The sequence below is a fragment of the Arcobacter sp. genome, assembly GCF_050300555.1.
Taxonomy (GTDB): domain Bacteria; phylum Campylobacterota; class Campylobacteria; order Campylobacterales; family Arcobacteraceae; genus Arcobacter.
This window is the reverse complement of sequence record NZ_JBNKXY010000007.1, coordinates 1-115,343: the sequence shown is the minus strand read 5'-3', so window position 1 is coordinate 115,343 and position 115,343 is coordinate 1. Positions and strand designations below refer to the sequence as shown.

114 protein-coding genes and 1 pseudogene (1 of these 115 running past the window's edge) are annotated in these 115,343 nt (G+C 27.8%); 67 read left to right on the top strand and 48 right to left on the bottom strand.

The window, feature by feature from the left end:
• Both ACQY5W_RS07080 and ACQY5W_RS07075 read left to right on the top strand, forming a co-directional pair.
• A protein-coding gene (locus ACQY5W_RS07080) for a class II 3-deoxy-7-phosphoheptulonate synthase (protein ID WP_428024258.1) crosses the window boundary here: on the top strand, positions 1–547 show its 3' portion. The gene continues 806 nt to the left of window position 1, outside the view; only the last 547 of its 1,353 coding nucleotides appear in the window; its start codon lies off the left edge, out of view; the stop codon is at positions 545–547.
• Between the two features lie 75 nt (positions 548–622).
• Positions 623–1,660 (top strand): hypothetical protein, encoded by a 1,038-nt coding sequence (locus tag ACQY5W_RS07075; protein WP_428024257.1) that lies wholly within the window; start codon positions 623–625, stop codon positions 1,658–1,660.
• A gap of 12 nt (positions 1,661–1,672) precedes the next feature.
• Here the strand turns inward: ACQY5W_RS07075 and ACQY5W_RS07070 are convergent, their stop codons facing one another.
• From ACQY5W_RS07070 to ACQY5W_RS07040, 7 genes are all read right to left on the bottom strand, one after another.
• Positions 1,673–2,014, bottom strand: a complete 342-nt coding sequence (locus ACQY5W_RS07070; protein ID WP_428024256.1) for an arsenate reductase family protein — start codon at positions 2,012–2,014, stop codon at positions 1,673–1,675.
• Positions 2,015–2,023: 9 nt separating this feature from the next.
• The gene (gene gatC, locus ACQY5W_RS07065) at positions 2,024–2,314 is read right to left on the bottom strand and encodes an Asp-tRNA(Asn)/Glu-tRNA(Gln) amidotransferase subunit GatC (protein ID WP_428024255.1); all 291 of its coding nucleotides are present in this window, start codon (positions 2,312–2,314) and stop codon (positions 2,024–2,026) included.
• Positions 2,315–2,417: 103 nt separating this feature from the next.
• Positions 2,418–3,548, bottom strand: coding sequence for a tRNA guanosine(34) transglycosylase Tgt (gene tgt, locus ACQY5W_RS07060; RefSeq protein ID WP_428024254.1), 1,131 nt, complete (start codon positions 3,546–3,548; stop codon positions 2,418–2,420).
• Between the two features lie 46 nt (positions 3,549–3,594).
• Positions 3,595–4,179: a LysE/ArgO family amino acid transporter gene (locus ACQY5W_RS07055; RefSeq protein WP_428024253.1), complete on the bottom strand. Its 585-nt coding sequence runs from the start codon at positions 4,177–4,179 to the stop codon at positions 3,595–3,597.
• A gap of 30 nt (positions 4,180–4,209) precedes the next feature.
• Positions 4,210–5,178 (bottom strand): amino acid ABC transporter permease, encoded by a 969-nt coding sequence (locus ACQY5W_RS07050; protein WP_428024252.1) that lies wholly within the window; start codon positions 5,176–5,178, stop codon positions 4,210–4,212.
• Entirely contained in the window at positions 5,178–5,993 is an 816-nt protein-coding gene (locus tag ACQY5W_RS07045) for a transporter substrate-binding domain-containing protein (RefSeq protein ID WP_428024251.1), read from the bottom strand. Before ACQY5W_RS07045 ends, ACQY5W_RS07050 begins: the two co-directional genes overlap by 1 nt.
• Positions 5,994–6,016: 23 nt before the next feature.
• Entirely contained in the window at positions 6,017–6,745 is a 729-nt protein-coding gene (locus tag ACQY5W_RS07040; protein ID WP_428024299.1) for an amino acid ABC transporter ATP-binding protein, read from the bottom strand.
• A gap of 177 nt (positions 6,746–6,922) precedes the next feature.
• Here ACQY5W_RS07040 and ACQY5W_RS07035 point away from each other — a divergent pair, with 177 nt between their 5' ends.
• The 7 genes from ACQY5W_RS07035 to ACQY5W_RS07005 are packed head-to-tail and all read left to right on the top strand — an operon-like array spanning position 6,923 to position 14,567.
• On the top strand, positions 6,923–7,837 hold the full coding sequence (locus ACQY5W_RS07035) for a DMT family transporter (protein ID WP_428024250.1): 915 nt from the start codon (positions 6,923–6,925) through the stop codon (positions 7,835–7,837).
• On the top strand, positions 7,837–9,261 hold the full coding sequence (locus ACQY5W_RS07030; protein ID WP_428024249.1) for a COG3400 family protein: 1,425 nt from the start codon (positions 7,837–7,839) through the stop codon (positions 9,259–9,261). Before ACQY5W_RS07035 ends, ACQY5W_RS07030 begins: the two co-directional genes overlap by 1 nt.
• A 14-nt stretch (positions 9,262–9,275) precedes the next feature.
• Complete coding sequence (locus tag ACQY5W_RS07025; protein WP_428024248.1) at positions 9,276–10,406, top strand: succinyldiaminopimelate transaminase; 1,131 nt, start codon at positions 9,276–9,278, stop codon at positions 10,404–10,406.
• A complete protein-coding gene (locus ACQY5W_RS07020; protein WP_428024247.1) occupies positions 10,399–10,977 on the top strand; it encodes a hypothetical protein in 579 nt (192 codons plus the stop codon). Before ACQY5W_RS07025 ends, ACQY5W_RS07020 begins: the two co-directional genes overlap by 8 nt.
• Before the next feature lies 1 nt (position 10,978).
• Entirely contained in the window at positions 10,979–12,289 is a 1,311-nt protein-coding gene (gene murC, locus ACQY5W_RS07015; protein WP_428024246.1) for a UDP-N-acetylmuramate--L-alanine ligase, read from the top strand.
• Between the two features lie 14 nt (positions 12,290–12,303).
• Entirely contained in the window at positions 12,304–13,485 is a 1,182-nt protein-coding gene (nhaA, locus tag ACQY5W_RS07010; protein ID WP_428024245.1) for a Na+/H+ antiporter NhaA, read from the top strand.
• A 41-nt stretch (positions 13,486–13,526) separates the two neighbouring features.
• Entirely contained in the window at positions 13,527–14,567 is a 1,041-nt protein-coding gene (locus ACQY5W_RS07005; RefSeq protein WP_428024244.1) for an HD domain-containing phosphohydrolase, read from the top strand.
• Positions 14,568–14,605: 38 nt separating this feature from the next.
• Here ACQY5W_RS07005 and ACQY5W_RS07000 read toward each other — a convergent pair whose 3' ends face one another.
• Together ACQY5W_RS07000 and ACQY5W_RS06995 are read right to left on the bottom strand one after the other, a co-directional pair.
• Positions 14,606–18,025, bottom strand: coding sequence for an ATP-binding protein (locus ACQY5W_RS07000; protein WP_428024243.1), 3,420 nt, complete (start codon positions 18,023–18,025; stop codon positions 14,606–14,608).
• Positions 18,026–18,066: 41 nt separating this feature from the next.
• Positions 18,067–18,840: a DNA-processing protein DprA gene (locus ACQY5W_RS06995; protein ID WP_428024242.1), complete on the bottom strand. Its 774-nt coding sequence runs from the start codon at positions 18,838–18,840 to the stop codon at positions 18,067–18,069.
• Between the two features lie 146 nt (positions 18,841–18,986).
• Here ACQY5W_RS06995 and ACQY5W_RS06990 point away from each other — a divergent pair, with 146 nt between their 5' ends.
• On the top strand, positions 18,987–19,469 hold the full coding sequence (locus ACQY5W_RS06990; protein WP_428024241.1) for a hypothetical protein: 483 nt from the start codon (positions 18,987–18,989) through the stop codon (positions 19,467–19,469).
• Between the two features lie 10 nt (positions 19,470–19,479).
• On the opposite strand, the gene ACQY5W_RS06985 is transcribed toward ACQY5W_RS06990, so the two are convergent.
• Both ACQY5W_RS06985 and ilvC read right to left on the bottom strand, forming a co-directional pair.
• Positions 19,480–20,640 carry a divergent polysaccharide deacetylase family protein gene (locus tag ACQY5W_RS06985; RefSeq protein WP_428024240.1) on the bottom strand — a complete coding sequence of 387 codons (1,161 nt, stop codon included), beginning with the start codon at positions 20,638–20,640 and terminating at the stop codon, positions 19,480–19,482.
• A gap of 43 nt (positions 20,641–20,683) precedes the next feature.
• Entirely contained in the window at positions 20,684–21,706 is a 1,023-nt protein-coding gene (gene ilvC / locus ACQY5W_RS06980; RefSeq protein ID WP_428024239.1) for a ketol-acid reductoisomerase, read from the bottom strand.
• A gap of 108 nt (positions 21,707–21,814) precedes the next feature.
• Between ilvC and ACQY5W_RS06975 the strand changes: the two genes are divergently transcribed.
• The 8 genes from ACQY5W_RS06975 to ACQY5W_RS06940 all read left to right on the top strand — a co-directional run bounded on the left by ACQY5W_RS06975 (position 21,815) and on the right by ACQY5W_RS06940 (position 27,938).
• Positions 21,815–23,668: an RNB domain-containing ribonuclease gene (locus ACQY5W_RS06975; RefSeq protein WP_428024238.1), complete on the top strand. Its 1,854-nt coding sequence runs from the start codon at positions 21,815–21,817 to the stop codon at positions 23,666–23,668.
• A gap of 229 nt (positions 23,669–23,897) precedes the next feature.
• Complete coding sequence (locus tag ACQY5W_RS06970; RefSeq protein WP_428024237.1) at positions 23,898–24,248, top strand: nucleotidyltransferase family protein; 351 nt, start codon at positions 23,898–23,900, stop codon at positions 24,246–24,248.
• Complete coding sequence (locus ACQY5W_RS06965) at positions 24,241–24,597, top strand: HepT-like ribonuclease domain-containing protein (protein WP_428024236.1); 357 nt, start codon at positions 24,241–24,243, stop codon at positions 24,595–24,597. The genes ACQY5W_RS06970 and ACQY5W_RS06965 overlap by 8 nt, the downstream gene beginning before the upstream one ends.
• Positions 24,598–24,612: 15 nt before the next feature.
• Entirely contained in the window at positions 24,613–25,596 is a 984-nt protein-coding gene (holA, locus tag ACQY5W_RS06960; RefSeq protein ID WP_428024235.1) for a DNA polymerase III subunit delta, read from the top strand.
• A gap of 68 nt (positions 25,597–25,664) precedes the next feature.
• Positions 25,665–26,018, top strand: coding sequence for a 30S ribosomal protein S6 (gene rpsF / locus ACQY5W_RS06955; protein ID WP_428024234.1), 354 nt, complete (start codon positions 25,665–25,667; stop codon positions 26,016–26,018).
• Between the two features lie 27 nt (positions 26,019–26,045).
• A complete protein-coding gene (locus ACQY5W_RS06950; protein WP_428024233.1) occupies positions 26,046–26,558 on the top strand; it encodes a single-stranded DNA-binding protein in 513 nt (170 codons plus the stop codon).
• A 15-nt stretch (positions 26,559–26,573) separates the two neighbouring features.
• Positions 26,574–26,831 (top strand): 30S ribosomal protein S18, encoded by a 258-nt coding sequence (gene rpsR, locus ACQY5W_RS06945; protein ID WP_428024232.1) that lies wholly within the window; start codon positions 26,574–26,576, stop codon positions 26,829–26,831.
• A gap of 144 nt (positions 26,832–26,975) precedes the next feature.
• Positions 26,976–27,938, top strand: a complete 963-nt coding sequence (locus tag ACQY5W_RS06940; RefSeq protein ID WP_428024231.1) for a hypothetical protein — start codon at positions 26,976–26,978, stop codon at positions 27,936–27,938.
• Between the two features lie 7 nt (positions 27,939–27,945).
• Here the strand turns inward: ACQY5W_RS06940 and cysS are convergent, their stop codons facing one another.
• Together cysS and nusA are read right to left on the bottom strand one after the other, a co-directional pair.
• A complete protein-coding gene (gene cysS, locus ACQY5W_RS06935; RefSeq protein WP_428024298.1) occupies positions 27,946–29,340 on the bottom strand; it encodes a cysteine--tRNA ligase in 1,395 nt (464 codons plus the stop codon).
• A gap of 8 nt (positions 29,341–29,348) precedes the next feature.
• The gene (nusA, locus tag ACQY5W_RS06930) at positions 29,349–30,524 is read right to left on the bottom strand and encodes a transcription termination factor NusA (protein ID WP_428024230.1); all 1,176 of its coding nucleotides are present in this window, start codon (positions 30,522–30,524) and stop codon (positions 29,349–29,351) included.
• A gap of 149 nt (positions 30,525–30,673) precedes the next feature.
• On the opposite strand from nusA, the gene ACQY5W_RS06925 reads away from it, so the two are divergent.
• The 4 genes from ACQY5W_RS06925 to ACQY5W_RS06910 are packed head-to-tail and all read left to right on the top strand — an operon-like array spanning position 30,674 to position 34,460.
• Complete coding sequence (locus ACQY5W_RS06925; RefSeq protein ID WP_428024229.1) at positions 30,674–30,916, top strand: HP0268 family nuclease; 243 nt, start codon at positions 30,674–30,676, stop codon at positions 30,914–30,916.
• 19 nt (positions 30,917–30,935) lie between these two features.
• Positions 30,936–32,255 carry a tRNA (N6-isopentenyl adenosine(37)-C2)-methylthiotransferase MiaB gene (miaB, locus tag ACQY5W_RS06920; protein WP_428024228.1) on the top strand — a complete coding sequence of 440 codons (1,320 nt, stop codon included), beginning with the start codon at positions 30,936–30,938 and terminating at the stop codon, positions 32,253–32,255.
• Positions 32,252–32,866: a lysophospholipid acyltransferase family protein gene (locus ACQY5W_RS06915; RefSeq protein ID WP_428024227.1), complete on the top strand. Its 615-nt coding sequence runs from the start codon at positions 32,252–32,254 to the stop codon at positions 32,864–32,866. Before miaB ends, ACQY5W_RS06915 begins: the two co-directional genes overlap by 4 nt.
• Positions 32,867–32,876: 10 nt before the next feature.
• On the top strand, positions 32,877–34,460 hold the full coding sequence (locus ACQY5W_RS06910; RefSeq protein ID WP_428024226.1) for a hypothetical protein: 1,584 nt from the start codon (positions 32,877–32,879) through the stop codon (positions 34,458–34,460).
• 21 nt (positions 34,461–34,481) lie between these two features.
• On the opposite strand, the gene mqnE is transcribed toward ACQY5W_RS06910, so the two are convergent.
• The 5 genes from mqnE to ACQY5W_RS06885 all read right to left on the bottom strand — a co-directional run bounded on the left by mqnE (position 34,482) and on the right by ACQY5W_RS06885 (position 39,404).
• Positions 34,482–35,543, bottom strand: a complete 1,062-nt coding sequence (gene mqnE / locus ACQY5W_RS06905; protein WP_428024225.1) for an aminofutalosine synthase MqnE — start codon at positions 35,541–35,543, stop codon at positions 34,482–34,484.
• Positions 35,544–35,545: 2 nt separating this feature from the next.
• Positions 35,546–35,863 (bottom strand): hypothetical protein, encoded by a 318-nt coding sequence (locus ACQY5W_RS06900; RefSeq protein ID WP_428024224.1) that lies wholly within the window; start codon positions 35,861–35,863, stop codon positions 35,546–35,548.
• Complete coding sequence (locus ACQY5W_RS06895; RefSeq protein ID WP_428024223.1) at positions 35,860–36,507, bottom strand: carbonic anhydrase; 648 nt, start codon at positions 36,505–36,507, stop codon at positions 35,860–35,862. Before ACQY5W_RS06895 ends, ACQY5W_RS06900 begins: the two co-directional genes overlap by 4 nt.
• 14 nt (positions 36,508–36,521) lie before the next feature.
• Positions 36,522–37,610 carry an aminotransferase class I/II-fold pyridoxal phosphate-dependent enzyme gene (locus tag ACQY5W_RS06890; RefSeq protein WP_428024222.1) on the bottom strand — a complete coding sequence of 363 codons (1,089 nt, stop codon included), beginning with the start codon at positions 37,608–37,610 and terminating at the stop codon, positions 36,522–36,524.
• 177 nt (positions 37,611–37,787) lie between these two features.
• A complete protein-coding gene (locus ACQY5W_RS06885; RefSeq protein ID WP_428024221.1) occupies positions 37,788–39,404 on the bottom strand; it encodes a cation:proton antiporter in 1,617 nt (538 codons plus the stop codon).
• A gap of 73 nt (positions 39,405–39,477) precedes the next feature.
• Between ACQY5W_RS06885 and ACQY5W_RS06880 the strand changes: the two genes are divergently transcribed.
• Positions 39,478–40,146 (top strand): DUF502 domain-containing protein, encoded by a 669-nt coding sequence (locus tag ACQY5W_RS06880; RefSeq protein WP_428024220.1) that lies wholly within the window; start codon positions 39,478–39,480, stop codon positions 40,144–40,146.
• Positions 40,147–40,248: 102 nt separating this feature from the next.
• Positions 40,249–41,658 (top strand): chloride channel protein, encoded by a 1,410-nt coding sequence (locus ACQY5W_RS06875; protein ID WP_428024219.1) that lies wholly within the window; start codon positions 40,249–40,251, stop codon positions 41,656–41,658.
• Here the strand turns inward: ACQY5W_RS06875 and ACQY5W_RS06870 are convergent.
• The 4 genes from ACQY5W_RS06870 to ACQY5W_RS06855 all read right to left on the bottom strand — a co-directional run bounded on the left by ACQY5W_RS06870 (position 41,653) and on the right by ACQY5W_RS06855 (position 45,442).
• Complete coding sequence (locus ACQY5W_RS06870) at positions 41,653–41,988, bottom strand: YraN family protein (protein ID WP_428024218.1); 336 nt, start codon at positions 41,986–41,988, stop codon at positions 41,653–41,655. The genes ACQY5W_RS06875 and ACQY5W_RS06870 overlap by 6 nt on opposite strands.
• Positions 41,972–44,056, bottom strand: coding sequence for a molybdopterin oxidoreductase family protein (locus ACQY5W_RS06865; protein WP_428024217.1), 2,085 nt, complete (start codon positions 44,054–44,056; stop codon positions 41,972–41,974). Before ACQY5W_RS06865 ends, ACQY5W_RS06870 begins: the two co-directional genes overlap by 17 nt.
• Positions 44,056–44,256: a sulfur carrier protein ThiS gene (thiS, locus tag ACQY5W_RS06860; protein ID WP_428024216.1), complete on the bottom strand. Its 201-nt coding sequence runs from the start codon at positions 44,254–44,256 to the stop codon at positions 44,056–44,058. The genes ACQY5W_RS06865 and thiS overlap by 1 nt, the downstream gene beginning before the upstream one ends.
• Before the next feature lie 76 nt (positions 44,257–44,332).
• The gene (locus ACQY5W_RS06855; protein ID WP_428024215.1) at positions 44,333–45,442 is read right to left on the bottom strand and encodes a PLP-dependent aminotransferase family protein; all 1,110 of its coding nucleotides are present in this window, start codon (positions 45,440–45,442) and stop codon (positions 44,333–44,335) included.
• Positions 45,443–45,560: 118 nt separating this feature from the next.
• Between ACQY5W_RS06855 and ACQY5W_RS06850 the strand changes: the two genes are divergently transcribed.
• The 3 genes from ACQY5W_RS06850 (at position 45,561) to ACQY5W_RS06840 (ending at position 48,766) form a co-directional block, all read left to right on the top strand.
• Positions 45,561–46,439, top strand: coding sequence for an AraC family transcriptional regulator (locus tag ACQY5W_RS06850; RefSeq protein ID WP_428024214.1), 879 nt, complete (start codon positions 45,561–45,563; stop codon positions 46,437–46,439).
• 69 nt (positions 46,440–46,508) lie between these two features.
• Positions 46,509–47,357: a YitT family protein gene (locus ACQY5W_RS06845; RefSeq protein WP_428024213.1), complete on the top strand. Its 849-nt coding sequence runs from the start codon at positions 46,509–46,511 to the stop codon at positions 47,355–47,357.
• Positions 47,354–48,766: a leucyl aminopeptidase gene (locus ACQY5W_RS06840; protein ID WP_428024212.1), complete on the top strand. Its 1,413-nt coding sequence runs from the start codon at positions 47,354–47,356 to the stop codon at positions 48,764–48,766. Before ACQY5W_RS06845 ends, ACQY5W_RS06840 begins: the two co-directional genes overlap by 4 nt.
• A 9-nt stretch (positions 48,767–48,775) precedes the next feature.
• Here the strand turns inward: ACQY5W_RS06840 and ACQY5W_RS06835 are convergent, their stop codons facing one another.
• Genes ACQY5W_RS06835 through pedF form a run of 4 tightly spaced genes read right to left on the bottom strand, consistent with a single transcriptional unit; the run spans position 48,776 to position 51,709 of the window.
• A complete protein-coding gene (locus tag ACQY5W_RS06835; protein WP_428024211.1) occupies positions 48,776–49,681 on the bottom strand; it encodes a quinoprotein relay system zinc metallohydrolase 1 in 906 nt (301 codons plus the stop codon).
• Positions 49,678–50,418: a quinoprotein dehydrogenase-associated SoxYZ-like carrier gene (locus ACQY5W_RS06830; RefSeq protein ID WP_428024210.1), complete on the bottom strand. Its 741-nt coding sequence runs from the start codon at positions 50,416–50,418 to the stop codon at positions 49,678–49,680. The genes ACQY5W_RS06835 and ACQY5W_RS06830 overlap by 4 nt, the downstream gene beginning before the upstream one ends.
• Before the next feature lie 9 nt (positions 50,419–50,427).
• Positions 50,428–51,297, bottom strand: coding sequence for a substrate-binding periplasmic protein (locus tag ACQY5W_RS06825; RefSeq protein ID WP_428024209.1), 870 nt, complete (start codon positions 51,295–51,297; stop codon positions 50,428–50,430).
• A 1-nt stretch (position 51,298) separates the two neighbouring features.
• Complete coding sequence (pedF, locus tag ACQY5W_RS06820) at positions 51,299–51,709, bottom strand: cytochrome c-550 PedF (protein WP_428024208.1); 411 nt, start codon at positions 51,707–51,709, stop codon at positions 51,299–51,301.
• Positions 51,710–51,855: 146 nt separating this feature from the next.
• Here pedF and ACQY5W_RS06815 point away from each other — a divergent pair, with 146 nt between their 5' ends.
• The 4 genes from ACQY5W_RS06815 to ACQY5W_RS06800 are packed head-to-tail and all read left to right on the top strand — an operon-like array spanning position 51,856 to position 54,641.
• Complete coding sequence (locus tag ACQY5W_RS06815; protein ID WP_428024207.1) at positions 51,856–52,809, top strand: ABC transporter substrate-binding protein; 954 nt, start codon at positions 51,856–51,858, stop codon at positions 52,807–52,809.
• Positions 52,809–53,546, top strand: a complete 738-nt coding sequence (locus tag ACQY5W_RS06810) for an ABC transporter permease (RefSeq protein ID WP_428024206.1) — start codon at positions 52,809–52,811, stop codon at positions 53,544–53,546. The genes ACQY5W_RS06815 and ACQY5W_RS06810 overlap by 1 nt, the downstream gene beginning before the upstream one ends.
• A gap of 1 nt (position 53,547) precedes the next feature.
• On the top strand, positions 53,548–54,246 hold the full coding sequence (locus tag ACQY5W_RS06805) for an ABC transporter ATP-binding protein (protein ID WP_428024205.1): 699 nt from the start codon (positions 53,548–53,550) through the stop codon (positions 54,244–54,246).
• Positions 54,243–54,641 (top strand): DUF411 domain-containing protein, encoded by a 399-nt coding sequence (locus tag ACQY5W_RS06800; protein WP_428024204.1) that lies wholly within the window; start codon positions 54,243–54,245, stop codon positions 54,639–54,641. Before ACQY5W_RS06805 ends, ACQY5W_RS06800 begins: the two co-directional genes overlap by 4 nt.
• On the opposite strand, the gene ACQY5W_RS06795 is transcribed toward ACQY5W_RS06800, so the two are convergent.
• The 4 genes from ACQY5W_RS06795 to ACQY5W_RS06780 all read right to left on the bottom strand — a co-directional run bounded on the left by ACQY5W_RS06795 (position 54,638) and on the right by ACQY5W_RS06780 (position 57,727).
• Entirely contained in the window at positions 54,638–55,075 is a 438-nt protein-coding gene (locus ACQY5W_RS06795) for a MarR family winged helix-turn-helix transcriptional regulator (protein WP_428024203.1), read from the bottom strand. The genes ACQY5W_RS06800 and ACQY5W_RS06795 overlap by 4 nt on opposite strands.
• 75 nt (positions 55,076–55,150) lie before the next feature.
• Entirely contained in the window at positions 55,151–55,999 is an 849-nt protein-coding gene (locus ACQY5W_RS06790) for a nuclear transport factor 2 family protein (RefSeq protein ID WP_428024202.1), read from the bottom strand.
• 121 nt (positions 56,000–56,120) lie between these two features.
• Positions 56,121–56,579 (bottom strand): hypothetical protein, encoded by a 459-nt coding sequence (locus tag ACQY5W_RS06785; RefSeq protein WP_428024201.1) that lies wholly within the window; start codon positions 56,577–56,579, stop codon positions 56,121–56,123.
• Positions 56,579–57,727 carry an ABC transporter substrate-binding protein gene (locus ACQY5W_RS06780; protein WP_428024200.1) on the bottom strand — a complete coding sequence of 383 codons (1,149 nt, stop codon included), beginning with the start codon at positions 57,725–57,727 and terminating at the stop codon, positions 56,579–56,581. The genes ACQY5W_RS06785 and ACQY5W_RS06780 overlap by 1 nt, the downstream gene beginning before the upstream one ends.
• A 129-nt stretch (positions 57,728–57,856) precedes the next feature.
• Between ACQY5W_RS06780 and ACQY5W_RS06775 the strand changes: the two genes are divergently transcribed.
• The 9 genes from ACQY5W_RS06775 (at position 57,857) to pqqE (ending at position 65,480) form a co-directional block, all read left to right on the top strand.
• On the top strand, positions 57,857–58,813 hold the full coding sequence (locus tag ACQY5W_RS06775; protein ID WP_428024199.1) for a YVTN family beta-propeller repeat protein: 957 nt from the start codon (positions 57,857–57,859) through the stop codon (positions 58,811–58,813).
• A 4-nt stretch (positions 58,814–58,817) separates the two neighbouring features.
• Positions 58,818–59,540: an ATP-binding cassette domain-containing protein gene (locus ACQY5W_RS06770; protein ID WP_428024198.1), complete on the top strand. Its 723-nt coding sequence runs from the start codon at positions 58,818–58,820 to the stop codon at positions 59,538–59,540.
• Between the two features lie 3 nt (positions 59,541–59,543).
• Positions 59,544–60,326 (top strand): ABC transporter permease, encoded by a 783-nt coding sequence (locus tag ACQY5W_RS06765; RefSeq protein WP_428024197.1) that lies wholly within the window; start codon positions 59,544–59,546, stop codon positions 60,324–60,326.
• A gap of 162 nt (positions 60,327–60,488) precedes the next feature.
• Positions 60,489–62,198 (top strand): methanol/ethanol family PQQ-dependent dehydrogenase, encoded by a 1,710-nt coding sequence (locus ACQY5W_RS06760; RefSeq protein WP_428024196.1) that lies wholly within the window; start codon positions 60,489–60,491, stop codon positions 62,196–62,198.
• 31 nt (positions 62,199–62,229) lie between these two features.
• Positions 62,230–62,304 (top strand): pyrroloquinoline quinone precursor peptide PqqA, encoded by a 75-nt coding sequence (gene pqqA / locus ACQY5W_RS06755; protein WP_419766449.1) that lies wholly within the window; start codon positions 62,230–62,232, stop codon positions 62,302–62,304.
• 152 nt (positions 62,305–62,456) lie between these two features.
• The gene (pqqB, locus tag ACQY5W_RS06750; protein ID WP_428024195.1) at positions 62,457–63,371 is read left to right on the top strand and encodes a pyrroloquinoline quinone biosynthesis protein PqqB; all 915 of its coding nucleotides are present in this window, start codon (positions 62,457–62,459) and stop codon (positions 63,369–63,371) included.
• 19 nt (positions 63,372–63,390) lie between these two features.
• Positions 63,391–64,146 carry a pyrroloquinoline-quinone synthase PqqC gene (gene pqqC, locus ACQY5W_RS06745; RefSeq protein ID WP_428024194.1) on the top strand — a complete coding sequence of 252 codons (756 nt, stop codon included), beginning with the start codon at positions 63,391–63,393 and terminating at the stop codon, positions 64,144–64,146.
• Positions 64,115–64,384: a pyrroloquinoline quinone biosynthesis peptide chaperone PqqD gene (gene pqqD, locus ACQY5W_RS06740; RefSeq protein ID WP_428024193.1), complete on the top strand. Its 270-nt coding sequence runs from the start codon at positions 64,115–64,117 to the stop codon at positions 64,382–64,384. The genes pqqC and pqqD overlap by 32 nt, the downstream gene beginning before the upstream one ends.
• Entirely contained in the window at positions 64,374–65,480 is a 1,107-nt protein-coding gene (gene pqqE / locus ACQY5W_RS06735) for a pyrroloquinoline quinone biosynthesis protein PqqE (RefSeq protein ID WP_428024192.1), read from the top strand. The genes pqqD and pqqE overlap by 11 nt, the downstream gene beginning before the upstream one ends.
• A gap of 50 nt (positions 65,481–65,530) precedes the next feature.
• On the opposite strand, the gene ACQY5W_RS06730 is transcribed toward pqqE, so the two are convergent.
• Both ACQY5W_RS06730 and ACQY5W_RS06725 read right to left on the bottom strand, forming a co-directional pair.
• Positions 65,531–66,190, bottom strand: coding sequence for a response regulator transcription factor (locus ACQY5W_RS06730; protein ID WP_428024191.1), 660 nt, complete (start codon positions 66,188–66,190; stop codon positions 65,531–65,533).
• Complete coding sequence (locus ACQY5W_RS06725) at positions 66,187–68,076, bottom strand: FIST N-terminal domain-containing protein (RefSeq protein ID WP_428024190.1); 1,890 nt, start codon at positions 68,074–68,076, stop codon at positions 66,187–66,189. The genes ACQY5W_RS06730 and ACQY5W_RS06725 overlap by 4 nt, the downstream gene beginning before the upstream one ends.
• A gap of 240 nt (positions 68,077–68,316) precedes the next feature.
• Between ACQY5W_RS06725 and ACQY5W_RS06720 the strand changes: the two genes are divergently transcribed.
• Both ACQY5W_RS06720 and ACQY5W_RS06715 read left to right on the top strand, forming a co-directional pair.
• Positions 68,317–69,813 carry an aldehyde dehydrogenase family protein gene (locus tag ACQY5W_RS06720; RefSeq protein ID WP_428024189.1) on the top strand — a complete coding sequence of 499 codons (1,497 nt, stop codon included), beginning with the start codon at positions 68,317–68,319 and terminating at the stop codon, positions 69,811–69,813.
• 45 nt (positions 69,814–69,858) lie between these two features.
• On the top strand, positions 69,859–70,239 hold the full coding sequence (locus ACQY5W_RS06715) for a DUF779 domain-containing protein (protein ID WP_428024188.1): 381 nt from the start codon (positions 69,859–69,861) through the stop codon (positions 70,237–70,239).
• 4 nt (positions 70,240–70,243) lie between these two features.
• On the opposite strand, the gene ACQY5W_RS06710 is transcribed toward ACQY5W_RS06715, so the two are convergent.
• Positions 70,244–71,251 carry an SAM-dependent methyltransferase gene (locus ACQY5W_RS06710; protein WP_428024187.1) on the bottom strand — a complete coding sequence of 336 codons (1,008 nt, stop codon included), beginning with the start codon at positions 71,249–71,251 and terminating at the stop codon, positions 70,244–70,246.
• Positions 71,252–71,346: 95 nt separating this feature from the next.
• Between ACQY5W_RS06710 and pyk the strand changes: the two genes are divergently transcribed.
• Complete coding sequence (gene pyk / locus ACQY5W_RS06705; RefSeq protein WP_428024186.1) at positions 71,347–72,795, top strand: pyruvate kinase; 1,449 nt, start codon at positions 71,347–71,349, stop codon at positions 72,793–72,795.
• Positions 72,796–72,801: 6 nt separating this feature from the next.
• Here the strand turns inward: pyk and ACQY5W_RS06700 are convergent, their stop codons facing one another.
• Genes ACQY5W_RS06700 through ACQY5W_RS06690 form a run of 3 tightly spaced genes read right to left on the bottom strand, consistent with a single transcriptional unit; the run spans position 72,802 to position 76,479 of the window.
• Positions 72,802–74,094 (bottom strand): serine dehydratase subunit alpha family protein, encoded by a 1,293-nt coding sequence (locus ACQY5W_RS06700; protein WP_428024185.1) that lies wholly within the window; start codon positions 74,092–74,094, stop codon positions 72,802–72,804.
• Between the two features lie 35 nt (positions 74,095–74,129).
• The gene (locus ACQY5W_RS06695; RefSeq protein WP_428024184.1) at positions 74,130–75,317 is read right to left on the bottom strand and encodes a TolC family protein; all 1,188 of its coding nucleotides are present in this window, start codon (positions 75,315–75,317) and stop codon (positions 74,130–74,132) included.
• The gene (locus tag ACQY5W_RS06690; RefSeq protein WP_428024183.1) at positions 75,298–76,479 is read right to left on the bottom strand and encodes an aspartate aminotransferase family protein; all 1,182 of its coding nucleotides are present in this window, start codon (positions 76,477–76,479) and stop codon (positions 75,298–75,300) included. The genes ACQY5W_RS06695 and ACQY5W_RS06690 overlap by 20 nt, the downstream gene beginning before the upstream one ends.
• 118 nt (positions 76,480–76,597) lie before the next feature.
• Between ACQY5W_RS06690 and ACQY5W_RS06685 the strand changes: the two genes are divergently transcribed.
• Positions 76,598–77,479 (top strand): aspartate carbamoyltransferase catalytic subunit, encoded by an 882-nt coding sequence (locus ACQY5W_RS06685; RefSeq protein WP_428024182.1) that lies wholly within the window; start codon positions 76,598–76,600, stop codon positions 77,477–77,479.
• 73 nt (positions 77,480–77,552) lie between these two features.
• On the top strand, positions 77,553–78,443 hold the full coding sequence (locus tag ACQY5W_RS06680) for an aminodeoxychorismate synthase component I (RefSeq protein WP_428024181.1): 891 nt from the start codon (positions 77,553–77,555) through the stop codon (positions 78,441–78,443).
• Here ACQY5W_RS06680 and ACQY5W_RS06675 read toward each other — a convergent pair.
• Both ACQY5W_RS06675 and ACQY5W_RS06670 read right to left on the bottom strand, forming a co-directional pair.
• The gene (locus ACQY5W_RS06675) at positions 78,428–79,087 is read right to left on the bottom strand and encodes a response regulator transcription factor (protein WP_428024180.1); all 660 of its coding nucleotides are present in this window, start codon (positions 79,085–79,087) and stop codon (positions 78,428–78,430) included. The genes ACQY5W_RS06680 and ACQY5W_RS06675 overlap by 16 nt on opposite strands.
• 1 nt (position 79,088) lies before the next feature.
• Positions 79,089–81,260, bottom strand: a complete 2,172-nt coding sequence (locus ACQY5W_RS06670) for an ATP-binding protein (protein WP_428024179.1) — start codon at positions 81,258–81,260, stop codon at positions 79,089–79,091.
• 91 nt (positions 81,261–81,351) lie between these two features.
• Between ACQY5W_RS06670 and ACQY5W_RS06665 the strand changes: the two genes are divergently transcribed.
• The 4 genes from ACQY5W_RS06665 (at position 81,352) to ACQY5W_RS06650 (ending at position 84,176) form a co-directional block, all read left to right on the top strand.
• Entirely contained in the window at positions 81,352–81,918 is a 567-nt protein-coding gene (locus ACQY5W_RS06665) for an aminotransferase class IV family protein (RefSeq protein ID WP_428024178.1), read from the top strand.
• Between the two features lie 72 nt (positions 81,919–81,990).
• Positions 81,991–82,479, top strand: a complete 489-nt coding sequence (locus ACQY5W_RS06660; protein WP_428024177.1) for a hypothetical protein — start codon at positions 81,991–81,993, stop codon at positions 82,477–82,479.
• Complete coding sequence (locus tag ACQY5W_RS06655; RefSeq protein ID WP_428024176.1) at positions 82,479–83,045, top strand: DUF6036 family nucleotidyltransferase; 567 nt, start codon at positions 82,479–82,481, stop codon at positions 83,043–83,045. The genes ACQY5W_RS06660 and ACQY5W_RS06655 overlap by 1 nt, the downstream gene beginning before the upstream one ends.
• Positions 83,046–83,144: 99 nt before the next feature.
• Positions 83,145–84,176, top strand: a complete 1,032-nt coding sequence (locus tag ACQY5W_RS06650) for a Cj0069 family protein (RefSeq protein WP_428024175.1) — start codon at positions 83,145–83,147, stop codon at positions 84,174–84,176.
• A gap of 17 nt (positions 84,177–84,193) precedes the next feature.
• Here the strand turns inward: ACQY5W_RS06650 and ACQY5W_RS06645 are convergent, their stop codons facing one another.
• Complete coding sequence (locus tag ACQY5W_RS06645) at positions 84,194–84,832, bottom strand: transglutaminase-like cysteine peptidase (RefSeq protein WP_428024174.1); 639 nt, start codon at positions 84,830–84,832, stop codon at positions 84,194–84,196.
• Positions 84,833–84,875: 43 nt separating this feature from the next.
• On the opposite strand from ACQY5W_RS06645, the gene ACQY5W_RS06640 reads away from it, so the two are divergent.
• Positions 84,876–85,319 (top strand): hypothetical protein, encoded by a 444-nt coding sequence (locus tag ACQY5W_RS06640; RefSeq protein ID WP_428024173.1) that lies wholly within the window; start codon positions 84,876–84,878, stop codon positions 85,317–85,319.
• Between the two features lie 51 nt (positions 85,320–85,370).
• Here ACQY5W_RS06640 and ACQY5W_RS06635 read toward each other — a convergent pair whose 3' ends face one another.
• The 6 genes from ACQY5W_RS06635 to ACQY5W_RS06610 all read right to left on the bottom strand — a co-directional run bounded on the left by ACQY5W_RS06635 (position 85,371) and on the right by ACQY5W_RS06610 (position 88,718).
• Positions 85,371–86,369 (bottom strand): beta-ketoacyl-ACP synthase III, encoded by a 999-nt coding sequence (locus ACQY5W_RS06635; RefSeq protein WP_428024172.1) that lies wholly within the window; start codon positions 86,367–86,369, stop codon positions 85,371–85,373.
• Between the two features lie 9 nt (positions 86,370–86,378).
• Positions 86,379–87,380, bottom strand: coding sequence for a phosphate acyltransferase PlsX (plsX, locus tag ACQY5W_RS06630; protein ID WP_428024171.1), 1,002 nt, complete (start codon positions 87,378–87,380; stop codon positions 86,379–86,381).
• Complete coding sequence (rpmF, locus tag ACQY5W_RS06625; RefSeq protein ID WP_013136543.1) at positions 87,380–87,532, bottom strand: 50S ribosomal protein L32; 153 nt, start codon at positions 87,530–87,532, stop codon at positions 87,380–87,382. The genes plsX and rpmF overlap by 1 nt, the downstream gene beginning before the upstream one ends.
• Before the next feature lie 12 nt (positions 87,533–87,544).
• Complete coding sequence (locus tag ACQY5W_RS06620; protein ID WP_428024170.1) at positions 87,545–87,925, bottom strand: hypothetical protein; 381 nt, start codon at positions 87,923–87,925, stop codon at positions 87,545–87,547.
• Between the two features lie 9 nt (positions 87,926–87,934).
• The gene (gene ndk, locus ACQY5W_RS06615; protein ID WP_428024169.1) at positions 87,935–88,348 is read right to left on the bottom strand and encodes a nucleoside-diphosphate kinase; all 414 of its coding nucleotides are present in this window, start codon (positions 88,346–88,348) and stop codon (positions 87,935–87,937) included.
• 109 nt (positions 88,349–88,457) lie between these two features.
• Positions 88,458–88,718: a 4Fe-4S dicluster domain-containing protein gene (locus ACQY5W_RS06610; RefSeq protein WP_428024168.1), complete on the bottom strand. Its 261-nt coding sequence runs from the start codon at positions 88,716–88,718 to the stop codon at positions 88,458–88,460.
• Between the two features lie 443 nt (positions 88,719–89,161).
• On the opposite strand from ACQY5W_RS06610, the gene ACQY5W_RS06605 reads away from it, so the two are divergent.
• The 6 genes from ACQY5W_RS06605 to ACQY5W_RS06580 all read left to right on the top strand — a co-directional run bounded on the left by ACQY5W_RS06605 (position 89,162) and on the right by ACQY5W_RS06580 (position 94,518).
• Positions 89,162–89,758 carry a peroxiredoxin gene (locus ACQY5W_RS06605; RefSeq protein WP_428024167.1) on the top strand — a complete coding sequence of 199 codons (597 nt, stop codon included), beginning with the start codon at positions 89,162–89,164 and terminating at the stop codon, positions 89,756–89,758.
• 180 nt (positions 89,759–89,938) lie between these two features.
• On the top strand, positions 89,939–91,282 hold the full coding sequence (rho, locus tag ACQY5W_RS06600; protein ID WP_428024166.1) for a transcription termination factor Rho: 1,344 nt from the start codon (positions 89,939–89,941) through the stop codon (positions 91,280–91,282).
• A 374-nt stretch (positions 91,283–91,656) separates the two neighbouring features.
• On the top strand, positions 91,657–92,538 hold the full coding sequence (locus ACQY5W_RS06595) for a DNA adenine methylase (protein WP_428024165.1): 882 nt from the start codon (positions 91,657–91,659) through the stop codon (positions 92,536–92,538).
• The gene (locus tag ACQY5W_RS06590) at positions 92,535–93,416 is read left to right on the top strand and encodes a type II restriction endonuclease (RefSeq protein WP_428024164.1); all 882 of its coding nucleotides are present in this window, start codon (positions 92,535–92,537) and stop codon (positions 93,414–93,416) included. The genes ACQY5W_RS06595 and ACQY5W_RS06590 overlap by 4 nt, the downstream gene beginning before the upstream one ends.
• Before the next feature lie 77 nt (positions 93,417–93,493).
• Positions 93,494–93,781 (top strand): hypothetical protein, encoded by a 288-nt coding sequence (locus ACQY5W_RS06585; RefSeq protein ID WP_428024163.1) that lies wholly within the window; start codon positions 93,494–93,496, stop codon positions 93,779–93,781.
• Positions 93,769–94,518 (top strand): TRM11 family SAM-dependent methyltransferase, encoded by a 750-nt coding sequence (locus ACQY5W_RS06580; RefSeq protein ID WP_428024162.1) that lies wholly within the window; start codon positions 93,769–93,771, stop codon positions 94,516–94,518. The genes ACQY5W_RS06585 and ACQY5W_RS06580 overlap by 13 nt, the downstream gene beginning before the upstream one ends.
• Positions 94,519–94,712: 194 nt before the next feature.
• Here ACQY5W_RS06580 and ACQY5W_RS06575 read toward each other — a convergent pair whose 3' ends face one another.
• Complete coding sequence (locus tag ACQY5W_RS06575) at positions 94,713–95,369, bottom strand: uracil-DNA glycosylase family protein (RefSeq protein ID WP_428024161.1); 657 nt, start codon at positions 95,367–95,369, stop codon at positions 94,713–94,715.
• 217 nt (positions 95,370–95,586) lie between these two features.
• On the opposite strand from ACQY5W_RS06575, the gene ACQY5W_RS06570 reads away from it, so the two are divergent.
• The 7 genes from ACQY5W_RS06570 (at position 95,587) to ACQY5W_RS06540 (ending at position 102,893) form a co-directional block, all read left to right on the top strand.
• A complete protein-coding gene (locus ACQY5W_RS06570) occupies positions 95,587–96,639 on the top strand; it encodes an FIST signal transduction protein (RefSeq protein ID WP_428024160.1) in 1,053 nt (350 codons plus the stop codon).
• Between the two features lie 62 nt (positions 96,640–96,701).
• Complete coding sequence (locus tag ACQY5W_RS06565; RefSeq protein ID WP_428024159.1) at positions 96,702–97,841, top strand: sensor histidine kinase; 1,140 nt, start codon at positions 96,702–96,704, stop codon at positions 97,839–97,841.
• A 78-nt stretch (positions 97,842–97,919) separates the two neighbouring features.
• Positions 97,920–98,714 (top strand): glutamate racemase, encoded by a 795-nt coding sequence (gene murI / locus ACQY5W_RS06560; protein WP_428024158.1) that lies wholly within the window; start codon positions 97,920–97,922, stop codon positions 98,712–98,714.
• Complete coding sequence (locus tag ACQY5W_RS06555) at positions 98,707–100,491, top strand: DNA polymerase III subunit gamma/tau (RefSeq protein WP_428024157.1); 1,785 nt, start codon at positions 98,707–98,709, stop codon at positions 100,489–100,491. The genes murI and ACQY5W_RS06555 overlap by 8 nt, the downstream gene beginning before the upstream one ends.
• 15 nt (positions 100,492–100,506) lie before the next feature.
• Entirely contained in the window at positions 100,507–101,352 is an 846-nt protein-coding gene (locus ACQY5W_RS06550; RefSeq protein ID WP_428024156.1) for a DsbA family protein, read from the top strand.
• Positions 101,352–102,290, top strand: a complete 939-nt coding sequence (gene hemC, locus ACQY5W_RS06545; protein WP_428024155.1) for a hydroxymethylbilane synthase — start codon at positions 101,352–101,354, stop codon at positions 102,288–102,290. The genes ACQY5W_RS06550 and hemC overlap by 1 nt, the downstream gene beginning before the upstream one ends.
• 60 nt (positions 102,291–102,350) lie before the next feature.
• Complete coding sequence (locus ACQY5W_RS06540; RefSeq protein ID WP_428024154.1) at positions 102,351–102,893, top strand: hydrolase; 543 nt, start codon at positions 102,351–102,353, stop codon at positions 102,891–102,893.
• Positions 102,894–102,912: 19 nt separating this feature from the next.
• Here ACQY5W_RS06540 and ung read toward each other — a convergent pair whose 3' ends face one another.
• Entirely contained in the window at positions 102,913–103,563 is a 651-nt protein-coding gene (gene ung, locus ACQY5W_RS06535) for a uracil-DNA glycosylase (protein ID WP_428024153.1), read from the bottom strand.
• Positions 103,564–103,618: 55 nt separating this feature from the next.
• Complete coding sequence (locus ACQY5W_RS06530) at positions 103,619–103,861, bottom strand: helix-turn-helix domain-containing protein (protein WP_428024152.1); 243 nt, start codon at positions 103,859–103,861, stop codon at positions 103,619–103,621.
• 144 nt (positions 103,862–104,005) lie between these two features.
• On the opposite strand from ACQY5W_RS06530, the gene ACQY5W_RS06525 reads away from it, so the two are divergent.
• The 4 genes and pseudogenes from ACQY5W_RS06525 to ACQY5W_RS06510 all read left to right on the top strand — a co-directional run.
• Positions 104,006–104,701: a response regulator transcription factor gene (locus ACQY5W_RS06525; RefSeq protein WP_428024151.1), complete on the top strand. Its 696-nt coding sequence runs from the start codon at positions 104,006–104,008 to the stop codon at positions 104,699–104,701.
• Positions 104,702–110,494: a PAS domain S-box protein gene (locus ACQY5W_RS06520; RefSeq protein ID WP_428024150.1), complete on the top strand. Its 5,793-nt coding sequence runs from the start codon at positions 104,702–104,704 to the stop codon at positions 110,492–110,494.
• A gap of 212 nt (positions 110,495–110,706) precedes the next feature.
• Positions 110,707–114,426, top strand: coding sequence for an EAL domain-containing protein (locus tag ACQY5W_RS06515; RefSeq protein WP_428024149.1), 3,720 nt, complete (start codon positions 110,707–110,709; stop codon positions 114,424–114,426).
• Positions 114,427–114,458: 32 nt separating this feature from the next.
• Positions 114,459–115,343 (top strand): annotated as a pseudogene (locus tag ACQY5W_RS06510) (hypothetical protein); the annotation flags it as partial.

Below are 115,343 nucleotides of genomic sequence, written 5' to 3'. Positions count from 1 at the left end.
AAGAGAACTTGATGGTGCACATTTAGAGTACTTTAAAGGTATCAAAAATCCAATAGGATGTAAAGTTGGACCTTCTATGAAAGAAGATGAATTAATTAAATTAATTGATGCTTTAAATCCTGAAAATGAAGCAGGAAGATTAAATCTTATTGTTAGAATGGGTGCTGAAAAAATAGGTGAAATTTATCCAAATTTATTAAAAAGAGTAAAAGCTGAAGGTAAAAATGTATTATGGTCAAGTGATCCAATGCACGGAAATACAATAAAAACTGATAATGGATATAAAACTAGAGATTTTGAATCTATTTTAAAAGAAGTTAAACAATTTTTCCAAATCCACAATGCTGAAGGTACGGTTGCTGGTGGAATTCATCTTGAAATGACAGGACAAAATGTAACTGAGTGTACAGGAAGTACAAGTTCTGCTATTACTCAAGAGGGACTGGCAAGTAGATACCATACACAGTGTGACCCAAGATTAAATGCTGACCAAGCATTGGAACTATCATTTATGATTGCTGATACTTTAAAAGAGGCAAGAAAATAATATAACTATTAGAGAAAGGCTTTAGCTTTTCTCTTTTCCCCAAAATTAATCTGTAAAGATAACTAAGGAAAATATATGTATAAAGAGATTATAAAAAGAACTTTAGATTTACTCTTTGAGAAAAAATATATTTTGATGAAAGCTTTACTTATCCCTTTTCTTATATTATGTGTTATAGAGTACTTTTCTACCCAAGAAGTTGAACAAAGTATAGGTAAGTATAATTTTTTTATTTTGATGGCTTTATCGTTTTTTGTGACAATTATTATATCTATTAATGTACATAGAATTTTACTTTTAAAAGAAGAAGATACTCCTACTTGGGGAATATATCAATTTGGACAAAGGGAAATTAGTTTTATTATCAAAGGAATTGGCTTAGCCTTACTTATTGGACTTACAGTTTTTATATTATATTTTATTTCTATGTTTTTAGGCAAACTTGTTCAAAGTTTTTTAGGTAGTAGTATTTCATCGTATTATACTATAGCTGTTTTTATAGGTATTACTGTATTTTTAGGGATGATTTTTTCAAGAATATCCTTGATTTTCCCTGCTATTTCTATAGATAAGCCTATGGATTTTGGTGATGCTTTTGAATTGACTAAAAACTACAAATTATTGGTATTTGTTACAGTTTTAGTTATCCCTATATTTTTTGCACTTGTTGTTGGTTTTGTTTATGGTTTAGTTATTAAATTTCTTATGGCTTTAATTTCAGAAGATTTAAGTATTTTATACTCATTATTAAATATCTTTATCACGGTGTTTACTATTGGGTTTTTATCTGTTACTTATGAGTATATTATTAGTAAAAAAGCAATTGTAGAGATTGAAGATAAGTTAAATGAAATAGAATTTATTCAAGATCATAACAACTTTAAAATGATTGTTGATGATAGATATGATATCTCTTTTGAGCAAATCAAAGAGGATTTGATAAACCAATATTCTGTTTTAGGATTTGATGAGGTAGTTGTTGATAAAGAAACTTCTTGGATGTTAAAAAATAAAGAAAATAATGAAGCTTATATTTTAGTTACCCATGTTAATAACGAATTTAAGGTAGAGACTTTTAATGTAAAAGAGAAGCCTATTTTGAGTTTAAATTAATTATAAAAAGATTTATAAAAAAGTCTTTTTATAAATCTCTTCATCAAAGGCTACAACAACTTTATCATCGAATTCTATTACAGGTCTTTTGAAAAGCATTGGCTCTTTACATAGCCACTTGAATTTACCATTTTCATCTAAATTTAACTCTTTAAGTTGAAGGTTTTTATATTTTGTACCCTTAGAATTAAAAAGTATATTTATGTCAGATTTTTTAACCCAAGATTCTACTCTTTGTTTTGATGGTGTATCTTTTTTAAAGTCAAAAAAATCAACTTCTATATTATTTTCTTTAAAAAATTTTAAAGCTTTTTGTACACTTCCGCAAGTTTTGATTCCAAAAACAGTTATCATAAAAATACCTTACTCTATAATTTTTGGTACTATAAAGTAGCCATCTTCACTTTTAGGAGCATTTGAAAGTATATGTTTTGACATCTCTAAATCTTGTGAAGCTACATCTTCTCTAAGTGGAGTTCCACCTTCAACCGTTGTAAATGTAGCATCAATATGACTTACATCAATTTCATTTAAATTTTCAACGAAATTGATAATATCACCCAACTCTTTTTTTAAAGATTCTCTTTTGCTTTCATCAATTTCTAAGCTAGAAAGTTTTGCTAATTTATCAATTGTATTATCATCAATAGTCATTTTTTTTCCTTTAAAAGGTGCCTTTTTCAAGCTACCTAAAATATTTGTCTATTTTTAATTTTTGGATTATATCTAAAAACTATTTTGTCTGGGGTTAAGCCAATTAAATCTCAACACCTCTTTTTTTATAAAACTCTTTTTTAAATTCAACCCAATTATCAGCTAATATTGCCTCTCTAGCTTCTCTCATAAGTGTCAAGTAGTAGTGGATATTATGGAGTGTTGCAAGTCTATAGTATGTTATTTCCCCAGCTCTAAAAAGGTGGTTTAGGTATGCTTTTGTAAAGTTTTTACAAGTATAACATTCACAAGCTGGGTCAATTGGCTCTGCATCTTCTTTAAATTGAGCATTTTTAATTGCTATTTTTCCATATGTTGTAAAAAGTGAACCATTTCTTGCATTTCTAGTAGGCATTACACAATCAAACATATCAACGCCACGTTCAATATTTTCTATTAAATCTTCAGGAGTTCCTACCCCCATAAGATATCTTGGTTTATCTTCAGGCATAAAATCTGTTGTCCACTCAACAGTTTCATACATATCAGCATTTGGCTCACCAACACTTAATCCACCAATAGCAAAACCATCAAAATCAGTTAATGCGCAAAGTTGTGTAGCACTTAGTTTTCTAAACTCTTTGTCTGTTCCACCTTGGATAATTGCAAAGATATTTTGATTTACTCCAATACCTTTTTCTTGTTGTGATTTATGGTAAGTTATAGCTTCTTTTGCCCAGTCAGTTGTTCTTTCGATTGATTTCTTAATTCTCTCTTTTGTATTAGGAAGTGCTACTAAATCATCTAATATCATCATAATATCTGAACCCAATTCATATTGAGTATCAAGTACACTTTGGGGAGTAAAGTAGTGTTTACTTCCATCAATATGTGATTTAAACATGATTCCATTTTCATCAGGTTTTGAATTGTCTCCTAGTGAAAAAGCTTGAAAACCACCAGAGTCAGTTAAAAAAGAGTTTGGAAATTTTGAAAACCCATGAAGTCCACCAAATTTTTTAACTATTTTACTTCCTGGTCTTAAATATAAGTGATAAGTATTTCCTAATATAATTTTTGCACCAAGGCTAAGCATATCATTGGCATCTAGTGCTTTAACTGTAGCTTGTGTTCCTACTGGCATAAATACAGGTGTTTGAATTGTACTATGAGCTGTTTTGATTGTACAAGCTCTTGTTTTGTGAAAAGATTTTCCATCTATGTTAAATTGCATTAATTAAATTCCTTAGTAAAAACGGGATTATATCATTTATTTAATTTTACTTAATTAAGTTGTGTAAAGAATAGGCTATAAATAGCATCAAAATACCAATAAAAATATCAAGTATTTTCCAGGTAATTGGTTTTTTAAATAGTGGAATTAAAACCCTTGCTCCAAATCCTAAAGTGAAAAACCAAGAAGTTGAAGCCAAAACTGTACCAAGTAAAAAATATGGCTTTAAACCATCTTCAATATTTGCTCCAATACCACCTATTAATAATACTGTATCCAAGTAAGTATGTGGATTTAATAAGGTAAAAACTAAAAGCAATGAAATCACTTCTTTAAGTGGATTAGTTTTTACATTATCATCTATTTTTAAAGAGTTGTTTGTTAATGCTGATTTAAAACAGCTAAAAGCATAAAAAGATAAAAAAAGCATACCAAATATGGCAATGCTATTTATAAGTAATTGATTTCCTTGAATAAAAAATCCAAGACCATAAACACCTAAACTAATTAAAAAAATATCAAAAAATATACAAATAAGTACGGCTTTTAAAACATGTTGTTTTAAAAGACCAAGTTTTAAAATATAAGCGTTTTGAGCACCTATGGCAACTATTAAAGAAATAGCTACCATATAGCCCTTAACTAAAATAGAAAAGGGCAATTATATACCACCTTTATTTTTTAGGTTATTCTCAAGTCTATGCCCTAGGTATGTAAGTAAAGAAGTAATTGCTAGATAAACTAAAGCTATTACAATCCATGTTTCAAAGGGAGAGAAGGTATTTGCAACTATCTCTTTACCAACTTTTGTTAAATCAGTAATTGAAATAACTGAAACCAATGATGAGTCTTTTACTAAAGAAATCATTTCACCTATTAAAGTGGGCAAAGCTCTTTTAAATGCTTGAGGTAAAATAATATATCTCATAGCTTGGTATCTTGAAATACCTAAAGATGAAGCCGCTTCCATTTGACCTTTATCAATTGATTGAATGGCACCTCTTAAAATTTCTCCCATATATGCACCAAAAAATATACCCAATGATAAAATACCTGCAATAATTCTTTCCAATTCAAAAATATTTGCAACTATAAAATAAAATAAGAAGATTTGTACAAGTAAGGGTGTTCCTCTTATAATAGTTGTGTAAACAGAGGCAATATCTCTTAAAAATTGAAAAGATGAGATTTTCATAAATGCAATTAAAACACCTACAAAAAGTGTAAGTATTGCTGCAAAAAAAGATATTTTTAGTGTTACCCAAAGACCATTTAAAATTGGCCCAGTTTTTGTGAACTCTTTAGAGGCAATATTATCACCTTCATAAACATCTTCACCAACACTATAATCAAACTTATATGTATTATCTATAGAAAGTGTTTTTCTTTCATCTTTACCAATTACAAGATATTTTCCATTTTCTTCTACTAATTTTCCATCAATAGGAGCTGAAACATTAATAGTTTCTGTATATGCAAAATACTTTGGTACTGAGTTCCATTTCCATACATAATTCATATTTGTTGCGGCAATATAAAAAGCAAAAATTATTACAGTATAAAAAGCTAGGGCAATTAGATGCCCTAGATTTTTATTTTTAAAAAGAGATTGATTCTTCTTATATGACATTATTGTACTCTTTCAAGCCAACTTGTATCTTTAAGCCATTTGTCGTATAAATCATCGTAAAAGTTTTCTACTTTATCTTCTTTTATTTGTCTTAAGAAATTATTTAACCAGTTAAGAAAATCTGGATCACCTTTTCTAATAGCCCAACCTAATGGCTCATAAGTTAATGGAGTATCTAAGTGAATAAGTTTACCTTTTCCTTTGTCTGCCATAAATAGTACATTGTATGGTTGGTCATAAACAAATGCAGAAGCTTTTCCACTAAGAACTTCACTTGCAGCATCAGCTTCTGTATCAAATGTAAGAATTTTTGCTTTTTTATAGAATTTTCTAACAGCAATTTCAGCTGATGTACCTAATTTTGTAACAATTGTATATTCAGCTTTATCTAATTCTTTTGCAGTTTTGATTTTATTTTTTAGTGCTTTATCCATAAGAACAGTTTGCCCCACAACGATATATGGATCTGCAAAATTTACTTTTAAATTTCTTTGTTGAGTAACTGTCATTCCAGAAATAATAATATCAAATTTTTCTGTTACTAAACCTGCAATTATTCCATCCCAAGCTGTTGGAACTAATTTTAATTTTACACCCATTTCTTTAGCCATTTTTTTTGCTAAATCCACATCATAACCTATGATTCTACCTTTTTTATCTTTCATTTCAAAAGGCATATAACCTGGTTCTAAACCTACTATTAACTCACCTCTTTCAAGAATTTTATTTAAAGTTGACTTTTTCCACAGATTAATATCATCTGCAAACACTGTTGTTGAAATAAGCATTAAAAATGCTAAAACTAATTTTTTCATTGTGATTTTTCCTTTTTTTTAAGTTAATGTACTAAAATTTCATTTAGAAATTGTTTCGCTCTTTGAGACTTTGGATTGTTGAAAAACTCTTCTGGAGTGCTTTCTTCAACAATCACACCATGATCCATAAATACAATTCTATCACCCACTTCTTTGGCAAATCCCATTTCATGAGTTACACAAACAAGTGTATAGTTTTCTTTTGCTAGCTCTTTCATTACGCTTAGAACATCACCAATTGTTTCAGGATCAAGTGCAGAAGTTGGTTCATCAAAAAGTATTATTTTAGGTTTCATAGCAAGTGAACGAGCAATTGCCACTCTTTGTTTTTGTCCACCAGATAAATCAGCAGGATATGAATTGATTTTATCAGCTAATTTTACTTTTTCTAAAAGTTGTTTTGCTATTTTTTTTGCTTCATCATTTGGAGTTTTTTTTACAAGTTTTTGTGCGATAGTTATATTTTCTAGTATTGTTAAGTGAGGGAAAAGGTTAAAGTGTTGGAAAACCATTCCAACTTCACTTCGGATTTCTTTTAGATTGTTTTTATTTGAATGGATATCTAAATTATCTACTAAAATTGAACCATCATCTATATCTTCGAGTCCATTAATACACCTAATTAAGGTTGACTTACCAGAACCAGAAGGACCACAAATAACTACTATTTCACCTTTTTCTACTTGAAAATCAATATTTTTTAAAACATGAAAGTCATCATAATATTTATTTATTTTTTTTATGTCAATTATTAAATTTTTTTTCACAGAGTATCTTTGCTATATAATTTTTATGAAATTATAGTATATAATAGTTTATATATTATTTATGTTATTTTTGTATAAATTATATACAAATCCAAATTATTTTCATATTTTTTATGGAATATAATGCTGTGGTATAATAAAACTTTTTATTTAAGGAAGTAATTGAAAAAGGTAAAGATAAAAGAATTTAAAGCAGATTTATTCTTATTGAGTGTGGCTATAGCTTGGGGTGTTACTTTTTTAATGGTACAAGATGCGGTAAAAAATGTACCTGTATATTCATTTTTATTTTATAGGTTTTTGATAGCTACAGTTTTGATGCTTGTAATATCAAAAAATAGATTTAGTAATATAAATATGAAAAATGTTTCTTATGGAATTTTTTTAGGTTCTATACTATTTTTTGCTTTTGCTAGTCAAACCTTTGGATTAACTCACACTCAAAGTTCAATAGTGGCTTTTATTACAGGATTTAATGTTATTTTTGTTCCTTTTTTAGCCTATATTTTATTTAAAGATGTAGTAAGAAAAAATGTATTAATAGCTTCATTTGTAGCACTTTTTGGACTTTATTTATTAACTATGAGTGGTACTTTAAATTTTAAAATTGGTGAATTTTTATCCTTGATTTGTGCATTTTTATTTGCCTTGCATATTGTATTTACTGGAAAATTTTCCACAAAAGAGGATGTTTTTTTGATTGTAAGTTTTCAGTTTTTGACAGTAACTATTCTTTCTTTACTTTTTTCTTTATATTTAGAGGATATAACTTTTAATGTAAACTTTGATTTGATATTTTTAAAAGCTGTTTTAGTTACTTCAATATTTGCAACGGTATATGCTTTTTTAATACAAACTTATTCTCAACAATTTACAACTCCTACTAAAACAGCAATTATTTTTACAATGGAGCCTTTAAGTGCTTCATTTTATGGAGTATTTGTAGGAAATGAGATATTAACTTCTGTTCAAATTATAGGAGCTGTTTTGATTATAATTGCTACACTTATGAGTGAAATTAAATTAAAAAAAAGTACTAAAACACACTATCAGAAAGAAATAGATATAATATCTTAATGAAAAAGATATTAATTATATTAGATGGTATTGTTGCAAAGAAATTGCTTCAAAGAATTATTGAAACAAATACCGGTGATAACTCATATGATGTTATTTATATGAATGAGGCTATTCTTACTGATAAAAGACCTTCAAATTTTACATTTTTTAAGTTTGATCCAACATCAAAATCAAAATTAGCAATGGTTTTGGACAAAGATATTCATGCACAAGCACTTATTGCCCTTAATTCAAAGGATGAAATGCTTAGTGTTATAAAAAATATAAAAGAAGAAAAACCTAAAATGCAAATGAGTATTTTAGATTATTGGGGAATAGACCTTTCTGACCAGTATATAAATATATACAAAGGGATTGATGTTCTTGCAAATGGTATGGTTGAAAGACTTCCAAATATACCTGTTGTTGCTCAAAATATAGGTTTAAAACAGGGTGAAATAATGGAGATAAGAATTCCATTTGGTAGCTCATATGCCTATAGATACATAGGTTCAATAGAGCAAAGAGAATGGAAAATTTTTGGGCTTTATAGAAAACAACAGTTGATAAAAATCAAGCCATCTCTTATTTTAAAACCAAATGATGTAATTTTAGTAATTGGAAAACCTGAAGTTTTAATGCAAGTTTATAATGCAATAGGTAAGACTCAAGGTCAATTTCCTATGCCATTTGGACATAACTTATATCTTTATTTAGATCTTTATCTTCAATCAACAGAAACAGTTAAAAAGTGTGTTGTAGAAGTAAAATATTTAAATCAATTAATAAAAAACCAAAAATTAATCATAAGAATTACACGACCAACTACTGTGGCACTGATGCAATTTATAAAATATGAGTTGGGAGATGAAGATAATTTAGTTATTGAAATAGATTATGGAAACTTGGGCTTTGATACTTTGTTAAAAAAAGATTTAAAAGTATTTGATATTGGTTTGATGATGATTTCCTATGAACTATTTAAAAATAAAGAGGGAATATCAAAACTTGTTGATTTAAGAATTCCTATTTTAAAATCAGGTTTAGGTGATATTAAAACTATTAAAAATAGTTTGATTTTATTAAATGATACAAAATCATATGAACAAATTTCACCAATAGTTTTTGATGTTTCAAGTCAGTTAAAACTAAAAACTAAAATATTTGATATGGAGCCAAGTGGTCAAAGAAATAAGTCGTATATTTTAGATCACTTTGAGAATTTAGCAAAAATTTTTGGACAAAAAGTTGAGATTGTTTCAGGGGAAAGAAACCCAATTCGAGAGTTGAAAAATCAAGAAAATATATTACAAATATTACCACTAAAAAAAGATATGTTTGTAAAAAGAAAGTTAAGTAGCTTTTTTTATACAAATTCTGATTTATTGTCTTTTGATATAAAAGAGAACAATCAACTTTTAATCCCCGTAGTAGAAAATTAAAAAAAAGGTAAGAGATGGTATTTGAAAAATATCCTTTTGAAAAATTAAATGAATTATTAAGTGGAATTGAGCCAAATAGCTCATATGAACCAAGTGCATTAACAATAGGTGAACCTCAATTTGAAACACCAGAGTTTATTCAAAATAGTTTAGCTGATAGTACAAAATATTTAAGAAATTATCCAAAAACAGCAGGTGAAAGTTTTTTGACTGATGCAATGATAGAGTTTGTAAGCAAGAGATTTAATGTTACTTTAAATGAGAGTCAAATTATTCCTTGTTTTGGGACAAGAGAAGTTTTATTTAATTTCCCACAATTTTATTTGTTTGATAAACAAGATCCAACAATTGCATTTACTAACCCTTTTTACCAAATATATGAAGGTGCAGCAATTGCAAGTCGAGCAAAAGTTATTCATATAAATTTAACTAAAGAAAATGATTACAAAGCTATTTTAGATGATGAAACACTAAAAAAATGTGATTTAGTAGTACTGAACTATCCAAATAACCCAACATCAGCAAATATGAGCAAAGAAGATTTGGCTTTATGGGTTAAAAAGGCTTTAGAGTTTGATTTTCTTTTAATCAATGATGAGTGTTATTCTGAAATATACTTTGATGAAAAAAACAAACCATGTTCACTTTTAGAAGCTAGTATATTTGCTGGAAATAGTGAATTTAAAAATGTATTGGTTTTAAATTCAATCTCAAAAAGAAGTAGTGCTCCAGGATTAAGAAGTGGATTTATTGCTGGTGATGCAGAGATTTTGAAAGATTATATGAAGTATAGAACATATGTAGGATGCGCTGCTCCTATTCCTTTACAATATGCAGCGGCAACAGCTTGGAGTAATCAAGAACATGTTCAAGTATTTAGAGATACTTATAAAAAGAATTTTGAGTTAGCACATGATATTTTAGGTATTCCTATGCCACAGGCTACTTTTTATATTTGGTTAAAAGTTGGTGATGAATTAGAATTTACAAAAAATTTATATAAAGAAAAAAATATAAAAGTGCTACCTGGGTCTTTTTTAGGAAGAGAAGGTATTGGAAAAGGGTATGTGAGAATTGCCTTAGTAGAAAATGCACAAAAAACAAAAGAGGTATTAAATAGATTGAAGGACTTTATGAATGACTAACGAAGAGCTAAATGAAGCTAGAACAAATCCAGATTTTTTAAATTATTTGGAAAAAACAAAAGATGATGCAATAAAAAGTAAAAATATCTCAGCTCTTTATGAAGTTTTGGACTCTTTTTTAATTTTAGATTTAGACCAAGAAAAGATAAATATTGTTTATGAAAATATTTTAAAAATCTCTTTTGAAAATGTAGAAAATATTGTAAATAGTGGTAAAAAAATAGTTTTAGAAAATGATGAATTATATTACACAAGATCATTTTATGAGCATGCCATAGAAAAATGGAGTTACAACGACCTAAAAGGTGCAAAAGAGCTGTTTTTTGTTCTTGCAAATATAATTGATGATGAAACCTTAACAGAGGCATTAAATGTTCATTTAATAGCTTGTTCAAAAGAGTTTGATTTAGATAGATTTTATGAAGAAAAAGTTAATACAAATAGTGTTCCAATTCATGAAAAATATGGCTATTTTATTACATCTTTTAATTTTGAAATAAAAGAGTTTTTAGAAAAAAATAGTGAGATTTTAAAAACTGAATATTCAAATTTAAAATATTTATTGGATTAATATGAAAGTTCATTTTATAGGAATTGGAGGCATTGGCCTTTCAGCATTGGCAAGATTTTTAAAATATAGTGGTCATGAAGTTAGTGGTTCAGATATGAAAGAAACACCAATAACAAATGAACTTAAAAAGGAGGGAATAGTTGTATATTCTCCCCAAAGTGCTTCGAATATAAAAGATCCAGATATCGTTATTTATTCAGCAGCTGTAACAGATGAAAATCCAGAATTAATAGAATCAAGAATAAGACAAATAAGAACTATATCTAGAAAAGAAGCTTTACCTACAATTTTGGGAGATAGAAAAAACTATTGTGTTGCAGGTGCCCATGGAAAATCAACTACTGCATCTATTTTGGCATCTATTTTAGATTGTACTGCAATTATTGGAGCTATTTCAAAAGATTTTGGTTCAAACTTTAGATATAAAAATGGAATAGTAGCTTTTGAAGCAGATGAAAGTGATGCAAGTTTTATTTTATCAAATCCATATTGTTCAATTGTAACAAATGCAGAACCAGAGCATATGGAGTATTATAATTACGATTATGAGAAGTTTTTTGATACTTATAAAAAATTTATAAACTTAGGTAAAAAAAGAGTTATAAATGCAGAAGATGAGTATATAAAAAAACTAGAAATAGAAGATGCTACAAAACTTTATCCAAGTATTGATATAAAAAACATCTCTTATATTTTAAAAGATGATGAGCCATATACAAAATTTGAATTAAAAGATTTTGGATATTTTGAGGTTTGGGGATTTGGCTATCATATTGCAATAAATACATCTTTGGCAGTTTTAGCAGCACTTAATGAACTTAGTGTTGAACAAATTAGAACAAATCTTAAAAACTATAAGGGTATCAAAAAAAGATTTGATATCTTGCAAAAGTGCGAAAAATTTGTGCTTGTTGATGATTATGCTCACCATCCAACAGAAATTGAAGCAACTATAAAATCTGTTGAGTTGTATGATAATTTGAAAAATCTTAAAAAAAGAGTATTAATTTGGCAACCGCATAAATATAGTAGAACCTATGATAATCTTGAAGGTTTTAAAAGATGTTTTAAAGGTTGTGATGAATTAGTTATATTACCACTATGGACAATACCTGGTGAGCATAAGCTAGATATAAATTTTGAAGAAGAGTTTAAACAATACAACCCAATTTTTGCTGATAAAGTACTTGCAAAAAATTGTGCAATTGATATTATAAAAGATAATAAAGTAATAAAAACATATAATGAAGGTATAGTTGTTGGTGTTGGTGCTGGAGATATTACCTATCAGTTAAGGGATATAGTCAATTAAATATGAGGTAGAGTATGAAAATTTTAGTAAATAGTTTTATTAAAAAAGAATCATCTTCTGGACTTATTCTTATTTTTGTAACTATATTTGCTCTTGCATTAAGAAATTCACCTCTATCTGAGTATTATTATGATTTTTTACATATTGCAATTCACTTTTCAGTAAATGATTTTGTGATATCAAAACCACTGTATCTATGGATAAATGATGGTTTTATGGCATTCTTTTTTTTAGTTATTGGACTTGAAATAAAAAGAGAATTATTAGCTGGACATTTATCCTCTTGGTCAAAGATTTCGCTGCCAGCTTTTGCAGCTTTAGGGGGTATGCTTTTTCCAGCTTTAATATACTTATTAATAAACCAAAATGACCCTCAAGCTTCAAATGGATGGGCTATTCCAACTGCTACAGATATCGCTTTCTCCCTTGGAATTTTATCTTTATTAGGTAAAAGAGTTCCACTTTCTTTGAAGATTTTTTTAATGGCACTTGCAATAATTGATGATATAGGAGCAATAGTCATTATTGCATTATTTTATACTTCAAACTTATCTATTGAAGTTTTATATGCTTCAGTTTTTATAATTTTTATTTTATTTATAATGAATAGATTGAGAATATCAATAATATCTTTATATATGATAGTTGGAATTATTTTATGGATAACAGTTTTAAAATCAGGCGTTCATGCAACTTTGGCTGGGATTGTTTTAGCCTTTGCTATTCCACTTAATACAAAAACAGAAAATAAAGTTATATCTCCTGCTCGTCATTTAAAACATAATTTACACTATTGGGTGGCTTTTTTTATTTTACCTTTATTTGCTTTTGCAAATGCAGGTGTGGATTTACGAGATATTGATTTTAGTAAAATGACACAAGGTGTACCTTTAGGCATTATGTTAGGACTTTTTTTTGGAAAGCAATTAGGTGTTTTTATTTTTAGTTTTTTAGCAGTTAAATTAAATCTTGCAAAATTACCAAAATGTACTACTTGGCTTCAAATTTATGGAATATCAGTATTAACAGGTATTGGGTTTACAATGAGTTTATTTATAGATTCTTTAGCTTTTGAAGATGATACTACATATTTTTATACTGATAGATTGGCTATTTTAATTGGTTCAATTTTTTCAGGGATTCTTGGATATTTGATTTTGAGATTTGCAAAATCAAAAAAAGCATGCACTATTTAAAATTAAATTAATTAGCTATAATTTTTAATATAGGAGTAAATATGAAAGATATTTTAGCTGTTTCAATAGATGATAATGAACAAAATATAATGTTAATAGAAACTTTTGCAAAACATATAAATTTGAATATAAAAAGCTTTTTAGATCCTAAAGAGGGGTTAGATTATATACAAAATAATGAAGTAGATATCCTATATATTGATTATATGATGCCTAAATTAAATGGATTGGAAATCATCAAAGAGTATAGGAAAAATAATGAAGATACTCCTATTATTATGGTGACTGCTGTTAGTGATAATATTGAATTAAAAATAAATGCCTTTGAAGCAGGAGCAAATGATTTTTTATGTAAGCCTTTAGATTTAATTGAATTTAGATTAAGAACAAAAAATCTACTTGATTTAAGATTTGCAAAATTAAAATTAAAAAACAGAGCACTTGAACTAGAAAAAGAAGTAAAAAAAGCAACTAATGATTTAATTGAGAGGGAACATGAGTCTTTAGAGGTTTTAGGTAAAATTGCAGAGTGGAAAGATCCTGAAACAGCCCAACATATATCAAGAGTTGCCTGCTATTCAAAACTGTTAGCTGAACAATATGGTATGGATGAAGAGTTTCAAGAACTTATTTTTTATGCTTCACCATTTCATGATATTGGTAAGGTTGGAATTCCAGATAATGTTTTATTAAAAGCTGGTGTATTAAATGATGAAGAATTTACTGTGATGAAAAAACATCCTTTGATAGGTTATGAAATTTTAAAAGATTGTAAAAGTAAATTTTTGAAAATGGGAGCTGAAATTTCCCTATCTCATCACGAAAGATATAATGGAAGAGGATATCCAAATAAATTATCAGGTGAAAATATTCCAATTTCAGGAAGAATTGTAGCTATAGCTGATGTTTTTGATGCTTTAACTTCTATTCGACCTTATAAAGGTGCTTGGAGTTTTGAAAATGCAGTTGATTTATTGATTGATGAAAAAGGAAATCATTTTGACCCAAAATTAATTGATATATTTTTAGAAAATATTGATTCTATAAAAGAGATTTATTTAAAATTTCAAGAAAAAAAATAACTAAAGTTTTGCCCTATGAACATAGGGCAAAAATTAGTCTAATTTATTGAATTTGTAATTGAATCATATAGTAGGTTGTATTTTGAAATTAAGTAATCTTTTTCATTTTCACAGTTTGATTCTATCTCTTGTAAAATAGATATTGCAAATGATAAATTAACATTTAAGCAAGAATTCTTAATATAGTGAGCTTTATATTTAATTTGTTCACTATTTTCTTCTTCTATAAATGACTTTAATTCTTCTAAATCCTCAAAAATTTTTTCTTTAAATTTATCTACTATTTTTAAAGTAATCTCTTCTGGTAATCCTAATCTAGTAGAAATAGAATTTAAGGAAATTTTTTCTGTATTTAAAACTTCATCATTTTTTGGAAAACATTCATCTACTTTAACTAAATATTTAATAAAGAGTTTTTTTAACTCATTTATTTCAATTGGTTTACTCAAATAATAATCCATACCAAGGTCTAAAAATTTTTCTTTATCTCCTACAATTGTGTTTGCTGTTAGTGCAGAAATAGGGATGTTTTTTAGATTATTTTGTTTTTCATACTCTCTTATTTGTTTAAAAGCAGTTATTCCATCAACAACAGGCATATTTATATCCATCAAAATTAAGTCAAATATTTCACTTTTATATTTTTTTATTGCCTCTTCTCCATTTGAAACAATTGTTGATTTAAGACCAAAATTATTTAAAAGATAGCTAATAAGTTGTTGATTGTCTAAATTATCTTCAGCAACTAAAACATTCCCTTTAAATCTAATGTCTGTAGGAAAATCATCATTGTTAGTATGACAATTATCATTTAAGCAAGTGTTTAATTCTAAATCAAACCAAAATGTTGTTCCCTTATCAATTGAACTATCTACTTCAATTTTAGAATTTAATAAGTCAACTATATGTGTACATATGCTTAATCCTAAGCCCGTACCCTCATATGATCTGTTAGATTCATTATTTACTTGAATAAAAGGTTTAAATATTTCTTCAAGTTTATCTTCTGGAATTCCAATTCCAGAATCTTTTACTGTAAATCTTATGTTTACTTTATCTTTATTTGTTGATATGACATTAATATCAAAATTAATAGTACCAAATTGAGGAGTAAATTTAATTGCATTGCTTAAAAAGTTAGATAAAACTTGTCTTATTCTTACTCCATCTGTTAAAATGCAAGGTGGGATATTTTTATCAATATTTAATGATAATTTAATTTTTTTCTCAAGGGCTTTATTATTAAATAATTCAAAAACATCTTTACCTATTTCAAAAAGATTTGTTTTATTTAATGATATATCAAAATTACCACTTTCAATTTTAGAGATATCTAAAATATCATTGATAATATTTAATAAAGATTTTGCACTTGATTCTATAATTGATGCGTATTTACGATTAATAGTTGAGAGTTTAACTTCTTGGGTTAATATTTGAGAAAATCCTATTATAGAATTTAATGGTGTTCTTATTTCATGACTCATATTTGCTAAAAATGTAGTTTTTACTCTGTCTGCATTTTGTGCTTGGATTAGTGCATCTTGTAGGGACTGGGTACGTATTTTTACTTGATTTTCAAGTTGCTGATTCATATTTTGAAGTTCTTGGGTTTTTATTGATACTTTCTCTTCAAGATGTTCATTTAATTCTGTTTGTTTATCAATCAAGTTTTTGATTTTTGTTGTCATATCATTAAAGGATTGTTCCAAATTTCCAATTTCATCTTTTGATGTTATTTTTATCTTATAGTCAAATTCGTTATTAGCAAACTTTTTTGTACCTTTTAGCAAATTGTTAATTTTTGAAGTAATATAGTTTGACATCCAAATAGCAATTCCAATTATTAAAATAACCATAATAACTGTAATAATACTAAGCTCATTAATTAATGAACTAATAAAAAAATCAACTTCATCTCTATTTTCATCAAGGATATTTTTCATCTTTTTTGTTTGATTATCTAGTATGTAAGTTATGTTTTTTTTAGTCTCATTTGCTGCAGAGTGAAATTCATCAACATTTGCTCCAATAGTAACGAATCCAAAACCTCTTTTACTATTTTTATATTTTCCAGAATAATAAGGAATAGTTGCAGCTGTTGTTAATTTCCAAACATTACTCCAGTAGATAATAAAAGAACCATAGCCTCCATTTTTTGTAACTTGCATCCAACCACTACATTGGGGTGCGAAGTTTAAATATCTACAATCTAATGCAACATTTCCGTCTTTTAAAAGTTGGGAAATATTTGGTTTTTTTAAAAGAGATTGATCTTCAAATGTTGGATAATTTTTTAAAAAATCATTTATAGGTAGATTTGATTCTTTATATTTTTTTGCAACATCAGCACTTAGCCAAGGCATAACTTCTTCACCACTATTTTTATCATATCCAACAATAAAAAAATCCCTTGGATGAGATATATTTTTCCCTTCATAATTCCACATAAAGGCATAGTTTCCTTTACTTGCATCGGAAATATTTTGAATCGCATTCTCTTCAGTAGGATTTGATGTGTCTGTAAATTGCATAATATGTTCATGATCTAAAGCAAGGGAAATGTATCCAATTTTTTTGTTATTTTTAAATACAGGTGTTATAAATCTAATAATTCCTTCAAATTTTTTGCCATTTGGATTTTCTTTTCCTGCATAAGCATATTTCTCAGGCTCAAATGCTATATTTGCTTTAGCAGCTTTTTCTTTAGTAAAATCACCAATTATTTTTGTTCCAACGTATTCACCAATTACATCTGAAACATAAATTTCACCATTTTTTAAATTTGAAATTTCATTAAAATAGGTTTCAGAATTTATATAAGTATTTTTTTTATTTGAGATATCTAAAAGTTTGTTATTTATTTGAGAAACTTTTATTTTCTCTTTTCCTTTTAAATCAAAAAATGAAATCTCTTTATAGATTGGAATAGATTTTTTTTCTAATTTTATTGGATTTGTGTAGTTGAACTCTTTTTCATTATCTTTTAATTCAGCTTTGTCTTTTGTATTTTCTATAATTGTCTGTTTTTTTGTATTTATCCATTTATTTGTGACATCATCATAAATATATTTATCATGGATAATAATTTCTTTTTGTTTACTTTGATAAAAGTTTTCAAGAATATTTTTATTTAAATCAAGTTTTGACAAAAATAGTAAGTCATTATCCCTTTCATATAAAAAATCTGCAATTTTATTTGCTAGTTCATATGATAATCTTTCCAATGCCAATTGGGATTTTTTATCTAAGTTTTTAATACTATCTTTAATAGATGAATTCGCAGTATTAAGAATAATCTCTTTATTCTCATTGAAGAGGTATCTAGTGCTATTATTTAAATATTTTTCTAGGTTTAGAACACCTTGATAAGCTATAAAAGATATAATTAGTAAAGGAATAATTTTTATGAGTATAAAAAGAAGTATTAATTTTACTCTAATAGTGATATTTTTCATCTAGTCTCTTTTTTTGATTAAATTGTAGCATATTAAGATTTTTAAATGGGCTTTATAATTCCATTTTTTATCTCAATTTTCCCATTTAATTCATATTCATACACTATTGAGTTATATTTTTGTAAAGCTTCATCAAAAGTTGGATTACTTTTACAAAACTCTAAAAAATCATCATTTTCTTTATCAATAGATATTTTTGTATATATTTTTACAAATTCATCTATATCATAAATAATTTTTGCCTTTCCCTCTTTTATTAATTTATTTGTTCCTAAACTTTCATTTATTCTATGGGGTAAAATAAAAATCTCTTTTTCCATTTTTAAAGCAAATTCAACACTTCTTAGACTTCCACTATCTAAATCTGCTTGGGTTACTATTAAGATATCACCTAGTGCTACTACTATCTCATTTCTTTGCACAAAGCTATAATTAGTAGCTTTGAAATCTTTTTCAAAGGGTGAAAGCAATAAACCATTTTCTTCTATTTGGCTAATAAGTTTTTTATTTATCGCAGGATATTTATAGTTTATTCCACAAGGACTTACTAAAATTGTATTATTTATTCCTGCTGCTTTATGTGCTATTGCATCAACACCCATAGCTCCACCACTTACAATACAATTTCCAACTTGTGATAATCTAAGCGATAATTGATGGGTTAATAATTGAGTGTAATTTAAAGGTTTTCTAGTGCCAACAATTGATATCTTGGGTTTATTTAGTAATTCTAAATTACCTTTGTAGTATATGTTTTCTGGGTTATATTTTAAACTTTTTAATTCTTTAATCTCAAAATCAATAATTGAACTCATATTAATCCAAATAAATAATATAAATTATTATATCATAAGATAAACTTTGATGTCTAAAATAGATTTAAACTTATTAAATCTAAAAGTTATGTATTTTTTTAAAACTATTGATAGTACAATTAAACTACAATTTAAAAGGAGATATATTGAAAAAGGTTATTTTAAACGTCGGGTTGCTATTTATAATTACTCTTTTTACTGGTTGTTATAGAAGTTTGGATAATGCCACTATTTCTTCGATGAATAAAAATATTGAAAATACAAATCAACCATATGAGTTTGAAAAGTATAAAGATACTAATAGTGCAAGTTATTATTCTAATACAAAAATAAGAGGAGAAAAAGGTAAAAGTATAGTTCAATCAGAACTATTATTTAATGATATTATGAGAAATATTTATCTTAAGTGTGATTATACAGAATTTGATTTAGTAGAAAAAAGAGTAGTATCACATGAAGTTCCTTATTTTTTTGAAGTATGGGTTTTTAGGGATGAAAAATCTAAAACAAAAGATAAAACGACAGCTTTAGGAATAAATATGAAACAGTTAGCAAATGGCAATGGAGTTGATTTTTCTATAGTTGGTAATTGTCCAGCTACTCCAAAGAGTTTTGTTTTTACAAAATAGTAAAAAAGATTTAATTAATAGGTAGCTTATTTACATAAACTAAGTCTATATCTTTTAAAAGATGTTTAGATTTTTTGAGTACCTTCATAGTAATAGGATATGGATGACCTATGGCAATTGCTGAACCTGTTTTTTTTGCTATCATTATTGCTTTTTTAAGTTGATTTTGAATGTAGTTAAAATCTTTTTTATTATCTAAAAAAATATTTCTTGCAATATATGGCATATCAAACTCTTTTGTAACCTCTTTTGCAACACTATGGGATGTTGTTCTACTATCTATAAATTGAAAATCATATTTTTTAAGAGCTTTTATTAAATATTCCATAGATGTTTTATCAGCTGTAAAGATACTTCCTGTATGGTTATTTGTATATTTTACATTTGGATACCAAGCTCTAATTTGGGCAACTCTTTTTTCTATTTTTTCGTATGAATCGCCTACTTTTAAAGTATAATCTTCTTCAAATCTTGTAATACCAGCTTGTAGTGGAAAATGAACTAAAACAAAAGGCAATTTTTGAGCAATTTTTGCTGAGTCTTTATGTCCTTTTGTGGGTGGCATTAGTGAGATATTTACAGTATATCCAATATCATTTATATGATTGATTTGTGACTGTAAAGTTACATCATCAATTACGATTGCAAGTTTTGGTTTCGTTGATTTAATAGGTGTTTCAACAGCAACTTTATCTTCTTTTTGTTCATTTATTTGACCTTTATTTTCTAGTGAAGGAAGAGGAAACTGTTTTTGTGTTTTTTCTTCTACAAAGGTTTCATTATTTTCTGGAAAAACTTTTTTCTCAACAGTTTGTGGAGTATCTTTTTTCTCTTTTAAAACATCTTCTAATTTTTTTGAATCTTGGTGAATATACTCTTTTTCTAAATCTTTATTGTACTCTTCATATTTATCAACAACTGTTGTTTTTATATTTTTTTCATATTCTTCAAGTATTTTATCAAGATTATTTTCTTTTTCAAATTGAATATTTTGTTCTTGTGTTTTTGCTAATTCTTCTTTTTTTTCATTATGATTTTTTAAAAGAATAAAATATGCTGCTAAGGTTATTAGTAAAGAAAATAGTAGCAAAGCTAAAAATTTATTTATCGTGGAAATTTTATAGGTCTTTTTACTAGGTTTTTTACGTTTTTGAGTTTTTCTTTTTGCCATTAAGTTAGAAAATCAAAGTAAGGTTTAAAACCTTACTTTAAGATTAGTTTTTATTTAAATCAACGATTTTGCTTGAAGAAATCCAAGGCATCATTTCTCTTAATTTATTTCCTGTTTGCTCAATTAAAGAAGCTTTTGCATTTGCTCTTTCAGCATTCATTCTTGGATATCCAGCTTGACCTTCTAAGATGAAGTCTTTAGCAAATCTACCATCTTGAATCTCTTTTAAGATTTCTTTCATAGCAGCTTTAGACTCTGCATTGATAACTCTTTTTCCAGATACATAATCACCATATTCAGCTGTATTAGAAATAGAATATCTCATATCAGAAATTCCACCTTCATACATTAAGTCAACGATTAATTTTAACTCATGTAAACACTCAAAATATGCCATTTCAGGAGCATATCCAGCTTCAGTTAAAGTTTCAAATCCAGCTTGAACTAATGATACAGCTCCACCACATAATACAGCTTGCTCACCGAAAAGGTCAGTTTCTGTTTCATCTTTGAAAGTTGTTTCAATAATACCAGTTCTACCACCACCAATAGCTGAAGCGTAAGCAAGAGCTACTTCTTTAGTGTCTCCACTTGGGTTAGAACCAACTGCAATAAGGTCAGGAATTCCTCCACCTTTAGTAAATTCAGATCTAACAGTATGACCTGGAGCTTTTGGAGCAACCATCATTACGTTTGTTTTTGCATCTGGAGTAATTCTTCCATAATGGATATTGAATCCATGTCCAAATGCTAAATAAGCACCATCTTTTAAGTTTGGTTTGATTTCAGAATAGTAAATATCTGATTGGTTTTCATCTGGTAATAAAATCATTACTACATCAGCACCAGCAGTTGCTTCTGCAACAGTTTTTACAACAAAACCTTTAGCTTCAGCTTTTGCCCAAGAAGAACCACCTTTTCTTAATCCAACAACAACTTCAACTCCAGAATCTCTTAAGTTTTCAGCGTGTGCGTGACCTTGTGATCCAAAACCAATCATAGCTACTTTTTTTGACTTGATTAATTCGATATTACAATCTTTATCATAGTAAACATTTAATGCCATTAAATAATCCTCTTAAATAATTTTTGTGGATTATACCAAAAGTAACCTAAATGTAAATAAAAGAGTTATATAATGAATCCTTAAATTAATGAGATATTAGGATAAGTTTTGATTCAAACTATTTTTAGAAAAGTTATAAGTGGCAGTGAAGATTTTACGGAAAATGAAAAAGAGTATTTAGTGCCATTTATAAATGATGACGTTGTAAGTTCTGAAAATGGTATTTACAAACTTAATTCAAAATATAGGGTAGGGGTTATTAAAATAAAAAATAAAGTTGCTACTTTAAATGATTTGGATAATGAACACAAGAATTTAAAACTTGATATAAATGATTTAAATGGTGCATACAATAATGACTTGGTTTTAGTAAAAAGAGTTTTTAATCCAAGGTCTTCATTTAAAGCAAAAGTTGAAAAGATATTATATACAAATGCAAGCTCTCTTTTAGTTTATGTAAATAATGGTGAACTTTATAGTGTAAAAGAGGGAATAAAATTAGAGATTAAAAAAGATTTTAGTTCCTATGAAGATGGAAATATTTATGTAATAAATAATAAGACTTTTGAGATAGAAAAAGAAGTTGGAAATATCGAAGACCCAAAGGTTGACCAATTTATTTCACTATTTTTATATGATGAACTTATAAGACTTGAAAAGTATTTAGAAGTTGAAGCAAAAATGGATGATAGCAATTCTAGAGTTGATTTGACAAATTTAGCTTTTACAACAATAGACCCTGCAAGTGCAAAAGACCATGATGATGCAATTTATTTTGATGTAAAAGAAAACATACTTTATGTTGCTATTGCAGATGTTTCATATTTTGTAAAAGAAAATAGTGAGCTTGATAAACAAGCTTTGCTAAAATCAACTTCAATATATCTACCAAACAAAGTTTTACCTATGCTTCCTCCAGCTTTAAGTGAAGATATGTGTTCTCTTAAAGAAAATGTTGAGAGATACTCTTATGTTTTTAAAATATATTTAAATAAAAATAACGAAATAGAGAAATCAGAACTTTTTGAAGCAATAATAAAATCACATAAAAAATTCTCTTATGGAAGAATAGATAGGGTTATTGAAGGTAATCTTGATAAATATAATGAAACAGAAAAAGAGATTTTTGATTATCTATTGCCTTTATATGAAATTACCAAAAAAATAAGAGCTAAAAGATTACAAAAGGGTTATGATTTTATTAGTAAAGAGTATAGACAAAAATTAAATTATAACCTAGAATTAGAGAGTATATCAATAGAAGAATCAACTGCTTCTCATCAGCTTATTGAAGAGTGTATGCTTTTAGCAAACATAGAAGCTAGTAAAAAGTTAGGTAGTATTGGTATTTTTAGAATACATGATGAGCCATCTTTTCAGGCCTTATCAAAATTGGTTGATGAGGTAAATTTGCTTGGAATAAAAGCAGAAGTGAAATCATCTGTACATGAAACAATTACCCATATTCAAGAAAAAGCAAAACATAGTGTTTTAGTTGAAGAGATAAATGATTTGATTATTAAATCTCAATCTCAAGCAAAATATTCATCTAAAAACTTAGGTCACTTTGGGTTAGGTTTTGATTCATATTCTCATTTTACAAGTCCTATTAGAAGATATTCTGATTTAGTTCTTCATAGAATGCTAAAAACTAAAAAAATACCAGAATTTATTGATGATATTTGTGAACATATATCTGCAAATGAGAGAAAAGTGGACCAGCTTGTATGGGATTATGAGGATAGAAAATATGCAAGATGGGCAAAAAATCACATAGGAGAAGAGTTTAAAGCTCAAATAGTAGATACAGAAAGAGGGCTTGCAAAATTTTATAAAGAGATTCCAGGGCTTAGAGTTCATTTGGATAATTATAGGGGAGAAAAACTTTTTTTAAAAATAAAAGTTATAATTAAATCTAGTGATATTATGAGCAAAAATATAATTGGTAGTATTAAAATTTAAAACAACAAGTGAGAATTTAAATTAATGATTTTTTTATCAAAATTCAATTTAATTAATAATAGTTGGGAAGAAACATTAGTATACTTATGTATAATTATATTTGGAGCTATTCTTTATATATTTATGAAAAAATTTAATTTAAAGTTTTGAGATATTGGTATACCCCCTAGAAGTTAGATTTTTACTTTGAAAAAATAACAAATTAAATTAAATTTGTATTTATGTTATAATGAGTCAAATTAAATTACAGATAAAAGAACTAGATATGAGAGTAACAAAAGAGAACATTATAAATTATTTAAAAGAGATAAAAACTGAATTAGAAGCTAAAGGTATAGTAAAAGTTGCTCTTTTTGGTAGTTTTTCAAAAGATGAACAAACTGTTTATAGTGATATTGATATAGCTATACAAAAAGATAAAGAGTATCTATCTCAGCAAAATGCATATAATTATTTTGATACTATTTCTTTATTGAAAGAGAAAATAAAAACTAAATTTCATCGAAATATTGATGTATTTGATTTGGACTCTATAAGTAGTTTTAAAAAAAGTATTGAAAAAGAGTTGATATATGTTTAGTATAAAAGCGATTGAAAGAGTAAAAATCATACTAAAAAAGATAAATTTCATAGAAGCAATTATAGAAGAAAAAGGTTCTATCTCTTTAGCTTTAGAAGATGAACAAAATTCAAGGGCATCAATACTTATGCATCTTACATCAATATCAGAACAATTTGATAAATTACTTCACAATGGTGAATTAGAAGTCTTAGCATACTTTGATAAACAAGATATTAAAGGAAGTTATGAGTTAAGAAACTTTATAGCACATGATTATAAAGGTGTTGATTTGTATATAGTTGAAGATGTGATTAATCAAAGACTTCCTATCATAAAACAATCTATAAAAAATATGAAAATAGATTAAGAAGAAAATTTAATCATGTATAAAAAAGAGTTCGATGGATTATTAAGGGCAAATAAGGAGTTCTCTGCTTATATGTTTTTTGGTCAAAGTGATTATTTGATAGAAAAATATGCAAACATGGTAGCAGATAGTGTAGCTGCTGGTGATGACATAGAAAAAATATACTTTGATGATTTTGATTTTAAATATGCGAAAGATAAACTTCTTCAATCTTCACTTTTTGCAAGCAAAAATGTACTACTTATAAAACTTGATAAAAAGTTAAATAAAAATGAAACAATTGATTTAATAGAAGCTTGTAATATAAACAAAGATTCAAAGGTTATTTTTGCTTGTATGGGAGATGGTGATTTTAAAACTATGGGCTCTTATTTTACAAATCAAAATAATAGTGTAAGTGTAAGAATGTTTACCCCATATCCTAGTGAAGCTATACAAATACTTGAGGAAGAAGCAAGAGCATTAGGACTGAAATATGAAGTTTCAGCACTAAATCATCTTTTTTTTATGCACCGAAATGATTTAAATTTGAGTGTAAATGATTTAAAGAAATTAGCTATTTTAAATGAAGAATCAATCTCTTCTAAGTTAGTAGAAATTCACTGTTTTGGAATAGGAAGTGTTTCTTTAGAAGATTTTTTATTTAATTTATTAAATGGACATTTAGTAAAAAGAGATTTACATTTTCTATTAGAAGAGGGAATGAATGAGATAAATTTATTGACTCAAATTGCTGCATTTGTTCATCAGTTATTTATGATTAGTGCTTATTCAAGGACAATAGGAACACCAAATGCCAAAGAAATTTTAGGATATGTTCCACCTCAAAATATTTGGGAAAAAAAGACTCAACTGGCAATAAAAATAAAACCAGAAACTTTTTTAGAGCTATTTGATTTTTTAAATGAATTGGAATTAGATTTAAAAAGTTCAAAAATTCCAGATCATAATGCGTATATTCAAGCAAGTCTAAGAAAATTTTCAGATAAACTTAGATAGAATCACAGACTTTACAAAAACCTTGCTGATATCTTTAATGATACCGGCGAAAACTAAAAGGAGAATGAATGTCAAGAATGAAACATTATGAAACAATGTTTATTGTAAAGCCTACAATGACTGAAGAAGAAACTGTAGCACAAATTGAGTTAGTGAAAGCTAACATTGAAAAAAATGGTGGAGAAATCGTTGCTTGCGATGACATGGGAACTAGACAACTAGCTTATGAAATCCAAAAACATAAAAGAGGTCACTACTATGTGATTTATTTCAAAGCACCAACTGCTTCAATCTTAGAGTTAGAAAGAAATTATAGAATTAATGAAAATATTATTAGATTTATTTTCATTAAATATGAGAGTAAAAAAGAAGTTACAGCTTGGACAAAAATAAGCGACGAAGCAGCTAAAAAGTCTGCTTAAGGCATAATTTTATAAAAGGAGCCTCTAATGTATAATAAAGTAGTTATGATTGGAAATTTAACACGTGATATTGAATTAAGATATTTACCAAGTGGTGCAGCTGTTGCCAAAGGTGCAATTGCAACATCATATAGTTATAAAACTAGTACTGGTGAAAAGAAAGATGAAGTTTGTTTTTTAGATTTCAATATATTCAATAGAAGTGCTGAGGTTGCTAATCAATATTTACGAAAAGGCTCTAAAGTATTATTAGAAGGAAGACTTGTTTTTGAACAATGGACTGCTCAAGATGGAACTAGCAGAAGTAAACACTCTTTAAGAGTTGATAATATGAAAATGTTAGATACAAAAGCTGATTCACAAAATGTTAATACTGGGTATGAAGGTGAGTATTCTCAACCAATGACTCAACAACCAAGTGCTAATCAGTATAATCAACCGCAGTCAGGTCAAAACAGCTACGCTCAAGGTGGTATTAAAACTGAAAGTAGTTATAAAATACCAGAAATCGATATAGACGAAGACGAAATACCGTTCTAGAAAGAGGATAAAAAAATGGCTGAGAGAAGAAAATACGGAAAAAAATATTGTAAATATACTGAAATGAAAGTTGATTTCATTGATTATAAAAACATTGAAATCTTAAAAATTTCTATGAGTGAAAGAGGTAAAATTATGCCTAGAAGACTTACTGGAAATTCTAAAAGATCTCAAGAGATGGTAGAACTAGCAATTAAAAGAGCTAGACATATGGCATTAGTACCATATATTGTTGATACTAAAAACCTTACTGATGCTGCATACGCAAGATAAGTTTTAGTTTTGATATAAAAAAGGGGAAGAGTTAGCTCTTCCCCTTTTTTTATGTCTAAAATATAAAATAATTAGGAAAAATATTTTAGATTATTTTTATACTCTTTATTGTACAATTCTTAAATATAGATAAAAGGATTGTCCATGAAAATAGATTCTTATGAACTAAATTTACAAGCAAATAGTAGTTTTGTACAAAAATATGAAAAAAACATGAGTGCAACATCATTTACAAAAACAGAAAATCCAGATGTTAATGAAAGTAGTGATTCAGATGTAAAAATTGAGCCTAAAAAATTAGTTTTTAGTTCTGAAGCAGATTTATCAGTAGTAGATAAAGTAAAAAAAAGAATAATTGAAGAGCTTCTTAGTAATCTTTTACATAGTGTTCAAAAGATTAAACTTTATCCAAATAATAGCTCAAACAATGGACAATCAATGACAAACCCTTATTCTACAAATAATAATGAGTGGGGATTTGTCTATGAAAGCAAAGAAGAGTATTATGAAAAAACTACTATGGATTTTTCAGCAGAGGCTACTATAAAGACTGCAAATGGTGAATTTAAAATCAATCTAAATCTATCTTATTCTAGCGAGTTTTATCAACGCAATGAGACAAGAATTAACGCATATGGAAGGGGTGAAAATCCATTTTTAGTAGATATGCAAAAAGAAAAAGGTAACTTTGATAATGTACCAAAAGATATGGGCTTTGAATTTGATGTTAATAAAGATAAATCAAACAGTGATATATCTACATTACAAAATAATGTTAGCTATTTAGCATTGGATAAAAATGGAAATGATAATATTGATGATGGTAATGAGTTATTTGGTGTAAAGACTGGAGATGGATTTGGTGAATTACGTAAATATGATGAAGATGGAAATAATTGGATTGATGAAAATGATTCAATTTTTAATGATTTACGAATTTGGGAGAAAAAAGCGAATGGTGAAAGTTCACTTATAACTTTAGCAGAAGCTGGTATTGGAGCAATATATTTGTCAAATGTTTCATCTGTTAATGGAGGACAGAGTTCAATATTTTTAAAAGAAAATGGTGATGCAGGAGTTATTGGAAGTGTAGATTATAGGGTTTAGGAGAAGTTTATAACTTCTCCCAAACTACACCATTTGGTGTATCCATTACAGATATTCCTAATGCTGTTAATTCATCTCTAACACTATCAGCTGTTTCAAAATCTTTTATCTTTTTTGCTTCTGTTCGTTTTTCAATTAATTCTTCAATTTTATTTTTAGTATTCTCATCAATTCCAAATTGAAAATATTCATAAGCATCATTAAAACAGATTCCTAAAACTTCATTTATAAACTCAAAGTTAGCTATTAGTTCTTTTTTTAGATTTTTATCTTTTGGATTTTTATCTAAAATATCATTGGCAGTATTTACCATTTCATCTACTATAGAGATAGCTTTAGAGCTATTTATATCATCATTTAAAGCTTCAATAATTTTTGTTTTAAAATCACTATTTACAGTTGATGTAGCACTTCCATAAACTCTTTTTTTAACTCTATAATACTTATCAAGTCTTTTTTTAGAAGCAAGTAAATCTTCTTCATTGAAGTTAAAATCAGTTCTATAATGGGCTGTTAATAAATAAAATCTTACAACTTCTCCACTATATGATTTTAGTATGTCTTTTAGGAAAAAAGAGTTTCCAAGTGATTTACTCATTTTCTCTCCATCAATTGTAACAAAACCATTGTGCATCCAATATTTTGCTAACTCTTTGTGTGAAGAACATCTTGTTTGTGCAGCTTCATTTTCATGGTGAGGGAAAAGTAAATCAGCACCACCACCATGAATATCTATTTGATAGGCTTCATTTTTATATGCTAAGTGTTTTTGAATCATAGCACTACACTCGATATGCCATCCTGGACGACCTTTCCCAAAGCTAGCTTCAAAGGCTACATCATTTGCTTTTTCAAACTTCCATAAAGCAAAATCACTAGAATTTCTTTTTTGAGTATTTACTTCAACTCTAGCAATTGAGTTTTCATCACTTGCTCTTTTTGAAATATTTCCATAAGATTTATCTTTAGATACATCAAAATAAACACCATCATCAATTTTATAAGCAATATCTTTTGATAATAAGTCATTTATCATCTCAATCATTGCTTCTAAATTTTGTGTTGCTTTTGGTTCTAAGGTATTATCTAAGATATTTAAAGAGTGCATATCAGCTTTATATGCGTTGATATATTGAGTTGTTATATCTTCTAAAGATCTTGATGATTCATTCATTTTTTTAATGATTTTATCATCAATATCTGTGAAGTTTTTTGTCATAGTTACATCAAAATTATTTGCTTTTAGGACTCTATGCAACATGTCAAAAGCTATAGCACTTCTGGCATGTCCAAGATGTGAATCATCATAAACCGTAGGTCCACAAACATATATTTTAGCTTGATTTTCAACTATTGGTTCAAATAAAACTTTCTCTTTTTTTACAGAATCATAAATAAATATTTTGTTCATTATTTAAATAAAGCCTCTAGTTCTGAAGTATCTTTTGTTTTTTCTTCATTTGGAATTGCAGTTGATTCATCAGAAACTTTTGAATTATCAGCAACTTCATTTAATTCAATTTCACATTTTGTAAGCATAGAAGCAAGTCTAATATTTAGACCTGATTTACCGATAGCTTTAGATTTTTGGTCACTAGAAATTGTAACTATTGCTTTATCTTTACCATCTTGTCCCGCTGATTTTATAATTTGTACACTTTTAATTATAGCTGGACTTAAAGCACGTGCTACAAACATTTCAGGGATTGTTGAATATTCAACACAATCAATATTTTCCCCATGTAATTGTTGGCTAACAGCACTTATTCTTACCCCTTTTACACCAACTACTGAACCAATTGGATCAATTTGTGTTTCAACTGTTGAAAGGGCAATTTTAGCTCGACTTCCTGGGATTCTAGCACTTGCTTCTATTGTAATTCTTTCATCTTTTAGCTCAGGAACTTCAAGTGCTAAAAGTGCTTCAAGGAATTTTGGACTTGTCCTTGATAATTCAATAATTAAACCATTTGATTTATCAATTGTTACAGCTTTTACAACAGCTTTTAGAGTATCACCCACTTTAAAAGTTTCACCTTTAATTCTACTTTTTCTAGTAAGCATACCTTTTACTTCACCAATTTCAACAAAAGTATTTTCAGCTCTATCTACCCTTGTAACTGTACCATTAATGATTTTTCCAATTTTTGATTTATATTTAGATACAAGATTTTCTTCAATATATCTTTGTAATCTATACTCAAAATTGTTGTGAAGAATAGTCGCTGCATTTCTTCCCATGTTTTCAAATTCTAAGTCATAATCTAAAAAGTCACCGATATCTAAATCTGCATCAATCTCTTTGGCTTCACTTAAAGGAATAAAATTTTCTGGGTTAATGATATTATCATATTGGTCAACTTCTTCTCCAAGTAATCTTTTATCATCATCTTTTACAACTTCAATTTTTTGGAAAAGTTTTAATCTTTTATTTTTTCTATCAATTTCTGCATCAAATATCAAAGTGTGGTCAACCATTTTTTCACCAGTTTTGATTAATGCTTCTTTTAAAGCTGTTTCAACATTTTCAGCTTTGATTCCTTTTTCATAAGCGATAGAATCTAATATATCAATAATTTTATCCATTTATAACCTTTTTTTAACATTGAACTATGATTTTTTTGATTTTCAATGTGAATGTAGAACAATATTATATCTAAAACTTCTTTTATAAAAATAAAAGTAACTTTAAGATAAAATATATAGTTAAATTTAAACATAAAAGGCTTGTACAGATGGAATTATTGTTCGCAAGAAACGAATTAAATGAAAAACCAAAAAAAGTAAAAATTGAAAAGATAATTGAAGAGTTAAAAGAACTTGGAGAAAAAATATTTTATTTTGATAAAGATAATTCGCATAAAGATATGATGGCATTGGTTGATGCTTTAGAAGGTGAAGGTTATAATGTATACTTTAGAGAAGTAAGATATGGTTTAGCTGATGAAGAGTATATGTATGAGGTACATGCACTTTAATATTTAAAGTGAAATAATAATGAGTAAAGAAGAATCTAAAAAATTATTTATACAAACTCTTGGTTGTCAGATGAATGATACAGATAGCCAACATATTATTGCTGAGCTAGAAAAGTATAAAGATTATAAAACTACTGATAATATGGAAGATGCAGATTTAATTATTATTAATACCTGCTCCGTAAGAGAAAAACCAGTACAAAAACTTTTTTCAGAAATAGGGCAGTTTAATGCTAAGAAAAAAGATGGTGCTAAAATAGGTGTGTGTGGTTGTACTGCATCACACTTGGGAAAAGATATTATTAAAAGAGCACCTTATGTTGACTTTGTTGTAGGGGCTAGAAATATTTCAAAAATAAAAGATATTATTGATGTAAAAGGTGCTGTTGAAATTTCAATAGAAAATGATGACAGTACTTATGAGTTTGCTAGAAGTGAGACTTCTATGTACAAAACTTCTGTAAATATCTCTATTGGCTGTGATAAAGAGTGTACATATTGTATTGTTCCAGCAACAAGAGGTGATGAGATTTCTATTCCTCCTGAAATGATTATTCAACAAATCCAAAAAGATGTAAATAATGGTGCAGTTGAAGTTATGCTTTTGGGACAAAATGTAAACTCTTATGGAAGAAGATTTTCAGATGGAAGAGAAAAGACAACTTTTACAAAACTATTACAAGATATATCTAAAATAGAAGGTCTTAAAAGAATAAGATTTACATCTCCTCATCCTTTACATATGGATGATGAATTTATAGAAGAGTTTTCAAAAAATCCTAAAATAAGTAAATGTATTCATATGCCACTTCAAAGTGGTTCAACTTCTATTCTAAAGGCTATGAAAAGAGGCTACACAAAAGAGTGGTTTTTAAATAGAGCAGAAAAAATTAGAAAGCTTGTACCAGATGTTAGAATTACAACAGATATTATTGTTGCTTTTCCTGGTGAAACACAAGAAGATTTTGAAGATACAATTGATGTGATAAACAAAGTAAAATTTGACCAAATATTTAACTTCAAATATTCTCCAAGACCAAATACAGCTGCTTTAGAATTAAAAGATAAAGAAATAGCTGATGAAATTGGAAGTGCAAGATTAACTGAAGTTATAGAATTGCATAAAAAACATTTAGTTGAACATATGGATTCATATATTGGAAAAACTGTTGAGATTTTAGTAGAAAATCTAAAATCTGGCGGAGAAGTTTGTGGATTTACAGATAATTGGTGTCAAGTGTTTGTAAAAGGAAGTGATGAACTTCTTGGAAAATTTGTAAAAGTAAAAATAACTGATGCAACTAGAACAGCATTAAAAGGTGAAGTAATAAGCGAATGAAGCTTTTTTTAGTAACACGAGTTGTCCCATTTTTTTTGCAATTATTTGTTAGATTTGTATATTTAACAAATAAGAAAAATTTTCACCATCCAAAAGAGTTAAAAGATGATGTCTATATCGTATCTTTTTGGCATGGTGAACTTTTAATGCAACCATTTAATTACCAAAAACTTAAACCTAAGGGTAAGGTAAGTGCCATGATTAGCGAGCATAAAGATGGGGAAGCTATTACTAAAACTGTTGAGTATTTAGGAATATATTCAATCCGTGGTTCAAGTACTAGAGGTGGAACTAAAGCTTTAATTGGTGCAATAAAAGAGCTAAAAGGTGGAGATGATATTGCAATTACTCCTGATGGACCAAAAGGTCCTAGATTTTCAGTTGCCGATGGAATTGTTGCTATTCATAAGAAAACAGATGCTAAAATTTTAGCATTTAATTGTAAACCAAGTAAGTATTGGCAATTTAATTCATGGGATAAATTTGTTATCCCAAAACCATTTGGGGTAATTGATTTTTATATTAGTGAACCTTTTAGTGTATCCCACTTGGATATGCCTGAGGCTAAAGAGCTTATAAAAGAAAAGCTTTTAATCAACGCAATGAAATAAAGAGGTTGTGATGTTTGGAAAAGATTCTCAGTATGTAAGTATTTTAAAATATAATACACAATTGAAAATTGACTTTAAAAAACTTAAAAATGAAAATCTTGATAAAACCGAAGAATCTACTTTTATTATCCATGATGAAATTCTTTCAAGAGATATTGCTTTAAAAATAAATCAATGGCAAGAAGCAGTTCCTAAAACTTTTTTATCAACACTTTGTTTATGTGCAGATGAAAAAATAATCAATAAAACAAATAAAAAGTTAGTTGATTATGCAAAAGTTCAATTAAACAATAGTTTTGATGTGGTTGTAAAAAAAGAGAAACTTTTTGAGGTGGAGCACTATTTTGAATTTACAGGTTTAGATTATGTATTCTCACCTTTTCAAATATTAAATCTTCATTTAGAACAAAATCCAACTTCAAATACATTGGTTGTATTAACTGTTAGTGATTATATTTATATTGTAATTGTAAATGAGTTAAATAAAATAGTTTATAATAAAATCCAAAAAGTTGCTGATTTTAAAGAGATAAAAGATTCTAGATTTTATCAATCTGACGTTTTAGGCCAAAAACTTTATGATGAAGTTTATTCCCTTGAATTACAAAATTTTATTTCAAAAACTTTAAAAGAATACTATACAAATAAAAGTGATAATTTTGTAGAAAAGATTGATATTTTATATACAATAAAACAATTAAGTGATGAACAAATTCAGCAAATAGAAGATGATTTGATGATTAGTGTTCATTACCATTATATTTCATTAAAAGACTCTATTTATGAGCTTTCACGTGGTCCAAATAGGGTATTACAAAGTTATGTAAAACCAAGAGTTAAAAAAGGTAAATCATCTAGTAAATGGATTATTTTGTTGTTAGTATTTTTGCTTGCAATAACAGGGGCTGGAATTTACTATAAAGATAAAGTTATAGATGTAGTTCAAAAAATAAAAGAAGTTAAAAAAGAAGAACCTAAAAAAATTGTTGTAGAAAAAAAAGAACCCTTACCAAATCATATTAATACAAATAATGAATTAAAAGCTGATTTATTAGTTTTATTAGAATCAGTGCCATATGATATGGTTGTTGATAGTTTAGAACTAAAAAAAGACAACTCTACAATTACAGGAAAAATGTTAGCTCCAGATTCATATATAAAAGATATTCAACCTAAACTTTTACAATTTTATAAATACTCAAATATCCAAGTAAAAGATTCAAAAAATATTGCATTGGATGTGACTATATATAATAGTGAGCCAATAATTACAGAGTCAAATATCTCTAATGAACCTCTTCCTAAATATATAGATGATGGATTTATGCCAGTTAAAAGAGTAACAGATCAATTAAAAATAATCTTACCAAAAAGTGCGGTTTTAGTTTATGAATCAACATTTAATTTAAAAATTTCAACATATAATTTTAAAGTAAATATGATAATAAATTCGCCAGTGGAATTTTTTAAATTATTGGACAATTTAAATAAAGAGTTATACTCTATAAATGTATCTTATCCAATAATCTTTTTGAAAAATCAAGACTCAAGTATTGAAGTGAGTTTTGGGCTTCAATTCAGTCAAAATCTATAGATTTTGACTGAATTTTATGGTTTACCAAACTTTTAGTTCGTTATAAACAGAGTCCCTTTCAACTGGAATAAATCCAGAGTTTTTTATTAAATCAACAAAATAGTTTAGTTTCATTCCATTTGCACTTGCAGCTCCAGCGGCACTTTGAATAGACTCTTTTTCAATAGTTCCATCTAAATCATTTGCTCCAAACTCTTGAGCTACTAAAGCAAGTTTAATTGTTGAAGTTACCCAATAAGCTTTTATGTGAGGAATATTATCAAGTAAGATTCTAGATATAGCCATAGTTTTTAGTATCTCTTGTCCTGTTAGAAAATCTTTTACTTTTAAGAAGTTATTTTCTTTTTGATAAACTAAAGGAATAAAGGCATTAAATCCACCACTTTTATCTTGTAAGTCTCTAAGTCTTAAGATATGGTCAATTCTATGTTCTCTAGTTTCCACGTGACCAAAAAGCATAGTTGCATTACTTTGTTTACCTTTTTTATGCCAAAGCTCATGGATGTCAAGCCACTGTTGTGAAGTAACTTTTCCTCCACAGATTTTTTTTCTCACCTTTTCATCAAAGATTTCAGCCCCACCACCTGGCATAGAGTCAACTCCATACTCAATCATTAAATCAATAATCTCTTCATAAGATTTATTGTATTGTTCACTTAAGAAGTGAATTTCGGCTGCTGTTAGTGCTTTTACATGGATATGTGGGTAAGCAGTTTTTATTTTTTTGAAAATATCTAAATACCACTCTAATCCAGTTTCAGGATTATGAGCAGATACGATATGCACTTCTTTTATACCATTTAAAGAAGAGTTTTTAACGATTTCCATAATCTCTTCATGTTTTAAAGTATAAGGTTTAGGATTTTTTCTACTTGCACTATAGGCACAGAATTGGCATACATCTTTACAAATATTTGTTGGATTAATATGTCTATTTATATTAAAATAGCTTTTTTTACCATGTTTTTCTTCTCTTATTTTATTTGCATATTTACCCAAAACAAGAAGATCTAAATCATATAATTCTAAAGCCTCTTCATAATTTAATCTTTCATTTCTATTTAATTTTTCTAAAATACTCATAATTATTTACACTCTATCTCTTTTTTAAATTTTCCATTATGTTCATTAATTAAGCCAAAACACTCTTGTTTGCTTTCGTCATTAGTAAAGCCAACTTTAAATAATTTACTTCTTATTTTTGTTTCTTCATCTTCCACTTGAGAAACATTATAAACTATTACATTACTTACATGTTTATAACCTAGTGAATCTAAAACTTCTGTCATCTTAGCTTGTTTTGATAATGTAACTAATAAAAAAGCAATTATAGCTACAATAATTAAAACAATTATAATAATTATAGTTTTTTTAGGTAGTTTTCTTATTTCAGTTTGGCTCATTTTAAGAACTCCTTTAATGGTTTAAAATTATCTTCATTTTTATCATAAAAGTCTATATTTCCAGTTTCAATATCATAATACCAACCATGAATTAAAAGTTCATTTTTTTCTACTCTTTTTTTCACTTCAGGGTATGTAAGTAAATTATCAAGTTGATTTCTTATAGAGTTTCTTTCCGTTGCTCTATATTTCTCTTCATCATTTGTAAATTTGTTATTTAAAAGTGTTTTTTCTTTTGCTTTTTCACCTAGTTTAAGCCATACTTTTACATGAATCATTGTTGGATCATTACCAATATCATCATATAAAGCTTTGCAAGCCCCACAGTGTGAATGTCCACAAACTATGATATTTTTTACATTTAATACTGAAACAGCAAATTCAATTGCAGCTGCAGTTCCATGAAAATCCTCATCCATTTTATATGGTGGTACAAAGTTTCCAACATTTCTCAAAATAAACATATCACCAGGTTGGTTATTTAGCATTAAATCAGGGGTAACTCTACTATCTGAACATCCTATGAAAAGTACTTCAGGTCTTTGTCCTAGGTTAACACTATCCTTTAACTCTTTTTCAAAATAAGGAAAGTATTCTCTTTTAAATTTTTCATTTCCATCAATCAATCTTTTAATAGTTTGCATAATATCCTTCCATATCATATTCTTATGATGTTACAAACATTTTGTAAATCATTAGTTGAAACGTCTATTTTAGGTATGAGCCTAATAATAGCACTTTTTACTGTAGGTTGCCTAATAGCACCTACAATATAACCTTTTTCTAAAACTTTTTTCTGAATTTCTAAAACTTTTTTATTATCACCAATTTCATAGGCAACAATTAAAGATTTAACGTCAATATTTAGATACTCTTTTATAATCTCTTGACGTTTATTTATTTTTGTTTTTAGCTCATTTGTATTTGATAAAATATATTTTAAAGATTCATTGGCTAATGATATATCAAATAAAGATGGAGCAGTTGTATAAATAACTGCCTTTGCTCTATTTATCAAAAATTCAATTACCTCTTTTGAAGCTAAAATATATGCCCCATAACTTCCATAGGCTTTCCCTAGTGTACCCATTTTTATATGGTTCTTTTTTGGTTTTATTTTATAGTAATCAAATATTCCTAAAAGATTATCTCCTATAACTCCTGAACTATGGGCTTCATCAACTATTAGTAGCGCATCATATTTTGTAGCAATATCAAAGATTTCTTTAGGTGCAATATTTCCGTTCATTGAGTAAACACCTTCTATTGCAATTACAAATCTACCCTTTGAACTTCTATTTTTAATTTTGTTTTCTAAATCACGGTAATCATTGTGCGAAAAAAGAATAACTTGCTCTTTTTTTAATAGTTTAGTTGCAAGTATTCCGCTTGCATGGTACTCTTCATCTATGAAAAGAGTATCTCCTTTTCGTACTAAGGCTTCTATTAAAGAAAGATTTGCTAAAAAACCACTTCCCACAACTAAAGCATCTTCAAAATGGTTTGCTTTTTTTAAATCATCTTCAAAATTTTTATGAATAGTGCTATATCCATTTACGAGTATTGAGGCTTTTGGGGATTTATATTTTTGTTTTAAAACATTTTCATAGGCATTTTTAAAAAGTAGTTCATTTGATGAAAAACCCAGATAGTCATTTGATGCTAAATCGATTAGATTTTCATCAAATATAGTCCTTTGCCTATATAAATTGGATTTTTTTATAGCTTTAAGTTCTTTTTCGTACAAAAGAATCTCCATAAATTTAGTCATTTATTATATTTAAATATTCATTAAAGTATGATTTAACCCAAATCGCTATGGTTTTGCTACTTTTATAAGTTAGTATTCCATACTAATTTTTTATATGCAAGCACTTGAGAAGTATAACCTTAATATTTAGAATCACCAAGCTAAATACAAAGGTTATATTTTTAAACTCTCTTTAACTAATAAATCAGCAACCTCTTGATAAGCATAAACAAATTTTTTGATATTTAACTCTTTTAGCATCTTTTTCTCTTCTATACTATCAACTTTTACAACTAAGTTTGCATCTTTGTAAAATGATAATACAGCATTACAAATAAGGCTTATTTTATTTATATTATCAAGGGTTATGATGATACTTGAGGTTTCATCTGCTTTAAGTGATTCTAAAACTGGAAGCTTATCAAGGTGTCCAAAGTAGGCTTTAAAGCCTCTTTTTCTAGCAAGTAAAACGTGTCTTAAGTCATCAGAAATAATTACAAAAGGAACTTTTTTTTCTTCTAAGTTATTTGCAATCATTCTTCCAAGCATTGAGTATCCACAAACTATAGTATGGTTCTTTTGGTTAATTGGTGTAATTTTATCTGATTCATAAAACTCTACAACAAAATAAGAAGCTAATTTATAGATATTATTTACTATAAAAGGAGTTATAATCATAGAAATAACAGTAACTAAAATCAAAAATTTACTAAGTTCAACGGACAAAATGTTATTGCTTGCTGCTAGGGCAAATACGGCAAAAGAAAACTCTCCAACTTGACAAAGAGCAAGGGCAGATTTTACTGAATCACTTTTGTTCTCTTTAAATTGAATTATAAAATAGACCACTAAAGCTTTTATAGCCATTACAGATATGAAAATTAGTAAAACATAGTGTATATTTGAAACTAAAAATAGTACATCTATTTTTGTCCCAACAGAGAAGAAAAATGTACCTAATAATAAATCTTTATATGATGAAATATCCGATTCAACTTTTACTCTAAATGAACTATCTGCAATAATCATCCCTGCAATAAAAGCTCCCAATGAATAAGTAAATCCTAAACTATGCGCTAAAATTGAGGTACCAATTACTATAGATAAAACTGAGGCTAAAAACAATTCTTCAAGTTTTGTTTGAGTTGAAAGTTTTAAAAGCCAAGCTATTAATTTTTTACCAATTATAAACATAAAAGCAATAATAACAACTGCTGAAATAGCAGTTTTAAGTAGTACTTCTTGTAAACTTAATGTGTCATTTGATAAAAAGCTAATAAGCAAAAGAATTGGAATAACTGCTAAATCTTGGAAGATTAAAATTGCAGTTGACCTTTGTCCATAAGGCGTATAAATATCTTTTGATTGTTTTAAGTATGTTAAAACAATAGCTGTAGATGACAAAGAAAAGGCAAGTGAAATTATTATCGAAGAGTTTGTATCTATAGAAAAAATAAATTTAGAGATTACAAATATAATAATTGCACTAATAAAAACTTGTGCCAATCCATCAAAAATAAGAGTATCTTTCATTTTTCTTAATTTTTCAATAGGCATTTCTAAACCTATGCTAAACATTAAAAAAACAATCCCAAATTCTGCGATAAGATTTAGGGCTTCAAGGTCATTTTCACCGTTAAAATTAAATAGGGTACTTATTAGGGTACCTGTAATTATATATCCAAGTATATGGGATATAGAAAAACGTTTAAATATAATATTTAAAACCGTAGCAATAGATAGTGATATAAATAAAATAAATAGTATTGATTCCATATCTAATATTATCAAAAAAATAGCCGAATATTTTAATTCTTTGTATAAAAAATAATCAAAAAGTGTTATAATTTTTCAAAGGATAAATATGTTAGAAAGTATTAAAAAGTTTTTAAGTCATGGGAAAAGTCACGTTTTTGAAATTATTATAAAAGGTCTTTTTTGGTTAGCACCTATTGTTGCTATTTCTATTATTATACTTTGGATATATAATAAAATAAGTGTTGTAACTGGATATTTGTTTCAAATTATTGGTCTAAATCCTCAAAATTTTCCTTTTATTTGGACTATTGTTGGAGTTTGTTTATTAATTTTCATTGCTTATGTTATAGGAATTTTTGTTGAAACTAGTTTAGGTGATTTTATTCAAAAATTATATTCAAAAATTCCAGGATATGGGACAATTAAAGAGTTGATAAATATTTTCAATACTTCAAAATCTGGTGAAAAAAAAGTTTTAGTTGTACTTATTCATGGTTTTTCTAAAGAGGATTACAATATTGGTTTAATGTATTCAACAAAAGAGAGTATTGTAAAAGACCATTATACTGTAACTTTATCTATGACACCAATTCCAAATGGTGGTTATATGTTTGAAGTTCATAAAAGTAAGATTTTTGTTATTCAAGAAGCAACATTTGATAGTAATTTACAATATCTATTATCAATGGGTGTTAAATCAATGGCTGAAATATTAAAAATAGAACCAAAAAATATAGATGAGTTCAAAAATATTGAAGAATATTTAAAAAGTTAAAAATCTTTAAATATCTTTGATTTATAGGGGTTATTGAAACTAAATATTATTTTTCTTCTGATATAATTGTTTTCTTTAATCACCTGTTTTAAAGTAGCTATCATGACAAATAAAAATGTACACAAACATCTTGCAGAACAAACAGTTATGTTTGCAAGTATTACTAAATGGATTATACTCTCATCATTAATTGGTGCACTAATTGGTGCAATCGTATCTATGTTTTTAAAATTACTTGAGTACTGTGAAAACTCAAGGAGTTTACTCTCTTTTGATTATTATTATACGCTTCCTTTTGCTATGGTTATTACCGTATTTATTGTAAAAAAATTTGCACCATCTGCTGAGGGTCATGGAACTGAAAAGGTAATCGAAGCAGTTCACAAAAAATCAGGTGAGATGAATTTTGCAGTAATTCCTGTAAAACTTCTTGCAACGGTTATAACAATATTTTCAGGTGGTTCAGTTGGTAAAGAGGGACCTGGAGCTCAAATAGGAGCTGCATCAGCTTCATATATAGCAACACTTTTTAAGTTCTCAAAAAGAGATAAAAAGAAGATGGTAATATGTGGTATTAGTGCAGGTTTTGCATCAGTATTTGGAACACCTTTAGCTGGAGCTATTTTTGGGGTTGAGATACTAATTGTTGGTGCATTGATGTATGATATTTTACTTCCTTCTATTGTTGCTGGATTTTCAGCTTTTTTTGTGGCTAAAATGTTTGGAATAAGTTATACATATTTTGATATAGCTTTTTATACTGTATTTGATTTTAACTATGCACTAATTGCAAAAATTTTAATCGGTGGTATATTTTTTGGTTTGGTTGCAGATTTTATTATTACTACTTTAAAAACAATCCATGATTTTGCTGATAATTTAAAAATGAATTATATTTTAAAAGCATTTTTAGGTGGAATTGTTATTGTGATTCTTACTATGATTTTAGGAACAGATTATTTAGGACTTGGATTTGAAACTATTAAAAGTTCGTTGTCTTCAAGTTTTGGTGATCATGAAAATGTACCTTGGTACGCTTTTATTCTTAAAACAGTTTTTACTTCATTGACATTAGGTTTTGGTGGAAGTGGAGGAGTTATTACTCCTATTTTTTATGTGGGAGCAACGAGTGGTAACTTCTTTGGTTGGTTAGTTGATGGATACATTCCACTTTTTGCAGCTTTAGGATTTGTTAGTGTTCTTGCAGGAGCTACAAGTGCTCCAATTGCAGCTATGATTATGGCAGTTGAACTTTTTGGTATGAATGTTGCTCACTATGCAGCCCTTTCAATTATCATTGCATTTTTAATGACAGGACATAGAAGCGTTTTTCCTTCACAAGTTTTAGCTATGAAAAAATCAGAAGCTTTAGATGTAAATTTAGGAGAAGAGATACATAATACAAATGCTACTTATACTACAAAGTTTTTTGCTAATATGACTAAAATTGGAAAAGCTATTTATACGAAGTATAAAGAGCAAAGGGCAAGAAATAGGGATGAGGATTTATAGAGTTATATTTTCTAAAAACTCTAACTCTTCATCTACAATAATAATTGCATCTATACAAAAAGAGACATCTAGTTTTTTTGTTTGTAAGTAGTAATCTGCACTTCTTTTAATTTTAGATAGTTTGGAAGATGTTATATTATTTATGGCAATTTCATATTCAGGTGCTGATTTAACTTCAATAAAATGATAAACTTCATTTTTTAAAGCAATAATATCAATCTCTCCAATTTTTTTTGCAAAAAAGTTTTGTTCAACTATTTTAAAACCTTGTGAGCTTAGATACTCACAAGCTTTTTGTTCTGCATATTTGCCTTTATGCTGGGTAGACATTGACTTTTACTGACTTAAATCTTGCTGTCATGATTAGCTCATCTGCTTCATCACCAAAGATATAATTAACCCTTGAACTTGCATGGTGAAATGTTGTAAATAAAGTCCCAGGTTTGATTGTCTTTACGAATTTTACTGGCATAATTGCTGTTTCACCATACTCATTTTTCATTATTATTTCATTTGAACCAATTCTTTCCTCATCCTCTTTTGAAGCTAAAACAATATCTTTATCATATCTAGAATTTAAAGCTTCCGATTGGATTGTTTGAGCACCATTATTATATTGAACTATTGTTCTTCCAGTTGTAAGATAAAACTCATTTTTAGGAGTTTGTATCCCTTTAACTAGCTTTTCAACTTGCTCTCTTAATTGGTATTGGTGATATTTAAATTCGCCTTTTCCATCTTGGGTTCTAAACTTATCAAGGTGTAAAATAGGAGTGTCATCCTTTGTTATAGGCCATTGCATTCCTCTATTTCTATTTTTTGATAGTTTATGGTAAGTTGCTCCACTATATCTTGTTCCTACTGCTTCTTTTGCTTCATTCCAAACATCTTCGCTTGTAGAATAATCAAATTCACCATTGATTTTATTTTCAATATCTCTTAATACTTCCCAATCATCTGGCATTGAAGCTTCAACAAGTGGTTGAGATAAGTGAAGTCTTCTCATGGCATTTACATAAACGCCTGTTTTTTCATAGGCAGATTTTACACCAAAAATAATATCAGCAAATTTTGTTATCTCATTTACAAAAAGTTCATTTGAAATTATTAATTCTAAATTTGCTATTGCTTTGTGAACTTTGTTTTGATTTGGATGAATATGGGCAATATCTTCTCCCATTACATACATGGCTTTTACACGTCCAGCTATCATTTCATCCATAAGCTGTGGAGTCATAAGACCTATTTCTTTTGGAGTTTTATAATCTGGGTCAAAGTATGGTAAACATCCTGTATCACAGGCACCTTGAACATTGTTTTGACCTCTTAAAGGCATAAGTCCAACACCTTCTTTACCAATATTTTCAGTTAGCATAGCAAGGTGTACTATTGCCATAACTGCATATGAACCATCAAGATGTTCAGTGATTCCCAATCCCCAGAAAAACATAGATTTTTTAGTGGCATATTGTCTAGCAATAACAGGAATTTGCTCCGCTAAAACTTCATAACCTTTAACTTGTTTCATAAACTCTGGATTTGCAAATTTATCATTTAAAATAGAGTTTTTATACTCTTCAAAACCTTTACATCTAGCATCAATAAACTCATTATTGTAAAGTCTTTCAGAGAGTATTACATATGCCATCATATTTAAAACCAAAAGGTTTGCTTCATATGGGATAATCAACTCTTCACCATATTTTCCAAGTTGGATTTGTCTAACATCAATTACTGTTAATGAAGCAGTTTTAGCTTTTGCAGCTTTTAAAATTCTATTTGCAACTATTGGGTGGGCTTCTGTAGTATTTGAACCCATTACAATAATATTTTCAGTTTTATAAATGTCATCAAAAGGATTAGTTGCTGCTCCTTCTCCAATGAGCATTTTCATACCCTTTAAACTTGGGCTATGGCAAACCCTTGCACAGTTATCTACATGTGGAGAATCCATACCCTCTCTTACAAATTTTTGGAACATATAAGAACTTTCACATGAAGTTCTAGCTCCTCCCATTCCACAAAAGGCATGTCGTCCATATTTCTCTTTTATTTGAAGAAGTTTCCAAGCTGCAAGAGAAGTTGTAAATTCGTAAGGGGTTTCATAATAGTTTTCATCAAACTCTTTTAGGGTTTTAACTCTAGCTTTTAACTCCCTTGGTAATTCTTCTAAATTTTCTTTCAAAAAAGATTTTTTAACTCTACAATTTCTTATTCTTTGTGGAGAATCAACAAATCCATATCCCTTAGAACCTTTTATACAAAGTTTTCCTTGGGATACATATCCATCGTTTTGTGCATATATTTTTAAGATTTTATTATCTTGTACTTGGGCTGTAATATCACAACCTGTACCACAATAGGTACAAACAGAATTTATATCAGCTACCATACTCATCAACCACCACCTACAAATTGAAGTAGCTCTAGTTTATCATCATTTACTGGTCTAAATTTTGTCCAGTCATCTTTTTTTACAATCTCCATATTAACAGCTGCTGCCATTACTTTATCTTCAATTTGAAGTGAAGTTATAATTTCTTGTAAAGAGATTCCCTCTTGAAATTTTTTTTCTTCACCATTAATAATTAGATTCATTACATTTTACCCCATGTAGGTTTATTTTCGCAATGATTTTATCAAAAATATCTTTATGTTAAGTCAAATAAAAATATTAACTTTTAAGAACTTCAGCAATAATTTTTATACCTTTTATGATATCTTCCAAACTAGAATTTGTAAAATTAAATCTTATTTCATGGGGATTTTTATCTTTTATATAAAATTCACAACCAGGAACAAATACAACTTTTTTTTCCATACACTTTGCTAAAAGTTCAAAGCTATCAACTCCTTTAAACTCACCATAAACAAACATTCCACCCTTTGGTTTTACATAGGTAAATTCAGGCAAATATGTATCTAATTGCTTACAAAAGAACTCCACTTTTTCTTTATAGAATTTTCTTAAAATATCTAAGTGGGTTTTATATTTTTTTTCATCTTTTAAATACTCATTTAAAAGGTGTTGAGATAAACCGCAACTATGTAAATCAATACTCTCTTTAATCACTAAAAGATCATGTATAAACTCTTCATTAGCTCTTATCCAACCAATTCTAAGTGATGGACAAAGTGTTTTTGAAAATGAACCCAGATGGAAACTATTATTTGGAACTAAAGAACTAATTGATTTATTTTTTTCTTCAAAGTATAGTTCAGTGTAGGGACTATCTTCTATTATTATTCCATCATATTTTTTTACTATTTTTGCCACTTCTTTTCTTTTGGTTTTAGAGTAAGTTCTAGTTGATGGATTTTGAAAATCAGGAATTAAATATGTTAATTCCTCTTTTTCAAAAGCTTTTTCAAAACTTTTTAACTCTATACCATCATTTTCTAAAGGTGCAGTTTTCATTTTTAAATCATTTAATTTAAATGTATTTATTGCACCCAAATAAGACGGAGCTTCTAAAACTATAGATTTGTTTTTGAAGTATCTTGCCAAAATATAAAGTGCTTGTTGGCTTCCTGTTGTAATAAGTATATTTTCTGGAGCTGTTTCAAAACCATCTTTACAATACTGTTTTGCTATTTTTTTTCTTAAACTTTTTATTCCATTACTTATACTATATTGCCAAACATCTCTTTTTTTCAAAATATTATTTGCTGATAATTTTAAATCATCAACTGGAAATAATAAGCTATTTGGTAAACCACCTGCAAAAGATATTGTTTCTTCATCAATTGCTTCAAGTATTTCTCTTATAAATGAACGTTTCACTTAATCCTCTTTTTTATTAGAATCATATACAAATTTTCAAATTAATACTTTACACTATTTGCTATCAAAATTATCTATTCTTGCTAAATAAGTCAACTTTATTTGCTATAATACTCTTATGAAAAAAGAGACTTTAGAAAAAAGAGTAAAAATAGCAAACGATATTATGTATTATATATATCAATATATGGATACAGATATCAATCTTGATACTTTAAGTATGGATTTAAATATTAGTAAATTTCATATGCATAGAATTTTTAAAGAAGAGTTTGGCAAAAATATTTATGAAGCAATAAAATCAGCAAGATTACAAAAAGCTTCTAATTTACTTATTACAAATAGATATTCAACAATTACAGAAATTGCTTCCATGTGTGGTTATAGTTCGCAAACTTCATTTATAAGAGCATTTAAGCAAAGATTTAATTGCACTCCTAAAAAATGGAAAAAAGATGGTTATAAAGAGTATTCAAAAGAGATTTTAGCCGATTCAGTTGATGCTTTAGGATTAAATATTTATGATTATGATATTGAACCACAAATTTTAAAAATGCCCAAACAAAAAGCATATTATATAAGACATTCAGGTTATGATAAAAATATAAAAAAGAGTTGGCAAAAACTTTATACATGGGCTTTAACTAAAGATATTAAAAATTATAAACAAATAGGTTTATATCATGATAATCCTGTAATTACTCCTTTAAATAAGTGTCAATATATTTCATGTTTAGTTTTATTGGAGGAGATAAAAGATTTAAAATCATCACTTCCTACTTTAATTATTCCAGAAGGTATTTATGCAAAGTTTCATTTAGAAGGTGTTTATGGTGATACGTTAAAATTTATGCGTTGGCTTTATCATACTTGGTTATTAAATAGTGGATATGAAACAAAAACATCGCCATCATATGCCATATATGAAAAAAATCACTTTTTAGAAGATGATGGAAAATTTATTTTAGATTTTTATTTACCAATTAACTATGTTTGAATATATGACTCTTTACTTAGTTGGATATAAAAGAAAATCGATATAATTTAAAAAACAAATTGGATTATTATGAACAAAAATCAAAATCTTTTACAATATTTTTTTATACTTTTGGGAACATTATGTGTATCTTTTGGAACTGTAACTCTTTTATCACCAAATGAGATTATCACAGGTGGTGGGATAGGAATTGCTTTACTTATTAATTATTTTTTCCCTTCAATTACTTTGGGGACATTTATTGTATTGGTAAGTACACCTTTTATTGTTTTGGGATATTTTTATTATGGCAAAAAATATATTTACAAAACATTTATTACTATGTTATTAATTTCTTTTTTTACAGATTTTTTTAGAGAAATATTAAAACTAAACTCTTTAGTAGATGATATTTTACTTGGAGCCATTTTTGGAGGAATTTTTATAGGTTTAGGTGTTGGATTTATAATTAAAGGTAAATCTTCTACTGGAAGTACCTCTGTAGTTAGTGAAATTATTGCATCAAAAACAAAATTTAAAGTGGCAGAGATTTTACTTGCTATTGACGCTATTATTTTATTTAGTTCAATATTTGTTTATGGAGATATGAAAAAATCTCTTTATAGCATGTTAGGAGTTTACGTAACGTCAAAAGTAATTGATATGGTTTTAACTGGACGTCCATCTAAAAAAATCGTGAATATCGTATCAAATAAGATTGAAGATTTAGTACCACATATAAGAGAGAAAATAGAAGAGCATGGTACTATAGTAAATGGAGTAGGCTTACAACAAGGACAAGAAAAAAATATCATATTAGTAACTGTTGAAGCAAGTAAAATTCAACTATTAAGAGAGATTATTTCAAAACATGATCCAGAAGCATTTTTAGTAATAACAGAGGCTTCAGAGTTACTTGGAAGAGGGATTAAAATATGAAAATAAAATTAAAAGAAATAAAAGATTTTGATATAGAGATTATAGTTTTAAAAGATTTTAAAGATTGTAATAAAAAAGAAAAAGATTTATTAAAAAATAGTGGTTTTAGTGCAAAAGAGGGTGAAGTTTTACATATGGGAAGTACCCTATATGTAGGAAGTTCAAAATTGAAAGGTGAAGATTTAAAAATTGCTTTTTCAAATGCTATAAAAGAAGTTTCTAAAACAAAATATACAAATATAAAAATTTCACTTGTAAATAATGAAAAAGAGTTAGATATTAAAAATATCATTGAAGGGTTACTTTTAGGTTCATATACTTTTAATAAATATAAATCAAAAAAAGAAGAAAAATCATTAAATATTTTTATAGATGATAAAAATACAAAATACAAAAAAATTGATTTACAAAAAGTTATTAATGAAACAATTGCGATTTGCGATAGTGTAAATTTAGTAAGAGATATTGTAAATACTACTCCTGAAGATTTTACGCCACTTACTATGGCTCAAAAAGCAAAAGAAATCTCTTTTGAAAATGCTTTAGAGTGTAAAGTTTTTGGAGAAGATTATTTAAAAGAAAATGGTATGAATGCTATGTTAGCAGTAGGTCGTGCTTCAAGACATGAAAGTCAACTTATACATTTAACATATAAACCCAAAAATCCAAAAGGTAAAATTGTACTTGTGGGAAAAGGTTTAACTTATGATTGTGGTGGATTGAGCTTAAAATCGGGCGAGGGTATGGTCTCTATGAAGTGTGATAAAAGTGGAGCAAGTGCAGTTTTAGGGATAATGAACTCTTTAAATGCAATCTCTTGCGAATATGAAGTTCATGGAATCTTAGGTGCTGTTGAAAATATGATTGGTGGAGATGCTTATAAGCCTGATGATGTATTAGTTGCTAAAAATGGCAAAACTATAGAAGTGAGAAATACTGATGCTGAAGGAAGACTTGTTCTTGCTGATTGTTTATGTTATGCTCAAGATGAAATTAAAGATATTGATTATATTTTTGATTTGGCAACACTAACTGGTGCTTGTATAATAGCCTTAGGTGAATATACAACGGGTGTAATGGGACATAATAAAAAACTAAAAAATAAAATTGATAAAGCAGCAGAAAAATCAGGCGAATTAGTTGGATTTTTACCATATAATAGATACTTACCTCCTATGATAAAAAGTAGTATTGCTGATATTGTAAATTCTGTTAGTTCAAAAGCAGGTGGAGCAATTACTGCTTCACTATTTTTAGATAATTTTATAAAAGATGAAAATAAAGATAAATGGCTTCATTTTGATATAGCAGGGGCTGCATATAGAGAAAAAGTTTGGGGATATAATCCATATGGTGCAAGTGGAGCAGGAGTTAGACTTATTTTAGAGTTTATAAAAAGTCAAAAGTAGCATTTATCGCTATTTTTGATATAAGCTTTCATATTTTGAATAAAGATTTATTACGCTTCTTTCAAACTCTTCTTTAAACATAGAAAAATCTTTAAACTCTTCGGGTACAGGTTTTTCAAGAATTTCATATATATCCAAACCATTTTTTGTACTTTCTTTTAATGTGTTATCAAGATATCGTAAATAGGCAATATTTTCATTTATAGCTTTTTTTGTTTTATCAATAACTCCATGTCCTGGAACTAAAATCTTATAATCTATTTTTTTTAATTCTTCTAAAGATTTTATCCATTTTTGAATATTTGCATGGGGAGTTGCTAGTGTTCTTTTATTAAAAATTAAATCAGATGTATAAAGAATTTTACTGTTTTTATCATATAAGACTAAATCACTTTTTGTATGTCCATCAAAATATAAAAGTTCTAATTTATAGCCATCAAAATCCAATTCATGGGATTTAAGTTCTATATTTGGAGCTTTTACTTTAGTGTTTTGCATGGCACTTTGTACTAGATTATTTAGGTTTATTATATATAAATCACCATTTTGTTCAATCTCCTCTTTTGTAAAATTTGTTGCAAATATATCACTTTTTGAAAAGGCATTGTTTCCTAAAAAATGGTCAGGATGATGGTGGGTGTTTATAATATATTTTATGGGTTTTTTTGTGATCTTAGCAATTTGTTTTTTTACTTGAAGTCCATATTCATATGAGCTTCCAGTATCAATTAATATAACACTATTTTTAGTGATAATAAAAGCACAGTTTGATATATTGCCACCATTTTCCTTTGAAAAGTACTCCTCTTTTCCATAAAAATAGTAGCTATTATTATTTAGTTTTATAGGTTTTAATTTATAATCAAATGAAAATAAAAATGTTAAAAAAGAAAAAAGAAAAAAAACTATTTTCATCTTATATCCAAAAAGAACTCATTTCCATCTATATCAAAAAACTTTATTTTATACTCATCAACTTCATCATATGTTTCAAAAATAAAACGTGGATTTTCACTAATAGCAGAATATGTAGCTATTTCAGAGAGTTTTTTATCTTTTGCAAAAATAGCTATTTTATTTATATAAAATTCGCTATTGCCAAATACAAGTCCCGTTTCCATAGGATGAAAAATTGAGGCTTTTATTCTAGTAATATCATCTTTTTTAAAAAGTTCACCTTTCACTTTTCCTAAATATTTATCAAAATTTGTATCGCTAGAAGCTACACTTGAAACAGAACAACCTCCTCCAAAACTTTTGATATTGGCACTTCCCACATGCCAAATATTTTTTTCATCTTGAACTAAAGCCCTAAGGGGAGTCTCTTGGGCAACTTTTATATTTAATGAAATTATTGGTAGAAGTCCAGTTAGTTTCATATCAACAATTATTGGAATTGGATTTAAATCGGCAAAAAGAATCATTCTTTTTGCATTTTTTATCTTTTTAGCATTTACAAATATGGGAACTTGTACTGGATTATCTGCAAACTTTGGTACTTTAACAGTTACATTTTTATCATCAAAGATATATTTTTCGCTTTTTATGAGGCTATTTATAATTTCATCAAAAGTGGGGGAACTTATGGGATTTTTCGCAAATATATTTTGCGAAGTCAAAATCAAACATAGGGCGAAAAATATATCTTTCATGATAAATCCTTATTGACTTTTAGCTATTGGTGGAACATATTCTACATGGTATTTTTTGAAGATTTTTTCTATTTTTTTATCTTCATAAGCCTTTTGAATAACTCCATCAATATAGTAGCTTAGTGCTTTATAATTACTTGATGTTGCCGTTGCTAAATCCCATTTTGATTTCATTTGTGGGATAGCATCTGTTAAGTAGTACTTATCTTTATTTTTATGGTACTCAAGAAGATACTCTAACTGTGATTTTAAACCTGCGATGGCATCTATTTTCTTCAGTTTAAAATCATTGATGGCTTTGCTAAAATTAGTATAATGTACTATATTATTTCTAAACAAACCCCTAGCAAAACTACTCAAATGAAGGTCAGGAAGAGTATCTACTTCAACACCAATTTTATGGTAAGCAAATATTGCCAAAGTGTTTATTTTCGGGATAATTTTTTTATGTGTTGCAATTATCCAACTTTCACTTTGGTAAGGTCCTTTGATGGATACATTTTCAGTTTCTAACTGACCAGTTGAGATATCTGTCATTCTCATATAATCATAATCATAAGGAATTCTAAACATAACATCTGCTTTTGTTTTATGTATTAGATTTCCTTTCCAAATTGTATTTCTTAAATCATCAGCTAAGTTTTCATCAGAACCTGTAAAATACCATTTTACTTTTACATTTAGAGATTTTGCAATCTCTAAACCTAAATCTACATCTATTCCTTTTGGTTTGTTATTTTCCAAAAAAGAGTAGGGTGGAAAGTTATCATAAACAGCAATAATAATTTCACCACTTTTTTTAATATCATCAAGGCTTCTTGCACTTAATGAAGTAAAAAGTAGTAAAAGTAAAATAGTTGATTTAAGAAATTTTTGCATATTAATCTTTTGGTATAGTAATTAAATATGCTCTAATAGACCACATAGCTTCTTGATTTAAAATACCTTCAAAAGGAGGCATATAAACATTTCCATTTCTAACAGCTCCACCTCTAATTCTTTCTAAGAACCACTCATCACCATCAATTCCATCTTCTAAGTATCTTAAATCAGGAGCAATTCCACCAGAAACAGCACCAAGACCATGACATCTTGCACAGTTTTCACTATAGGCATGTTTTCCAATTTCAATGGCAGTTTTGTTTCCTTTATATGGATTCTCTTCTAGCCATTCAGTTCCTAAAGGTTCTAATCCTTTTGTGTCAACAGGCTGAGGAGTTACACTTCCATGACCAAATGCAAATACTGTTGTGCAAAGTATTGCGAAACCTAGTTTTTGAATTTTATTCATCTTTTTTCCTTTATCATTTTTTTTGATAATGGAACTATACATATATTTTATAGCCTGATTATAGCGATTAAATTTTTTTTTAATACGCTAAATTCAAGCTATAAATCTTCTATACAATTTCATATATTTGTTAATAAAGGCAAAAGATGAGATTAAAAATATTTTTATTTTTTATAGTTTTTCTAATAACTTTAAATGCGCAGCAAAAAATTAGAGTAGGGGTTTTAGCATACGGAACTGTAAATTGGGGATTGGAAATTTTAAAACAAAATAGACTTGATATAAAAAATGGATTTGACTTAGAAATAGTTAAACTTGCCTCAAAAAATGCCCAACTAATTTCACTTCAAGCAAAAGAAGTTGATTTTATAGTCAATGATTGGATTTGGGTAAATAAGCAAAAAAAAGATGGGAAAGATTTTCTTTTTTATCCTTACTCAAAAGCTTTGGGAACTCTAATGGTAAATAAAAATAGCAAAATAAATAAACTGTTAGATTTAGAAAATAAAGAGCTTGGAATCTCTGGTGGAAAGTTTGATAAAACATGGTTACTTTTTAGGGCATATTATAAAAAAATGTATGGGCAATCTTTGGAAAATATTGTAAAACCAATTTTTGCTTCGCCTCCTATTTTAAATAGAAAGATGATGGATAACTCTTTAAGTGCAGCTATTAATTTTTGGCATTTTAACGCAAAACTTCCTCAAAAAGATTTTAAAGCTTTAGTAGGAATTGAAGAGATTTTAGAAAATTTAGATGTAAAAAAAGATATTAGTTTTGTTGGTTGGGTATTTAATAAAGAGTTCGCTTTAAAAAATAGGGATTTAATTAACTCTTTTTTAAAGGCAAGTTTAGATTCAAAAGAGCTTTTAAATAGTGATGATAAACAGTGGAATAAAATAAAACATCTAATGAAAATAAAAGATGAATCAATCTTTGAGAATGTTAAAAAAGAGTATAAAAAAGGGATAATAAAAGAGTTTACAAATGATAATATAAGCGAATTTGAAAAGATATATAAAATACTTTCTTTAGAAGCTGGGGCTAATTATATTAGTAGAGATATCCCCTTTGACAAAACAATATTTTGGTTAAAATAATGATGAAAAATCAAACTAAACTATTTTCTGTAATGCTATTTTTGATTCTTTGGCAAGCTATTTCATTGCTTGCCAATTCTGATTTGTTTCCAAGTTTAATAGATATAGTTAAAAGTTTGAATGAACACATAAAAAACAAAGAGCTTTTTTTAAATTTAGCTATTACTTTATATCGAGTATTTATAGCATTTTTTATAACAATGTTTATTGGGATATTTTTTGGTTTACTTATGGGGTTTTATAGAAGAATTGACGATTTATTAGATTTTTTTCTTGTTTTAGGCTTAAATATTCCAGCTTTGGTTACGATTATTATTTGTTATATTTGGTTTGGATTATCTGATTTTGCTGCAATTATGGCTGTTGTTATAAATAAAGTTCCAATTGTAATTGTAAATATCAGAGAAGGGACTAAAGCCTTTGATAAAAAATATATGGATTTAGCAAAGGTTTATAAGCTATCAAAAAAAGAGATTTTAACTAAAATTTATCTTCCTCAACTTTATCCATATCTAATGGCAACCACAAGATTATCTTTATCATTGATTTGGAAAATAGTATTAGTTGTGGAACTTTTAGGACGAAGTGATGGTATTGGTTTTCAAATTAGTATGTTCTATCAATACTTTGATATTTCATCAATTTTAGCTTACTCTTTAACTTTTATTTTAGTGATTTTATTAATAGAACATAAGATATTAAAACCTATTGATAATAGATTAAGAGTATGGAAATAAAATGCTAAATATAAATATAAAAGAGAAAATATTTAATAAAAAAGTTATATTAAAAGATGTAAATTTAGCTATAAATGAGGGAGAATTTATATCAATAATTGGACCATCTGGTTGTGGTAAAACTACATTATTAAACATAGTTTCTGGGCTTGATGATAATTATAATGGTGAGTTAAATGGAGATTTTTCAAATATTTCATTTATGTTTCAAGATGATAGATTACTTCCTTGGCTTAGTGTAAAAGAGAATTTATTGCTTGTTTCAAAATCAAAAGATATATCAGAAGTTGAAGATTTAATTGATTTGGTAAATTTAAAACATATATTAAATGAGTATCCAAACAGATTATCTGGTGGGATGAAAAGAAGAGTTGCACTTATAAGAGCTTTTATAAATAGACCAAAATTAATTGTTTTAGATGAGCCTTTTATATCACTTGATTTTCCAACTTCAATGGAGTTAAAGGGTGATTTTTTATCTTTTTGTAATAAATTTAATCCAACGGTTATTTTGGTAACCCATGATTTAAGTGAAGCAGTTTATTTATCAAATCGTATTATTTTTTTAAGTAATAATCCCTCAACAAAGATTTTAGATTATGAAAATGATAATAATCAAAATGCCAATTTAAAAATAATAGATGAAAAAAAGAATTTAATTTTGGAATTATATCCCAAGATTCTAGAAGGAAAAATATGAAAAAATATCTTTTTATTTTATTGATTATAAGTTCTTTATTTGCACAAAATACAAAGATGCAAATCTTTAAACCAGTAACTGGTACTTGCCCACAAGATTGGTTAGAAGAGATGACTAAAGAGGTTGATGATGTGGATATTGTCACCTTGATGAATGTGAAAAATTTAAAAAAAGAAATAGGCATTCCAAAGGAGATACAATCATGTAATACTTCCATCTTAGATGATTATATTTTTGAAGGAAATGTTCCAGCCCGTGCCATAAAAGATTTTTTTAAAAGTAAACCAAAAAATTCTATAGGATTATCACTTCCTGCTTATGAAAATGAAAAAAATCCTAAAACTGTATATGTAATATTTGAAGATAAAACTTATAAAATATTTGGAAAATATTAAATTATATCTTCAAAACTTAGATTATCAATTACTTTTTTTAAAATTTTTTCTGTTTGGATTGCTTCGTTTGTAGTTAAGTTTTTATAAATAATATTATTAATGTTATTTGAAATCTCTTCAAATGTTGGTTTTAGATCTTTACCTTTTTGTGTCAATTCTACAAAGGTAACCCTTGAATCGATTTTTGATTTTTCCTTTTTAACATAACCCATTTTTACTAATTTATCGACTAGTATTGTAACTGTTGGTTTTGTTTTATGAATAAAATCTGATATGTCTTTCATGGTAACTTGTTCATTTTCATATAATAAAATAAAAATACTACCATGTGATGGAACAATACCACTTATTTGGTTCTTTTCTAGTTGGGAGATAATTAATCTATTTGATAAATCTGTTACCTTACTTGCAAGGGAAATTAATTCTTTTTTCATTTTTTGATTATAGTTAGATGACTAATTATTGTCAAGGGACTAAATGCAGCAGAAACTGCTACATTTAATCTTTTATTAGAATTTACCATTATTATTTTGCCAAGTAGATTTTTCTGGAATCTCTTCAATTGTATCCCAATGCTCAACAATTTTTCCATCTTCTATTCTAAATAAATCATAAAAACTAGATGCTTTATTCATAAAAATTCCTTTGCTTACTGTTAAAACAAAATTTCCTTCGCCTAAAATCATATAAGTTTTTTCATATTTTATTGGCATTCCTGCTTTTGCTAATGATTTTAAGGCTTCACTTAAACCATTAAGACCGTCTTTTACATTTGGATTATGTTGTAAATATTTTTCTGTAGAAATGTATTCTGTAATTTTACTTGGATTTTTACCAAATAAAACATCATTTATAAAGTTTGAAACTAATTGTTTGTTTGAATCTGTTAATTCTTTATCTATTATTTGTACATCTCCGTCAAACTGTGTTCTTCCACTTGCAGTTGTTTCTGAGATTTCTTCTAAATTATCCCAGTGTTCTACAATTTTCCCATTCTCAAATCTAAAAATATCAAAACCAACTTTTGGACCAAAGAAGTTGTATTTTGTATGAGTAAATACATAATTCCCATCTTCAAAAGTTCTAAGAACTTCTACTTTTGCACTTCCTTTAGGAAGTTTACTTAATACTTCTCCAAGCCCAGACAAACCATCTTTTACTGCTAAATTGTGTTGAATATATTTATTTTGATTAATATATTCTACTGGTTTTGTATCACCTGTTTCAATTGAGTTTAATAACTCTACAACTTTTTCTTTTTTTGTAATTTGTTTATTTTGTTTTTGTAAATTTGTATTATTTACATAAGCTGTGAAAGCTAAAATAACCAATATTAGTATTCCTAAATTCTTTTTCATCTTGTATCCTTTTTTATTTTTAGTTAGATATCTAACTATTTATAACAGAATTATAGTTAGATATCTAACTAATGTCAAGTAAAGATATAAAATTCTTTGAAAAGAGTCTATTTTATGGAGTTTATCCTAAGCTATTTAAAATTAGTTTTTTTAGTTTTTCGTTTATTTTATTGGCAGTTTTGTCATTTTCTTTAAATGTTTTGTAGAATTTATATGAGATATAGGTTATATTTTTATCTTTTTGATAAATTGATATGGCTAGTGGACAATAGTTTATATTATTGAAATTTTCTTTTAGCATTTGCAAAGTAAAACTACTTTTACAAATGCCTAGATTTATTCCTTTTTTCAAAACTCCTTTTTCTTTAAGGAAAGTTGCCACTTCATTTGTAGCTTTTGCAAGATTTAGTTCATAAACGATAGTAAAACCTTCATAATTTATCTCATCTTTTAAATTTACTAAATCTTTTTCAAAATTGGAATTAGTAATTTCTACTAAAAATAGATTTTTATTTTCGATTATTTTATAATCTGCGTTTAAAAAGCAGAAAACTAATGAAAATAGGAAAAATATTTTCATTAGTTTTTACACTCCATTTCAAAAGGTGCAATTCCCAAAGTATCTAAATCTGTAACTGGATGTAAAAATCCAACTTGGGGTGAAGTAGATATCAAAGCTCGCGGTTGTGCAAGTGAAATAGGAACTCTTATTTGTCCGTTATAATCTCTAAATGAGAGTTTTCTACCCAAATATGCACCCAATTCAAACTCTTTTGAATAAATATAATTAATATTTGTTTGTAAATCTTTTGATTTGGTATGTATTAGTGAGTTTATAACTGTTCTAATTGCTATCCAGTTTGCAAAATCACGTGATTCCATCCATCTTGAAGAATATTTTTCAAATCTACTTTGCATTTGAGCAGCACCCCAAGCTTCAATTACCTTATGCCATAGAACAGGTGTTAGCCCTTGTGTTCCTGCAATTGGACGTGGTAACCAAGTGTTAAAATATAAAAACTCCCCAAAATCTCCATAAAAATCTGAAACTACTACTACATCATAATCATTAGCTTGAGTAAAAGATGGAAACTCTGCACTTGCTTTTCTTCTTATGTCACTATTTGTTTCCCAAGTTTTTTCTTTCACAATTTTTAGACCAAACTTTTTAGCAGATCTTTTTATATCAGTTGATATTTCAATATCTTTTATATTTTTGCCACTTAATAAAAAGATATTTTTAAAATCTCTTTTTACCAAAAATTGAACTAAACCATCATAAAGCATAGCATTACTTGGAGTTGTATGAAGTAGGTTTTTTCGACAAAAGTTTTTACGTAAACTTGTAGTTGGGCTACTTGCATTTAAAAATAGTGCTTTTTTTGAAAATGAAGAATTTACCAATTCCTTTAATAAATCATCTTCTACATTAAGTACAACAAAACTATTTCCAGCATTTATAAATCTTTCAAAACTTTGTATTAACTCTTTTTTATCATATGAGATTGAACTTATAAGATTATATTTTTGATTTAAAAACTTTGCACTTTTATTACTATCTATAATAGCAATTTGAGCACCTTTTATTCCTAAGTCTTCGGGTTCTTCAATGACATTTGACAAAACTGGTGGTTTTTTTATTTTTTGTTCTAGGTACAAAATATTTATATCTAGAATTTCTGCTTTTATAAAACCGATTAAAAAAAATATTAATAATATAGATTTCATTTATTTGCCTTTAAAACTTTTCTTTAGTATATAGAAGTTTTATAGCCTAAGTTTAGCAAAAAACATATCGCTAAACTTAGGCTATAAATATCATATACAATTACAAAAATTAATTACAAGGAAATGAAGATGAAAAAAATAGTTTTAGCTTTAACAATTATTACAAGCTTTTTATTTGCAGATACAATATATGTTTCAAATGAAAAGGATAATACTTTATCTGTGATTGATTCAAATACAAATAAAGTAATCGATACTATTAATGTAGGTCAAAGACCTAGGGGAATACTTTTAAGTAAGGATTACAGTAAATTATATATTTGTGCAAGTGATGATGATACGGTACAAGTTATGGATATAAAAAGCAAAAAGATTTTATATAATTTACCTTCAGGTGAAGACCCAGAACAGTTTGCTTTAACTCCAGATGGAAAAGAGATATATATATCAAATGAAAATGATGCAATTGTAACTGTTGTTGATACTGAAAATAGAACAGTATTAAAACAAATCGATGTTGGAGTTGAACCTGAAGGGATGGCTGTAAGCCCTGATGGAAGTGTGGCAATAAATACTACTGAAACATCAAATTTTTTACATTGGATAGATACAAAAACTAAAGAGATAATTCATAATACCTTAGTAGATCAAAGACCAAGACATATAGAGTTTTCAAAAAGTGGTGATAAGGTTTGGGCTTCATCTGAAATAGGTGGAACGGTTATGGTTGTTGATTCTAAAACAAAAGAGGGAGTTGTTAAAATAACTTTTAAAATACCAGGTATTTTTAAAGATTTAATTCAACCAGTTGGTATAAAACTAACACGTGATGGAAAATATGCCTTTGTAGCTTTAGGACCTGCAAATCATGTGGCTGTAATAGATGCAAAAACATATAAAGTTTTAAAATATTTACTTGTGGGAAAAAGAGTTTGGCAGTTAGCTTTTGTACATGGAGAAAAAAAACTTTATACAACAAATGGTGTTAGTGGAGATGTTTCAGTAATAGATGTGGATTCATTAAAAGTTGAAAAAAGTATAAAAGTTGGAAGATACCCTTGGGGTCTTGCAGTTATTCCAAAGTAAAATCATGAAAAATAGTATTTTAGATTTTAAAAATGTAGATTACTCCTATGGTCAAAAGGTTGCTTTAAATAATGTTTCTTTAACTATAGAAAAGGGAACTTTTTTTGTACTTTTAGGACTTAATGGAGCAGGTAAATCTACAATCTTTTCACTTATTACAAGGTTGCAAAATCTTCAAAAAGGTGAAATAGATATAGATGGTCATCCTATAAAAAATTATTCTAAAGCTTTAAGGGATATTGGGATTGTATTTCAAGAGCCAACTTTAGATTTGGATTTAACAGTAAAACAAAATCTATATTATTATGGTTCATTAAAAGGTTTGAGTTTTAAACAGACTTTAAAATCTATTGATTTGCAAATAAAAAAACTAGAGTTAGAAGATATTTTAGATACTCAAGTGAGAAAATTAAATGGTGGACATAGAAGAAGAGTTGAGATATTAAGAGCACTTATAAATAAGCCTAAGTTGTTACTTTTAGATGAAGCAACAGTTGGGCTAGATGTAAAAAGTAGATTTGATATATTAAATTATGTAAGAAGTTTAGTAAAAGAAGAGGGAATTTCAGTACTTTGGATTACACATTTATTTGATGAGGTAGATTTAGATGATGATATATCCATAATAAAATCAGGAGAGATTGTTTACAGTGGAATTGTAAATGAACTAATGGCAAAGTATGAAAAAGAGAATCTTATTGATACTTTTAATTTTCTTGTGGGATAGATTATGAAAAAATATTTATATTGTATGCAAGGGATTGTTTATAAAGAGTTAATAAGATTTTTAAAACAAAAGAGTCGTTTCTTTTCAGCACTTGTTCGTCCACTTCTTTGGCTTTTTATCTTTTCTGTTGGTTTTAAAACAGCCCTTGGACTTGCTATTATCCCTCCATATGAAACATATATTACATATGAAACATATATTGTCCCTGGATTAGTTGGAATGGTTTTACTTTTTAATGGTATGCAAAGTTCTTTGACTATGATATTTGATAGAGAAATGGGAAGTATGAAGATACTTTTAACTTCATATATAAATAGAAACTATTTGCTTTTTTGTAAAATGTTTGCAACTTCAATTGTATCTACTATTCAAGCGATTACATTTTTATTTGTTGCAAAACTTTATGGTGTAGATATTTCTATTTTAGCAATAATTGTGACTATTCCTGTGATTATTATTTCATCTATTATCTTAAATGCTTTTGCACTTTTTATCTCTTCTGTTATTAAGCAGTTAGAAAATTTTGCAACGGTTATGAATTTTGTAATTTTCCCAATGTTCTTTTTGAGTTCTGCACTTTATCCACTTTGGAAAGTAAAAGATTCTTCGATTTTACTTTTTAATATTTCTTCATACAATCCATTTACTTATATTGTAGAGTCAATTAGGTTCTGTTTATATTTGAAATTTGATTTTGAACTCTTTTTTGTATTGGGAATTTCTTTTATAATTGCCCTAAATATGGCATTTCTAGGTTTCAAAAGTAAAAAAGTAAATCATAGCTAAATTCAGGCTATACAACTCATGTATACTTCCAAACAGACAAATTTTCAGTTTGTTATTTACTATAATAAGGAGAAAAAAATGATTAACAAAAAGCTACTAACTAGCGCAGCAGCCATCACACTATCTGCACTAATTAGCGGGTGCGTTACGTCAAACAGCACGATGAATAATAACACAAGTGAGGTTATAAAACCATCATTTGCACCTGTTACAAATATGGAAATCTTAAATGATGAAAAAAGTACTGGGGATGTACTTACTAATGGTATGGGATTAAAAGGGCAAAGATTCTCTCCACTTAGTCAAATCAATAAAGATACAGTAAAAGATTTAGTTCCTGTATGGAACTTCTCTTTCGGTGGGGAGAAACAAAGAGGGCAAGAATCACAACCAATTGTTAAAGATGGAGTTATGTATGTAAGTGCGTCTTATTCAAGAGTGTTTGCTATAAACATAGCAAATGGAGAAGAGTTATGGCAATATGATGCAAAACTTCCAGATGCAATTTTGCCATGTTGTGATGTTATCAACAGAGGTGTTGCAATATATGATAATGTAGTTATTTTTGGAACACTAGATGCAAAACTTGTTGCACTTGATAGAAAAACTGGAAAAGTAGTTTGGAAGAAAAAGGTTGCTAACTATAAAGATGGTTATTCAATTACTGCTGCTCCAATTATCGTAAAAGATATGGTAATTACTGGTGTTGCTGGTGGTGAGTTCGGTATTGTTGGAAAAGTTGAAGCTAGAAATGCAAAAACTGGTGAAGTAATTTGGACTAGACCTACTGTTGAAGGTCATATGGGTTACTTAAATGGTAAAGAAAATGGAATTACTGGTGGAGAAGCTGGTCGTACTTGGCCTGGTGATTTATGGAAATCAGGAGGAGCTGCAACTTGGCTTGGAGGAACTTATGATCCAGAAACTAACCTATTATTTTTTGGAACAGGAAATCCAGCACCTTGGAATTCACACTTAAGACCAGGGGATAACTTATATAGTTCATCAAGACTTGCTATTAATCCAGAAACTGGGAAAATTGTTTGGCATTTCCAAACAACTCCACATGATGGTTGGGATTTTGATGGGGTTAATGAGTTAGTATCATTTGATTATAAAGATGCAAGTGGTAAAACTGTAAAAGCTGCAGGAACTGCAGATAGAAATGGTTTCTTCTATGTCTTAAATAGAGAAAATGGTAAATTTATTACAGCTAATCCATTTGTTTCAAATATCACTTGGGCAACTGGAATTGGAAAAGATGGAAGACCATTATATACAGCTGATGGAAGACCAGGAAATCCAAATGGTGAAAGTAAAGGAAAATCTGTATTTTCAGTACCGTCATTCTTAGGTGGAAAAAACTGGATGCCAATCTCTTTTTCTCAAAAAACAAATATGTTCTATGTCCCATCAAATGAGTGGGGTATGGATATTTGGAATCAACCAGTTTCATATAAAAAAGGTGCTGCTTATTTAGGTGCTGGGTTTACTATTAAACCAATATTTGAAGACCATATTGGTTCACTTAAAGCAATTGAACCATTAACTGGAAAAATCAAATGGAACTATAAAAATCCTGCACCATTATGGGGAGGAATTTTATCTACAGCTGGTGGACTTGTATTTGCAGGAACTCCTGAAGGTAAATTCTTAGCATTTGATGATGAGTCTGGTGATATTTTATATAAATTCAATGTTGGTTCTGGAATCGTTTCTTCTCCAATTACTTGGGAACAAAATGGTGAACAATATGTTGCTATAGTATCTGGTTGGGGTGGAGCTGTTCCTTTATGGGGTGGTGAAGTTGCTAAAAAAATCAAAAACATCAACCAAGGTGGAACTGTACACGTATTTAAATTACATAAGTAATTTTAAAAATCTTAAAAAGGAGGGCAAAAAAATGAAATGGGAAACACCAGCGTTTGTTGATAATAGATTTGGTTTTGAAGTTACAATGTATATTTGTCACGTATAAGGTTAAATCTAAGTAAATGTTAAAGGGGCTAGAAAGTTAGTCCCTTTGTATGTCGAGTTAAAGTTGAAATACAGAAGTTTTACTTCTGTATTTTGTTTACTAAATTTAATTTCATAAAATTAAATTTAATAAGCAAAAAAGAGAGAAATATTATGAAAATAGAAATTTTAGGTTCATCTGCTGGTGGTGGACTTCCTCAATTTAATTGTAATTGTGATAACTGTAAAGCCTATAGAGATGGTAAAAAAACAGTTATAAAAAGAACACAAAGCTCTATTACAATAAGTGAGGATGGAGAAAATTGGATTTTATTTAATACTTCTCCTGATATTTTAGAGCAAATTCATAATTCACCCTTTTTACAACCGCAAAAAAGACGGGAAACTAAAATAAAAGCTATAGTTTTTATTGATGCCCAAATTGACCATACAACAGGGCTTTTGATGTTAAGAGAAGGTTGTCCCCATGAAGTATATTGTACAAAAGAGGTAAATGAAGAACTAAATACATCTTTTCCTCTTTTTAAGATGTTAACCCATTGGGATGGTGGAGGAGTAAAATATAATGAAATTACTCCAAACAATAAAGCTTTTGAAATACCAGTTATGCCAAGCTATGAGTTCTTTGCACTTCCTCTTATTTCTAATGCTCCTCCATATTCTAAATATAGAGATAGACCAAGAGCTGGAGATAATATTGGAGTTGTAGTTAAAAATAAAACTACAGGAAAAAAACTTTTTTATCTTCCTGGACTTGGTGTTATAGAAAAACATATTGTAGATGAGATGGCTGATGCTGATATTTTACTTATTGATGGAACAGTTTGGACAAATGATGAGATGATAAAAAATGGTTTTTCTACAAAATTAGGAACTGATATGGGACATATTCCATTAAGTGGAGAAGATGGACTTATCAAGATACTTGATACTTTGGAAAAACCAAGAAAGATATTAATTCATATAAATAATACAAACCCAATACTTGATGAAGAAAATGATGAGTATAAAGAACTAATTTCACATGGGATAGAAATATCCTATGATGGGATGAGTATCGAAATTTAGTAAAATAAAAGGAGACAATATGACAAAAAGAATGGATAAATTACTAAGCAAAGAAGAGTTTGAGGCAAAACTAAGAGGTATGGGTGAAATGTATCACATTCATCACCCTTTCCATATAAGAATGTATGAAGGAAGTTGTACTAAAGAAGAGATTCAAGGTTGGGTTGCAAATAGATTTTATTATCAAACAGCTATTCCAATTAAAGATGCTGCAATTATGTCAAATAATCCACCACTTGAAGATAGAAGAAAATGGATTGATAGAATAATTGACCATGATAGTGTTGGTGGAGGAATTGAAGCTTGGTTAGAACTTGGTGAAGCTGTAGGATTAGATAAAGAGGATTTGATTTCTCATAAATATGTTTTACCTGCTGTAAAATTCGCAGTTGATGCTTATGTAAACTTTGCAAAACAAAGACCTTGGAAAGAAGCTGCAATGTCATCATTAACAGAGATGTTTGCACCACAAATTCATCAACAAAGACTTGACACTTGGCCAAAAAACTATCCATGGATAGAGCAAAGTGGATTAAGATATTTTCAGAAAAGATTAACCGAAGCAAGAAGAGATGTTCAGCATGGATTGGCATTAACGTTAGAAGAATTTAATACTGTTGAACTTCAAGAAAGAGCTTGCGAAATTTTACAATTTAAACTTGATATTTTATGGGTTATGGTAGATGCACTTTATTTAGCTTATGAGCTTAAAAGACCACCATATTTTAATATAAAGGGTTGTAATGCAACTAGAAAAATCAATTGTAGTGAATAACCATTTTCAACTACAGTATGAAGAAGCACAAGGGTGCTTCGTTTTATTATATCCAGAAGGTATGGTTCAGCTAAATCAAAGTGCTGGTGAGATTATGAATTTATGTGATGGCAAAAATACATGTTTGGATATTGCAAAAATTTTAGAAGAAAAGTTTCAAATGGCTGATTTAAAAAAAGATGTTGAAGCTTTTTTAAATGAAGCTTTACAGCGTAAGTGGGTGATGTATGGAAACTAATATTAAACCTCCTTTATGGATGCTTTTAGAATTAACTCATAAGTGTCCTTTGGAGTGTTCATATTGTTATAATCAACTGGATTTTGCCAATACTAAAGATAGTATGAGTAAAGAAGATTGGTTTAGAGTTATGGAAGAAGCTAGAGCAATGGGTGCTGTTCAGTTAGGATTTTCAGGTGGTGAGCCACTTTTAAATAAAGACATTTTAGAAATAGTTAAAAAAGCTGCTGATTTAAAATTTTATACAAATCTTATAACTTCAGGTGTTGGAGCTGATTTATCTATTGTTCCAAAGCTAAAAGAAGCTGGATTAAAAACTGTTCAACTTGGAATCCAATCACATGATGCTAATACAACAGCCCTTATTACAAATAATAAAACTGCACAAAAAGATAAAATAGCATTTGCAAAAGCTTGTAAAGATAATGGTTTACAACTTATAGTTAACTCATGTATTACAAGACAAAATATTCATCAAATAGGTGAAATTATTGAGTTTGCTGAATCTCTTGGTGCTAATTATTTAGAAATAGCAAATATACAATATTATGGTTGGGCATTAAAAAATATAGACGCACTTTTACCTACACAAGAACAACTAAAAAAAGCAAAAGAAGTGGTTGATTTTTATAGGGAAAAAAGAGATGATATGAAAGTATTTTTTGTGGTACCTGATTATTATGCTACAAGACCAAAAGCTTGTATGAATGGCTGGGGAACAACATTTTTAACTATAAATCCAGATGGAGTAGCACTTCCTTGTAATACTGCAAATACTTTGCCACTTGAATTTCCAAATGTAAAAGATTTTTCAGTAAAAGAGATATGGAATGATAGTGAAGCTTTTAATTTCTTTAGAGGCGATAAGTGGATGAAAGAGCCTTGCAGAACTTGTCCTGAAAAAGAGATTGATTTTGGAGGATGCCGATGTCAAGCATATGCGCTTACAAAAGATATGAATGAATCTGATCCTGTTTGTGATAAATCTTCTTATCATAATGTAGTTGTTCAAAAAGTTGAAACAGCTTTAAAATCTACAAGTGAGCCTATTTATAGAAATAGACAAAACTCACTTCTTTTAATGAATGAGGCATAAATAAACGTAAGAGATTATCTTACGTTTATTGATTGAAGTTTTATGAAGAATTAGTTAGGTCTTTCAACCATATAACCAATTCCTCTAATATTTATAATAAAGTCTTCTTTTAGAACTTTTTTCACCCGGTTTACTTCAGCTCTTATTGTTGCATTATCAATATAGTCATCATTCCAAACATAATCCCTAAACATATCATAATTACAAACTAAACTTCTATTTGCTGCTAATAAATCTATGATTTGAATTTGTCTTTTAGGTAAAATTTGTGGTTCGTTATTAAAAAGTAAAACCATATTTTTAGAGTCATAGCTATATGATTTAGATAACCTTTTATGTTCTTGTGGAACTTGCATGGTCTTTAAAATTTTATTTATTCTAAGTGTTAACTCTTTTAGGTGAAAAGGTTTTTTCAAATAGTCATGACAACCTATGTCAAAAGCTCTTGTAATATCCTCAATATCAATGAGTGCTGATATAAAAATTGTAGGAACCATTCTTTTTTGTTTATGTAAATCTTCTAAAATAGTAAGTCCATCAGTATCAGGAACATTTATATCAAAAACAAGTAAATCAAATTTTTCTTTTTGCAAGGTTTCTAAACAATGTTTACCATCCATTACAGAAATTACAGCATGACCTGTTGATTGTAGATATTGTGTAATTGCTTTATTTAGCATAATATCATCTTCAAGTAGTAATATTTTCATTTATTTCCTTTGAATATGTATGTAAAACATGTATTATCAGAATCAGAAGTGACATTAATTATTACTCCCTCTTCATCACAAATTCTTTTAACTAAATTTAGTCCTAAGCCAAAACCATTTTTTGACTCTTCTTCTCTATAGTATTCATCAAATATTTTTTGAGGATCTTGTATTTTTTTAGAATGACTGGAAACAGAAAATTTAAAAAAGTTAGTAATTTTTTCAACTTTAACAGTGATATCTTCACCTTTATTTGTGTATTTGATGGCATTTGATATTGTATTATCAACTATTCTTTGTAGTTTTGTTTCACTAAAATTTATAATCATTTCAGGACAATTACATTCTAAAATAAATTTTGAAGAGACTTGTGTTGCTACGCTTTTAAAAAAATATACTCTACTTCGTACAAAATCTACTAAATCTAAAGAATAAACTTTATAATTAACTTGGTCTTTTTTTACCAAATAACTCAAGTCATCATAAATAGAAAAAATACTTTTCATGGCAACTTCAATATTTGATAAATACTCATTTTTGCCATTTTGCATCTCATATAATTCTATATTACTCATAATTACAGATAGTGGAGTATTGGTTTCATGAACTGCATGTCTTAAAAAGAGTTTTTGATTTTTTAGAATTTTTTGTGAATATTTCATCTGTTTTTCTAAAACTTTTGATTGTTCGTTATGATCTTTTGCACTTTGTTGAATTAAGTTTGTAAGTGCTTGGATTGTTTTGGCATAAGAACTCTCTGTTTCATTTATTATTTGGCTTGGTTTAATTAAATCATTACTTGAGTGTTGAGCATTTTCAGTTAAACCAACTAAAGTAATGGTTTGGTTCATAAGTTCATTTTTTTCATTGGTATGAAAAAACTCTGCATAAGTAAAAAATCCCGATGTAGGAGCTATTGAAGCAAAGGGTTCAATTTCTACTTTAATAAGACTTTGCATATATCTTCGTCTTGCCATACAAGAGTAGATAAAAAATGTTTCTGCTTGGTAGTTATTTATATTTTTTAAATAATTTACTGGATTTTTCATAATCATCTCTGCATTTGCAAAACCAAGTCTTACTTTATCTCCTTTATATAAATTCCCTCCACAACCAAAACTTCCATCTGGATAACGAGTCAAAACAGCTCTTGCTACAGAGATACCATTCCTTTGAACTATAAGTGGAAATTCTGTGTATGAGTCAGAACTACCTAAATATTTTTCATAAAACTCTATTGCATCCATCCCTGCAATTTCATATATCCTATTTCCTTTTACTTTATCAATAGTATGTTCAATTCCAATTGGTGACCAATCGTATTTATGGTCGTTGAATACTTGTAAAATATCTGAGTTAAGGGATACTGCAACTGCACCACAATTTATAACTTTTTTTCCACATGAGATAAAGGTTTGTGTAAAGTGCCCATTGTCTCCTGCCATTCCACCACAAACCATAACCTTTTCATTAAAAGCAGTGATTCCTTTTAGATAATCTTCTCCATTGGTACTTGTACCATCTGTAAAGGTAATGATTAACTTAGTATTCGGTGTTACAAGTTCTTTTGCAATTTCAAAACCACTATTAAAAGAGTTTGTCCCTTCTTTTATAGAAGCTTTTATTGTAGTGTGTTTAAAAACGGATATTGAAATAACTGTTTTAAAAGTGGATACTTTTTTATCTTTTATTTCACCATCTGTTGTTGTTCCAAGTATTACAGCATTTGGTAGATTATCACTTAATAGATTAATCAAATATTGTAAAGTATTTTCATTTTGTCCACAAAATACTTGAATAAGAATATTTTTTTCATCTTTAAATAAAGAATAATCTATCTCTGTTTTAAATGAATTATTTTGATATGTGTAGTTATAGGTATTCATAAAAATATTGTAGCATAAAATATTAATTTTCTCATAAAAAAATTAGTGAATTCCCCCATGCTATACAAATGCTATAAAAGCTATATTATGGGCTTTGTAGAGATTTTTATATCGCTATATTCATGCTATACTTTTCGCTATATTCAGGCTATAAAATTCCAGTAAGATTTCATTACAGAAAAAATTTGGCTATCAAACTTTTTCAGATTTTTGACATTAATTTATACAAAAGGAAAAAAAATGGCATACGCAAAACCGACTTACAAATCTCAATATGAGAACTTTATTGGTGGAGAGTGGATAGCTCCAAAAAGTGGTGAATATTTTGAAAATATTTCTCCTGTGGATGGTAAAGTTTTAACAAAAATACCAAGATCAAATGAGCAAGATGTTGAGTTAGCAATTCAAGCTGCAAATAAAGCATTTGAATCATATAAACATACTTCAGTAGTTGAAAGAAGTAATCTTTTAAATAAAATTGCAGATGCAATTGAAGCAAACTCTGAAGCTTTAGCTATTGCTGAAACTTTAGATAATGGTAAAGCAGTTAGAGAAACTTTAGCAGCTGACGTTCCTTTAGTTGTTGACCATTTTAGATATTTTGCATCTGTAATTAGAGCAGAATCTGGAACAGTGGCTGATTTAGATGAAAATACAATTTCACAAGAAGTTTATGAGCCATATGGTGTTGTTGCTCAAATTATTCCTTGGAATTTCCCATTATTAATGGCTGCATGGAAACTTGCTCCTGCATTAGCTGCTGGAAACTGTATTGTTATGAAACCAGCAAGTGCAACTCCAATGTCAATCTTAATTTTAATGGAAACAATCCAATCAGTATTACCAGCAGGTTGTGTTAACATTATTAATGGTGCAGGTGGAAAAATTGGTAAATACCTTTCTACTCACCCTGATATCAAAAAAGTTGGCTTTACTGGTGAAACTACAACTGGTCAATTAATTATGCAATATGCAACAGAAAACATTATTCCATCTACTTTAGAACTTGGTGGAAAATCACCAAACATCTTCTTAGAATCAATTATGGATGCTGATGATGAGTTTTTTGATAAAGCTATCGAAGGTTTAGTTTTATTTGCATTTAACTCGGGAGAAGTTTGTACTTGTCCATCAAGAGCATTAATCCAAGAATCAATCTATGAGCCATTTATGGCAAGAGTTTTAGAGCGAGTTAAAGCTATTAAATTAGGTGATCCACTAGATCCTACTTGTATGATGGGTGCACAATGTTCTTTAAATCAAAAAGAGAAAATCCTAGAGTACATCAAAATTGGTAAAGAAGAAGGGGCAGAGTGTTTAATTGGTGGAGATGTTTATGAATCAGAAAAATATCCAAATGGATTTTATATTCAACCAACAATATTCAAAGGTCACAATAAAATGAGAATCTTCCAAGAAGAGATTTTTGGACCAGTATTATCAGTAACTACATTTAAAGATGAAGATGAAGCATTAGCAATCGCAAATGATACTGTGTATGGTTTAGGTTCTGGTGTTTGGTCAAGAGATGCACACCAATTACATAAATTTAGTAGAGGAATAGAAGCAGGTAGAGTTTGGGTTAACTGTTATCACTTATATCCTTCTCATGCTTCATTTGGTGGATATAAAAAATCAGGAATTGGGCGAGAAACTCATATGATGATGTTAAACTCTTATAGACATACAAAAAATATCTTAACTTCTTACAGCAAAAATGCTTTAGGATTTTTTTAATAGATAAAGTATAGGGAATATTCCCTATACAAATTAAGGATAAATATGGATACGCGAAGAGTAGTCGTAACAGACGCTGCAGCTGAAATAGTTGAACGATTGAAAGAAGAAAATGGTGATTTAGTTTTCAATCAAAGTGGTGGATGTTGTGATGGTACAGCACCTATGTGTTATGCAAAAAGTGATTTTTATGTTCCAAGTCGAAATGTAAAACTAGGTGAAATTTGCGGATGCGAATTTTTCATAGATAAAGACCAATTTGAGTATTTTAGACACTCACAAATTATTATTGATGTGAAAAAAGAATCAAGTGCTTTTGGAAACTCTTTTTCACTAGAAATAGATTTGGGTTATCAGTTTATAACAAAATCTCGAATCTTTACAGATGAAGAGTATAAAGAAGTAGAAAAAGAAGATTTAAAATAAAATGCTACTTTTTAATAAGTAGCATTTTAAATCTATCTCCCATACCTGTAGGGTCAATTAAGGTTTTTACCTTTTGTACCTCTTTTAAATAGTTTTCCTCACTTACATTTTTTTGTAATATTTCAAGTAATTCTAAAATACCAAATTCTACTAAAGCTTTTAGTTGAGTTTTATATTCTACTTCACATTTACAAATATCAGTAAAACTGTCTATAACATGTGAAAAATTTACATCATAGGTAATATCTGAATTTTTATAAAGTTTTTTTAAATCAAGATTTTCTTCAAAGATTGGAAATACTTCATGTTTTGAATAAACCCTACATGAAAAATCATTTCTAGGATATTTTTCCCCATAATCAAAGGTTATAAAATGAAAGTTTTTAATATTTGAACAAATATTTTTTGAAAACTCTTCATAACCAAGAGAGAGTTCACCTTTTGTGATTTTGTATTTTTTACATTTGTTGATGATGTTTTCATCAATACAATCTTTAAACTCTATTTTGTCATTATTTACAACTGCAGTTTGAAGTTTCTTTTCTTTTGTATAAATTAGCTCACAAGGAAAAGCATCATAAATCTCATTTGCTACAATAAAAGCATGGTCAAGTTTTACTTCACTAATATCATTATAAAAATTTACTTTTATATTATCTCCAAAAGAGTTTTGTAAATAGTTTTTTTGTTCAACTCTTAAATGTTCAAATCGCTCTACTATAGCAAAGTTAAGAGTATCAAGAAGTTTAGGATTTAAGGTATAAATAAATTGGATAATATCAGCTAACAAATAGCCATGATGTGCACCAATTTCTAAAATAGTTGTATTTGCAGGAAGTTCATTTTTCAAAATAGTATCAACAATTTTTTTACCAATTGTTCCACCAAAAAATATTGAAGTTGAAACTGCTGTAAAAAAATCTCCATCTTTACCAATTGCCTTATATTTTGTATAATAACCATCCTGGCCATAAAGCCAAGAGTTAAAATAATCACTAAATTTTATATTCATAGAAGTAGTTTATCTAAAAACTGTTTATAAAATGTTACTACAGTGTAACTGCTATTATGATATAATCAATCAGAAAATATGAAAGGATAATTAATATGCACAAAAGAACAAAAATATTAGCAACACTAGGCCCAGCAAGTGATACGATTGAAATAATTGAAGGTTTAATTAAAGCTGGTGCAAATATGTTTAGACTTAACTTCTCGCATGGAAGTCATGAATACCATTTAAATACATTAAATAACATTAGAAAAGCGATGGAAAATCTTAATACAACAGTTGCTGTTTTACAAGATATTTCAGGACCAAAGGTGAGAATTGGGGATTTAAAAGAACCTTTTGAACTTAGAAAAGGTGACACAATTAGATTTGTAAAAGAGGATATTGTAGGATATCAAGAATCAGATAATGAATATGTAGCTTCATTAAACTATCCTGAACTACTTGATAAAGTAAAAAAAGGTGAGTATATTTATTTATATGATGGAACTATTAGAGCAAAAGTTATAGAAACAGGAGCTCAAGTTAAAGCTGAAATAGAAAATCATGGAAAATTGGGTTCAAGAAAAGGTGTAAATTTCCCAAATACTGTAATTGATATTGATGTAATAACTGAAAAAGATAAAAAAGATATTGCTTGGGGAGTTGAAAATAAAGTTGACTATTTTGCTATTTCATTTGTACAAAACAAAAGAGATATGTTACATGCCAGAGAACTTTTAGATGGTTATTGTGGAAAATTAATTGCAAAAATTGAGAAATTTGATGCAGTTGAAAATATTGATGAAATTATTGAAGTAAGTGATGGTTTAATGGTTGCAAGGGGAGATTTAGGGATAGAAGTTCCTTATTATGAAGTTCCAACAATCCAAAAAAGACTTATCAAAAAAGCAAATGCAGCTTGTATTCCAGTAATAACAGCAACTCAAATGCTTTTATCAATGACAGAAAATGAAAGAGCAACAAGAGCAGAAATCTCTGATGTTGCAAATGCAGTTTTAGATGGAACTGATGTTGTTATGCTTTCAGAAGAGAGTGCAGTTGGAACAGATCCTGTTAATGTTGTAGAAACTATGAGTAATATTATTGCAAAAACAGAAGAGATTTATAACTTTGATAAACAAGATAAACTAGCATATTTAGATGAATTTGATGTAATTCAAGGAACAGTTACAAAACTTGCAGATGATTTAGGTGCAAAGGGTATTTTAGCCCTTACAAGTTCAGGTAAATCAGCTATGAAAATATCAAGATATAGACCAAAAACAAAAATATTGGCATTTACACATAAGAAAAAAACTTTAAGTACATTATGTGCTATTTGGGGAGTTTATCCAATTTCTGTAATAAAAGAGGGACAAGCTTCTAAGATGATTCAAAAGATGTTAAAGAATTTAGAATCAAGAAAAATACTTGATAAAACAGGACCATATATTGCAACTATTGGATATCCAGCAGGTATTCCTGGAAGTACAAATACTATCAAAATCCTAACAGAGGGTGAGATAGAGTATTATTTAAATTTACCAAATAAGAAGAAGTAATTCTTCTTATTTACTTTTATTATTTTGCATTATTTTTAGAATTACATCATCAGTTTTTTTCATTCCATATTGAGACAAAATACCAATATTTTTTATAGTATCTTCAATATTATCAGCAATAATTCCATCTCCACCATGTAAATATTTATCATTTAAGGCAAGCATAGAAGAATCAAAAGCAGCATATATTCCAGTAGCTATTTTAGTTGCACAAGATGCTTTTGCTCCATCACATATTATCCCAGAGATATTTCCAAGACTATTAGAAATAGCTTTACAAATTGTCTCAAAATCTGCATTTTCCAAATAAGCAATTGCTCCACTAACAGCACTTGTAGCACACATAACGCCACAAAATGCTGACAATCTTCCTATATTTGTTTTAAGATGAATTGTAGTCAAATGGGAAAATAATAAGCCTCTTAATAATTTTTCATGATTAAAATTTCTTTCTAGACAGTATTTAATTATGGGTAAAGAGGCTGTCATACCTTGATTTCCGCTTCCACTTGTGGTCATAACAGGTAAAGAACAACCGCTCATTCTAGCATCACTTCCAGCACTTGTAAAACTTGCACACTTATTTCTTAAATCATTACCATAAAGTCCAACATTGATATTTTTCTGAATTAAGCTTCCAATATTTACACCATATTCTTCATTTAGTCCAGCATTTGCTATGGCACTGTTATATTCAATTACTTGGGAAAAAAGTGAATTTACTTTTGATACATCCATTGTATTAGAGATTTCATAGATAGTCTTCATATCTAGAATTGACCTATCATCTTTTGAAGTTTTAAAATCAATATCATTACAAATTTGTTCAAGTAAGAGTTCGCCATTTTTCTCTATTTTTGTAATATTGGTATGAAAGTGTTTAATTTCAACCAAAGAGTAGCTATCTTTGTATTTCGCAATAATCTTAATATACAATTTCACATCAGTTTTATCATGGATAACATTTATTTTATGACTATTTAAATATTGTTTAACTTCTTTAATATCCTCTTCATTTAATTTACTAATTACCATAAGTTCATCATCTGCATCTCCTGCAATAGCACCTAATGCAGTTGCAGCTTCAATACCAATCATTCCACCAGAGTTTGGAATAGAAACAGATTTGACATTTTTTATGATATTTCCAGAAACATAAACTTCTAAATTACTAGGAATATTGCCTAATATTTGTACTGCTTTTGCACTCACATAGGCAATAGCAATTGGCTCGGTACAGCCTTGTGCAGGAACTATCTCTTCTTTTAATATATTAATTATTTTTTCAGCTGTACTCAAGTTATCTCCGTGAATAAAATTGTATTTTTTAATTGTTAGCTTATTTTAGAATAGATATCAAGTAGTTCAATTTGTTTTTCTAAATCTAAAATCTTTAGTTCTAAGGCTTTTATTTTTTTAGAATTAAGTAGTGTATCCACATCACTTTGGGTTTTCAATTCGGCTTCTTTTTCTTCCATAATTACATCAAGTAAAGAGTTATATAATTCATAATCATTTTTTGCAATAGATATTTTAGAATCTATCATTTTTATTTTTGATAACTTACTTTTGAAAAAGTTTTCTTGCTCTAAAATTACATTATCAAAATCTAGTTTTGCTTTAAGATAATCTATTCTTGTACTTTGAATATCATTGTATGTTCTTGTATCAAGGGGCATAGTGACTTTTATCCCATAGTTTTGAACACTATCATCTGTAATTGATGGATTTGAAGTTGTGTGATATTGTGTATAATCAAAAGTTGCACTAACAGTTGGTAGATATTTTGATATTATCATCCAAGAATAATCATTTTTACTAGATATGTCAGCTTTTGATTTCAAAATATTTAGATTGTTTTGTAAAAAAGATTCTTTACCTAGAAGTTTAAATTTTGGTAATTCAAAACTAGCATAATCACCTTCTGCATAAGTATTAAACTGATTTACTAATTCATCTTTTTGATAAATTAATTCTGCCAAAATATTTCTTCTAGTATTTGTATCTAATATGGCATTATCAAGTAAAGAGGTATCTGCAAAGCCATTAAATACTTGCTCCTTTTTTCTTTCCACATCTATCTCACCATTTTTTACTAAAAGTCCTTGTTTTTTAATTTCTAGTTCAATTTTATGTATATTAAAAAGAAGTGTTGTGGTATCTTTTATTAGAGCTTTTTTTTGTAAATCTAAATCTAAGTGTGAGTAGAGTCTTTTGGCATTTGCATATTTTATTGCCTTATAAATTCCACCAGTTTTAAAAATAGGTTGGTCTATGGATACTAAAGATTTTTCAGTATCATAAACCTCTCCATATACTTTTGAGTAAGTATATGTGATTGGATTTATCCAATCTTTTTTAAGTTTTGAACTATCTTCTTCTATTTTCTCTTTTGATAAATCAAAAATTTCTAATCTTTTTTTAGAAAGAATAGATTCGTCAAGTTTATCTGTTTCACTAGAAAAAGAAGAAGCAACTAAAAAAATAGCTGCTAATGATAGTTTAAATCTTAGAGATAGCATTATCTAACCTTCTAAATCCTTCATCAATCTCTTCTTTTGTAATAGTTAATACTGGTAAAAATCTTAAAGTATTTCTTCCAGATTTTAATACTAATACTCCCTCTTCAAAACCATTTTTAATAATAGCTGCTAAGGTCTCTTCATCTTTTGCTCTTAGTCCTCTCATAAGACCAAGACCAACTTTATGTGTGAAGATATTTGGATATTTTTCATAAAGTGCACTTAATTTTGACTCAAAATAGATAATTGCTTCATCAAGGGCACCTTTATCCTTATATTCATCTAGGATTTTTAAAACTTCTAGTGCAGCTCTTGTTACAAGGTAATTACCACCAAAAGTTGAACCATGATCACCTGCTGAAAAGATATCTTTGTGTGTAGTTAATATGGCACCAATTGGAACACCACCACCTAAACCTTTTGCAAGTGTAATAATATCAGGCTCTATTTCATAAAGATTTGATGCTAAAAATTCACCTGTTCTATAAACACCAGTTTGAACTTCATCAATTATTAGTAAAATCTCTTTTTCTTTTAAAAATTTAGCTAATTTTTGAATCTCTTCTTTTTCAAAAGGTTGAACTCCACCTTCCCCTTGAACTAATTCAATCATAACTGCAACTGTTTCATCATCAACAGAATTATAGATATCATTGATTTGTTTGTTGTATGAAAAACCTTCAGGATATGGAGAAAAATTTGGTGAATGAAATTTATCTTGACCTGTTGCTTTTACAGTTGTAATTGTTCTACCGTGGAAAGAGTGCTCTAATGTTATAACTTTATATTTTTTATTTGCAAATTTTGTTTGCCCATATTTTCTTGCAATTTTTATTGCACCTTCATTTGCTTCAGCCCCACTATTTGCAAAAAATGTTGCCACATCATAAGAACTTAATTGTGCAATTTTTTGTGCCAAAAGTGCTTGAGGCTCAATAGCATACAAATTTGAAATATGAGTTATGTTACTAACTTGGTCATAAATAGCATCAGCAACTTGTTTGTTTCCATGTCCAACGCTAACTACCCCAATTCCTGAAGTAAAGTCTATATAATTATTTTCTTTGTCATCATAAAGAGTTGCATTGATACCTTTTTTGAAGTTTACGTAGTTTCTTGCATAGGTTTGAAGTACATACTCTTTATCAATATTTTCAATCATTTTTTTTCCTATAATTTAATAAAGAATTATATCTAAAAAGTATAAACAATCTATTAACAATTTTCAAAAAAATTAATTAATACTTTGATATAATCAAAACTAAAATTAAAGGAAAAAAATGCAGCATTTGATTAGAACAGCAGATTTTACAAAAGAAGAGATTTTAAGCCTTTTTGAAGATGCAAAAACTTTTTTAGATATGCAATCAAGGGATATATTAAAAGGTAAAATAATAGTTACACTTTTTTTTGAAAATTCAACAAGAACAAGAAGTGCTTTTGAAATAGCTGCAAAAAGATTGGGTGCTGAAGTTGTTTCTTTAGATGTTGGAACAAGTTCAAGAAGTAAAGGTGAAACTATATTTGACACTGTTGCAAATATTAATGCTATGTGTCCAGATGCTATTATTATTAGACATTCAGAGTGTGGATTACCTGGAACTTTAGTTGAGCATGTTAATTGCCCAATAATTAATGCAGGTGATGGAAAACACGCCCATCCTACACAAGCTTTACTTGACCTTTTCACTATTTTAGAACATTATGATGGTCAAGTTGAAGGGAAAAAAGTTGCAATTGTTGGAGATGTTAGAACTTCTAGGGTTGCAGGTTCAAATAGAAAACTTCTTCCAAGATTTGGTATGGAAGTTTGTTTTGTAGCACCTGATTGTTTTAAATCTGAAAGTAATGAATATAAACAATATGATAATATCTCTGAAGTAATTGATGAAGTTGATGTTATTATGAGTTTAAGAACTCAACTTGAAAGACACAATGAAATATACTTTCAATCATTAAATGATTATGCAAAAGATTATTGTATAACAAACGAAGTTGTAGGAGATAGGGATATTTTACTTTTACATCCAGGACCAGTAAACAGAAATGTAGATATAAGTGATGAAATGTTATTAGACCCAAGGTCTAAGGTTTTAAGACAAGTTAAAAATGGTGTTGCTGTTAGAATGGCAATACTAAAAAAACTAATACTTGGTTTATAAAATATTTTTGAATAAACAAGATTTAATAAACAAGCTTAATAATTATGGCTCTTTAAAAGAGCCATTTTTTTTTATGATAAGTTACGATTTAAGTGATTATTATATAGAACCCCTAAAAAATTTAAATCAAAATATAAAATTCCAAATAGCATCTAAAGATGAACTCGCTATCAATCAAAGTAAATCCCTAATAAAATCACCAATAAGTTTTGATGAATATAAAAAGAAATTTGATTATATCCAAGAACAAATACTTTTTGGAAATAGCTATTTATTAAACTTAACTGCAAAAACAGAAATAGAAACACCTTTAGATTTAGATGAAATATATGAAAAAGCAAACGCAAAATTTAAATTGAAATATAAAGATGAATTTGTCTGTTTTTCCCCAGAACGTTTTGTAAAAATCAAAAAAGATAAAATCTATACATATCCTATGAAAGGGACAATTGATGCTTCTATTGCCAATGCAAGTGCTAAAATTCTTGGGGATATGAAAGAGATGGCAGAGCATACTATGGTGGTAGATTTACTTAGAAATGATTTAGGAATAGTTGCTAAAAAAGTAAGAGTTGAGAAGTTTAGATATATAGATGAAATAGATGCTGGCGATAAAAAACTTTTACAAGTTAGTTCTAAAATATCAGGAGAATTGGAAAATAATTGGAATGAAAAACTTGGGGATATTTTAATTTCACTTTTACCAGCTGGCTCTATAACTGGAACACCTAAGAAAAAAACTGTAGAAATATTGGAAAAAATTGAGGGTTATGATAGGGGATATTATACTGGAGTTTTTGGTATTTTTGATGGGAAAAGTTTAGATAGTTCTGTGATGATTAGATTTATAGAAAAAGATAAAGATGGAAAACTTTTTTATAAAAGTGGAGGAGGAATCACTTGTGATAGTGATGCTTATTTAGAGTATCAAGAACTTCTTGATAAAATTTATATACCTTCTTGATGTATATTTAGCTTATATCCAACACCCACTTGAGATAAAATAGTATCTTTAGGTAATCTTTTTCTCAATCTTTTTACCAAAGTTCTTATGTTTTCATTTGTTGTTAAATCACCTTCCCAAACGTATTGTTCAATATGTTCAAAAGTCACTATCTTATCTATATTTTTAATAAGTAAATTTAAAAGTAAAATCTCTTTTTTTGCTAATTTTATCTCTTCTTTGTTTTCATCATATAAAATTTCAGTATCTAAATTGTAAATATAATTTTCAGGTAAAGTTATGGTATTTTTTGTTTTTTTACAAAATTTATCAAGCTTAAGTTCTAGTTCATAGATATAAAATGGTTTTTTTAAGTATTCATCACACCCTTTATTATAGGCATCTTTTATGGTTTCTAATTCTACGTTTGCACTTATTACAATTGCAGGAGTTTTTTCATCCATTACTCTTATTTCTTTTAATAAAGTCAAGCCATCAATACCTGGTACATTTATATCTAAAATAAAACAATCATAGCCATTATGTACTGCATTTAGAGCATTTTTACCATTGTCAAAACAATCAACTTTATAGTTCTTTTGAGTAAGAGCTTCTGTAATAAGATTTGATAATCTTTTATTATCTTCAAGTAATAATATTTTCATTTTAATTCTCTTGTTTATTTTTGATGGATATAAAAATTTTTGCACCTTCTTTACTTTTTAATGCTTTGATTGTTCCATCCATTTTATCTTCTATAATAAGTTTTACCATATAAAGTCCAAATCCATCGCCATCTTTTTTACTAGTAAAAAATGGTTGAAATATTTTTTCTAAATTTTCTTCTTTTATACCTATTCCATTATCTTTTATATAAAGATATGTAAAGTTGTTTTTTGAAGCTACATTAATTGATATTTCACCTTTTATATCTTCTTTTTCTCTTCTTTTTAAGATACTGTCTTTTGAGTTATTTATTATATTAAGTATTGCTTGTTTAAACTCATTTGCATAGCCATATATTGAATAAACTTTATCATCTTTGTAGGTAATATTTACATCTATATAGTTATATTTGATATTATGCTCAATAACCCTTAGTAACTGATCCATTGCAGAATTAATCTCAAACTCTTTTTTTCTAAAAGATGGTTTTATGAAATCTCTAAAATCATCAATAGTAGTTGTCATATATTTCACTTGAGTCATAATTTCATCAACAAACTCTTTGTTACTTTCTGGTGCAAAATTTTTCTTATAAAGTAACTCTTGGGCGATGGTTGAAATCTCTATTAAAGGTGCTTTCCATTGGTGTGCAACTGATGTCATCATTTCACCGATTTCAGATAGTTTTGAACGTTGTATTATAAATTGTTCATCTTTTTTTCTTTGATTTTCTAGTTTCTTTATATCTGTTATATCATTTATTATTGTTACTGTACCAGCTTCTTCATTTTTTTTATTTAGATATTTTTTTCTTCTAATAAATACATCAATTGTTTTATTGTCTTTTTGTAAAGTGGACTCAAATTCGCTAACGAAATTTTTACTATCATCTATTTTTATACAAAGTTCTGGAAAGATAGTCTCTAATTGTTTGCCAATTATTTTGTTTTTTGGTAGATTTAAATAATTACATAAATAATCATTACAACCTAATATTACTCCCTCTTTACTCCTCCAATAGATGATACTTTTAATGTTGTTTAGTAAAACATTATCTAATTTGTTTTGTTCTAAAAGTTTTATTTCCAAATTAACTTTTTTTACAATATTAACAATAAGACCAATAATCAAAAGAATAAGTAAAGGCATCAATATAAAAGCACTATCAATAAATTTTCTATGTTTTTCAAAGAAGCCTTTTGGTTTATTGATAATATTTGAAAAAATAGGAAAATCTGAATTTAATAATTTAAACTTTTTTAATACTTCATAATCAAAATAATATTTTGAAGCAGGAGTTAGAATATTCGTGCCAAAGTTAGAACTATTTTGTAAGATTTCTATAGCCTTTAAAGCTGCCAGTCTTCCTTGCTCATATGGCTCAACCATTATTCCACCTACAACTCCTTCTCCTAGATGTATTTTATTTAATGTAAAAACAGGGTAAGGGGATTTCTTAAAAAATTCTCTTAAATAGCTGTAGGGGATATATTTTTTATTTACATCTTTATATAAACTTGTAAACAAAATGGCACTATTTTTAGGAAGATTTTTTATTTTGTCATTTAAATTTGTTATGTCAATTTTATTATCAAAGATAATATTTATTTTATTTTTAAACACTGAAATAGCTTCTAAAATCTGTTTTTTTATGGCTTGTGAGGATAGGGTATCATCGCTTATAATATATAAAGTATTTAGATTTTTGATAATGTCTTGGATTAATTGAATGTTCTCTTTTATCTCTTTATATTCAATAACTCCTACTAATTTATTTTTAAATTTATCTGGGATATTAATACTTTCAATATTTTCTACACCGCAAAAAACAATTTGTGAGTTATTAAATATATCTTTGTAGTTTAATAGGGCAAAATTAAAAGCATAATTATCAGCTGTTAATACAACATCATACTTTCTTGTAGAAAATTTCTTTTTATAAAGTTGATGAAGTAGATTAAAATACTCTTTGTCATTTATTTTCTTACTGTCCATGTATTCAATTGTAAGTTCATAATTTGGATATCTTGAAAGTACATCTTTAACACCTTCAGTTATAGTATCACTCCATTTTAGTCCGTTATTATAAGAGTGTAGAAGTAAAATCTCTTTTTGAGGATTTGATGCAAATAATGAACTGAATAGAATAAAGATTATAAATAGATATTTCATTTAAAGCCTAGGGATATTTTTTTTATTTTATCAAAAAAGAGAGTAAAAACTCTTTTTTTGATATGATATTAAAAAATTTTAGGTGAGATGAATGGAGTATTTTGAAACTATTAAGTGTGAAGATAAAGAGATTTTTAATTTAGATTTTCACAATTCAAGAATCGCAAGAACTATTGGTAAAAATATAGATTTAAATGAATATATATATCCACTAAATAGTAAACTTTTAAAATGTAGAGTAACATATAATGATGATGAGATTTTGGATGTATCATACACTGAATATAAAAAAAGAGAGATAAGAAGCTTTAAGCTTGTTTTTGATGATGAAATTGAATATTCAAAAAAATATTTAGATAGAAGAAATATAGATAAACTTTATAATCAAAAAGATAGTGCCGATGAGATTATAATAATAAAAAATGGTTTAGTAACAGATACTTCTATTGCAAATATTGCAGTATATGATGGAGAGAATTGGTTAACTCCTAAAAACCCATTGTTACATGGAACGTCAAGACAAAGACATCTAAAACTTCAAAATATTATTGAAAAAGATTTGACAGTAGATGATTTAAAATCATCAAAAAAAATAGCACTTATGAATGCTATGATTGATTTTGATATTTTAGTGGATTATTCAATATTGCATTTATAAATATGTAATTAAATTAAATTTGATAAAACGGCAATAATTGCCTATAATTGTAAAAAATATAAAGGAGTTCATATGACACAAAAACAAATGAATGACTTATTTGGTATTTCAGATAGAACATTAAGACATTGGAAAAATAGTGATAGAAAAGATCTATATCATTTATTAGAAAACTTAGATTATGAAAATGCAAAAAAACTATTAGTAAAAGATACAAATGAAGATTTAAAACAACTTTTGGAAAATGAAAAATATTTTACTAATCAAAGGGACTTTGAAAGAAAACTTTATCCTCTTTTAACTTCAGGATTAGATGTAAATTTATTATTGAAATTCACAAAAGATAGAACATTATCCTTAAGTGCAAGAGCAAGAGCTGGATATTTATATAGTTTTTTAACAAATAAAGTTGCTAAGTTAAATTTTAAAACAAAACCAAATGTTGGCTTTTACTTTGGCAATAAAAATGAAACTAAAAATGGTTTAGCAAATGTGTATGGATTAACAAGTGGAATAGATATAGCAAGATTTAATCAATATAAAATGACTGGTAGCTTTTAATGTTAGCTTTTGAAAATAGTTTTAAAAATGCTATTTATAAGATGATGGAGATTATTAGTGAACAAATACCTAATAATGTGGCTTATCCAATTAAAGCATATATTACAGGTGGTTGTGCCGTTCACTTTTATACTAACAATATAGTATCTGATGATGTAGATTTAATATTATCTCATAGAGTAAATATTCCTAGTGATTTATCAGTTGTTTGGTTAGATGAAAATGAAAATATTAATCAGGTTTCTTATGATTACACATATAATCCAACATTTGGATTATTACATGAAGATTCTGAAGATAGAGCAGAATTAATTAAAACAATTGATGATAAGTTTGAAATATATACGCTAAGTCCTGTTGATTTAATAATAACAAAGATTTCAAGATATGCTTCAAATGATGAAGAAGATATAAACAATATAATCAAATGTTGCAATATAGATAAAAACCTACTCTCTAAATTAGCAAATGATGCTATCAATGTAGGTGTTGCAATTAATAAAAATGATGCTTTATTGAAGCTTTCTTGGATTATGGAAAAAATCGATGAAGAATATAAATTATAAAAAATGGTTAGAACACCCATTCCTTCTTTTCCTCAATTGTAATCAAAAAGTTTTTTTTATAATATAAAATTCTTTTGTGTGACAACAAAAGGAGATAAAATGAGAAATACAGTATTCATAATTGAATATGCTAAAGGAAGTGATAAAGGTTTTGATGGTTTTAGACCAGACACAAAACCTATCTTAAATGCTATAGAAGAGGCAACAAATTACAAAACTGAAATTGTATTTTATAGACCAAATAGAAAATATGATTTATTGGAATATTTGAAAGAAAAGGCTGTTTCTGTAATAAGTAGAATAAACCCAGGTAACTTAAAAGAAGTAGATGAATACTTTCAGTTTCTAAAAGCTTTAGGAAATGCAGGAATTGAAATTCATACCCATCCAGACGTTATGATTAATCTTGATTTTAAAGATATTTTAGCCAAGTTAAAAGGAAGTAAACTTGGAGATGATGAAAGCTATTTTTATCATACATTCACTGACTTTGCTACAAAGTTTCCCTCTGATTTAGATAAACATGGCATAAGAGTTTTAAAAACAAATTATGGCTCAACGGGAGAGGGTGTATATTTAGTATCTAAAAAAGATGATGGTTCGATTTTTTCTGTGGAAGCTGTAAATAATCAAAAATACTATTATGATGATATCAATGAATTCTTACATAAATTTGAACCAAATTTTGAAGACAATACTTCTGAATATGCTGCATATTTTACAGGTAAAACAGGATTTGTAGGATGTAGGTATTTAAAAAGGATTGAAGAAGGAGAAATAAGAGTTCTACTTGTAAATGATAAAGCAATTTCAGTAGTACACAAAAAACCACAAGAGGGGCAATTTTCTGCAACACTTTTTTCAGGAGCTAAATATAAATATGAATCTCCAACTGATGCAAAATGGAAAGATGTTGTAGAACTTACAATGAATGGACTTAATGATTTAAGACCATATTTAAATGGTCAAAACTTTCCTTTACTTTGGACTATGGATTATATTTTAGATTTTAATGAAGATGGAAGTGATAAATATGTTTTATCTGAAATCAACTGTTCTTGTGTGGGAATAACGACTGAATTACAGTATGCAAAAGAGGTAGCTAAAGTTTTTGTTTCAAAGAAAAAATAAGTAAATAAGGAGTATTTTTACTCTTTATTTATATAAACTCTTTTTAATAAATTGTTCCATTTATCATCTTTCCCCCAATTTACTTTTACTTTTTTACCTAGTTTATATCCATTCATTAAATAAGATTCTTTTTCATTAAATATAAATTTTACATTTAGTTTGGGTCTTTTATCTAGTGGAATTACTTTAAAACTTAGATTATCAAGTACATATGGTATTTGATTTTTAGATTCAAAATAAAAAAGAACCATATGGTCTGTAGTTTTTCCTTTCACTTTTACAACTGCCAAAAAAAGATTATTCTTTGAAAAACCATTTTCTAAAAGTGAAAAATATTTTGCAATTGTATAATCTTCACAATCACCTCGTCCTTCTATTAGAAACTCTTTTCTTGTACTCCAATAGTCACTTATGCCATATTTTTGTTTATCAAGTTGTGGAAGTATATTATTATAAAAGCTATTGATATGGGAGAGTTTTCTAATAGTTGAAAAGTTTTTAATTTTTTTCTCTAGTTCTTGGTAATTTTGAATTCTTTTTAAAATTGCATTTTTATTAGGGCTTGCTTTAATCTTTTGTATATCAGCTTGAGTAAACTCAAGAGTATGACCGTAAATTAATGTTGAAATTAGTAAAATAAATATAATAGTTTTCATGTAAAAATATAATAACATTGTTTTGATAAAAAGGGATTAAGGTATGATAAGTGAAGTAATTGAGAGTGTAGATTTTAAAAATTTCATGATTAAACAAATTCGAGAAATGATTAATTATTTATTAGACAGAAGTAGTGAGTTTGCGATTACGGTTAATATAAATGGGGCAACTTTTAACCCAAATTTACCAATAAGTATAGAAAAGAAGTTATCTAAATTTTCGCTTTTTGTTTTGAGTAATTATACTTATACAACAATAAAAATAGATGATGAAATCATATCTTTTGAGGCAGGATTTGGTTCAGAAAATTTTGGCTCAACTGTTACTATTCCATTGGAATCAATCTTTCAAATAGTTATTGAAGACTCTATTTTACTTATAAATCCTGTAGCAACAGTAGAAAAGTTTAACACTAATACAAAAGCTTCTTTACATAAATCACTAAATGTATTTAAAAATAATCCAAATAATAAAAAGTTTCAATAGAAATAGATGTGTAGATATATAATTAAGATACGAATATCTTAATTATATGTATTATTTTTTAGGTGAAAATGGGAATAAAGCACTTCCCCAAGTAAGACCAGCTCCAAACGCATCAAAAAGTACATTATCTCCAGCTTTGATTCTTCCTTGTTCATAGGCATAATTCATAGCCATAGGAATAGAAGCAGCAGATGTGTTTCCATATTTATCTACAGTAACAACAGTTTGCTCTTCACTTAATCCTAAAGCTTCACCAACAGCCTTTATAATTCTAAAGTTTGCTTGGTGAGGAATAAAGTGTTTTATATCTTCTGGTTTTAAATTATGTTTTTCTAGCATAACTTCTACATCAGAAGTTAGAGTTTTAACCGCAAGTTTGAAAGTTTCGTTACCTTTCATTTGGATACAAGCTAGTTTTTGCTCTACAACTTCAGGAGAACATGGAGTTTTACTTCCCCCACCTGGAGTCATAATAAGATGGTCATAATCGCCATCACTAGAACATTTAACATCAACAATTGCTTCATCTTTATTGTCAGTTGCAGATATAATTGCTGCACCTGCACCATCTCCAAAAATAAAAGCAGTTCCTCTATCTTCATAATTTAAAATAGAAGTGTATTTTTCAGCACCTATTATAAGTACATTTTTTTTCATACCTGATTCAATAAATGCTTTAGCAATAGATAAAGCATAAACAAATCCAGTACAAGCTGCACTTACATCGAAAGCTTGTACATCTCTTAGACCCAATTTTGATGCTGTTACACAAGCAGTTGAAGGCATACAAAGATAATCAGGAGTAACTGTAGCAAATACAATCAAATCCACATCACTTGTTTCTATTCCTGCTCTTTGAATAGCAATTTCGGCAGCTTTTGCTCCCATATCAGATGGATATTCATCCTCTGCTGCTATTCTTCGCTCTTTTATACCAGTTCTTTTTGTTATCCATTCATCTGACGTATCCATGATTTTTTCAAAATCAGTATTTGTCATAATTTTTTCTGGTATATAAGCACCTATTGATCTAAAAGCTGCATAAGCCATATATTGTCCTTAAAAATTTCTATATTTAGCAAGTTTATCTTCTATATCTTGTTCTAGTCTTGAACTTGCTGCACTTATAGCTTGATTAATTGCATTTTTAATAGCTTTTGGATTTGATTTACCATGGGCTATAATTACTGGAGCTTTAACTCCCAAAAGAGGAGCCCCACCATATTCAGCATAATCAACTCTAACTTTAAGTGATTTGAAAACTTTTCTCATTAAAACTGCACCTGCAATCGAGATTAGAGATCTTTTTAAATTTTTCTTTAATATCTGCCCAATGGTATCAGCAACACCTTCGGCTGTTTTTAATAAGATATTTCCAATAAAACCATCACAAACAACAACATCAACTGTACCTTTGAAGATATCACTACCTTCAACATTACCTGCGAAGTTTTTTATTTGTGAGTTACTTAGTAGTTCATAAGCTGCTTTAGTTATTTCATTACCTTTTGATTCTTCTTCACCATTACTTAGTAATCCAATAATTGGTTCATCAAGTTTCAAAACATCCTGAGCATAAACTTGTCCCATAACTGCAAATTCAAAAAGGTTTTTTTCATCACAATCAACATTTGCACCAACATCTAAAACCAAAGTATTTTGATTTTCACTTGTTGGCATAAGTGTTGCAATTGCAGGTCTTGATACACCTTTTATTCTTCCAATTCTTAATGTTGCCAAAGACATAGATGCACCTGAGTGTCCTGCAGAAACTACAGCATCAGCTTGACCTGTTTTAACTAATTCGATTGCATGATAAATTGAGCTGTCTTTTCTTTTTAGGGCATCAGTAGCATGATCGTGCATTGATATTACGTCATTACAATCATGTATTTCTATTCTTCGTAAATATTCAGGTGGGATAAGTTTAAGTAGTTCTTCTTTTTTACCTACAGCAATTGCGGTAAATGCTGTATTAATACGTAGTGCGGCAATTAGGCCATCTATGATAGGTTCGGGACCGAAATCCCCACCCATCGCATCAATTGCTATTTTTAGCATTAGTTTTTATATTCGCCAGTATTTGGATTTACCGTATGAGGCATTTTCCAAGTTCCATCACTATCTTTTACAGGTCTTTTTAATGTAATTTTATAGTGAGTTCTTCTCTTAGCTGATCTTGAGTGTGACACTCTTCTCTTTGGTACTGCCATTTTATTCTCCTTTTAATATTCTTTTTCTATGTCTTCTTTGTTTTCTAAACAAACTTTGCATATATGATAATCACTTTTTATAGATGAAATTTCACTTTCGATTATTTCATCAAAATCAATAATATCATTTTCTATTTCAATAACTAAGTCTTCCAATAAAGACTCATCTTCATATACTGTATTAGATAATAAAAAATCTAAATTTTCATTTACATTTACAGTGTACTCATCCCCGCATCTACAGCATTCAACTGTTGTAGAACCTACTAAAGTTGCTTCAACTTTAGCTAATGTAGGCGACATTTTACAAAAAGTACCCTCTAATTTAACTGAATCAAGTATTGTACTAAATTCTTTTGGGGTAAAAGGGACTTTTCTAAATTCTATTTGCATAAAGATTTATTAACAGATTTCTCTATCTGAAAAGAAAAATTTAATTTCATTAGCTGCATTCTCTAAAGAATCAGAACCATGAACTGCATTTGCATCAATTGAATCAGCAAAATCAGCTCTAATTGTACCAGGTGCAGCTTCTTTAGGGTTTGTAGCACCCATTAAGTCTCTGTTTATAGCCATAGCATTATCACCTTCTAAAACTGAAACAACAACAGGTCCAGAAATCATAAATTCTACTAATTCACCATAAAATGGTCTTTCAGCATGTACTGCATAAAATGCTTTCGCATCAGCTTCACTTAATTGAAGTTTTTTTGTAGCAGCAATTCTTAATCCTGCAGACTCAAATCTGTCTAAGATTTTTCCTACAACATTTTTTGCAACAGCATCAGGTTTGATGATAGATAACGTTTGTTCCATATGATATTTCCCTATTTTAAATTTCAAGTCGCGGATTATATCTAAAAAAATAAAAAAAGGCAAGTAGTTTGTAACTACTCACCTTTTTTCTTATTTAAAATATTTAATATTAATCCTCTACGCAAGGTTCTCCAGCAACTTTACCTTCTGTATCAGGATTTTCTCCCCATACTATACATCCTTCTGTAGGACAAGCATCAGCACAAGCTGGTGCGTCGTGGTGACCTATACACTCAACACATTTATCTTCATATACATAATATATATCTTCACCTGTAGGGTTTTCGTCATTATCTACAATTGCTTCTACTGGACACTCATCTAAACAAGCATCACAACTAATACATGTATCAGTAATTACTACTGCCATTTTATCTCCTTTTTGTTATACTTTATTAAACTTTGGCTAACTTTATCACATCAAATATAAATATAACTTTAAAATTTACTCTAGTATTTTGATTAAAAATTCTTATATTTATTGTTTTTTATCTGTTATGTTTAGATTTTTTAATTTAACTCTTTAATTTGAGCCAAAAAATGATTATTTGAGTAAATATTTTAATTTTATTTAAAATTTTTAATTTTTTTATACTTATATGGAGTATGTCATTTTTACACATTTTTAAATATATATATAATGATAAGTAAGAATAAATGCTATGAAATATATAAAATCATAACTTAAGGATAATTTTTTTCCTAAAATAAATATTTTCTTAATTTTAAAAGCTAAAGAAAATTGTTGATGTTTTCTTTTAGAATATTGTATTATAATTTCTTCACTTAAAACTTAAAACAAAGGAAAAAAATATGTTAGTTACAAAAAAAGCTCCAGATTTTACAGCTACAGCTGTACTTGCAGATGGTCAAATTGTTGAGGATTTTAATTTATATGAAAATATTGGTGAAAAAGGTGCAGTTTTATTTTTCTACCCATTAGACTTTACATTTGTTTGTCCTTCTGAAATTATTGCATTTTCTAAAAGAATTGAAGAGTTTACTTCAAGAGGTGTAAATGTTATTGGTGTTTCTGTTGACTCTCAATTCTCTCACTTTGCATGGAGAGAAACTGCTGTTGAAAATGGTGGAATTGGAAGAATTAAATATCCGTTAGTGGCAGACTTAAGCAAACAAATTTCTAAAGATTATGATGTATTATTTGGTGATGCTGTTGCACTAAGAGGATCTTTCTTAATTGATAAAGATGGTACAGTTAGACATGCAGTTATCAATGACTTACCACTTGGAAGAAACATTGATGAAATGATTAGAATGGTTGATACTATGTTATTTACAAATGAGCATGGTGAAGTTTGTCCTGCAGGATGGACTAAAGGTGATGAAGGTATGAAACCATCTACTGCTGGTGTTGCTGAATATTTAGGAAAACATGAGGGTGATTTATAAGAATTATCTTATAAATATCTATAAAAAAGGTGTCAAATTTTGGCACCTTTTTTTATTTAAAATACTTAAAATTTGACAAATCTTAAAATAAAGACTAGAATTACACCACTTAAAATTCGATACACAAAGAATTAACTACAACAAATCACTTAATTGAAATGACAAAAGGTCTAATTATATATGGAAGAGACAACAACTCAAACTAAAAAGAATACGTCTGCAAAGTCAAATTCTAACGGAAGAAAAACTAGGACTCATATCCCTGTAGAAGGGCATACGATAGAAAAACTAAGAGAACTACCTCTTGAAGAATTGTTAAACATAGCAAAAAAACTTGAAGTTGAAAACCCACAAGAACTAAAACGTCAAGAACTTATGTTCTCAATTTTAAAAACACAAATTGACCAAGGTGGATTTATCCTTTTTACAGGAATTTTAGAGATAAAAGATGGTGGATTTGGTTTTTTAAGAGCAATTGATGGAAACTTTTCTGATACTTCAAATGATTCTTATGTAAGTGCAACACAAATTAAAAAATTTGCACTAAGAACTGGAGATATTGTTACAGGTCAGGTTAGACCACCAAATAAAGAGAGTGAAAAATATTACGCTCTATTAAAAATTGAAGCTATAAATTATCTACCAATTCATGAATCAAAAAACAGACCACTTTTTGATAACTTAACACCACTATATTCAACTGAAAGATTTAAATTTGAATATGACTCAAGTAAAATGACTGGAAGAATCTTAGACCTATTTTCTCCTATGGGTAAAGGGCAAAGGGGACTTATCGTTGCTCCTCCAAAAACTGGTAAAACTGAACTTTTAAAAGAGTTAGCACATGGTATTTCAAGAAACCATCCAGAAGCTCATCTTATGGTTTTATTAATTGATGAAAGACCAGAAGAAGTTACAGATATGCAAAGAAGTGTAAAAGGTGAAGTTTACTCTTCTACTTTTGACTTACCAGCACAAAATCACGTAAGAGTTGCAGAAATTGTTATAGAAAAAGCAAAAAGAATGGTAGAGATGAAAAAAGATGTTGTAATCTTACTTGACTCAATCACAAGACTAGCACGTGCCTATAATACAGTAACTCCAAGTTCAGGTAAAGTTTTATCTGGTGGGGTTGATGCAAATGCTCTACACAAACCAAAAAGATTCTTTGGAGCTGCAAGAAATATAGAAGAGGGTGGAAGTTTAACTATTATATCAACTGCTCTTATAGATACTGGTTCAAAAATGGATGAAGTAATCTTCGAAGAGTTTAAAGGTACAGGAAACTCTGAAGTTGTACTTAGCCGAGATGCCTCAAACAAAAGAGTTTATCCAGCTGTTGATATTACAAAATCAGGTACAAGAAAAGAAGAGCTACTTCTTACTCCTGATGTATTACAAAAAACATGGATACTTAGAAATGCAATCGCAAGCATGGATGAAGTAGAAGCGTTGAAATTTCTTTATAGTAAGATGTTAAAAACTAAAAATAATGAAGAGTTTTTTGCAGGAATGAACGAATAATAGTTTCATAAAACTGCCTCTTTTTCAAAATTTCTGCGTCAGTGCGGAAATTTTGTTTCTCACATACTTTAGTATGCTCCTACACAAAATTACCCCACTGCCTTGAACTTTTAAAAAATAGTCTATTTTCTAAAGCTATTAGAATAAAAGGCTTGATTTACCAATCTCTTTTGCTCCCTATCTGCGTTGAATAAAACTTTTTATTCACTCACTTACTACATGTAAGCTCCCTCACAAAAAATTCCATTCGCCTTGATATAAACCAAAATATCTTAATAACTCAAGCCTTTTTGATAATATAATTTATATATTTAAATATCTATTTTGAATACTTATTGTAGGATCCAATATGACTATTTTGAAAGCAGTAATAAATGACATTAAGAATTAATTTAGAAAATATCAATACTAAATATCAACCTTTTGTTAAATGGGTAGGTGGGAAAAGAGGTCTTTTATCTCAAATAATTCCATTACTTCCAAAAGAATTTAATAATTATTTTGAGCCTTTTGTTGGTGGAGGTGCTTTATTTTTTGAATTGTTTTCTCAAGGAAAATTAAAAGATAAAGATATTTATCTTTTTGACATAAATAGTGAACTTATCAATACATACAATATGGTAAAAACTTATCCTGAATTACTTATAAAAGAGTTAGAAAAATTTAAACAAGAACATTCAAAAGAGTTTTATTATGAGATAAGAGCTTGGGATAGAAAAGATGATTTTCTAAAAATAGATGACTTCTTAAGGGCTACAAGATTTATTTATCTTAATAAAACTTGTTTTAATGGACTTTATAGAGTAAATAAAAAAAATCAAAATAATGTACCAATAGGAAATTATAAAAATCCAAATATTTGTGATAGTGAAGTTATATATAATGCAAGTTTTGCACTACAAAATGCCACAATATTAAACACTAGCTATAAAGATGTTTTAAAATATGTTTCTACAGATGATTTGGTATATTTTGACCCACCATATTATCCATTAACGGAAACTGCAAGTTTTACATCATATAGTGAATTTGATTTTTTAGATAAAGAACAAAAAGAACTTTTTAAAGTGTTTAAAAGTTTGAATGATAGAGATGTTAATGTTTTACATAGTAATTCATATACTGATTTTATAAAAAATTTATATAAAGATTTTCAAATTGAAGAAATTAAAGCAAATAGATTTATAAATAGTAAAGCAAACGATAGAGGTAAAATTTTAGAAGTTTTAATTAAAGGTAATAAAGGAATTATATGAATTTTAGAGATTTAATTGATACATTGCAAGATTCAATTTTTACATGGAATTATTTTACAGATTTTGAAAAAGTAAAATTAAATGTAAAAAAAGTTGAAATAGAATTAAATATTTTAAATTATCTTATTGGAAAAGAAGATATTGAAAATGAGTTTATTCAATTAGTAGAAAAATATCCAAATATTAGAAAAGCTTTACCTCTTTTAATTGCAGTTAGAAAAAATAAATTGAATGAAACACCCATTATTACTAATATTGATACTTTAATACCTGAAAATAAAAAATATATATTTTATGATGAATTTAAAGAAAATACTAAAAAAGAATTATTGATATTTTTTAAAGAAAGTGGTTTAAAAGATATATTGGAAAATAAGCATATAAAAAATCTTGTCGATTATTGTTTTGGTGTTGAAGTTGGTTTTGATACTAACACAAGAAAAAATAGAACAGGTGATATTATGGAAAGTCTAGTATCAAAATTTTTAGATGAGTTTTGTAATGAACACTCAAATTTTAGTTTTATTGAACAAGCTACACAAAAAAGAATAAAAGAGTATTTTAATTATGATGTGAAAACAGATAAAAATAGAAGAAGATTTGATTTTGCTTTATATGATACAAAGAATAAAAAACTTTATTTGATTGAAGTTAATTATTATGGTAGTCAAGGTTCAAAATTAAAAGCTACAGCTGGAGAATATCAATATCTTAATGATTTTGTTAAATCCCAAAATATAGAGTTTATATGGGTAACTGACGGTAAAGGTTGGCTAACTGCATTAAATCCTTTGGAAGAAACATTTAATCATAATGACTATGTTATAAATTTAGAGATGATAAAAAATGGAATTTTAGATAGTATTTGTTTAAAATAAATATTGCAATTTGACATATTTTTAATATAGTTCAATAAAAAATGATATGATAATTCTACTAATTTAAAGGTTGAATTATGAAAAAAAAGCTATATTCTAGACTTTATATTTCTGAAGATTTAGAAGATGAAAATTTAATTTGGGTAAGTAAACACTGGGATTTTTTATACAATAAAAAACCAAAAGATTCTAATTTTGAAGTTTTAGAGAACTATACATTAGTTTTGTGCGAATCAAACCAAGAGTTTGATATATTAAATTCAAAAATAGATTCAAGTAATACAAATATTTTTGATTATTCATTTGAATATGACTATCCAAGTGTATTAGTTAAAACAGAGTATTTAAATAAATGTTTAAATTAAAGAAATTACAGCCAGAAGATTTTGAACAAGAGTGTACTACAGTTTGGAGTTTTAAAAGGCGTGGGAATTGGGCAACTCATAATTCTAAGTATAGAGGAAACTGGGCTCCAGAAGTTGTAAGAAATCTTATCTTAAGATATTCAAACGAAAATGACTTTTTACTTGACCCTATGATTGGTGGGGGAACAACTGCTATTGAATGTAAACTTTTAAATAGAAATTTATTAGCTCTTGATATAAATCCAAATGCTATTGAACTTACAAACACAGCATTAAATTTTGAATGTGAATATAATCCAAAAATAAAAGTCGAACTTACAGACAGCAGAAATCTATCTATATTAAAAGATGAAAGTATAGATTTTGTACTAAATCATCCACCTTATGCAGATATTGTTAAATATAGTGATAAACAAATAAAAGAAGACTTATCAAATATCCATGATTTAGAACAATTTTGTGATGAATATGAAAAAGTTATAAAAGAGATATACAGAGTATTAAAACCAAATAAATATTGTGCCATACTTATTGGAGATACAAGAAGAAATAAAATGTATCAACCATTAGCTTTTATGGTTATGAGTAAATTTTTACAAAATGGATTTGCCCTAAAAGAAGATATTATAAAACATCAACATAATTGTAAGGCAACAGGTTTTTGGGTCAATAAATCTAAAGAGTATAATTTTTTACTTATAATGCACGAACATCTTTTTATCTTTCAGAAGATTTAAAATTAAAATTCATAAAAAATAAAATGGAAGCTTTTCATACTCCAAATCAGCATGACTATCCCCAATGCTACAAGAAGGTCGGCAGATATTGAAAACAGCGCTTTTATCTGTAAACAGAATTATCATGGGTTACTTATTGCCGTGTTGGGAAAAGTAACAAGGTGTGCCCCCCCCTGAAAGGGGCACAAGAAAGATTATTTAAAAACCTTTTCATACTGTTCAACTCTAAAATCAAAGGTTGAATACTTGGGATTTTCTTTTTTCATTTTTTTGTAATACTCATTTGCTCCAATACTTCTATTTGCTGCATTTGATGGGGATGTTAGGCTTATGGTTTGTATGATTCTTTTATCATAGTTAAATTCATGTTTTTTGGGTATCTCACTTGAGATTATTTTTAATGGTATATTATGTTTTTTTAGAACTTGTCTAAAAAAATATTCTGGGGAGTTTTTGCATAATCCTCCTGTAAATATTAGGGTCTTGATGTTTTTGTACTCTTTTAGATAGCCTAAGATATCTCTTGGAATAACGTCACTCATGCCAATATCACTTGCATCTATTTTTTCTCTTTTGCATGATTCTACAATATCACAGATACCTATTTTATGATTTTGTAAAAAGTTTTTTCTTTTGTTTATCTCTTCTTTTGTATTTTCAAAGCACAGGTTTAGTTTATAGATTTTGTTTAAAGCTTGCCAGAGTAGGTTATCCTTTGAGCCATAACAAAAATCCACATCTCCATCTTTATACTCTTTTGTACAAAATCTTGGAGGAGGTAGTGTCCCCACAATAATCTTTTCAGTAGTATGATTTAGAAATGGTTTATATGGATGAAAATGAAAAAACAAAAAATACCTTTTGAACAATTTGATTTAATTATTACAAAAAATAAATTAAATTAAAAGTTTATAGAAATAATTAGTTATAGATAAATTTTTAATTTATTATTAATTTTTGCTGAATTAAATTACTAAAAGTATTTATTTCTTATATATTTAAAATATCTACTGATAGAATCTATTTTTAAATACTTCAATCAATTTATTTAGAATAAGAAGGTTTCTTATGAAAATGATAGCAAATTACTTTGAATCACTGGAAGAGTTGATAGAAAAAAATAATCATAATAAATATCTTTTATTTGTTGCAGAAAAAACAGATATTGATTTGAGTATTTTAGAAAATACTAATATAAAAGTTTTAGGGGGAGTTTTCCCTCAAATTATCTTCGCTGATAGTGTATATGACTACGGCTTAATTGCTATAGAAATAAGTGACAAAATGCAATCTTTTTTAATAAAAGATATTAACAATGCTTGTTTAGATAAAAATGATTTCAAAGATATAAAATCTGTGATTACTATTTTAGAAGGCTTATCCAAATATAGTGAGCCTTTTATCCAAGAACTTTTTGAAAATGTAGAAATAAATACCAATATTTTAGGAGCTGGTGCAGGTTCATTTGAAGATAAAAGCAAAGCTTTTATTTTTGATAATAGTGGGTTTTATAAAGATGCTTCTATTTTATTAAGTTTAAAAAATAGTATTGGTATGGGAATAAAACATGGCTGGGAATATTTAGAAGGTCCATTTGTTGTAACTTCATGTGAAGGAAATATTTTAAAGAAAATTGACCATAGAAGTGCTTTAAGTGTCTATAAAGAAGTTGTTGAAAAAGATTATGGTCAAGCTATAACAAAAGAGAATTTTTTAGAAATCTCAAAAAACTATCCTTTTGGTATTGTAAAGTATAAAAGTGAAGGTGTAGTAAGAGATCCAATTGGCTTTGATGGTGATGATTTGGTATTAGTTAGTAGTGTTTCAAATAATAGTATAATAAATATTTTAAAAGGCAAAAATGATAGTTTATTAGATGCTTCAAGGGAGGTTATTAGTGATGCTTTAAAAAATAGTTGTGAATTTATATTTATGTTTGATTGCATTACTAGAAAAAGCTTTTTGGAAGATAAGTTTGATGAGGAGTTAGGCACAATTTATAAACAGACTAATGCCTCTACTTTTATAGGAGCTATTTCCATTGGAGAAGTAGCCAATGAAGGAAATAGATATATTAATTTTTTAAATAAAACTTGTGTTATAGGTGGAATATGCTTTTAAGTCAACTTTCGATCTCTTATAAATGTCATAGTTCTATAGGCAATAGCCTAAAGTTAAAGGATATGATAGATGAAGTTATTAAGACATTTATAATTGAGACAGATGCTATATATGGAAGTTTTTATCTTACTTCAACAAAAATTGAGCATATTACTTCGCATGGTAAAAAGTTATCATTAGATATAAATGAGTTACTTCAACTAAGTAAAAATGATGAAATAGTAGTTAATTCTTATGCAGATACATTAAATATTTTATTATACAAATTAGAAAATGGCTTGATAATATTTTTATATGATAAGAATATTGATTTAGAATTTATCACTTTTATATACGAAAGTTTTAGACAAAAATTAAATATAAGTATAAATTCATGTCTAAATGTACAAAAATTAGAAGAAAAAAACAATGAATTAGAAAATTTAACATTAAACTTAAAAGATGAAGTAAGAAAAGCACTTAACAATTATAAAGAGAAAGAAAAACAATTTTTTGAACAGTTAAAAATGGCTCAAATGGGTGAACTAATAGGAAATATTGCCCATCAATGGAGACAACCTTTAAGTGTCATTTCTACAGCTGCTAGTGGTATGAAAATAAAAAAAGAACTTACTATATTAAGTGATGAAGATTTTTTTCATTATGCTGATAGTATTTTAAATAATGTAAACTTTTTATCAGATACTATTGATGAGTTTAGGGATTATATAAAAGAGAGCAATAGAGAAAAAGAGATAATAGTTCAAGATAGAGTTAAAATGGCATTTAAGATGGTTGAAACAAGTTATCAAATAGAAAATATAAAAATTATTGAAGATAAAATAGAAATAAACCCTATAAAATTTAAACTTATTTTAGGAGAACTTCTTCAAGTAATTATTGCTATTTTAAATAATGCAAGAGAAGCTTTGTCAGGTAAAAAAAGTTTAGATAAATGGGTTAAATATTCAGTTTTTAAAGATGGATATAGTGTAGTTATAACTATAGAAGATAATGCTGGTGGAATTAAAGATGAAATTATAGATAAAATTTTTAATCCATACTTTACAACAAAACATCAATCCCATGGTACAGGTATAGGACTATATAGTAGTTATGACATTGTTGTTAATCATTTAGGTGGAACTTTAGATGTTAAAAATAGCGAAAATGGGGCAAAATTTTATATAAAACTACCTTTATACATTGATTATTCGATTTAACTCTTACAATTTTTTCTACTAATCATTTTATATAAAAACTTATGTTAGAATATCCGCTTATTATGAAAAAGGTATAAATTGAAAGTAGGCGTATTTGATTCTGGTATTGGTGGTTTGACTGTTGTTAAAGCTATAACAGAAGTGTTAAAAGGTGCTGAGATTTTTTATATTGCAGACACATTATTTGCACCCTATGGGGAAAAATCAAAGGAGCAGATTTTAAAACATAGTTTTGATATTGCTAATTATTTGATTAAAAATCATAATATAGATGCTTTAGTGGTTGCTTGTAATACTGCAACATCAGCAGCAATAAAAGAGTTACGAGAGAAGTTTAAAGATTTGATTGTAATAGGTACAGAACCTGGAATCAAACCAGCTATTTTAAAAACAAAAACAAAAAATATCGGTGTTTTAGCAACTCCTGCCACATTAAATGGAGAAAAATATAAGGATTTGGTTTCTGCTTTATCAAAAGATTCTCAAATCAATGTTTATGAAACAGCTTGTGCAGGATTGATGAATCAAATAGAAGCTGGAAAAATTTTCCATCCAGAAACTCATAGCATGTTGACAAATTGGTTAGAACCAATGAAAAATAATGGTGTAGATACTATTGTTTTAGGCTGTACACATTATCCTTTGATAAGTGAAGTCATCAAAGATATTATGGGCGTAAATATAGAGCTTATTGAAACAGGTGAAGCCATAGCTAGAAGATTAGATGATTTATGTTCTAATAAAGTGCATAGCAATAGTGATTTCAAAATTGAAGTTTTTTATACAGGCAAAATAAAAAAAGATATGATAAATATGATTTTGAATGATTGGATTGATGGTGGGAAGATATCAATAAAGGATAAAAATGAGTGATAATCAAGTAGAAAAGAGAGTTTTAGCCCTAAAATATAGACCAAAGAGGTTTGAAGATTTAGTTGGTCAAGGAACAGTTTCTCAAACCCTATCACTAGCTTTAGACTCAAATAGACTTTCACATGCTTATTTATTTTCTGGATTAAGAGGAAGTGGTAAAACTTCGACTGCTAGAATTATGGCAAAAGCTTTATTATGCTCTAATGGACCCACTTCAAAACCTTGTGATGTTTGTGAAAATTGTGTTAGTGCAAATACAAATAGACACTTAGATATTATAGAAATGGATGCAGCTAGTAATAGAGGTATTGATGATATTAAAGATTTGATTGAACATACAAAATATAAACCAAGTAGTGCTAGATTTAAAGTGTTTATCATCGATGAGGTACATATGCTTACAACTCAAGCATTTAATGCCTTACTTAAAACACTTGAAGAACCTCCAGGATTTGTAAAATTTATACTTGCAACAACTGACCCCCTAAAATTACCAGCAACAATTTTAAGTAGAACTCAACATTTTAGATTTAAAAAAATATCACAAAAAGATGTTATGAATCATCTAACTCATATCTTAAATGAAGAGAAAATTGAGTTTGAAACAGAAGCCCTTGAAATTATTTCAAGAAGTGGACAAGGAAGTTTGAGAGATACCCTAACACTACTTGACCAAGCAATTATTTTTGCAAAAGGTAAAGTAACAACAAGTGCTGTTGTGGATATGTTAGGACTTATTGATCCTGAGTTTTTAGATAATCTTTTTGATGTAATTTTATCTTGTGGAGATATAAATCCAATAATTGAAACACTTGAAGAGTATGAAGCTGGTTCTGTTTGTGATGAGATGACAATTTATCTAAAAAATAAGATGCTTTACGGAAAAGACCCTAAATTTAACATCTTTTTATATGATAGATTTTTTAGAATCTTAGGGGATGCAAAACATCTTTTATCATTAAATTCTGATCCGACATTTGTATTAATTTTAACACTATCAAAAATGAGTGAAGCTACAAATTTAAAAACATTAGATGAGATTATTGATGAAGTTCAATCCTCACCTATAAAAGAGCTATCTTCTTTCGTACATACAAGTAAAATGACAAGTGCTATAAATCAAGAAGTTGTTTTGGAACATGCGCATGTACAAGAGCCAAAAGTAGAAGAGAAGATAGAAGTAGTCGCTCCTGTTAATAAAGAAGAAATACAAGTAATAGAAGAGCCAAAAGTAGAAGAGTTAATTGACCCTAACATTGAACTTTATAAAGAACTTACTAAAAAAGTTTATGAAAGAAATTATGATTTGGGAGAGTGCTTTGAGAAAAACTTTATTTTTGAAAGTTTTGAAAACAATGTACTAAATATTGTCTCTTATGCTCAAGATGATGATAGAAAATTTTTATATAAACATTTTGGAATCATAAAAACTTTTGCAAAAGATGTATTTGGTTTAAATATTGATTTAGAGTTTAAAAAAGGTGAAATTCAAGAGCAAAAAAAAAATGATGTAATTCCAGAAGATAATAGTACAAATAATGATATTGAGGATATTAATTTACAATTACAAGAAGAAGTTGAAACTCAAGAAGAAATAGGCTCTATGATTGAAGATGTGGAAATGGGAGCAGGGTGTGTTGCTAGTATGCACGATACAGTTGACCCAAAACCTTCTCAAAAAGAACTTCAAATGGAAGATATACTAAATTCACCTATGTTAAATAAGGCAAAAGAGTTATTTGATATTAAAAAAATTACAGTTAAAACAAAAATATAAAATATAGGAGATTTGATGATAAACATAAAAAAAATAATATTAACTTTTTCAATTTTGGTTTTAGGATTAAATGCTGCAAACTTTGATAGTAAAATTATAGATTTTGAGAAAAAAAGACTTTCAAATAATGCAAGAGTAGAAATAATTGATGTGAAAATTAATATGAAAAAAAGAATGAAAGCACCAATTAATAACTGGTATGGATATCTTATAGATGTTGAAGCAAAAGTAAAAGACAAAGAAATAAATGCAAAAGATATTGTTTTTTCAAATGGAATTGTTGTTAGTGCTGATTTACTGGATTTAAAAACTGGAAAATCTTTAAAGGAATTATTGCAACCTAAAGTTGATGCTGTATATTATAATAAAATTCATTTAATAGCTGGAAATCATAAGGCAAAAGATAAAATAGTAGTTTTTTCTGATCCGTTATGTCCTTTTTGTATGGATTATATACCTGATGTGATAGCTCATGTTAAAAAAAATAGTGAATCAATAGCACTTTATTATTATCATTTTCCTTTGTTAAAAATTCATCCAGCTTCAGCAACTTTGGTAAAAGCTATTTATGTAGCTAAACAAAAAGGTATTAAAGATGTAGAAGAAAAAGTTTATAAAATAGATTGGGAACCATATTTTAAAGCTGATTCAAAAGATGAAGATAAAATCTTAAGTGCTTTTAATAAAGAGTTTAACTTAGAACTTACAAAAGAAGAGTTAAATAATAAAAGTATAATGGAAAGCATTTTACTTGATGTTAAAATGGGTGAAGATTTGATGGTAATGGGAACACCAACAATTTTTGTAAATGGTGAAAAAGACAACACGAAATTAAAATATGAGACTTTAGGGGATAAATAATGGAAAAATTAGTAATAGCAACAAGAAAAAGTAAATTAGCACTTTGGCAAAGTGAATATATAAAAGCAGAACTTTTAAAACACTATCCCCATATGCAAATTGAACTTCAAGAATTTTCTACAAAAGGTGATAAGATTTTAGATGTTCCATTGGCTAAAATAGGAGGAAAAGGTCTTTTTACAAAAGAACTTGAAGTTGCTATGTTAGAGGGAAGTGCCCATTTAGCAGTTCATAGTTTAAAAGATGTTCCAACACAGTTTGAAGAAGGACTACAATTAGCAGCAGTAAGTAAAAGATTTGATGCAAGGGATGCTTTTTTAAGTGAAAAGTATAGTTCATTAAAAGATTTACCTACAGGTGCAGTTATTGGGACTACAAGTCTTAGAAGAAGAATGGAACTTAAAATTTTAAGACCTGATATTGAGTTAAAAGATTTAAGAGGTAATATAAATACAAGAATCGCTAAACTCAAAGCTGGTGAATATGATGCTATTATTTTAGCGGCAACTGGTGTACAAAAACTACAAATCGAAGGTGAAGTAAAATATTTCTCACCTATATCTTTAGAAGATATGATTCCATCAATGGGACAGGCAATTTTAGGGATTGAGACAACAAACAATCCTGAAATAGTAAAATTAGTATCTGTATTAAATGATAAAAATGCAAACATTGAAGCAACTATAGAAAGAAGTTTTGTGGATACACTTCAAGGTGGTTGCCAAGTTCCAATAGGTGTAAAAGCTACAATTATTGATGAAAATTCTGTAAGAATTCAAGCAATAGTTGGTATGCCAGATGGAAGTGAATATATAGAAGAAGATATTACAGCTAATATTGATGATTTTGAAACAGCTGGACAATCTTTAGCTCAAACATTTATTGATCAAGGAGCTAAAGAACTTCTTGAACGTGCTGAAAAAGTAGCATTTAAATAAAATGCTAGACTTTTGTTACAAAGTTTGAGTAATATAGGTAATATTTTTTAAGGAGTTCCAATGAGAATTAAAGTTGAAGATTGTGTTTTTGTTCAAGTTGATGTTCAAGAAAGACTTTTCCCTCATATTGCAGATAAAGAAGAGTTAGAAAAAAATTTAATTACTCTTATTCAAGGGCTTAAATTACTTGAAGTTCCTATTATTGTAAATGAACAATATAAAAAAGGAATAGGGGAAACAATCCCAAGTTTAAGAGAACTTACAGATGATTATCCTCATTTTGAAAAAACGACTTTCTCTTGTTGTGGAAATATTGATGGACTTAGTGCTATAAAAGCAACAGGTAAAAAAGTAGTTATTTTAGCTGGTATTGAAACTCATGTTTGTGTTTTACAAACAGCACTTGATTTACTTGAAGAGGGATTGCAACCTGTACTTGTAACTGATTGTGTAAATTCAAGAAGAGCAAATGACAAAGAGATTGCTATTTCAAGAATGATTCAAGCAGGGGTTATACCAACAACTTACGAATCACTTTTATTTGAGTTAACTGTAAATGCTAAACATCCACAATTTAAAGGTATTTCTGCCTTAGTAAAATAGTAAAACACCTTTTGGTGTTTTACCAGTTTATCTCTTTTTTTCCCAATGAATCCAAAATTTCATTTGTTTTACTAAAGTGTTTACATCCAAAAAATCCTCTGTATGAAGATAGTGGACTTGGATGAGGTGCAGTTAATATATGATGTTTTGTGTTATTTATTAGTTTTGCTTTTGAAATAGCTGGACTTCCCCAAAGTAAAAAAATTATATCTTCACAATTTGATGAAATATATTTGATAATATTATCTGTAAATATTTCCCATCCTAAGTTATGATGTGATTTTGGTTTTGCTTCCTCAACCGTTAAAATTGTATTTAAAAGAAGAACTCCTTCTTTTGCCCAAGGGGTTAAATCTCCATCTAAACAGTTTGAATCTTTTCCTAAATCATCTTTTATCTCTTTTAATATATTTTGCATAGAGGGTGGATTTTTTATCTCTTTTGGGGTTGAAAAAGATAAACCTTGTGCTTGTCCAAGACCATGATATGGGTCTTGTCCTAGGATTACCACCTTTAATTCATCTATAGGAGTTTTACTAAAGGCATTAAAGATTTTATCTTTAGGGGGAAAGACAGTTGTCATCTCATATTTTTTATCTATATTATCTTTTAATTTTATAAAATATTCTTGCTCTTTTTCTTTATCAATAATCTCTTTCCAAGTTTTCATTTTAGCCCTTTTTTTAAAGCTGTATTATCTCAAATTTATGATTATAAAAAAGAATTTATTTAAAAAACTCACTTATATCTGTTTCAAGAATAATAGATAATTTAAATAATTGGTTAAGATTGAACTTTTTTTTTGATTTTAGAGATTCGGCATTTGTTATAAAAGATGGATTAGATAAGCCAATAGCAATACTTACATCTAGTTGAGTTAGATTTTTATTTTTTCTTATTTTTCTTACATTTTTAGATATTTTTTTATGAAAGTTATATATTTCTTCTTCTGTGATTTCAATGAACATTTTTTTCCTCAATAAAATTTGTTCAATATTATTACTTATAGGTAATATTTAATAATACCATATGGTAATATTTGCTAATCTTATAAAAATATAAAAATTATTTTTAAAAGTTAGTTTTGCTATAATTTTCTACAAAGGTTCAGAATGGGAAATGATTTTTTATTATTAAAAAATAAGAATGTTTTATTTGTTGAAGATGATTTAATTATGCTAGAGCAAATAAATGAGCTTTTAGAGATGATATTCCAATCAGTTTATTCTGCAAAAAATGGGCAAGAAGCTTTCGAATTATTTGAAGAAGAAAATATTGATTTAATAATTAGTGATATAAAAATGCCCGTGATGGATGGATTAACTTTAATAGAAAAGATTAGAAAAGTTAATTATGATATTCCTATTATTCTATTGACAAATTATAGTGAAAAAGATTATTTACTGCATGCTGCTAATTTATCGATTGATGGATACATATTTAAACCTATAGAATATGAAAACTTAGTGCAAACTGTAATAAAAGCAATGAAAAGATCTGGTAAAAATCAGAATAAGATTTTTTTATCAAATAAGATTTTTTTTAATATAGCAACACAAGAACTATATTTTAATGATGAAGTTGTATCTTTAGGTGTAAAAGAATTAGAATTAATCAAACTTTTAATTGATAATTCATCTAAAACTGTTACAAAAGAAGAAATCTCAAAAGTTTTATGGCCTTTTGAAAGTGTAAGTGAATCTTCTATAAAAAATTTGATTTTGAGAATAAGAAAAAAAATAAATAGTGATATTATTTTATCTGTAAGGGGTATTGGTTATAGATTGAATAAATGTATAGATATGTAGATGCTAAGATTATTGTTTATTTTGTGGATATTTATTTCAATACCACTTTTTGCTTCACAAACAGTAATTTTAAAATCAGAACTTGTTGAAATCTCAAACTATCCTAGTTATGTTAAAGGAAAATTAACTCCTGAAGAAGCATTAAAAAAGTATCAAAATAATGAATTTATTACTCTTCCCCAAAATATAACAAACTCTGGTTTTCATCATAATGTAAATTGGTTTGCAATAGAACTCAAAAACCAAGATAGTCAGAAACTTTTTTTAAGTATGACTGATGTATCTTCTGAAAAAGTAGATTTTTTTAAATTTGAAAATGACAAATTAATAAAAATAAAAAATGATTTTTCTTATTTTATACCAAAAATCCAACTTGAAAAAACAGATAATAAAGAACTTTTTTTAATAAAAGTAGAATCAAATGTGCCATTTATAATTCAGATTTTAATAGGAAATGAAAATGATATTTTAATTTATCAATTGGCAGAAGTAGTAGGTTTTTCTATTTTTGTTGGTATTCTTTTTAGTCTATTTATTTATAATATATTTTTATATTTTTCCACAAAAGAGAATGATTATATCTTATATGCTAGTTATATTATATGTTTAGCATGTTGGATTTTTTCCTCTCATGGATATTTTTCAGTCTATTTTCAATTAAGTCTGATATTGGGAAATGTTCTTAAAACTTTTTTTCTTATAGTAAATTTATTCTTTTTGATACTTTTTAGTTTGCAATTTTTAAATAAAAAATCTTGTACTAAAAAATTATTTATAAATATGATGATTGGAGCAGTACTTTTATTTTTTATAATATTAAAATTAGAGATGCTAGATTATTGTGTAGGTTTTGTAGTATTGATTTTAGGGACTCTATTTTTATTTTATTTTGGTTTACAAAGTTTTAAAGATAAATATTCACCTTCAAAGTATTATTTACTTGCTTTAGGGGGATATTTAATTGCAAATATTATATTTTCATTGATGTTTTTGGGGTATTTAACTACAAATTTTAATATTTTGCAATCTCAACTTTTAGGCTCTGCTTGGTTAATAATATTTTTATCTCTTGCTCTTGGAGATAAAATTAGACTCTCTCAAATAGAAAAAAATGAAGCGATTTTAAAATCACAAGTTCAAGAGAAACTTCTTTTTTTACAATCTCAACAAGTGTCTTTAGGTGAGTTACTAGGTAATATCACTCATCAGTGGAGAGAACCTTTAGGAGAAATAGGAGCAATACAAACAAATCTATATGGAACTTTATTAATTAAAGGAACCCTTAGCAAAGAAAAAATTTTAAATTCAATTGATCAAAGTAGTAAAATTATCAAACACCTATCAAATACCATTGATGTTTTTTATAGGCTTTTTAAACAAACAAAAGTTAAAAATGAAGAATTTGATTTAATAGAGGAGATTCAAAATATTCAAACTCTGATTTTTTATACTTTAAAAACAGAGAATATAAAATTAGATATTGATAGTTCAAATATAGATAAAACTATAATTTGGGGTGATAAAAATGAGTTTATAAATGCTTTACTTAACATAATTTTAAATGCAAAAGATATTTTTATAGAGAGAAAGATTTTAAATCCTTGGATAAAAATAAAAATCATAAAAAAAGACAACATAGTTTCAATTAGTGTTGAAGATAATGCTGGAGGAATAAAATTTGATCCTATTCATAAAATATTTGATTCTTGTATAACTTCAAAAAATAATAGCTTGGGAATAGGGTTATTTATAAGTTATAAAATTATTACAGAAAGAATGAATGGAAGAATTGATGTTCAAAATACTGATAATGGAGCATTATTTACTATTAGTTTACCTCTAGATGTACAAAATAAAATTTTTAGTGAAAAAAGTATATACGAGAATAAAGTTGAAGAATCGACATTAGCAAGAATTACAAGGTTGGAAAGAGAAGTAGAAATAAAAAAAGAGACAGAAAAAGCCTTGTTTCAATGGGAAGAGATATTTTTCCAAACAAATTGGGGTGTAACTCTTCATGAGGGTATGAGTAAAAAATTTAAAATGGTAAATCCTGCTTTTTGTAGTATGCACGGTTATTCTTTGAAAGAAGTAATGGAAAAATATATAATTGATTTTGTTGCAAAAGAGAGTTTAGATTTTGTAAAAGAAAAAGTAAAAGAAGCCATGGAAAAATCTTTTGTCTCTTTTGAGTCTATTCATAAAAGAAAAGATGGTTCAAAATTTCCTGTAAATGTAGATTTAACTGTAATTAAAGATGAACAAGGAGATATTTTATATCATATAGTTAATATTCATGATATAACTGAACAAAAAAACTTTATAAATAGATTATTACTTAAAAAATTTGCTTTAGAGCATGTTTTAGATGCAATTTATTTAATAGATGAACATAGTAATTTTAAGTATGTAAACCAAGGTGCATGTAAAATTTTAAATTATAGTGAAGAGGAACTTTTAACTTTAGGTGTAAAAGATGTTGATTGTCAGTTTCCTATGGAAAGTTGGGGAGAACATTGGGCTGATATGAAAGAGAAAAAGTCAGTAACAGTTATATCTTCTCATAAAACAAAAGATGGAAAAATTTTTCCTGTAGAAATTATTGCCAATTATTTTGAGTATCAAAATAAAAGTTACAATATGGCAATAGCCAGAGATATTAGTGAAAGAGTAGAGATGCAAGAGAGAAAAGAAGATGAAAAAATGCGTCTTTTCTTTGAACGTCAACTTGTAGGTATGGCTATTACTTCACCTAAAAAAGAGTGGTTAAAGGTCAATGATAAACTTTGTAAAATGTTGGGTTATACATCTGATGAACTACAAAAAATAACTTGGGATGAAATGACTCATCCTGAAGATTTAGCTGGAAATATTGAACAATTTAACAATATGATTGAGGGTAAAATTGAGCATTATTTTTATGAAAAAAGATTTATTAAAAAAGATAAAGATATCTGTTTTACAAATCTTTCAGTTGGATGTATAAGAAAAGAAAATGGCGAAGTTGACTATATTATTGCACTTATTGAAGACATTACAAAAAGAAAACATATAGAAGAATCACTTATTAAAAGAGAACAAGAACTTCGTCTATTAGCAGACTCTTCTCCTGGAATGATGGGTAGTTTTTATTTAAAACCAGATGGAACAACATGTATGCCTTATGTTTCGCCTAATATTTTAGATATTTTTGGTTTAGAACCAGAAATAGTAAGAAAAGATGCCATACCACTTCTTAGCTTGACACATCCTGATGATGTAAATAGAGTGAATGAATCAATTGACGAATCAGCGCGTACTATGACTATCTGGCATGAAGAGTATAGAATTATACATCCAATTAAAGGAGAGCGTTGGATGGAAAGTAATACCAAACCAGAAGTTCATCCTGATGGAGGTATTATTTGGTATGGATATGTTCATGATATTACCGAGCGTAAAATACAAGAAGAAGCATTGGCATTAAAAGAACGTGAGTTTAGATCACTAGCAGCAAATATTCCTGATAATGTTGCTCGTTGGGACACAAAGGAACGCTATGTTTACATAAATCCAGTTCATGAGAAAACATTGGGAGTTTCAGCTAGCGATATTATTGGTAAGACTACAAGAGAAGTTTTTCCTGATGGTAGTTTTTCAGTGGGAGAAGAAAGTATAAATAAGGTATTGACAACAGGGGTAGCACTATTTGTAAAGCATCCGATATTAAATGAAGATGGCTCTATGGGTTGGCATGATGTCAGTTATGTTCCTGAAAAAGATGAAAGTGGACAGATTGTAAGTGTATTGGGGATTGGTAGAGATATGACTGAACTAACTAATAAAACCATTGAACTTCAAAAAGCTTTAGAGTTTAATGAAGGGATTATTGCAGCTATACCTGATTTGATGTTTGATATAGCACCAGATGGAACCTACATCAATATATGGGCACAAAATTCTGAACTTTTAATAGCTCAAAAAGAGATACTTCTTGGCAAAAACTTTAAAGAGATGCTTCCTGCTGATGCAGTTGAAACAGCACTTAAAACATTAAAAGAAGTAGATGAAAAGGGGTTTTCAGTAGGTAATACTTATAGTCTTAATTTTCCTGATGGAACAAAATGGTTTGAACTCTCTGCATCTAAACAAAAATCAAGTGGTAATTATATCGTTCTATCCCGTGACATCACAGAACGTAAAAAATTAGAGATACTTTTAGAAAAAGAGCAAAAGTTTTTAATTGATGCACAGCGAGTTTCCCATACTGGTAGTTGGTATTTTGATATACCAAATAATACTCTTTTTTGGTCTGATGAAACCTATAGAATATTTGAACTTGATAAAGAGAATATTAATGATTTACATAAAACATTTTATGAGTGTGTTCATCCAGATGATAGAGAGATGGTAAATGTTCCTTATTTAGAATCTTTAAAGACAGGTTTTCCTTATGAAATAGAACATAGAATTGTTATGAAAGATGGAAGAATTAAATATGTTATTGAAAAATGTGAGCATAGATATAATAGTGATGGTGAACCACTTTATTCTATAGGAACAGTACAAGATATTACAGAACGTAAAAAAATGGAAGAGCAACTAGTTGAACAAAACCAGTTTCTTGATTCATTATTAAATGCTATTCCTATACCTGTTTTTTATAAAGATACTAAAACTCGATATAAAGGTTTTAACAAAGCTTTTGAAGAGTTTTATGGTAAAAATAAAGAGGAATTGATAGGAAAAGGAGTTTTTGATCTTTTCCCTCGTGAACAAGCACAAGTATTTTTTGATGCGGATGAGGAACTTTTTTGCAAAGGTGGTACTCAAAAATATGAAGCAAAAATACAAAATGTACGAGGAATCAATCATGATGTAATATTTCATAAAGCAGTTTATTTTGACAAAGCAGGAACGGTTATTGGTCAAATAGGAACAATACAAGATATTACAGAACGTAAAAAGATGGAAGAGTCAATTCGTTCTTTAAATATGACATTAGAAAAAAAAGTTGAGGATAGAACGGCAGAATTAGCTAAAAAAGAGCGAGAATATAGAACTTTAGCTGAAAATTTACCAGATTTTTTAGCTCGTTATGACAAAGAATATCACCGAATCTATGTTAATAAAGCAATTGCAGAATATTTTGGTATGCCTATTGAAGAAATATTGGGAACTAAGCTTGTAGATAAACCATTTGTCGGTGTTCCAAAAGGATATAAAGAAAAAATAGAATATGTTTTTCAAACAGGAAAAACTACAAATACAGAAGTAGAACATGAACAGGATGGAAAAAAACGATGGTGGAATATAATCTTTACACCAGAATTTGATGAAAATGCAGATATAATAAGTGTTCTTACCATAGGACATGATATTACATATATTAAACAATCTCAAGAACAATTTGATTTGTTAAAAACTGCAATTAATAATGCTAGTGATGCTTTATATATTATTGGTGATGACCGTAGTATTCTTTATGCTAGTGATACTTCATGTAAAATGTTAGGCTATAACCTTGAAGAATTTTTAAATATGAAAGTTGAAGATATAGATTATCATATGAGGGTTGAAGAGATTGATAATATAAGGGAAAAAGTAAATGAATCTAATAATCTAACTTTTAAAACAAAACATCGTACAAAAAAAGGGAAAATTCTTGATGTAGAAATTACTATTACTAAATTTATATTTAATGATAGTGATCTAAGGCTCTCTATTGTAAGAGATATAACTCAGCAAAATAGATATAAAAAAGAGATAGAAGAACTTAACAAAACATATGAAAAAAATAATACCAATAACTAAAGCACTTTAAGATAGAGTTGGGTTATTACTAAAAAATTATTAAATTTTAATCAAATATGTAACTTTTTTGTAATCATAAATATAAATAATAAGCAAAATTACTTAAACATGACCAAATTGTGACCAAATCGTGACCATCAATTTGCTATTATCAATGGTATAGTTCCAAGAATAAATATTTTCTAAAAAAATAACTTTAAAGAGGGATAGGTTTGAATATAGAAAAAGATTTTATTGAAAATTATTTATCTGATATCGTTGTTTGTTATGATAAAGATTGTAAAAGATTGTATGTTAATACAGAATGGGAAAGAATTAATAACCTTCAAGCTAATGTTGGTATAGATAAAACACCCACAGAATTAACAGGTGTATTTAGTAAAACTGAAGCGAAAGAATATCAAAAAAAATTAGAAAATATTATAAAACTTGGAGTAGCTGATGAATGGGATATAAAGTTTGAAAAGGATTCAGAAACTCATATTTATTCTGTAAGGGCAATTCCTCAATTTGATAATTTTAATAAAGTAAATTGTTTATTGGTTACAGCTAGAAATATAACAAAAAGAAAACAAGAAGAAGAAAAAAAATTAAACCATCAAATGGCTCTATTTTTTGAAAAAGAGTTAATTGGTATGTCAATAATTACTCCTCAAAAGACTTGGAAAAGAGCAAATAATAAGTTATGTTCTATTATTGGTTATTCATTTGAAGAGTTGAAAAATTTGACTTGGCAAGATATAACTCATCCTGATGATTTAGAAAAGAGTTTGGATTTATTTGAAAAGATGCTTTCTGGCAAATTTGAAGAGTATTCCATTGAAAAGCGTTTTATACACAAAAATAAATCAATTGTTTATGTAAAAATGTCTGTAACTTGTGTAAAAAATGAAAGTGATGTTATAGATTATATTTTGGTTTTAACTGAAGATATAACTGATTATATGCAAACAAAAAATACTCTTGAGAATTTAAATTCAATATTAGAAAAACGTTATGAAGACCATATTATAGAGTATCGTAATTTAGCTACAAATTTAAATTTAGAAATTATTGAGCGAGGAGAGAAAGAAAAAGTTCTTAAAAATATAGAGATAGAATATTATTCTTTGTTAGAGAATCTGCCAGATAATATTGTTCGTTTTGATTTAGAAGGAAGATATTTATATTTAAATTCAACTCTTAAAAAAACACTTGGATTGGAGAAAAAAGAGGTTTTAGGAAAACGTATTCATGATTTATTTCCTAAACATGACAAAATAATCGAAGCAATAGATGAAATAAGGTTAAATAAATTAGATAAAATCATACATATTTCACAAGAAATGTTAGTAAATGGGAAAATAGAAATTCATGATATAAAACTTATTGCTGAAAAAGATGAATATAATAATCTCAAGTCTATTTTAGCTATAGGACGTGATATAACAGAATTTTTAAATGTTCAGCAAGAATTAGAAAAAAGTGAAAAGAAATTTAGAACTCTAGTTCAAAATGTAAAAACTCCTATTTATAGATTTGGGAAAGATTTTAAAAGATTATATGTAAATCCAGAAGTTGAAAAACTTACTGGTAAAAGCTATGAAGAATTAGTAGATAAAACTCCTTTTGAAGTAAAACTTATTGATGATGATTCTATTGTACGATTAAAAGAGAGCTTAGATAAAGTATTTGAAACAAAACAAATGGATGCTGTCGAATTAAAATTTATTTTAGCAGACAAAACAACAAAATATTTTTCACACAACCTTATACCAGAGTTTGATAAAAATGGTGAAGTTGAGAGTATTTTAGCAATGAGTCTTGATTTAAGTGCTCAAAAAGAGTTGGCTGTGAAAGAAGAAGAATTTAGGACATTAGCAGAAAATTCACCAAATATAATTATGAGATATGATTTATCTGGTAATAGAATTTATGCAAATTCTGCTTTTTCTGAACAAACTGGCATTCCTTATGAACTTATTACAAATAACAAACCACAAAACCAATGGGGTGTTTATCTTGAAATGTTAAATATGAGTGCAATTGATTATCAAAATAATATAAATCAAGTTATAAAAACTTCAGAGAATCAGAGGTTTGTTGTTGAATGGGTTAGAAAAAATGATGGTGTATATATTGCCCATGATTTATATTTGGTTGCTGAAAAAGATGAAAATGATAATGTAATAGGAGTTTTAGCAATAGGACATGAAATTACAGATAGAAAGAAGATGGAGACTAGAATTCTTGAACAAAAAAATTTCCAAAATACTTTACTTAAAGGAATAGCACAAGCAGGTATTGGAGTACATGTTATAGAAGATAAAAAGTTTATCTATACAAACAATGAAAAATTGGCTAAGGAATATGGTTTTATAGATAACTTTTCATCGATAAAATGTGAGATGGAATTTTTAGATATTATTCATCCAGAAGAGAGGGAAAGGGTGAGTTTATATTATAAAAATAAATTAAAAGAAGAAGAGATAATTTATGATACTCAAATTATACCTTTAATAAAAACAAATGGTGAAAGAAGAGAACATGAAGTCTCTGTTATCATTATTCCAAATACAAAACCAATCCAATCTATAGTTGTAACTAAAGATATTACTGAAAGAATAAATATCGAAAAACGAATTGAGTTTATAGCACATCACGATAATTTAACAAAATTGCCCAATAGAATTTTGGCAAAAGATAGAACAGAACATTTAATAACTAGAGCAAAACGTATAAATGAAAAACTTGCAGTATTATATATAGATTTAGATGGATTTAAAAATATAAATGATTCTTTAGGGCATTCTATAGGAGATGAAATCCTTAAATTAGTTGCTTCAAGATTTAAAGATACTTTACGCACAACAGATATTATAAGTAGGCAAGGTGGAGATGAATTTTTAGTAACTCTGCCTGATATTAATAATGAAAATGAAGCAGTTTTTATAGCTAAAAAATTAATTGATTCATTTAAAAAGTCATTTATAGTTAATAATAATACTCTAGCTGTATCGGCTTCAATAGGGATTGCAATATATCCAGATCATGCAGAATCATATGAACGTTTATTACAATGTGCTGATTCTGCAATGTATAAAGCAAAAGAAAATGGTAAAAATAATTACTCTGTTTTTACTCAAAAGTTACAACACAATATGATGGGTTTATTTAAAATGCAAAATGATTTAAAGAGTGCATTATCTAATAAAGAGTTTATTTTATACTATCAACCTCAAATAAATGTTCATAAAAATGAAATTGTTGGAGTAGAAGCTTTAATAAGATGGGAACATCCACTTTTAGGAATGATTTCTCCTATTAATTTTATATCTGTAGCAGAATCCATGGGTTTGATTGTTGAAATTGGAGAATGGGTTTTAAATGAAGCTTGTAAACAAGCTGCACGTTGGGTAAAAGAGGGAAAAAGAATTGTGATGGCTGTAAATATTTCAGCAATTCAATTTAAAAGAGGAAATCTTTTAGAAGTGGTTAAAAATGCTTTAGCTGTTTCGGGACTTGAAGCAAGTTATTTAGAACTAGAATTAACAGAATCAATTTTGATAAATAATACAGAAACGGTTTTAGAAACAGTAAAAGCTATAAAAGAGCTAGGCGTACAATTTTCAATTGATGATTTTGGTACGGGCTATTCTAGTTTGGCATATCTGAAAAGATTTTCAGTGGATAAATTAAAGATTGACCAATCTTTTATAAAAGAGATTTTAGCAGATAGAGATGATGAAAGAATTGTAAAAACAATTATTCAAATGGCTAAAAGTTTTAATTTAAAATCAATAGCAGAAGGAGTAGAAGATAAAGAAACATTGGATTTATTGATAGAGTTTGGTTGTGATGAGGTACAAGGGTATCATTTTGCTAAACCTATGAATAGTAAAGAATTTAAAAAATATTTTGAAAACCAAATTAAAAAAAAATTTAGTGTATAATAGACTAGAAAGCAATATTAAAGGAAGTAGATATGACAATAAAAAATAAGTTGATTTTAGGAATAGGAACCATAGTATTAACTTTTGGGATAAGTACAGGAGTATCTGTACATGAGATGAAAGATGTAAAAGACATAAGTAAACTAACGGGAGAAGAAACCGTTCCTTTTGCACTTCTTGCAGCGGATACAAAATTTCATAGTTGCCAAATACAGCAGTTTTTTACAGATGCCTCTTTAACTCAAAATAGTGATGCCATAAAAGAAGCAGAATCTTCATACAAAACTTTTTTAAATAATTTATCTAAATTTGAAGAGATGTTTCAACGAGAGAATGACCAAGAATCATTAGCTACATTAAATAATGCAAAAGAAATAGCCCAAAAACTTGTTCAAGTGGGAAATAAGATGGTATTGGAATATGGGAAAAGTAAATCTTCTGGTGATATGGTCATGGAAGAAGTAGATAAATTTGCAGCAGAATTAGGAAAAGTAGTTGATAAGCTAAAATTAGAACAATCAGATGAAGCTATTATGAATTCTCGATTAACTATTGAAAAATCAGATACTACTTTGATGCTTTCTTTAATATTAGGTTTAATAGGTATTGTTGTTGGAATTATAATAGGTATTGTTTTAACTAGACAAATTAATGGTTCATTGGAACATTTTAAAGAGGGATTACTAACATTTTTTGCGTATTTAAATAGAGAGACAAATGAAGCGAAGATGCTAAAAGAAGAAGGAAACGATGAATTTGCTCAAATGGCAAAAGTAGTAAACGAAAATATAGTAAAAACAAAGAATAATGTAGAAGAAGATAGAAAACTAATAGATGAAACAATAGCAGTATTGAGTGAATTTGAACAAGGTGATTTGTGTCAAAGATTAGATATGAATGTTTCAAACCCAGCTTTG

What these genes read in the sequence shown, in the direction of transcription:
- ACQY5W_RS07075 (WP_428024257.1), top strand. Translation starts at nt 623, where the DNA reads ATGTATAAAGAGATTATAAAAAGAACTTTAGATTTACTCTTTGAGAAA.
- ACQY5W_RS07070 (WP_428024256.1), bottom strand. Translation starts at nt 2,014, where the DNA reads ATGATAACTGTTTTTGGAATCAAAACTTGCGGAAGTGTACAAAAAGCT.
- gatC (WP_428024255.1), bottom strand. Translation starts at nt 2,314, where the DNA reads ATGACTATTGATGATAATACAATTGATAAATTAGCAAAACTTTCTAGC.
- tgt (WP_428024254.1), bottom strand. Translation starts at nt 3,548, where the DNA reads ATGCAATTTAACATAGATGGAAAATCTTTTCACAAAACAAGAGCTTGT.
- ACQY5W_RS07055 (WP_428024253.1), bottom strand. Translation starts at nt 4,179, where the DNA reads ATGGTAGCTATTTCTTTAATAGTTGCCATAGGTGCTCAAAACGCTTAT.
- ACQY5W_RS07050 (WP_428024252.1), bottom strand. Translation starts at nt 5,178, where the DNA reads ATGTCATATAAGAAGAATCAATCTCTTTTTAAAAATAAAAATCTAGGG.
- ACQY5W_RS07045 (WP_428024251.1), bottom strand. Translation starts at nt 5,993, where the DNA reads ATGAAAAAATTAGTTTTAGCATTTTTAATGCTTATTTCAACAACAGTG.
- ACQY5W_RS07030 (WP_428024249.1), top strand. Translation starts at nt 7,837, where the DNA reads ATGAAAAAGATATTAATTATATTAGATGGTATTGTTGCAAAGAAATTG.
- ACQY5W_RS07025 (WP_428024248.1), top strand. Translation starts at nt 9,276, where the DNA reads ATGGTATTTGAAAAATATCCTTTTGAAAAATTAAATGAATTATTAAGT.
- ACQY5W_RS07020 (WP_428024247.1), top strand. Translation starts at nt 10,399, where the DNA reads ATGACTAACGAAGAGCTAAATGAAGCTAGAACAAATCCAGATTTTTTA.
- murC (WP_428024246.1), top strand. Translation starts at nt 10,979, where the DNA reads ATGAAAGTTCATTTTATAGGAATTGGAGGCATTGGCCTTTCAGCATTG.
- nhaA (WP_428024245.1), top strand. Translation starts at nt 12,304, where the DNA reads ATGAAAATTTTAGTAAATAGTTTTATTAAAAAAGAATCATCTTCTGGA.
- ACQY5W_RS07005 (WP_428024244.1), top strand. Translation starts at nt 13,527, where the DNA reads ATGAAAGATATTTTAGCTGTTTCAATAGATGATAATGAACAAAATATA.
- ACQY5W_RS07000 (WP_428024243.1), bottom strand. Translation starts at nt 18,025, where the DNA reads ATGAAAAATATCACTATTAGAGTAAAATTAATACTTCTTTTTATACTC.
- ACQY5W_RS06995 (WP_428024242.1), bottom strand. Translation starts at nt 18,840, where the DNA reads ATGAGTTCAATTATTGATTTTGAGATTAAAGAATTAAAAAGTTTAAAA.
- ACQY5W_RS06985 (WP_428024240.1), bottom strand. Translation starts at nt 20,640, where the DNA reads ATGGCAAAAAGAAAAACTCAAAAACGTAAAAAACCTAGTAAAAAGACC.
- ilvC (WP_428024239.1), bottom strand. Translation starts at nt 21,706, where the DNA reads ATGGCATTAAATGTTTACTATGATAAAGATTGTAATATCGAATTAATC.
- ACQY5W_RS06970 (WP_428024237.1), top strand. Translation starts at nt 23,898, where the DNA reads ATGAGTCAAATTAAATTACAGATAAAAGAACTAGATATGAGAGTAACA.
- ACQY5W_RS06965 (WP_428024236.1), top strand. Translation starts at nt 24,241, where the DNA reads ATGTTTAGTATAAAAGCGATTGAAAGAGTAAAAATCATACTAAAAAAG.
- holA (WP_428024235.1), top strand. Translation starts at nt 24,613, where the DNA reads ATGTATAAAAAAGAGTTCGATGGATTATTAAGGGCAAATAAGGAGTTC.
- rpsF (WP_428024234.1), top strand. Translation starts at nt 25,665, where the DNA reads ATGTCAAGAATGAAACATTATGAAACAATGTTTATTGTAAAGCCTACA.
- ACQY5W_RS06950 (WP_428024233.1), top strand. Translation starts at nt 26,046, where the DNA reads ATGTATAATAAAGTAGTTATGATTGGAAATTTAACACGTGATATTGAA.
- rpsR (WP_428024232.1), top strand. Translation starts at nt 26,574, where the DNA reads ATGGCTGAGAGAAGAAAATACGGAAAAAAATATTGTAAATATACTGAA.
- ACQY5W_RS06940 (WP_428024231.1), top strand. Translation starts at nt 26,976, where the DNA reads ATGAAAATAGATTCTTATGAACTAAATTTACAAGCAAATAGTAGTTTT.
- nusA (WP_428024230.1), bottom strand. Translation starts at nt 30,524, where the DNA reads ATGGATAAAATTATTGATATATTAGATTCTATCGCTTATGAAAAAGGA.
- ACQY5W_RS06925 (WP_428024229.1), top strand. Translation starts at nt 30,674, where the DNA reads ATGGAATTATTGTTCGCAAGAAACGAATTAAATGAAAAACCAAAAAAA.
- miaB (WP_428024228.1), top strand. Translation starts at nt 30,936, where the DNA reads ATGAGTAAAGAAGAATCTAAAAAATTATTTATACAAACTCTTGGTTGT.
- ACQY5W_RS06915 (WP_428024227.1), top strand. Translation starts at nt 32,252, where the DNA reads ATGAAGCTTTTTTTAGTAACACGAGTTGTCCCATTTTTTTTGCAATTA.
- ACQY5W_RS06910 (WP_428024226.1), top strand. Translation starts at nt 32,877, where the DNA reads ATGTTTGGAAAAGATTCTCAGTATGTAAGTATTTTAAAATATAATACA.
- mqnE (WP_428024225.1), bottom strand. Translation starts at nt 35,543, where the DNA reads ATGAGTATTTTAGAAAAATTAAATAGAAATGAAAGATTAAATTATGAA.
- ACQY5W_RS06900 (WP_428024224.1), bottom strand. Translation starts at nt 35,863, where the DNA reads ATGAGCCAAACTGAAATAAGAAAACTACCTAAAAAAACTATAATTATT.
- ACQY5W_RS06895 (WP_428024223.1), bottom strand. Translation starts at nt 36,507, where the DNA reads ATGCAAACTATTAAAAGATTGATTGATGGAAATGAAAAATTTAAAAGA.
- ACQY5W_RS06880 (WP_428024220.1), top strand. Translation starts at nt 39,478, where the DNA reads ATGTTAGAAAGTATTAAAAAGTTTTTAAGTCATGGGAAAAGTCACGTT.
- ACQY5W_RS06875 (WP_428024219.1), top strand. Translation starts at nt 40,249, where the DNA reads ATGACAAATAAAAATGTACACAAACATCTTGCAGAACAAACAGTTATG.
- ACQY5W_RS06870 (WP_428024218.1), bottom strand. Translation starts at nt 41,988, where the DNA reads ATGTCTACCCAGCATAAAGGCAAATATGCAGAACAAAAAGCTTGTGAG.
- ACQY5W_RS06865 (WP_428024217.1), bottom strand. Translation starts at nt 44,056, where the DNA reads ATGAGTATGGTAGCTGATATAAATTCTGTTTGTACCTATTGTGGTACA.
- thiS (WP_428024216.1), bottom strand. Translation starts at nt 44,256, where the DNA reads ATGAATCTAATTATTAATGGTGAAGAAAAAAAATTTCAAGAGGGAATC.
- ACQY5W_RS06850 (WP_428024214.1), top strand. Translation starts at nt 45,561, where the DNA reads ATGAAAAAAGAGACTTTAGAAAAAAGAGTAAAAATAGCAAACGATATT.
- ACQY5W_RS06845 (WP_428024213.1), top strand. Translation starts at nt 46,509, where the DNA reads ATGAACAAAAATCAAAATCTTTTACAATATTTTTTTATACTTTTGGGA.
- ACQY5W_RS06840 (WP_428024212.1), top strand. Translation starts at nt 47,354, where the DNA reads ATGAAAATAAAATTAAAAGAAATAAAAGATTTTGATATAGAGATTATA.
- ACQY5W_RS06835 (WP_428024211.1), bottom strand. Translation starts at nt 49,681, where the DNA reads ATGAAAATAGTTTTTTTTCTTTTTTCTTTTTTAACATTTTTATTTTCA.
- ACQY5W_RS06830 (WP_428024210.1), bottom strand. Translation starts at nt 50,418, where the DNA reads ATGAAAGATATATTTTTCGCCCTATGTTTGATTTTGACTTCGCAAAAT.
- ACQY5W_RS06825 (WP_428024209.1), bottom strand. Translation starts at nt 51,297, where the DNA reads ATGCAAAAATTTCTTAAATCAACTATTTTACTTTTACTACTTTTTACT.
- pedF (WP_428024208.1), bottom strand. Translation starts at nt 51,709, where the DNA reads ATGAATAAAATTCAAAAACTAGGTTTCGCAATACTTTGCACAACAGTA.
- ACQY5W_RS06815 (WP_428024207.1), top strand. Translation starts at nt 51,856, where the DNA reads ATGAGATTAAAAATATTTTTATTTTTTATAGTTTTTCTAATAACTTTA.
- ACQY5W_RS06810 (WP_428024206.1), top strand. Translation starts at nt 52,809, where the DNA reads ATGATGAAAAATCAAACTAAACTATTTTCTGTAATGCTATTTTTGATT.
- ACQY5W_RS06805 (WP_428024205.1), top strand. Translation starts at nt 53,548, where the DNA reads ATGCTAAATATAAATATAAAAGAGAAAATATTTAATAAAAAAGTTATA.
- ACQY5W_RS06800 (WP_428024204.1), top strand. Translation starts at nt 54,243, where the DNA reads ATGAAAAAATATCTTTTTATTTTATTGATTATAAGTTCTTTATTTGCA.
- ACQY5W_RS06795 (WP_428024203.1), bottom strand. Translation starts at nt 55,075, where the DNA reads ATGAAAAAAGAATTAATTTCCCTTGCAAGTAAGGTAACAGATTTATCA.
- ACQY5W_RS06790 (WP_428024202.1), bottom strand. Translation starts at nt 55,999, where the DNA reads ATGAAAAAGAATTTAGGAATACTAATATTGGTTATTTTAGCTTTCACA.
- ACQY5W_RS06785 (WP_428024201.1), bottom strand. Translation starts at nt 56,579, where the DNA reads ATGAAAATATTTTTCCTATTTTCATTAGTTTTCTGCTTTTTAAACGCA.
- ACQY5W_RS06780 (WP_428024200.1), bottom strand. Translation starts at nt 57,727, where the DNA reads ATGAAATCTATATTATTAATATTTTTTTTAATCGGTTTTATAAAAGCA.
- ACQY5W_RS06775 (WP_428024199.1), top strand. Translation starts at nt 57,857, where the DNA reads ATGAAAAAAATAGTTTTAGCTTTAACAATTATTACAAGCTTTTTATTT.
- ACQY5W_RS06770 (WP_428024198.1), top strand. Translation starts at nt 58,818, where the DNA reads ATGAAAAATAGTATTTTAGATTTTAAAAATGTAGATTACTCCTATGGT.
- ACQY5W_RS06765 (WP_428024197.1), top strand. Translation starts at nt 59,544, where the DNA reads ATGAAAAAATATTTATATTGTATGCAAGGGATTGTTTATAAAGAGTTA.
- ACQY5W_RS06760 (WP_428024196.1), top strand. Translation starts at nt 60,489, where the DNA reads ATGAATAATAACACAAGTGAGGTTATAAAACCATCATTTGCACCTGTT.
- pqqB (WP_428024195.1), top strand. Translation starts at nt 62,457, where the DNA reads ATGAAAATAGAAATTTTAGGTTCATCTGCTGGTGGTGGACTTCCTCAA.
- pqqC (WP_428024194.1), top strand. Translation starts at nt 63,391, where the DNA reads ATGACAAAAAGAATGGATAAATTACTAAGCAAAGAAGAGTTTGAGGCA.
- pqqD (WP_428024193.1), top strand. Translation starts at nt 64,115, where the DNA reads ATGCAACTAGAAAAATCAATTGTAGTGAATAACCATTTTCAACTACAG.
- pqqE (WP_428024192.1), top strand. Translation starts at nt 64,374, where the DNA reads ATGGAAACTAATATTAAACCTCCTTTATGGATGCTTTTAGAATTAACT.
- ACQY5W_RS06730 (WP_428024191.1), bottom strand. Translation starts at nt 66,190, where the DNA reads ATGAAAATATTACTACTTGAAGATGATATTATGCTAAATAAAGCAATT.
- ACQY5W_RS06725 (WP_428024190.1), bottom strand. Translation starts at nt 68,076, where the DNA reads ATGAATACCTATAACTACACATATCAAAATAATTCATTTAAAACAGAG.
- ACQY5W_RS06720 (WP_428024189.1), top strand. Translation starts at nt 68,317, where the DNA reads ATGGCATACGCAAAACCGACTTACAAATCTCAATATGAGAACTTTATT.
- ACQY5W_RS06715 (WP_428024188.1), top strand. Translation starts at nt 69,859, where the DNA reads ATGGATACGCGAAGAGTAGTCGTAACAGACGCTGCAGCTGAAATAGTT.
- ACQY5W_RS06710 (WP_428024187.1), bottom strand. Translation starts at nt 71,251, where the DNA reads ATGAATATAAAATTTAGTGATTATTTTAACTCTTGGCTTTATGGCCAG.
- pyk (WP_428024186.1), top strand. Translation starts at nt 71,347, where the DNA reads ATGCACAAAAGAACAAAAATATTAGCAACACTAGGCCCAGCAAGTGAT.
- ACQY5W_RS06695 (WP_428024184.1), bottom strand. Translation starts at nt 75,317, where the DNA reads ATGCTATCTCTAAGATTTAAACTATCATTAGCAGCTATTTTTTTAGTT.
- ACQY5W_RS06690 (WP_428024183.1), bottom strand. Translation starts at nt 76,479, where the DNA reads ATGATTGAAAATATTGATAAAGAGTATGTACTTCAAACCTATGCAAGA.
- ACQY5W_RS06685 (WP_428024182.1), top strand. Translation starts at nt 76,598, where the DNA reads ATGCAGCATTTGATTAGAACAGCAGATTTTACAAAAGAAGAGATTTTA.
- ACQY5W_RS06680 (WP_428024181.1), top strand. Translation starts at nt 77,553, where the DNA reads ATGATAAGTTACGATTTAAGTGATTATTATATAGAACCCCTAAAAAAT.
- ACQY5W_RS06675 (WP_428024180.1), bottom strand. Translation starts at nt 79,087, where the DNA reads ATGAAAATATTATTACTTGAAGATAATAAAAGATTATCAAATCTTATT.
- ACQY5W_RS06670 (WP_428024179.1), bottom strand. Translation starts at nt 81,260, where the DNA reads ATGAAATATCTATTTATAATCTTTATTCTATTCAGTTCATTATTTGCA.
- ACQY5W_RS06665 (WP_428024178.1), top strand. Translation starts at nt 81,352, where the DNA reads ATGGAGTATTTTGAAACTATTAAGTGTGAAGATAAAGAGATTTTTAAT.
- ACQY5W_RS06660 (WP_428024177.1), top strand. Translation starts at nt 81,991, where the DNA reads ATGACACAAAAACAAATGAATGACTTATTTGGTATTTCAGATAGAACA.
- ACQY5W_RS06655 (WP_428024176.1), top strand. Translation starts at nt 82,479, where the DNA reads ATGTTAGCTTTTGAAAATAGTTTTAAAAATGCTATTTATAAGATGATG.
- ACQY5W_RS06650 (WP_428024175.1), top strand. Translation starts at nt 83,145, where the DNA reads ATGAGAAATACAGTATTCATAATTGAATATGCTAAAGGAAGTGATAAA.
- ACQY5W_RS06645 (WP_428024174.1), bottom strand. Translation starts at nt 84,832, where the DNA reads ATGAAAACTATTATATTTATTTTACTAATTTCAACATTAATTTACGGT.
- ACQY5W_RS06640 (WP_428024173.1), top strand. Translation starts at nt 84,876, where the DNA reads ATGATAAGTGAAGTAATTGAGAGTGTAGATTTTAAAAATTTCATGATT.
- ACQY5W_RS06635 (WP_428024172.1), bottom strand. Translation starts at nt 86,369, where the DNA reads ATGGCTTATGCAGCTTTTAGATCAATAGGTGCTTATATACCAGAAAAA.
- plsX (WP_428024171.1), bottom strand. Translation starts at nt 87,380, where the DNA reads ATGCTAAAAATAGCAATTGATGCGATGGGTGGGGATTTCGGTCCCGAA.
- rpmF (WP_013136543.1), bottom strand. Translation starts at nt 87,532, where the DNA reads ATGGCAGTACCAAAGAGAAGAGTGTCACACTCAAGATCAGCTAAGAGA.
- ACQY5W_RS06620 (WP_428024170.1), bottom strand. Translation starts at nt 87,925, where the DNA reads ATGCAAATAGAATTTAGAAAAGTCCCTTTTACCCCAAAAGAATTTAGT.
- ndk (WP_428024169.1), bottom strand. Translation starts at nt 88,348, where the DNA reads ATGGAACAAACGTTATCTATCATCAAACCTGATGCTGTTGCAAAAAAT.
- ACQY5W_RS06610 (WP_428024168.1), bottom strand. Translation starts at nt 88,718, where the DNA reads ATGGCAGTAGTAATTACTGATACATGTATTAGTTGTGATGCTTGTTTA.
- ACQY5W_RS06605 (WP_428024167.1), top strand. Translation starts at nt 89,162, where the DNA reads ATGTTAGTTACAAAAAAAGCTCCAGATTTTACAGCTACAGCTGTACTT.
- rho (WP_428024166.1), top strand. Translation starts at nt 89,939, where the DNA reads ATGGAAGAGACAACAACTCAAACTAAAAAGAATACGTCTGCAAAGTCA.
- ACQY5W_RS06595 (WP_428024165.1), top strand. Translation starts at nt 91,657, where the DNA reads ATGACATTAAGAATTAATTTAGAAAATATCAATACTAAATATCAACCT.
- ACQY5W_RS06590 (WP_428024164.1), top strand. Translation starts at nt 92,535, where the DNA reads ATGAATTTTAGAGATTTAATTGATACATTGCAAGATTCAATTTTTACA.
- ACQY5W_RS06585 (WP_428024163.1), top strand. Translation starts at nt 93,494, where the DNA reads ATGAAAAAAAAGCTATATTCTAGACTTTATATTTCTGAAGATTTAGAA.
- ACQY5W_RS06580 (WP_428024162.1), top strand. Translation starts at nt 93,769, where the DNA reads ATGTTTAAATTAAAGAAATTACAGCCAGAAGATTTTGAACAAGAGTGT.
- ACQY5W_RS06570 (WP_428024160.1), top strand. Translation starts at nt 95,587, where the DNA reads ATGAAAATGATAGCAAATTACTTTGAATCACTGGAAGAGTTGATAGAA.
- ACQY5W_RS06565 (WP_428024159.1), top strand. Translation starts at nt 96,702, where the DNA reads ATGATAGATGAAGTTATTAAGACATTTATAATTGAGACAGATGCTATA.
- ACQY5W_RS06555 (WP_428024157.1), top strand. Translation starts at nt 98,707, where the DNA reads ATGAGTGATAATCAAGTAGAAAAGAGAGTTTTAGCCCTAAAATATAGA.
- ACQY5W_RS06550 (WP_428024156.1), top strand. Translation starts at nt 100,507, where the DNA reads ATGATAAACATAAAAAAAATAATATTAACTTTTTCAATTTTGGTTTTA.
- hemC (WP_428024155.1), top strand. Translation starts at nt 101,352, where the DNA reads ATGGAAAAATTAGTAATAGCAACAAGAAAAAGTAAATTAGCACTTTGG.
- ACQY5W_RS06540 (WP_428024154.1), top strand. Translation starts at nt 102,351, where the DNA reads ATGAGAATTAAAGTTGAAGATTGTGTTTTTGTTCAAGTTGATGTTCAA.
- ung (WP_428024153.1), bottom strand. Translation starts at nt 103,563, where the DNA reads ATGAAAACTTGGAAAGAGATTATTGATAAAGAAAAAGAGCAAGAATAT.
- ACQY5W_RS06530 (WP_428024152.1), bottom strand. Translation starts at nt 103,861, where the DNA reads ATGTTCATTGAAATCACAGAAGAAGAAATATATAACTTTCATAAAAAA.
- ACQY5W_RS06525 (WP_428024151.1), top strand. Translation starts at nt 104,006, where the DNA reads ATGGGAAATGATTTTTTATTATTAAAAAATAAGAATGTTTTATTTGTT.
- ACQY5W_RS06520 (WP_428024150.1), top strand. Translation starts at nt 104,702, where the DNA reads ATGCTAAGATTATTGTTTATTTTGTGGATATTTATTTCAATACCACTT.